107 protein-coding genes and 5 tRNA genes (2 of these 112 running past the window's edge) are annotated in these 113,584 nt (G+C 57.2%); 57 read left to right on the forward strand and 55 right to left on the reverse strand.

What is annotated here, in order from left to right; translation table 11 throughout:
• On the reverse strand, positions 1-140 hold the 5' portion of the coding sequence (locus ACR0AL_RS02275; protein WP_480661804.1) for an enolase C-terminal domain-like protein. The gene continues 994 nt to the left of window position 1, outside the view; the window shows 140 of its 1,134 coding nt (coding positions 1-140); it begins with the start codon at positions 138-140; the stop codon falls past the left edge of the window.
• A gap of 100 nt (positions 141-240) precedes the next feature.
• Between ACR0AL_RS02275 and ACR0AL_RS02280 the strand changes: the two genes are divergently transcribed.
• The 4 genes from ACR0AL_RS02280 to ACR0AL_RS02295 all read left to right on the forward strand — a co-directional run bounded on the left by ACR0AL_RS02280 (position 241) and on the right by ACR0AL_RS02295 (position 2,980).
• Entirely contained in the window at positions 241-1,158 is a 918-nt protein-coding gene (locus ACR0AL_RS02280; protein WP_480661806.1) for a LysR family transcriptional regulator, read from the forward strand.
• 126 nt (positions 1,159-1,284) lie between these two features.
• A complete protein-coding gene (locus tag ACR0AL_RS02285) occupies positions 1,285-1,995 on the forward strand; it encodes an aspartate/glutamate racemase family protein (protein ID WP_170348842.1) in 711 nt (236 codons plus the stop codon).
• A gap of 295 nt (positions 1,996-2,290) precedes the next feature.
• Positions 2,291-2,551, forward strand: coding sequence for a hypothetical protein (locus ACR0AL_RS02290; protein WP_170348841.1), 261 nt, complete (start codon positions 2,291-2,293; stop codon positions 2,549-2,551).
• Positions 2,552-2,809: 258 nt separating this feature from the next.
• On the forward strand, positions 2,810-2,980 hold the full coding sequence (locus tag ACR0AL_RS02295; protein ID WP_170348840.1) for a hypothetical protein: 171 nt from the start codon (positions 2,810-2,812) through the stop codon (positions 2,978-2,980).
• A gap of 410 nt (positions 2,981-3,390) precedes the next feature.
• Here ACR0AL_RS02295 and ACR0AL_RS02300 read toward each other — a convergent pair.
• Positions 3,391-3,467 (reverse strand) — tRNA-Ile (locus tag ACR0AL_RS02300).
• 107 nt (positions 3,468-3,574) lie between these two features.
• Here ACR0AL_RS02300 and purM point away from each other — a divergent pair.
• The 3 genes from purM (at position 3,575) to rnd (ending at position 6,483) form a co-directional block, all read left to right on the forward strand.
• Positions 3,575-4,621, forward strand: coding sequence for a phosphoribosylformylglycinamidine cyclo-ligase (gene purM, locus ACR0AL_RS02305; RefSeq protein ID WP_480661808.1), 1,047 nt, complete (start codon positions 3,575-3,577; stop codon positions 4,619-4,621).
• Complete coding sequence (purN, locus tag ACR0AL_RS02310) at positions 4,618-5,214, forward strand: phosphoribosylglycinamide formyltransferase (protein WP_480661810.1); 597 nt, start codon at positions 4,618-4,620, stop codon at positions 5,212-5,214. The genes purM and purN overlap by 4 nt, the downstream gene beginning before the upstream one ends.
• Before the next feature lie 111 nt (positions 5,215-5,325).
• Positions 5,326-6,483, forward strand: coding sequence for a ribonuclease D (gene rnd, locus ACR0AL_RS02315; RefSeq protein ID WP_170394250.1), 1,158 nt, complete (start codon positions 5,326-5,328; stop codon positions 6,481-6,483).
• A gap of 6 nt (positions 6,484-6,489) precedes the next feature.
• Here the strand turns inward: rnd and ACR0AL_RS02320 are convergent, their stop codons facing one another.
• Entirely contained in the window at positions 6,490-7,017 is a 528-nt protein-coding gene (locus ACR0AL_RS02320) for a hypothetical protein (protein ID WP_480661812.1), read from the reverse strand.
• A 139-nt stretch (positions 7,018-7,156) separates the two neighbouring features.
• On the opposite strand from ACR0AL_RS02320, the gene ACR0AL_RS02325 reads away from it, so the two are divergent.
• Positions 7,157-7,567 (forward strand): SufE family protein, encoded by a 411-nt coding sequence (locus tag ACR0AL_RS02325; RefSeq protein ID WP_170348835.1) that lies wholly within the window; start codon positions 7,157-7,159, stop codon positions 7,565-7,567.
• Between the two features lie 6 nt (positions 7,568-7,573).
• Here the strand turns inward: ACR0AL_RS02325 and ACR0AL_RS02330 are convergent, their stop codons facing one another.
• Together ACR0AL_RS02330 and ACR0AL_RS02335 are read right to left on the reverse strand one after the other, a co-directional pair.
• A complete protein-coding gene (locus ACR0AL_RS02330) occupies positions 7,574-8,239 on the reverse strand; it encodes a DUF1638 domain-containing protein (protein WP_226688398.1) in 666 nt (221 codons plus the stop codon).
• Between the two features lie 89 nt (positions 8,240-8,328).
• On the reverse strand, positions 8,329-9,027 hold the full coding sequence (locus tag ACR0AL_RS02335; protein ID WP_170348833.1) for a corrinoid protein: 699 nt from the start codon (positions 9,025-9,027) through the stop codon (positions 8,329-8,331).
• Between the two features lie 290 nt (positions 9,028-9,317).
• Here ACR0AL_RS02335 and ACR0AL_RS02340 point away from each other — a divergent pair, with 290 nt between their 5' ends.
• A complete protein-coding gene (locus ACR0AL_RS02340) occupies positions 9,318-10,382 on the forward strand; it encodes a PA0069 family radical SAM protein (protein ID WP_480661814.1) in 1,065 nt (354 codons plus the stop codon).
• A gap of 48 nt (positions 10,383-10,430) precedes the next feature.
• Here the strand turns inward: ACR0AL_RS02340 and gltA are convergent, their stop codons facing one another.
• Positions 10,431-11,726, reverse strand: coding sequence for a citrate synthase (gltA, locus tag ACR0AL_RS02345; RefSeq protein ID WP_170348831.1), 1,296 nt, complete (start codon positions 11,724-11,726; stop codon positions 10,431-10,433).
• A 119-nt stretch (positions 11,727-11,845) separates the two neighbouring features.
• Complete coding sequence (gltX, locus tag ACR0AL_RS02350; RefSeq protein WP_480662537.1) at positions 11,846-13,246, reverse strand: glutamate--tRNA ligase; 1,401 nt, start codon at positions 13,244-13,246, stop codon at positions 11,846-11,848.
• Between the two features lie 78 nt (positions 13,247-13,324).
• Here gltX and ACR0AL_RS02355 point away from each other — a divergent pair, with 78 nt between their 5' ends.
• Positions 13,325-15,376 carry a ComEC/Rec2 family competence protein gene (locus tag ACR0AL_RS02355; protein ID WP_480661816.1) on the forward strand — a complete coding sequence of 684 codons (2,052 nt, stop codon included), beginning with the start codon at positions 13,325-13,327 and terminating at the stop codon, positions 15,374-15,376.
• Here the strand turns inward: ACR0AL_RS02355 and lexA are convergent.
• The 6 genes from lexA to ACR0AL_RS02385 form a co-directional block, all read right to left on the reverse strand.
• A complete protein-coding gene (lexA, locus tag ACR0AL_RS02360) occupies positions 15,370-16,068 on the reverse strand; it encodes a transcriptional repressor LexA (RefSeq protein ID WP_480646826.1) in 699 nt (232 codons plus the stop codon). The two genes, ACR0AL_RS02355 and lexA, sit on opposite strands and share 7 nt — an antisense overlap.
• Before the next feature lie 78 nt (positions 16,069-16,146).
• Positions 16,147-17,319: a molybdopterin molybdotransferase MoeA gene (locus ACR0AL_RS02365; protein ID WP_480661818.1), complete on the reverse strand. Its 1,173-nt coding sequence runs from the start codon at positions 17,317-17,319 to the stop codon at positions 16,147-16,149.
• On the reverse strand, positions 17,316-17,789 hold the full coding sequence (gene moaC, locus ACR0AL_RS02370) for a cyclic pyranopterin monophosphate synthase MoaC (RefSeq protein WP_480661820.1): 474 nt from the start codon (positions 17,787-17,789) through the stop codon (positions 17,316-17,318). The genes ACR0AL_RS02365 and moaC overlap by 4 nt, the downstream gene beginning before the upstream one ends.
• On the reverse strand, positions 17,789-18,601 hold the full coding sequence (gene trpC / locus ACR0AL_RS02375) for an indole-3-glycerol phosphate synthase TrpC (protein ID WP_170348826.1): 813 nt from the start codon (positions 18,599-18,601) through the stop codon (positions 17,789-17,791). The genes moaC and trpC overlap by 1 nt, the downstream gene beginning before the upstream one ends.
• Positions 18,598-19,617, reverse strand: coding sequence for an anthranilate phosphoribosyltransferase (trpD, locus tag ACR0AL_RS02380; RefSeq protein ID WP_480661822.1), 1,020 nt, complete (start codon positions 19,615-19,617; stop codon positions 18,598-18,600). The genes trpC and trpD overlap by 4 nt, the downstream gene beginning before the upstream one ends.
• Entirely contained in the window at positions 19,614-20,195 is a 582-nt protein-coding gene (locus tag ACR0AL_RS02385; RefSeq protein ID WP_480661824.1) for an anthranilate synthase component II, read from the reverse strand. The genes trpD and ACR0AL_RS02385 overlap by 4 nt, the downstream gene beginning before the upstream one ends.
• A 75-nt stretch (positions 20,196-20,270) precedes the next feature.
• Here ACR0AL_RS02385 and ACR0AL_RS02390 point away from each other — a divergent pair, with 75 nt between their 5' ends.
• On the forward strand, positions 20,271-21,881 hold the full coding sequence (locus ACR0AL_RS02390; RefSeq protein WP_480661826.1) for a divergent polysaccharide deacetylase family protein: 1,611 nt from the start codon (positions 20,271-20,273) through the stop codon (positions 21,879-21,881).
• Positions 21,882-21,926: 45 nt separating this feature from the next.
• Here the strand turns inward: ACR0AL_RS02390 and trpE are convergent, their stop codons facing one another.
• From trpE to fabI, 5 genes are all read right to left on the reverse strand, one after another.
• Positions 21,927-23,438 carry an anthranilate synthase component I gene (gene trpE / locus ACR0AL_RS02395; RefSeq protein WP_170410000.1) on the reverse strand — a complete coding sequence of 504 codons (1,512 nt, stop codon included), beginning with the start codon at positions 23,436-23,438 and terminating at the stop codon, positions 21,927-21,929.
• A gap of 12 nt (positions 23,439-23,450) precedes the next feature.
• The gene (locus ACR0AL_RS02400) at positions 23,451-25,292 is read right to left on the reverse strand and encodes a peptidyl-prolyl cis-trans isomerase (RefSeq protein ID WP_170348822.1); all 1,842 of its coding nucleotides are present in this window, start codon (positions 25,290-25,292) and stop codon (positions 23,451-23,453) included.
• 80 nt (positions 25,293-25,372) lie between these two features.
• The gene (locus ACR0AL_RS02405; RefSeq protein ID WP_170348821.1) at positions 25,373-26,548 is read right to left on the reverse strand and encodes an aminotransferase; all 1,176 of its coding nucleotides are present in this window, start codon (positions 26,546-26,548) and stop codon (positions 25,373-25,375) included.
• 27 nt (positions 26,549-26,575) lie between these two features.
• Positions 26,576-27,085: a xanthine phosphoribosyltransferase gene (gene gpt / locus ACR0AL_RS02410; RefSeq protein WP_170348820.1), complete on the reverse strand. Its 510-nt coding sequence runs from the start codon at positions 27,083-27,085 to the stop codon at positions 26,576-26,578.
• Between the two features lie 4 nt (positions 27,086-27,089).
• Positions 27,090-27,896: an enoyl-ACP reductase FabI gene (gene fabI / locus ACR0AL_RS02415; protein ID WP_170348819.1), complete on the reverse strand. Its 807-nt coding sequence runs from the start codon at positions 27,894-27,896 to the stop codon at positions 27,090-27,092.
• A 135-nt stretch (positions 27,897-28,031) separates the two neighbouring features.
• Between fabI and pdxH the strand changes: the two genes are divergently transcribed.
• From pdxH to ACR0AL_RS02435, 4 genes are all read left to right on the forward strand, one after another.
• On the forward strand, positions 28,032-28,637 hold the full coding sequence (pdxH, locus tag ACR0AL_RS02420; RefSeq protein ID WP_170358619.1) for a pyridoxamine 5'-phosphate oxidase: 606 nt from the start codon (positions 28,032-28,034) through the stop codon (positions 28,635-28,637).
• A 142-nt stretch (positions 28,638-28,779) separates the two neighbouring features.
• Positions 28,780-29,286: a cold-shock protein gene (locus ACR0AL_RS02425; protein WP_174818762.1), complete on the forward strand. Its 507-nt coding sequence runs from the start codon at positions 28,780-28,782 to the stop codon at positions 29,284-29,286.
• A 93-nt stretch (positions 29,287-29,379) separates the two neighbouring features.
• Complete coding sequence (locus ACR0AL_RS02430) at positions 29,380-29,760, forward strand: DUF192 domain-containing protein (protein ID WP_480661828.1); 381 nt, start codon at positions 29,380-29,382, stop codon at positions 29,758-29,760.
• Between the two features lie 43 nt (positions 29,761-29,803).
• A tRNA-Pro gene (locus ACR0AL_RS02435) sits at positions 29,804-29,880 on the forward strand.
• Positions 29,881-29,890: 10 nt separating this feature from the next.
• On the opposite strand, the gene ACR0AL_RS02440 is transcribed toward ACR0AL_RS02435, so the two are convergent.
• Complete coding sequence (locus ACR0AL_RS02440) at positions 29,891-30,358, reverse strand: hypothetical protein (RefSeq protein ID WP_368039718.1); 468 nt, start codon at positions 30,356-30,358, stop codon at positions 29,891-29,893.
• A gap of 498 nt (positions 30,359-30,856) precedes the next feature.
• Here ACR0AL_RS02440 and ACR0AL_RS02445 point away from each other — a divergent pair, with 498 nt between their 5' ends.
• Complete coding sequence (locus tag ACR0AL_RS02445; RefSeq protein WP_480661830.1) at positions 30,857-34,477, forward strand: vitamin B12-dependent ribonucleotide reductase; 3,621 nt, start codon at positions 30,857-30,859, stop codon at positions 34,475-34,477.
• Between the two features lie 548 nt (positions 34,478-35,025).
• On the forward strand, positions 35,026-35,271 hold the full coding sequence (locus ACR0AL_RS02450; protein ID WP_170348814.1) for an EF-hand domain-containing protein: 246 nt from the start codon (positions 35,026-35,028) through the stop codon (positions 35,269-35,271).
• A gap of 47 nt (positions 35,272-35,318) precedes the next feature.
• On the opposite strand, the gene ACR0AL_RS02455 is transcribed toward ACR0AL_RS02450, so the two are convergent.
• On the reverse strand, positions 35,319-36,863 hold the full coding sequence (locus ACR0AL_RS02455; protein WP_480661832.1) for a trimethylamine methyltransferase family protein: 1,545 nt from the start codon (positions 36,861-36,863) through the stop codon (positions 35,319-35,321).
• Between the two features lie 418 nt (positions 36,864-37,281).
• On the opposite strand from ACR0AL_RS02455, the gene ACR0AL_RS02460 reads away from it, so the two are divergent.
• On the forward strand, positions 37,282-37,800 hold the full coding sequence (locus ACR0AL_RS02460; RefSeq protein WP_170348812.1) for an outer membrane protein: 519 nt from the start codon (positions 37,282-37,284) through the stop codon (positions 37,798-37,800).
• A gap of 6 nt (positions 37,801-37,806) precedes the next feature.
• Here the strand turns inward: ACR0AL_RS02460 and ACR0AL_RS02465 are convergent, their stop codons facing one another.
• Positions 37,807-38,997, reverse strand: a complete 1,191-nt coding sequence (locus ACR0AL_RS02465; protein WP_170348811.1) for a pyridoxal phosphate-dependent aminotransferase — start codon at positions 38,995-38,997, stop codon at positions 37,807-37,809.
• A 265-nt stretch (positions 38,998-39,262) separates the two neighbouring features.
• On the opposite strand from ACR0AL_RS02465, the gene cysS reads away from it, so the two are divergent.
• From cysS to ACR0AL_RS02480, 3 genes are read left to right on the forward strand one after another with little or no spacing between them, the layout of a single operon-like run.
• Complete coding sequence (gene cysS / locus ACR0AL_RS02470) at positions 39,263-40,660, forward strand: cysteine--tRNA ligase (RefSeq protein ID WP_480661834.1); 1,398 nt, start codon at positions 39,263-39,265, stop codon at positions 40,658-40,660.
• Positions 40,660-42,294: a citramalate synthase gene (cimA, locus tag ACR0AL_RS02475; RefSeq protein WP_170533089.1), complete on the forward strand. Its 1,635-nt coding sequence runs from the start codon at positions 40,660-40,662 to the stop codon at positions 42,292-42,294. The genes cysS and cimA overlap by 1 nt, the downstream gene beginning before the upstream one ends.
• Positions 42,291-43,073 (forward strand): squalene/phytoene synthase family protein, encoded by a 783-nt coding sequence (locus ACR0AL_RS02480; protein ID WP_480661836.1) that lies wholly within the window; start codon positions 42,291-42,293, stop codon positions 43,071-43,073. Before cimA ends, ACR0AL_RS02480 begins: the two co-directional genes overlap by 4 nt.
• A gap of 3 nt (positions 43,074-43,076) precedes the next feature.
• Here the strand turns inward: ACR0AL_RS02480 and ACR0AL_RS02485 are convergent, their stop codons facing one another.
• Positions 43,077-44,303 carry an MFS transporter gene (locus ACR0AL_RS02485; protein WP_170358602.1) on the reverse strand — a complete coding sequence of 409 codons (1,227 nt, stop codon included), beginning with the start codon at positions 44,301-44,303 and terminating at the stop codon, positions 43,077-43,079.
• 98 nt (positions 44,304-44,401) lie between these two features.
• Between ACR0AL_RS02485 and ACR0AL_RS02490 the strand changes: the two genes are divergently transcribed.
• The 3 genes from ACR0AL_RS02490 to ACR0AL_RS02500 are packed head-to-tail and all read left to right on the forward strand — an operon-like array spanning position 44,402 to position 46,202.
• Positions 44,402-45,034, forward strand: a complete 633-nt coding sequence (locus ACR0AL_RS02490) for a DNA-3-methyladenine glycosylase family protein (protein ID WP_170348806.1) — start codon at positions 44,402-44,404, stop codon at positions 45,032-45,034.
• Complete coding sequence (locus tag ACR0AL_RS02495) at positions 45,031-45,696, forward strand: alpha/beta hydrolase (RefSeq protein WP_480661839.1); 666 nt, start codon at positions 45,031-45,033, stop codon at positions 45,694-45,696. Before ACR0AL_RS02490 ends, ACR0AL_RS02495 begins: the two co-directional genes overlap by 4 nt.
• Positions 45,697-45,698: 2 nt before the next feature.
• Entirely contained in the window at positions 45,699-46,202 is a 504-nt protein-coding gene (locus ACR0AL_RS02500) for an N-acetyltransferase family protein (RefSeq protein WP_480661841.1), read from the forward strand.
• A 4-nt stretch (positions 46,203-46,206) separates the two neighbouring features.
• On the opposite strand, the gene ACR0AL_RS02505 is transcribed toward ACR0AL_RS02500, so the two are convergent.
• Positions 46,207-46,632: a VOC family protein gene (locus tag ACR0AL_RS02505; protein WP_170348803.1), complete on the reverse strand. Its 426-nt coding sequence runs from the start codon at positions 46,630-46,632 to the stop codon at positions 46,207-46,209.
• 31 nt (positions 46,633-46,663) lie between these two features.
• The gene (locus tag ACR0AL_RS02510) at positions 46,664-47,269 is read right to left on the reverse strand and encodes a pseudouridine synthase (protein ID WP_480661842.1); all 606 of its coding nucleotides are present in this window, start codon (positions 47,267-47,269) and stop codon (positions 46,664-46,666) included.
• Positions 47,270-47,482: 213 nt separating this feature from the next.
• Between ACR0AL_RS02510 and ACR0AL_RS02515 the strand changes: the two genes are divergently transcribed.
• Positions 47,483-48,070, forward strand: a complete 588-nt coding sequence (locus ACR0AL_RS02515) for an HNH endonuclease (protein WP_480661844.1) — start codon at positions 47,483-47,485, stop codon at positions 48,068-48,070.
• Here ACR0AL_RS02515 and ACR0AL_RS02520 read toward each other — a convergent pair.
• Both ACR0AL_RS02520 and ACR0AL_RS02525 read right to left on the reverse strand, forming a co-directional pair.
• Positions 48,067-48,531, reverse strand: coding sequence for a disulfide bond formation protein B (locus ACR0AL_RS02520; protein ID WP_170348800.1), 465 nt, complete (start codon positions 48,529-48,531; stop codon positions 48,067-48,069). The two genes, ACR0AL_RS02515 and ACR0AL_RS02520, sit on opposite strands and share 4 nt — an antisense overlap.
• Entirely contained in the window at positions 48,528-49,106 is a 579-nt protein-coding gene (locus ACR0AL_RS02525; RefSeq protein ID WP_170348799.1) for a YqaA family protein, read from the reverse strand. The genes ACR0AL_RS02520 and ACR0AL_RS02525 overlap by 4 nt, the downstream gene beginning before the upstream one ends.
• Positions 49,107-49,251: 145 nt before the next feature.
• Between ACR0AL_RS02525 and ACR0AL_RS02530 the strand changes: the two genes are divergently transcribed.
• A tRNA-Leu gene (locus ACR0AL_RS02530) sits at positions 49,252-49,337 on the forward strand.
• Positions 49,338-49,419: 82 nt separating this feature from the next.
• Here the strand turns inward: ACR0AL_RS02530 and ACR0AL_RS02535 are convergent.
• Positions 49,420-49,566, reverse strand: a complete 147-nt coding sequence (locus ACR0AL_RS02535) for a hypothetical protein (RefSeq protein WP_170394203.1) — start codon at positions 49,564-49,566, stop codon at positions 49,420-49,422.
• Positions 49,563-51,056, reverse strand: coding sequence for a BCCT family transporter (locus ACR0AL_RS02540; RefSeq protein ID WP_480646721.1), 1,494 nt, complete (start codon positions 51,054-51,056; stop codon positions 49,563-49,565). Before ACR0AL_RS02540 ends, ACR0AL_RS02535 begins: the two co-directional genes overlap by 4 nt.
• A gap of 382 nt (positions 51,057-51,438) precedes the next feature.
• Between ACR0AL_RS02540 and ACR0AL_RS02545 the strand changes: the two genes are divergently transcribed.
• The 3 genes from ACR0AL_RS02545 (at position 51,439) to ACR0AL_RS02555 (ending at position 55,548) form a co-directional block, all read left to right on the forward strand.
• Positions 51,439-52,407 (forward strand): TAXI family TRAP transporter solute-binding subunit, encoded by a 969-nt coding sequence (locus tag ACR0AL_RS02545; RefSeq protein ID WP_170348796.1) that lies wholly within the window; start codon positions 51,439-51,441, stop codon positions 52,405-52,407.
• A 103-nt stretch (positions 52,408-52,510) separates the two neighbouring features.
• Positions 52,511-55,120, forward strand: coding sequence for a TRAP transporter permease (locus ACR0AL_RS02550; RefSeq protein WP_480661846.1), 2,610 nt, complete (start codon positions 52,511-52,513; stop codon positions 55,118-55,120).
• Entirely contained in the window at positions 55,117-55,548 is a 432-nt protein-coding gene (locus tag ACR0AL_RS02555; RefSeq protein WP_170348794.1) for a universal stress protein, read from the forward strand. Before ACR0AL_RS02550 ends, ACR0AL_RS02555 begins: the two co-directional genes overlap by 4 nt.
• Here ACR0AL_RS02555 and ACR0AL_RS02560 read toward each other — a convergent pair.
• From ACR0AL_RS02560 to ACR0AL_RS02570, 3 genes are read right to left on the reverse strand one after another with little or no spacing between them, the layout of a single operon-like run.
• Positions 55,545-56,585, reverse strand: a complete 1,041-nt coding sequence (locus ACR0AL_RS02560; RefSeq protein WP_480661848.1) for a lipocalin-like domain-containing protein — start codon at positions 56,583-56,585, stop codon at positions 55,545-55,547. The genes ACR0AL_RS02555 and ACR0AL_RS02560 overlap by 4 nt on opposite strands.
• A complete protein-coding gene (locus ACR0AL_RS02565; RefSeq protein ID WP_480661850.1) occupies positions 56,575-58,989 on the reverse strand; it encodes an FtsX-like permease family protein in 2,415 nt (804 codons plus the stop codon). The genes ACR0AL_RS02560 and ACR0AL_RS02565 overlap by 11 nt, the downstream gene beginning before the upstream one ends.
• Positions 58,986-59,633, reverse strand: a complete 648-nt coding sequence (locus tag ACR0AL_RS02570) for an ABC transporter ATP-binding protein (protein WP_170348791.1) — start codon at positions 59,631-59,633, stop codon at positions 58,986-58,988. Before ACR0AL_RS02570 ends, ACR0AL_RS02565 begins: the two co-directional genes overlap by 4 nt.
• 151 nt (positions 59,634-59,784) lie before the next feature.
• On the opposite strand from ACR0AL_RS02570, the gene ACR0AL_RS02575 reads away from it, so the two are divergent.
• Positions 59,785-60,219: an ion channel gene (locus ACR0AL_RS02575; protein ID WP_170348790.1), complete on the forward strand. Its 435-nt coding sequence runs from the start codon at positions 59,785-59,787 to the stop codon at positions 60,217-60,219.
• Here ACR0AL_RS02575 and cls read toward each other — a convergent pair.
• The 3 genes from cls to ACR0AL_RS02590 form a co-directional block, all read right to left on the reverse strand.
• The gene (gene cls, locus ACR0AL_RS02580; protein ID WP_480661852.1) at positions 60,216-61,628 is read right to left on the reverse strand and encodes a cardiolipin synthase; all 1,413 of its coding nucleotides are present in this window, start codon (positions 61,626-61,628) and stop codon (positions 60,216-60,218) included. The two genes, ACR0AL_RS02575 and cls, sit on opposite strands and share 4 nt — an antisense overlap.
• Before the next feature lie 23 nt (positions 61,629-61,651).
• The gene (locus ACR0AL_RS02585; protein WP_170375439.1) at positions 61,652-62,626 is read right to left on the reverse strand and encodes an HAD family hydrolase; all 975 of its coding nucleotides are present in this window, start codon (positions 62,624-62,626) and stop codon (positions 61,652-61,654) included.
• Positions 62,627-62,695: 69 nt separating this feature from the next.
• Positions 62,696-64,306, reverse strand: coding sequence for an arylsulfatase (locus ACR0AL_RS02590; RefSeq protein WP_480661854.1), 1,611 nt, complete (start codon positions 64,304-64,306; stop codon positions 62,696-62,698).
• Between the two features lie 219 nt (positions 64,307-64,525).
• Here ACR0AL_RS02590 and ACR0AL_RS02595 point away from each other — a divergent pair, with 219 nt between their 5' ends.
• Positions 64,526-65,185, forward strand: coding sequence for a Crp/Fnr family transcriptional regulator (locus tag ACR0AL_RS02595; RefSeq protein WP_254429480.1), 660 nt, complete (start codon positions 64,526-64,528; stop codon positions 65,183-65,185).
• 3 nt (positions 65,186-65,188) lie between these two features.
• On the opposite strand, the gene ACR0AL_RS02600 is transcribed toward ACR0AL_RS02595, so the two are convergent.
• The 8 genes from ACR0AL_RS02600 to ACR0AL_RS02635 all read right to left on the reverse strand — a co-directional run bounded on the left by ACR0AL_RS02600 (position 65,189) and on the right by ACR0AL_RS02635 (position 73,631).
• Entirely contained in the window at positions 65,189-66,418 is a 1,230-nt protein-coding gene (locus ACR0AL_RS02600) for a hypothetical protein (RefSeq protein ID WP_480661856.1), read from the reverse strand.
• A complete protein-coding gene (locus ACR0AL_RS02605; RefSeq protein WP_480661857.1) occupies positions 66,415-67,920 on the reverse strand; it encodes a VWA domain-containing protein in 1,506 nt (501 codons plus the stop codon). Before ACR0AL_RS02605 ends, ACR0AL_RS02600 begins: the two co-directional genes overlap by 4 nt.
• Positions 67,917-68,900 carry a vWA domain-containing protein gene (locus tag ACR0AL_RS02610; RefSeq protein ID WP_480661859.1) on the reverse strand — a complete coding sequence of 328 codons (984 nt, stop codon included), beginning with the start codon at positions 68,898-68,900 and terminating at the stop codon, positions 67,917-67,919. Before ACR0AL_RS02610 ends, ACR0AL_RS02605 begins: the two co-directional genes overlap by 4 nt.
• Positions 68,897-69,373: a DUF4381 domain-containing protein gene (locus tag ACR0AL_RS02615; protein WP_480661861.1), complete on the reverse strand. Its 477-nt coding sequence runs from the start codon at positions 69,371-69,373 to the stop codon at positions 68,897-68,899. The genes ACR0AL_RS02610 and ACR0AL_RS02615 overlap by 4 nt, the downstream gene beginning before the upstream one ends.
• Entirely contained in the window at positions 69,370-70,317 is a 948-nt protein-coding gene (locus ACR0AL_RS02620) for a DUF58 domain-containing protein (RefSeq protein ID WP_480661863.1), read from the reverse strand. Before ACR0AL_RS02620 ends, ACR0AL_RS02615 begins: the two co-directional genes overlap by 4 nt.
• Before the next feature lie 18 nt (positions 70,318-70,335).
• Positions 70,336-71,313 (reverse strand): AAA family ATPase, encoded by a 978-nt coding sequence (locus tag ACR0AL_RS02625; RefSeq protein ID WP_170375422.1) that lies wholly within the window; start codon positions 71,311-71,313, stop codon positions 70,336-70,338.
• A gap of 119 nt (positions 71,314-71,432) precedes the next feature.
• On the reverse strand, positions 71,433-72,542 hold the full coding sequence (locus tag ACR0AL_RS02630) for an acetoin utilization protein AcuC (protein WP_480661866.1): 1,110 nt from the start codon (positions 72,540-72,542) through the stop codon (positions 71,433-71,435).
• A gap of 3 nt (positions 72,543-72,545) precedes the next feature.
• Complete coding sequence (locus ACR0AL_RS02635) at positions 72,546-73,631, reverse strand: AI-2E family transporter (protein ID WP_170348779.1); 1,086 nt, start codon at positions 73,629-73,631, stop codon at positions 72,546-72,548.
• A 156-nt stretch (positions 73,632-73,787) separates the two neighbouring features.
• On the opposite strand from ACR0AL_RS02635, the gene ACR0AL_RS02640 reads away from it, so the two are divergent.
• The 3 genes from ACR0AL_RS02640 (at position 73,788) to ACR0AL_RS02650 (ending at position 76,838) form a co-directional block, all read left to right on the forward strand.
• The gene (locus ACR0AL_RS02640; protein WP_170505797.1) at positions 73,788-74,654 is read left to right on the forward strand and encodes a YihY/virulence factor BrkB family protein; all 867 of its coding nucleotides are present in this window, start codon (positions 73,788-73,790) and stop codon (positions 74,652-74,654) included.
• A complete protein-coding gene (locus ACR0AL_RS02645) occupies positions 74,651-76,552 on the forward strand; it encodes a multiheme c-type cytochrome (RefSeq protein WP_480661868.1) in 1,902 nt (633 codons plus the stop codon). Before ACR0AL_RS02640 ends, ACR0AL_RS02645 begins: the two co-directional genes overlap by 4 nt.
• A 97-nt stretch (positions 76,553-76,649) precedes the next feature.
• Positions 76,650-76,838, forward strand: coding sequence for a hypothetical protein (locus tag ACR0AL_RS02650; protein WP_170505803.1), 189 nt, complete (start codon positions 76,650-76,652; stop codon positions 76,836-76,838).
• 1 nt (position 76,839) lies between these two features.
• Here ACR0AL_RS02650 and ACR0AL_RS02655 read toward each other — a convergent pair whose 3' ends face one another.
• Both ACR0AL_RS02655 and ACR0AL_RS02660 read right to left on the reverse strand, forming a co-directional pair.
• Positions 76,840-77,556, reverse strand: a complete 717-nt coding sequence (locus ACR0AL_RS02655) for an RlmE family RNA methyltransferase (RefSeq protein WP_170358560.1) — start codon at positions 77,554-77,556, stop codon at positions 76,840-76,842.
• On the reverse strand, positions 77,556-78,668 hold the full coding sequence (locus ACR0AL_RS02660) for a Ppx/GppA phosphatase family protein (protein WP_170348774.1): 1,113 nt from the start codon (positions 78,666-78,668) through the stop codon (positions 77,556-77,558). The genes ACR0AL_RS02655 and ACR0AL_RS02660 overlap by 1 nt, the downstream gene beginning before the upstream one ends.
• A 241-nt stretch (positions 78,669-78,909) precedes the next feature.
• Here ACR0AL_RS02660 and ACR0AL_RS02665 point away from each other — a divergent pair, with 241 nt between their 5' ends.
• The 5 genes from ACR0AL_RS02665 to ACR0AL_RS02685 all read left to right on the forward strand — a co-directional run bounded on the left by ACR0AL_RS02665 (position 78,910) and on the right by ACR0AL_RS02685 (position 82,330).
• The gene (locus ACR0AL_RS02665) at positions 78,910-79,206 is read left to right on the forward strand and encodes a virulence factor (protein WP_170324990.1); all 297 of its coding nucleotides are present in this window, start codon (positions 78,910-78,912) and stop codon (positions 79,204-79,206) included.
• A gap of 26 nt (positions 79,207-79,232) precedes the next feature.
• Positions 79,233-80,159 carry a methylenetetrahydrofolate reductase gene (locus tag ACR0AL_RS02670; RefSeq protein WP_480661870.1) on the forward strand — a complete coding sequence of 309 codons (927 nt, stop codon included), beginning with the start codon at positions 79,233-79,235 and terminating at the stop codon, positions 80,157-80,159.
• A gap of 9 nt (positions 80,160-80,168) precedes the next feature.
• The gene (locus ACR0AL_RS02675) at positions 80,169-81,233 is read left to right on the forward strand and encodes a methyltetrahydrofolate cobalamin methyltransferase (protein ID WP_170348771.1); all 1,065 of its coding nucleotides are present in this window, start codon (positions 80,169-80,171) and stop codon (positions 81,231-81,233) included.
• 130 nt (positions 81,234-81,363) lie between these two features.
• Complete coding sequence (locus tag ACR0AL_RS02680; protein WP_480661872.1) at positions 81,364-82,191, forward strand: polyphosphate kinase 2 family protein; 828 nt, start codon at positions 81,364-81,366, stop codon at positions 82,189-82,191.
• A 65-nt stretch (positions 82,192-82,256) separates the two neighbouring features.
• A tRNA-Gly gene (locus ACR0AL_RS02685) sits at positions 82,257-82,330 on the forward strand.
• Between the two features lies 1 nt (position 82,331).
• On the opposite strand, the gene ACR0AL_RS02690 is transcribed toward ACR0AL_RS02685, so the two are convergent.
• Together ACR0AL_RS02690 and ACR0AL_RS02695 are read right to left on the reverse strand one after the other, a co-directional pair.
• On the reverse strand, positions 82,332-83,189 hold the full coding sequence (locus tag ACR0AL_RS02690) for a class I SAM-dependent methyltransferase (protein ID WP_480661874.1): 858 nt from the start codon (positions 83,187-83,189) through the stop codon (positions 82,332-82,334).
• A gap of 24 nt (positions 83,190-83,213) precedes the next feature.
• The gene (locus ACR0AL_RS02695) at positions 83,214-85,259 is read right to left on the reverse strand and encodes an ASKHA domain-containing protein (protein WP_480661876.1); all 2,046 of its coding nucleotides are present in this window, start codon (positions 85,257-85,259) and stop codon (positions 83,214-83,216) included.
• 217 nt (positions 85,260-85,476) lie between these two features.
• Between ACR0AL_RS02695 and guaB the strand changes: the two genes are divergently transcribed.
• The 3 genes from guaB (at position 85,477) to ACR0AL_RS02710 (ending at position 90,574) form a co-directional block, all read left to right on the forward strand.
• On the forward strand, positions 85,477-86,925 hold the full coding sequence (guaB, locus tag ACR0AL_RS02700) for an IMP dehydrogenase (protein WP_170348767.1): 1,449 nt from the start codon (positions 85,477-85,479) through the stop codon (positions 86,923-86,925).
• A 95-nt stretch (positions 86,926-87,020) separates the two neighbouring features.
• Positions 87,021-88,178, forward strand: coding sequence for an RsmB/NOP family class I SAM-dependent RNA methyltransferase (locus ACR0AL_RS02705; protein WP_170348766.1), 1,158 nt, complete (start codon positions 87,021-87,023; stop codon positions 88,176-88,178).
• Positions 88,179-88,282: 104 nt separating this feature from the next.
• A complete protein-coding gene (locus tag ACR0AL_RS02710) occupies positions 88,283-90,574 on the forward strand; it encodes a hybrid sensor histidine kinase/response regulator (protein WP_170348765.1) in 2,292 nt (763 codons plus the stop codon).
• A 5-nt stretch (positions 90,575-90,579) separates the two neighbouring features.
• Here the strand turns inward: ACR0AL_RS02710 and ACR0AL_RS02715 are convergent, their stop codons facing one another.
• On the reverse strand, positions 90,580-91,173 hold the full coding sequence (locus ACR0AL_RS02715) for a sulfotransferase family 2 domain-containing protein (RefSeq protein WP_170348764.1): 594 nt from the start codon (positions 91,171-91,173) through the stop codon (positions 90,580-90,582).
• A 192-nt stretch (positions 91,174-91,365) separates the two neighbouring features.
• Between ACR0AL_RS02715 and recA the strand changes: the two genes are divergently transcribed.
• The 4 genes from recA to ACR0AL_RS02735 all read left to right on the forward strand — a co-directional run bounded on the left by recA (position 91,366) and on the right by ACR0AL_RS02735 (position 96,556).
• Positions 91,366-92,433: a recombinase RecA gene (gene recA, locus ACR0AL_RS02720; RefSeq protein ID WP_170348763.1), complete on the forward strand. Its 1,068-nt coding sequence runs from the start codon at positions 91,366-91,368 to the stop codon at positions 92,431-92,433.
• Between the two features lie 180 nt (positions 92,434-92,613).
• Entirely contained in the window at positions 92,614-95,286 is a 2,673-nt protein-coding gene (gene alaS, locus ACR0AL_RS02725) for an alanine--tRNA ligase (RefSeq protein ID WP_480661878.1), read from the forward strand.
• A 1-nt stretch (position 95,287) separates the two neighbouring features.
• Positions 95,288-95,575 carry a DUF1330 domain-containing protein gene (locus tag ACR0AL_RS02730; protein ID WP_170348761.1) on the forward strand — a complete coding sequence of 96 codons (288 nt, stop codon included), beginning with the start codon at positions 95,288-95,290 and terminating at the stop codon, positions 95,573-95,575.
• A gap of 315 nt (positions 95,576-95,890) precedes the next feature.
• Positions 95,891-96,556: a transglutaminase-like cysteine peptidase gene (locus tag ACR0AL_RS02735; RefSeq protein WP_480661880.1), complete on the forward strand. Its 666-nt coding sequence runs from the start codon at positions 95,891-95,893 to the stop codon at positions 96,554-96,556.
• A gap of 137 nt (positions 96,557-96,693) precedes the next feature.
• Here the strand turns inward: ACR0AL_RS02735 and ACR0AL_RS02740 are convergent, their stop codons facing one another.
• The 6 genes from ACR0AL_RS02740 to ACR0AL_RS02765 form a co-directional block, all read right to left on the reverse strand.
• Positions 96,694-97,650 carry a hypothetical protein gene (locus tag ACR0AL_RS02740; protein WP_480661882.1) on the reverse strand — a complete coding sequence of 319 codons (957 nt, stop codon included), beginning with the start codon at positions 97,648-97,650 and terminating at the stop codon, positions 96,694-96,696.
• Positions 97,651-98,109: 459 nt separating this feature from the next.
• Positions 98,110-99,927 (reverse strand): translational GTPase TypA, encoded by a 1,818-nt coding sequence (gene typA / locus ACR0AL_RS02745; RefSeq protein ID WP_170375397.1) that lies wholly within the window; start codon positions 99,925-99,927, stop codon positions 98,110-98,112.
• A gap of 76 nt (positions 99,928-100,003) precedes the next feature.
• Positions 100,004-100,339, reverse strand: coding sequence for a DMT family transporter (locus ACR0AL_RS02750; RefSeq protein ID WP_226688434.1), 336 nt, complete (start codon positions 100,337-100,339; stop codon positions 100,004-100,006).
• A gap of 392 nt (positions 100,340-100,731) precedes the next feature.
• A complete protein-coding gene (locus ACR0AL_RS02755; protein WP_480661884.1) occupies positions 100,732-101,889 on the reverse strand; it encodes an HD domain-containing protein in 1,158 nt (385 codons plus the stop codon).
• Positions 101,886-102,131, reverse strand: a complete 246-nt coding sequence (locus ACR0AL_RS02760) for a hypothetical protein (protein ID WP_170348755.1) — start codon at positions 102,129-102,131, stop codon at positions 101,886-101,888. Before ACR0AL_RS02760 ends, ACR0AL_RS02755 begins: the two co-directional genes overlap by 4 nt.
• Complete coding sequence (locus ACR0AL_RS02765; RefSeq protein ID WP_170348754.1) at positions 102,131-102,784, reverse strand: alpha/beta hydrolase; 654 nt, start codon at positions 102,782-102,784, stop codon at positions 102,131-102,133. Before ACR0AL_RS02765 ends, ACR0AL_RS02760 begins: the two co-directional genes overlap by 1 nt.
• 177 nt (positions 102,785-102,961) lie before the next feature.
• Between ACR0AL_RS02765 and iscR the strand changes: the two genes are divergently transcribed.
• The 10 genes from iscR (at position 102,962) to ACR0AL_RS02815 (ending at position 111,481) form a co-directional block, all read left to right on the forward strand.
• The gene (gene iscR / locus ACR0AL_RS02770; protein ID WP_170348753.1) at positions 102,962-103,420 is read left to right on the forward strand and encodes a Fe-S cluster assembly transcriptional regulator IscR; all 459 of its coding nucleotides are present in this window, start codon (positions 102,962-102,964) and stop codon (positions 103,418-103,420) included.
• Between the two features lie 60 nt (positions 103,421-103,480).
• On the forward strand, positions 103,481-104,524 hold the full coding sequence (locus ACR0AL_RS02775; protein ID WP_425080617.1) for a cysteine desulfurase family protein: 1,044 nt from the start codon (positions 103,481-103,483) through the stop codon (positions 104,522-104,524).
• An 18-nt stretch (positions 104,525-104,542) separates the two neighbouring features.
• Positions 104,543-106,063: a Fe-S cluster assembly protein SufB gene (gene sufB, locus ACR0AL_RS02780; protein ID WP_480661886.1), complete on the forward strand. Its 1,521-nt coding sequence runs from the start codon at positions 104,543-104,545 to the stop codon at positions 106,061-106,063.
• Between the two features lie 39 nt (positions 106,064-106,102).
• The gene (locus ACR0AL_RS02785; RefSeq protein ID WP_170348750.1) at positions 106,103-106,978 is read left to right on the forward strand and encodes an FkbM family methyltransferase; all 876 of its coding nucleotides are present in this window, start codon (positions 106,103-106,105) and stop codon (positions 106,976-106,978) included.
• 39 nt (positions 106,979-107,017) lie between these two features.
• On the forward strand, positions 107,018-107,773 hold the full coding sequence (sufC, locus tag ACR0AL_RS02790) for a Fe-S cluster assembly ATPase SufC (RefSeq protein ID WP_480661888.1): 756 nt from the start codon (positions 107,018-107,020) through the stop codon (positions 107,771-107,773).
• Complete coding sequence (gene sufD, locus ACR0AL_RS02795; RefSeq protein WP_170348748.1) at positions 107,773-109,056, forward strand: Fe-S cluster assembly protein SufD; 1,284 nt, start codon at positions 107,773-107,775, stop codon at positions 109,054-109,056. Before sufC ends, sufD begins: the two co-directional genes overlap by 1 nt.
• Positions 109,056-109,541, forward strand: a complete 486-nt coding sequence (locus ACR0AL_RS02800) for a YIP1 family protein (protein WP_170348747.1) — start codon at positions 109,056-109,058, stop codon at positions 109,539-109,541. The genes sufD and ACR0AL_RS02800 overlap by 1 nt, the downstream gene beginning before the upstream one ends.
• Complete coding sequence (locus tag ACR0AL_RS02805; RefSeq protein ID WP_170358522.1) at positions 109,538-110,104, forward strand: YIP1 family protein; 567 nt, start codon at positions 109,538-109,540, stop codon at positions 110,102-110,104. The genes ACR0AL_RS02800 and ACR0AL_RS02805 overlap by 4 nt, the downstream gene beginning before the upstream one ends.
• A 13-nt stretch (positions 110,105-110,117) precedes the next feature.
• Positions 110,118-111,338, forward strand: coding sequence for a cysteine desulfurase (locus ACR0AL_RS02810; protein ID WP_480661890.1), 1,221 nt, complete (start codon positions 110,118-110,120; stop codon positions 111,336-111,338).
• Positions 111,339-111,404: 66 nt separating this feature from the next.
• A tRNA-Arg gene (locus ACR0AL_RS02815) sits at positions 111,405-111,481 on the forward strand.
• A gap of 227 nt (positions 111,482-111,708) precedes the next feature.
• Here ACR0AL_RS02815 and mepK read toward each other — a convergent pair.
• Positions 111,709-112,278, reverse strand: a complete 570-nt coding sequence (gene mepK, locus ACR0AL_RS02820; protein WP_170348744.1) for a peptidoglycan L,D-endopeptidase MepK — start codon at positions 112,276-112,278, stop codon at positions 111,709-111,711.
• A 132-nt stretch (positions 112,279-112,410) separates the two neighbouring features.
• A complete protein-coding gene (locus ACR0AL_RS02825; RefSeq protein WP_170348743.1) occupies positions 112,411-112,629 on the reverse strand; it encodes a hypothetical protein in 219 nt (72 codons plus the stop codon).
• A gap of 3 nt (positions 112,630-112,632) precedes the next feature.
• Here ACR0AL_RS02825 and ACR0AL_RS02830 point away from each other — a divergent pair, with 3 nt between their 5' ends.
• On the forward strand, positions 112,633-113,584 hold the 5' portion of the coding sequence (locus ACR0AL_RS02830) for a L,D-transpeptidase family protein (protein ID WP_170348742.1). Its footprint extends 653 nt past the window's final position; the window shows 952 of its 1,605 coding nt (coding positions 1-952); the start codon lies at positions 112,633-112,635; its stop codon lies off the right edge, out of view.

Here is a 113,584-nt window from a genome sequence, read left to right on the forward strand (position 1 = left end):
CCGCCCTCTGAGGTCAGGCGCAAGATCACAATTTCGCAGCTGCCTTCGACCGAGCCGATTCCATGATCACGCCGTGATGTAACAGGCAGCTCAAGGTGCCAAAGGTCAAACCCTGTGATGGTTTGGTTCAAGTCGGTCATTGGTCCTCCGGTCGTTCGGGGGAACCGTGCCGCGATAGCTATATCATTTCAAATACTATATTGTGGCAAGGGTATCAGAAAAAATGATGTGGGAATGTCAATGTCTTTAAGGTTTCGGCAATTGCAGGCGTTTCACGCGATTATGGAGACGGGAACGGTGACTGGGGCGGCTTCGGTTCTGGGGATATCACAACCCGGGATCAGTAATCTTCTGGCTCAGCTAGAACGCGAAGCTCGTCTGCCGCTGTTTGAACGCAACAAGGGCCGTCTGTTACCAACCCCCGAAGCTGATTTGCTGTACCGCGAGGTGGACACCGTCGTACGCGGGTTGGATCACGTGGCGCAGGCCGTGACGGATTTGCAGAACAAACATCCCGGTCAGCTGCAAGTGGCCGCACCGCACATGCTGTCGTTTGGATTCATGCCACGGGAAATCGCGCGCTTCGCCGCCAGCCGCCCCAATCTGTCGGTCAGTTTTCAATCGCAATACTCGTCCAAGATTCAGGAATGGGTGATCTCGGGCCTGTTCGAGGTCGGCATTGTCGAGGTGCCAATTCTGCACGATACGCTCAATGCTCAGGTGTTCCGCTTTGAAACATTGGCCACATTTCCCGAAGGCAGCCATTTGGCCCAATACGACGTGCTGACCCCTGAGTTGCTAGAGGACGAGCCCTTTATCGTGATGGGCCCCGAGCATCAGACCTATCGTGGGACACGGGATGTTTTTCAGGCGGCGCACCGGACTTGGCGCACGCAAATTCATACACATCTGTCCGAAAACCTGCTGAGCTTTGTCAAACAGGGCATGGGTGTTGCAGTCATCGACCCATTTACCGTCGCCTTTGATACTGAGCGCGGATATCAGACCCGCCCATTTCGGCCCGCGGTGACGTTGGAACTGGCGATTATCACCGCCAAAGGGCGTCCTTTGTCGACCATCGCGCGGGAGTTTCTGGACCAACTTGTGCCCGCGATGGCGTCTTTTTCCACCAACGCGCATGGCGGCGACAGCGTTTGAATGCCAAGCGCTCAGTTTTTGCCTATTGACCTTTATCCGGTCTGTGCAAACTCTGCCCACGTCGTCGCGTTTCGAATGGCGAACAGACCCCTGCAGAACGTGTCCGGAAATGAAAAGGTTTGAGGAATGATCGCAACTGGTGGCAAATCACTTTACGGCGCATCGGTGGGTATCCTGATGCTGGACGCACGCTTTCCCCGCATTCCCGGCGACATGGGCAACGCGCTGACTTGGCCGTTTCCGGTGCATTTCCGCATTGTCCGGAACGCCTCACCCGATCTGGTGGTGCGTCGTGGAGCGCAGGGGATGCTGGACGCCTTTGTCGATGCCGCGCGCGAGCTGGTTGACGAGGGCGTCGACGGGATCACCACCAATTGCGGGTTCCTGTCGCTGTTTCAGAAAGAGCTGTCTCAGGCAGTCCCGGTGCCCGTTGTCACATCCTCGCTGATGCAGGTCGAAATGGTGAACAAGGTATTGCCTGCGGGCAAACGGGCAGGGGTGCTGACTATCTCGGCCTCGACCCTGACCGAGGCCCATTTGCGCAGCGCACAGGTGCCAGAGGGCACGCCCATCGGCTCGACCGAGGGCGGGCAGGAATTCACGCGCGCGATCTTGGATAATGAACTGACGCTGGACGTAGACAAGGCCCGCGCCGACAATGTCGAGGCCGCCCTGGCGATGAAAGAGGCCCATCCCGACCTCGGCGCGTTGGTGCTGGAATGCACAAACATGTGCCCCTACGCGGCCGATATTCAATCGGCGACGGGGCTGCCGGTGTATTCCATCGTCTCTCTGGTCAGCTGGTTTCAGGCAGGGTTAAGGCCGCCGGTTTACTGAGTGGCTAACGCTGAGCGGCGACGTGTTTTGCATCCATTCAACGCGCTACGTGCCCGTGCAAGTTAAACGATGAATTTCACGCGGATTCGACACCTCGAGTCGGTTTTATTGGCGTAATTGCCGTAGTATATCTTCTTCACTTTGCAGGATTTTCTAGTGGCCGGTGCCGGCACTTGGAGACGTCAGTCGCGCGATCACAGATCACGCGAATGAGATATTGCAGATGATAAGATGATGCAAATTTTTGGTCTAAAGCACCGATCGACCCGTATTCCTTTTGTAATGGGAGGAAGTCATGACCAATAGTTTCGACGTAAAATCGACGTGGGATTCGGTAATGGATGAGACCAAGAACCCACTCAAGAAATACTCTCTATCTACAGCGCATATGCTGATGCAGATGTTGGCGTGGATGTGGAGTGCAATTTTTTCACTTATGATTGGCAGCTATTTCGTTTTCGGAATCACTGCGGTGGGCCACATGCTGCTGATTGGTGGATTGTTTGTAACGTTAGCCGTTTTCCAAAAAGCCGAAGCGGCTGATCCCAAAGAGTGACCTTGCCTCCCCCCAATGATGGGGAGCCATCGTAATCCGGGGCATTTGGTCCAATCCCTGACGTGCTCCGAATAGCCTACACTACCCCAAACTGTCGCCGCGTTGTTTGTAAAGGTACATCTCCGAACAACGCGGTTTTTTTGGTTAGGGAATGCATGTGAAGGCTCTGCAGTCGAGTAAGGCGTTTTGTATCCACTAAACTTGAGGCGATTTTTTATCTTATAGTGACGAAATGTTTTTCGCGGTCGGGGATTAGCAATGGACAACACTGTATTATATTTTTTAGTTGGCATTTTTGTCGTTGGGCTTTTGACGCTCGGCTATTACTCAAGGAGTAGCGGCGCATTGATATCTATTGTGATCGTGATTGGCGTAATTGCCTCGGTAATAGCCTATCTTGGTGGTTATTTTGGTGAGCCTCCAAATTAGAAATCCTACTGAGCATCGAAAGCAGCGAGTGATCCAGCGCCTGCGTTGCCGCGTATCCTTTTTGTCCCTTTAGTCTGGGCAACCCCTGACCAGACTATGGCCCGCGTTGCTCGCCATCCCAGATTTGGGCAACGCGGGCACTGTTAATCCAGTTCTTAAGGTAATCCGCATCGTATTTTTCCCCAACTGCGCTCAGTGTAGGCCATTTAAGTATCCTTCAGGTCAGCGCGGGATCTTTGGGTTCTAGGGGTATCTAGCTTCTTGATACGATTGACCGGCCTGGCAAGTGACTTCTGGTCTATCAGTAATGCGTGTTGTTCTGGTTCGGTCTGATCCGACTTTGGATCACGCAACAACCACAGAAACAGCGTTCCCTTGCTTGCCTTCTGAAAACCAGTTTTGCGGTGATTTGGTAGGCCCGGCAGGACTTGAACCCGCAACCAAAGCGTTATGAGCGCTCTGCTCTAACCAATTGAGCTACAGGCCCGCCTGAGCGCTTTGAGTATCACGGTGAACGGCCGCGTCAAGCCTGACCGTTGCAAGATGCCCAACAATCGACTAACCCGCGCGGGAACCATTCATAAGGGGCTGGCCATGACTACGGGCAAGAACGGAATCACCTATGCCGATGCAGGCGTTGATATTGATGCGGGGAACGCTCTGGTCGACCGGATCAAGCCTGCGGCCAAGCGCACCAACCGCTCGGGCGTAATGAGCGGTCTGGGCGGGTTTGGTGCCTTGTTCGATCTGAAAGACGCCGGATATCAGGACCCGATTCTTGTGGGCGCGACCGACGGTGTGGGCACCAAGCTGCGGATTGCCATTGATACCGGTGTGGTCGACGGTGTTGGTATCGACCTGGTGGCAATGTGCGTCAACGACCTGATCTGTCAGGGGGCCGAGCCGCTGTTCTTCCTGGACTATTTCGCCACGGGCAAGCTGGACACCGACACCGCCGCGCGGATCATCGAAGGTATTGCCGAGGGCTGTGTGCAGTCCGGTTGCGCCCTGATCGGCGGTGAAACGGCTGAGATGCCGGGCATGTATCCCGATGGCGATTTCGATCTGGCTGGCTTTTCGGTCGGCGCGATGGAGCGTGGCGCACACCTGCCTGCGGGTGTGCAGCGGGGCGACGTGCTACTGGGGTTGGCCTCGAACGGGGTGCATTCCAACGGCTATTCGCTGGTGCGCAAGCTGGTTGAAATCTCGGGTCTGGGCTGGGATGCCGCATCGCCTCTTGGCGACGGGTCGCTGGGTGAGGCGCTGCTGACGCCGACGCGGTTGTACGTGAAACCCGCCCTGCAGGCGATCCGGGCAGGGGGCGTACACGCGCTGGCCCATATCACCGGCGGCGGTCTGACCGAAAACCTGCCGCGCGTGCTGCCCGAGGGGCTGGGTGCGGAGATCGACTTGAACGCCTGGGACCTGCCGCCCGTCTTCCGCTGGATGGCGGAAACCGGTGGTATCGTCGAGGCCGAGATGCTGAAGACCTTCAACTGCGGCATCGGCATGATTGTCGTCTGCGCCGAAGACAGCGCCGATGAACTGGCCGCTCTGCTGGCCGAGGCCGGAGAAACGGTTGCGCGCATCGGCACCGTGACCGACACGCCCGGCATGGCCTATTCGGGCAAACTGTTGTGAGTCACAAGCGCGTCGCCATCCTGATTTCGGGGGGTGGGTCCAACATGGTGTCGCTGGTCGACAGCATGGTCGGCGATCACCCGGCACGCACGTGTCTGGTTCTGTCGAATGACGCAACGGCGGGCGGGCTGAAAAAGGCCGCGGACCGTGGCATCCCGACGGCTGCGGTAGATCACCGCCCCTTCAAGGGCGACCGCGCTGCGTTTGAAGCAGAGCTGCTGAAGCCGTTGGAAGAGGCGCAACCGGATATTGTCTGTCTTGCGGGGTTCATGCGTGTTCTGACTGGTGATTTCGTTTCACGCTTTCAGAGGCGGATGTTGAATATTCACCCCTCATTGTTGCCGAAATACAAAGGCCTCAACACCCATGCCCGCGCGATCGAGGCCGGGGATGCCGAACATGGATGTTCGGTTCACGAGGTTACGGCAGCGCTGGATGACGGACCGATCCTGGGGCAGGCACGGGTAAACATCGAAGCCGGCGACACGCCCGACACTTTGGCTGCTCGTGTGCTGGTTTGGGAGCATAAACTTTATCCTGCAGTGTTGCGCCGTTACGCCAGTGGCGACCGGACTCCGGTGTTGCTGCCCTGAACGTCCCAGAGTGATTTACACGCGTGTTAAATTCGGCCTATGGTCTGCACTACGGCTAGGTACGGAAGAGACGATCAGCCGAAGAAAACAAGAGCAAGAACAGCACCGCGCATGAAAACCCTGACAACGACGCAAGAGCTGGCCGATTTCTGCAAGGCCGCGGCGGAATATGACTATGTCACCGTAGATACCGAGTTTCTGCGCGAGCGGACCTATTATTCAAAGCTTTGCCTGATACAGCTGGCAGTTCCGTCTGATGACGAAGACAGCGCGGTTCTGGTCGATCCGCTGGCTGATGGTTTGTCTCTGGACCCGCTTTATGAGCTGTTCGGCAACGACGATGTGGTCAAGGTCTTCCATGCCGCGCGTCAGGATCTTGAAATTTTCTGGGTCGAAGCCGGTGTCTTTCCGAAACCGCTGTTCGACACGCAAGTTGCAGCAATGGTTTGTGGCTTTGGTGAGCAGGTGGGTTATGAAACGCTGGTGCGCAAGATCTGCAAGCAGGGGGTCGACAAGACCTCGCGGTTTACCGATTGGTCCCGCCGCCCGCTATCCGAGGCGCAAAAGACCTATGCGCTGGCGGATGTCACCCATCTGCGCCAAATCTATGAATATCTCGCAGCGCAATTGCAAAAATCGCAGCGCAGTCATTGGGTGGCAGAGGAGTTGCGCACGCTGACCCATCCTGCGACCTATGACATTCACCCCAAAGATGCATGGAAACGTGTAAAGACCCGGACGAATTCCGCCAAATTTCTGGCCGTGGTGCGCGAACTGGCGCAGTTTCGCGAGGCTTATGCGCAGGAAAACAATGTGCCGCGCAGCCGGGTCTTCAAGGATGATGCGCTGATCGAGCTGGCATCAACCAAGCCCAAATCGCCCTCGGATCTGGGCGGCTCGCGCTTGTTGCTGCGCGAGGCCCGAAAGGGCGCGATTGCCGATGGTATTCTAAGCGCCGTCAAAAAAGGGGTGAATTGCCCTGCGGATCAGCTGCCGCAAGTCGACAACAGCAGAGACAAACTGAAGGTGAACCCGGCGCTGGCGGATTTGCTGCGGGTGTTGCTGAAATCGAAAACCGAAAGCTCGGGCGTGGCAGCCAAACTGATAGCCACCAGCTCGGAATTGGATCAGATCGCAGCGGGTGAGCGGGAACTGCCTGCGATGTCAGGTTGGCGGTTTGAGGTGTTCGGCGAAGACGCCTTGAAACTGTGTGAAGGTAAAATCGCGCTGGCGGCCAAAGGTCAGAACGTCAAAGTTGTATCGCTTTAGCGCCGATTAACGGCGCCGCGATTCCAATGCGTTCTGCTGCCCTACAACCCGCACCAGACGAGTATTTTCCAAGTCTTTTTTGCTGATATTGATGGCGTCGGACACCATTCGAGACCGTTCTGTTCCCGTATTCGTTGCGCGCACGGGATAGGTTACCCGGAAAGTGAACTCCAAAACGCCGTTCTTCTGGTTTTCTTCACTGTCCACGCGAACCAATCGGGCGTCATAAGCACCTTGCCGGATTGCCGTCCCCGAGGCGTAGACGATTGCACCGTTCGGGGTCGGCTCAATCCTCAGTTCATCAATCTTCGCGATCGGAACGCTTGTATCCTCGGGGGTTGGCCTTGAGAGCAACCCACCGCCTTCCCTTGTTTCGGGCACAAGAGCGTTCGCGTCATAGGTCGCTGTTTCCGGCGGCGGGGCTGACGTGCTTGAACCGAACCAGTTGGACGGGTTCACCCGTGACTCGCGCCAGCTGTTGCAGGCAGACAGGGCCAGGGTAGCCACCAAGAGAACAGTAAACGATTTTTGCATGGTCCCAACGTCCAGAGCTGTAAGTCCAGCAATGGGTTATCGCAATTTCTGTTGATTGAAAAGCCGCGTAGGGGGGTGGACAGGCATAGATCGGAGGCATAGTTCACAATTGTGATTGCAACGAAAGGACCGCCGCGACATGGCAACGCCTGCCTTTGAAGAGATCGTCGAGGATTTCGAGTTTCTGGAGGACTGGGAAGACCGGTACCGCCACGTCATCGACCAGGGCAAAGCGATGGAGCCGCTGGAGGACGCACTAAAAGTGCCGGCCACCAAGGTCCACGGCTGCGCAAGCCAGGTCTGGTTGCACCCGATCATCGAAGATCGGGTTTTCCGGTTCGACGGGGACAGCGATGCGCTGATCGTACGCGGTCTGATCGCGGTATTGCGTTCCTTATATAACGGGTTGCCCGTCAGCGAAGTTCCCAAGGTAGACGCAGGCGGAGAGCTGGCGCGCTTGGGTCTGAATGATCACCTGTCTGCTCAGCGATCGAACGGGTTGCGGGCAATGATTGAACGCATCCGCGAAGTGGCGCAGGAAAACGCCTGACGCTATTCAGGCTCTCGGCTTACGTTTTGCCCAATCGGTCAGGGTGGTTTCCAAATCGCCATAGCCGGTCAGGCGACGTTCGAATTTCAAACCCATCCGCTCGGCACATTCACGAGCACGGGCCGTCAGGTCCGGATCGTCGATTTGCGCTTGATAGACCAGCTTGGTGTAGTTGCCGAAATACATGCTAAGCAACTCGGGGTGTCGGTCCAGCCCCAGCGGTTTCCATACAAAGGCATCAAACTGCCGGGCTAGAAAGTCCGTCAGGTAAAAGGCGGTGGTTTCCTCATCACCATGTGCTTCAAACGCCTGATTTCCTTCGAAGAAGGAATAACAATGGGGGCCTTTGACCATCTCGACGCCCAGGTCTTCGCAGGCTTGCTGCAGCAGGCCACCCGTTCCGCAATCGGCATAGACCACAAAGATCTGGTCATAGTCGTCACGGTGTTTGGCGACGGCCTCTTGTACCGCCGGAATGATCTTGTCAGGTTGGATGTGAAAAATCGCGGGCAGGCAGGTCAGCGCCATGTGATCCCAGCCATTGCGTTGCTTCAGGTCCAGAATCTCACGCGCCAGCGCGCCACAGGCCAACAGCAGGATGCGCCCGTGCTCACCGGATTCGTAGCCCTTGGTCGTCAGGCTGGCATCGTCTGGCAATTTATCTTGCTGCATTGGGTGCTTCTCGGATTCTACGCGACTGTCAGTGTAACAAAAAAGGCCGCCCGAAACCCGGACGGCCCCAGAATAACCTGCGCGTCCGGTTAACCGGCCAGTTGGTTGTGCTTGCGCGAGACGAAATCCTTGGCGGTTTCAACCGCAACGGCTGCGTCACGGCAATAAGCATCCGCACCGATGGCTTTGCCGAATTCCTCGTTCAGCGGCGCGCCGCCAACCAGAACGATATAGTCTTCGCGTTTACCTTGTTCGACCAGCGTGTCGATCACGACCTTCATGTAAGGCATGGTCGTGGTCAGCAGGGCGGACATGCCCAGAATATCCGGCTCTTCGGTTTCAAGCGCTTCCAGATAGTTTTCAACCGGGTTGTTGATGCCGATATCGACCACCTCAAAGCCAGCGCCCTCCATCATCATCGACACAAGGTTCTTGCCGATGTCGTGGATGTCGCCTTTGACGGTGCCGATCACCATCTTACCCACGCGCGGTGCGCCGGTTTCGGCCAGCAGCGGCTTGAGGATAAACATACCGCCCTTCATGGCGTTTGCAGCCAACAGAACCTCGGGCACGAAAAGAATACCGTCGCGGAAGTCGTGGCCCACGATGGTCATGCCACCGACCAGAGCCTTGGTCAGGATGTCGTAAGGCGTCCATCCGCGTTCAAGCAGGATGTTCACACCTTCTTCGATCTCTTCTTTCAGGCCGTCATAAAGATCGTCGAACATCTGCTCGACAAGTTCGTCGTCATTCAGTTCGGACAGGACGATGTCTTCTTCTTCAGACATGGGGCGTTTCCCTGAGCTGTGCGAGCCATAGGCCCGTGGTGGCATTTTTTCCGTTTTGGCCAAAACGTCGCAGTTTGACTGTGACGATTGCGACCTCAGTCGTTTCGGGACCGACCTATACGTCAAATTTTCGCGTCTCTCGACAGAATTATCTGCAAGATGATCCTGCATCTGGTTCATTTTACTGGTGGATAACCACGCGGTTGATACCTGCGCGGCCTCGAATGCTGTGCTTGCGAGTATTCGGGATTGCCGTTATACCCAATCAAAGGAACATAACGAGAACAAACATGGTTGCACTGCATATTCGCGGCCGAGGAGCCGCCACAAATACCACTGGACGGTTCGAACAATTCGACACCATCCCTTGCGACGATGGCTGGGATATCGACGAGGACCTGCCGCCTTTGCGAACCGATGTTCGGGACGAGGTCGCGCGCAGCCTGATTACCTATAACCGTTCGCCGGATTTGCCGTTTGATCGCTCGATCAACCCGTATCGCGGGTGTGAGCATGGTTGTGTCTATTGTTTCGCCCGCCCGACCCATGCCTATCTTGGGCTATCGCCGGGGCTGGATTTCGAAACCCGCCTGATCGCACGGCCAAACGCAGCGGATATCCTGCGCAAGGAGTTGTCGGCCAAAGGGTACAAGGTTGCACCCATTGCCTTGGGTACCAACACGGACCCTTACCAACCGATTGAGAAAACCCGCGCGATTACAAGAGGCTGCCTGTCGGTTCTGCAAGAATTCAATCACCCCATCGCCATCGTCACCAAGGGGGCCTTGGTCGAACGGGACTTGGACATCCTGGCGCACATGGCTCAGCAAGGGTTGGTGCGGGTCGGGATATCCCTGACCACTCTGGATGCTAATCTGTCCCGTCGGATGGAGCCGCGCGCGCCCTCACCACAGCGCCGATTGGCCATGATACGCCGCTTGACCGAAGCTGGGGTGCCGGTGCGGGTCATGACGTCTCCCATAGTGCCTGGTCTGACGGATCATGAGTTGGAACACCTGCTGGAGGCGGGGCGTGAGGCGGGCGCGGATGCTGCCAGTTGGATCATGTTGCGCTTACCGCGTGAAGTATCGACGTTGTGGCAGGAGTGGTTGCAGGATCACGAACCCGCGCGGGCGGAAAAGATCATGTCCAAGCTGCGCGAAATGCACGGGGGCAGGGACTATGACCCGCGCTGGGGCCACCGGATGCGGGGTGAGGGTGAATATGCTGGGTTGATTGCCAAACGGTTTGCCTTGGCGGTCAAGCGCCTAGGCCTTGTAACGCGGACACCGCCCCTGCGATGCGACCTGTTTGCCCGCCCGGCTCAGATCGGCGATCAGTTGAGCCTACTATGAAAGAAGCCCCGGACGCAGGTCCGGGGCTTAAGCATTTCATCGCTGCAATCAGCGGTTTTCGATATCCACGTAATCACGCATGGTTTCGCCCAGATACAGCTGGCGCGGGCGACCGATCTTGTTCTGTGGATCGGCGATCATCTCTTTCCATTGGCTGACCCAGCCAACGGTGCGCGACAGGGCGAAGATCGGCGTGAACATCGAGGTTGGGAAACCCATCGCCTCGAGGATGATGCCCGAATAGAAGTCGACATTCGGGAACAGCTTTTTCTCGGCGAAATACGGATCTTCCAGCGCTTCTCGCTCAAGCTCTTTGGCGACCTGCAGTTTTGGATTGTCTTCGATGCCCAGCAGATCCAGCACTTCGTCAGCGGATTGCTTCATCACCTTGGCGCGCGGGTCAAAGTTCTTGTAGACGCGGTGGCCAAAGCCCATCAGGCGGAACGGATCATCCTTGTCCTTGGCGCGGGCAATGTATTCAGGGATGCGATCCACTGAACCGATCTCTTCCAGCATCTCCAGACACGCTTGGTTGGCGCCACCATGGGCCGGACCCCACAGACAGGCGATACCGGCCGCGATACAGGCAAACGGGTTCGCACCCGAGCTTGAAGCCAGACGCACGGTCGAGGTCGAAGCGTTCTGTTCATGATCCGCGTGCAGGGTAAAGATGCGGTCCATCGCGCGGCTGAGGATCGGGTTAACATCATACTCTTCGGCCGGAACGCTGAAGCACATGCGTAGGAAGTTCGACGCATAGTCCAGGTCGTTGCGCGGATACACGAAGGGCTGACCGGTGTGATACTTGTATGCCCAGGCTGCGATGGTCGGCATCTTGGCGATCAGACGGTGCGACGCAATCTCGCGCTGACGTGGGTCATGAATATCTGTCGAGTCATGATAGAAAGCCGACATTGCACCGACGACGCCAACCATGATTGCCATAGGATGCGCATCGCGACGGAACCCGCGATAGAAATACTGCATCTGTTCGTGCATCATGGTGTGGCGAGTGATCGTGGTCTCGAACTTCTCCAGATCTTTTGCGACTGGCAGCTCTCCGTACAGCAACAGGTAGCACACTTCGAGGAAGTGCGATTTCTCGGCCAGTTGGTCGATCGGATAGCCGCGGTGCAACAGTTCACCCTTATCGCCGTCAATATAGGTGATGGTGCTGTCGCAGCTGGCTGTCGAGGTGAAGCCCGGATCATAGGTGAACACACCCGCATCACTGTACAGTTTGCGAATGTCGATCACATCCGGGCCAACGGTTGGCGAGTGAACCGGCAACTCGTAATTTTCACCATGTACGGTAAGAGTGGCTGTTTTTTTGCTGTCGGTCATCGTTGTCCCTTCTTCGTTCATGAGCACGCCGGGTGAGCGGCCTGCGCGCGGTCAGCGGTCACACACCAAAGTGTTGACCGGTCGTAACGAAGCAGCGTTACCTGAATATTAAGCCAGGGTCATTTTGCTGCGTCGGAAAGCCGTGCCAAGGTTTCTTCACGCCCCAGCACAAGCATCATGTCAAACACCGAAGGAGTCACTGCCCGACCCGCCAAAGCCGCCCGCAAGGGCCCAGCCAGCTTGCCGAACTTGATGCCTTTCGCTTCTGCAAAGGCATTGAGGGTTTCCTCCAGTTCGTTCCGCAACCAGCTAGCATTTTGCACATGCGGCGTCAATTCACTTAGTATACCGTCGGATACTGTTTGCAGTGCTTTTGCCGCTTTCTCATCCGGCTCAATCGGGCGGGAAATCAGCGCAAAGTGTGCTTTTTCAAGCAATTCCGGGAAGGTTCGGGCGCGATCCTTCAGGCAATACATTGCACGTTCAAGAACACTAGATTGTGTCTGAGTGAGAGCAGGAAGGCCCGCCGCATCCAGATAAGCTTCGATTTCATGCCGCAGCGCAGCATCATCAGACGTCGCGATATGCTGACCGCAGAGATTCTCAAGCTTTTTCAGATCAAAGCGGGCCGGACTTTTGCCGATTCCGTCCAAATCAAACCACTCTTTGGCCTGCTCGTCGGTAAAAAACTCATCGTCGCCGTGGCTCCAGCCCAAACGCGCGAGATAGTTGCGCATGCCAGCGGCAGGATAGCCCATCGCCTGATATTCCTGTGCGCCCAAGGCACCGTGACGCTTCGACAGTTTCTTACCGTCTGGTCCGTGAATCAGCGGGATATGTGCCCATACCGGAACGTCCCAACCCATCGCCTCGTAGATCATCATCTGGCGAGCAGCGTTGTTGAGGTGATCGTCGCCCCGTATCACATGCGTCACGCCCATGTCGTGATCATCCACCACCACAGCCAGCATATAAACCGGTGTTCCGTCCGAGCGCAAAAGGACCATGTCGTCCAGCTGATCGTTGCGAATGGTCACATCCCCCTGCACCTGATCGCGGATCACGGTGGCGCCGTCCTGTGGGGCCTTGATACGGATTACAAAAGGTGCATCTGGATGGGTGGCCGGATCAGCGTCACGCCAAGGGCTGCGAAACAGGGTGGACTTGCCGTCGGCCCGAGCCTGCTCACGAAAGGCTGCAATTTCATCCTGGGTTGAAAAACACTTATAGGCTTTACCTTCGGCCAGAAGCTGGTAAGCGACCTCGGCATGGCGTGTGGCACCCTCAAACTGGCTGATTACATCACCATCGTGATCTAGGCCAAGCCATTCCATGCCTTGCAGAATTGCGGCTGTCGCCTCAGGCGTCGAGCGTTCGCGATCCGTGTCTTCGATCCGCAGCAGGAACTTACCGCCACGACCACGAGCATAGAGCCAGTTGAACAACGCAGTGCGGGCACCGCCGATATGCAAAAAACCGGTGGGCGAGGGGGCGAAACGGGTGACGACCTGATCGGACATTGTGTGGATTAACCTTTTGGTAACCGTGTCGGGCATAGTTTGGCGTCTGTCTAACGAGCCCGAAGGACGGGGGCAACCATGCGTGTTCTGACACGGGTCGACGCCGCTTTGCTGAACCAGACAGGGTATTTGTTCCAGTGGTCTCCGATTTGTCTGGCAGTTGGCATCGGCCTCTATTTCAGCCTTCGGTTTGAACCGGAATGGCAGGTCTATGCCTGTCTTCTACTTGGGATCACGTTGCTGGTCTGGGTTGGCCGCACGCGGCGCACTGGCTGGGCTGCGTTGGCAACGGGGGGCGCGCTGATCGCGTCCGGTTTTATACTGGCCGGCGCCCGAGCCCATACGGTCGCAGAGCCGGTCCTGTCCTGGCGTTACTACGGCCCGATCGAGGGGCGGGTCGTAGCCATGGATCGCTCTGCGTCGGACGCGTTGCGGGTCACGCTGGATCGGGTGCGCATAGGGGATGTGCCCGCAGATCGCAGACCGCAGCGCGTCCGGCTTTCACTGCACGGAGGATCGGTTTCCCTGGCGCCTGGGCAAAGGATCATGACCACCGGGCATCTCTCACCGCCGCAAGGGCCGGTTGAACCCGGTGGGTTTGATTTCCGCCGTCATGCCTGGTTTCAAGGGCTGGGCGCGGTTGGCTATACCCGGGTGCCGGTGATGACCATTGCCCCCGCAACTGACGCGACCGAAGGGGTCCGGGTAACTGCCTGGCGTATGGCCATCTCGGAAAGGGTACGTGCCATCCTGCCTGGTGAGGTCGGCGGGTTCGCAGCCGCCGTCACAACCGGAGATCGCAGTGGCATGGGGCAAGAGACGTTAAAATCCCTGCGGGCCTCGAACCTAGCGCATTTGCTGGCGATTTCGGGCCTTCACATGGGGTTGCTGACGGGGTTCGTTTTTCTGGTGTTTCGGTTGGGCTTGTCAGCCATTCCTTCAGTGGCCTTAAGGTTGCCCGTCCGCAAGTTGGCGGCAGTTTGTGCGTTGATCGCGGCCGTCATCTACCTGCTGTTGTCCGGGGGCAATGTTGCAACGGAACGCGCTTTCGTCATGGCCAGCGTAATGCTGGGGGCGATCCTGATCGACCGCCGCGCGATTTCTTTGCGGGCCGTGGCCGTGGCTGCCCTAATCGTGTTGATTCTACGGCCAGAAACATTGTTGAGCCCAGGCTTCCAGATGTCCTTTGCAGCCACTACGGCGCTTGTCGCGGTGTTTGGGCAGTTGCGGGACCATGGCCCAATGCCCGGTCCAAAATGGCTGAAACCGGTGACCGGCTTGCTGTTGTCCTCGGCTATTGCAGGGCTTGCGACCGCTCCTATCGGGGCGGCGCATTTCAACACGATGTCACACTATGGGTTGCTGGCCAATATGCTCTCGGTCCCGGTAATGGGCACGATTGTGGTGCCCGCCGCCTTTGTCGCGGCATTGCTGACCCCTTTCGGGCTAGAGGCGGTCGCATTGAATGTCATGGGTCTGGGGTTGGAGTGGATTCTGATCGTTTCAGACAAGGTGTCAAACTTAGATGGCGCGCAAGGCTATGTCGTTAGTCCGCCGCATTACGTGTTGCCCATGTTTGCGCTGGGGGCGTTGTGGCTGGCGCTGTGGCAGGGCCGCGCAAAATGGATTGGGATTATACCGGTTGCGTCCGCATTTTTGTCGTGGGGGCAGGGGCAAAGACCCGAGGTTCTGATCGCGGATTCAGGCGAGTTGGTGGGTGTCATGACTGAACATGGCCGCGCGCTGAGCAAAGAAAAAGGCAGCGGTTTCATCGCTACGGTATGGTTGGAAAACGACGGTGACGGGGTGGATCAGAAGAAGGCGGCCAGCCGCTGGCCTGATGCAGAAAACGCTGTTCAGCGCTTTGATTGGCAGGGCAAGGAAGTGATTCACATCACCGGAAAACGTGCGGCCCAAGGGTTTGAAGAATGCCAATCAAACCAGATCGTGGTGTCTGCAGTTGAGTTGAACCTGAACGGGGATTGCGGTCTTTTCGATCCGAACCGCCTGAAAGAAACCGGAAGCCTGGCGTTTTCAAAAGGACGCATAACAACCAGCCGAGAGGCAATCGGCCATCGCCTGTGGTCCCCGGCCATCGCCGAGAACCGCAATTTAAAACGGGATCAGTAGCTGCGGATCAACCCGACCAGCCGTCCTTGCACCTTGACCTTGTCCTCGGGCAGAACGCGGGTTTCATAGGCGGGGTTCGCAGCCTCAAGCGCGATAGCATTGCCACGGCGGAAAAAGCGCTTCAGGGTCGCTTCCTGATCTTCGACCAGAGCCACGACGATATCGCCATTATCGGCAACCCGAGTTTCACGGATCACCACGACATCGCCGTCATTGATACCGGCATCGATCATCGAGTCGCCACGTACCTCAAGCGCGTAATGTTCGCCTTTGCCCGAAACCATGCTGCCCGGGACCGCCACACGATGCGATACGTGGCTGATCGCTTCAATCGGGACACCAGCTGCGATACGGCCCATGACTGGCAATTCCAAGGCATCTACAGTGACCGGTTCGAAATTCGCCGCGCGGGGACCTTCGGGCCTGTCGCCTTCAATCACGCGAGGTTTGAAAGCGGCCGTTGGTTCGCCGCCGAGACTCTCGGGCAGCTTCACGATCTCAATCGCGCGCGCCCGGTGGGCAAGGCGACGAATAAAGCCACGTTCTTCTAGCGCAGTGATCAGGCGATGAATCCCGGACTTCGACCGTAAATCCAGCGCGGCCTTCATTTCGTCGAAACTGGGCGGAACACCGTCCGCCTGAACGCGTTTGTGGATGAATTCCAACAAATCCAACTGTTTCTTGGTCAGCATTGCTCACACCTCGTCGGTCATGCGTTTTCTTTTGTTCTACGCATGTTCACGTTTTGTGTCAACGGATTTGAGCGTTGCCTATATCGGCAGGTACAGAACCTCATCCCCCGCGGGGCGCGCCGGATCATTCGGCTCACGTACCAAAAGCGCGTTGGCCTGCGCCAGAACGCCGAGAAGCGAGCTGTCCTGATCGGCACAGGCGCGAATGCCATCCTCACCGAGGACAGCTCGCATATAATGTTCGCGTGGGCCGTTTTTGCCGATGGGCTCGGCCAGCTTGGCCTGGCGAAACGGGGTCAGGGCTTGTTCGATGCCCAACATGCGACGCAACATGGGGATCAGGAAGAGATAACCGCAAACCATTGCACTCACGGGATTTCCCGGCAGTCCAACCATCGCTGTGTCACCCAACTGACCCGCCATCAGGGGTTTCCCGGGGCGCATGCGGATTTTGTAGAACGACCGTTCCATCCCCAATTTCTGAGAAACGTCCCCGACCAGATCGTATTCTCCGACCGAGGCACCCCCGATTGTCACGACCAGATCAGCGCCGCTTGCCAGCCCAAACGCCGTTTCCAAGGACGCGACAGTATCGCGCGCGATCGGCAGAATTCGCACATGTGCACCGGCATCCTCTAGCATGGCTTTCAGGCCAAAAGTGTTCGAAGCGATGATTTGATCCGGGCCTGGGATCTCACCGGGCATAACCAGTTCATCTCCGGTTGAAATCAATGCGACCACGGGTCTGCGTCTGACCGGCACTGTTGCAATATTCATTGCTGCCAACAGCGCGACGTCTTCAGGGCGCAAAAGGCGCGGAGCGCTAATCTTGGTGCCGACGGTAAAGTCGACACCTGCAGGTCGGATATTTGTTTTCGGTCCGGGATCGTCGGTGATTGTAAGCAAATCCCCGCGCCGTTCCGTATCTTCTTGAATAACCACGAAATCAGCACCTTCCGGCACCGGAGCGCCGGTAAAGATACGAACGGCCTGACCGGGGCCCACGGTGCCTTCAAAACGACGCCCGGCAGCGGATTCGCCAACTACTTTGAACATGGCGTGTTGTTCGACTTCGGTCGACTTCAGCGCATAACCATCCATGGAAGAGGCCGAAAATGGCGGTTGATCGCGCGTGGCGCTGAGGTCTTCCGCCAGCACGCGGCCAGCAGATTCGGCAAGCGGAACTGTTTCGGCGTTTAGCGGGGAAACAAGATCAAACAGTAGCGACCGGGCTTCTTCGACCGTAATCATCTCGCCTCGTAACGGCCTGATTTACCGCCATCTTTCAGCAGGACCCGGATACCGCCGATCTCCATCGCCTTATCGACTGCCTTGGTCATGTCATACACAGTCAGCGCCGCGGTTGAGACCGCAGTCAACGCCTCCATCTCAACCCCGGTCTGGCCTGCGGTCTTGACGGTGGCTTCAATCTGTACGCCCGGCAAATCAGGGTTCAGGGTCAACTCAACCGCAACCTTTGTGACTGGCAAGGGGTGGCATAGCGGGATTAGGTCGGGTGTTTTCTTCGCTCCCATGATGCCTGCCAGCCGCGCAATACCCAATACGTCGCCCTTTTTGGCGCGTCCTTCTGAAATTAAATCAAAGGTTTCCTTTGCCATCTGGATGTGGCCAGCCGCCACCGCGACGCGGTCAGTAACAGCCTTGTCCGAGACGTCGACCATATGGGCCTGTCCCTGTGCATCGAAATGGGTCAGAGGCATCACATCACTCCGGGGATCAGCGGGTTTGCCAGCAATTGCCGGGTGGCGGCGGTGACATCATCCTGACGCATCAGGCTTTCCCCAATCAGGAAACACCGCGCGCCATAACGGGCGATATCGGCCAGGTCTTCGGGTGTACTCAGACCGCTTTCACAGACAATCGTCCGACCGCCAGGAACCAGTTTCGACAGACGGCGCGTGGTATCAAGTGTGGTCTCGAAGGTCTTGAGATTACGGTTGTTTATCCCGATCAATGGGCTTTTCAGTTGGGTCGCACGTTCCAGTTCAGCCTCGTCGTGAACTTCGATAAGAACGTCCATCCCCCAGTCAAAGGCCGTTTGTTCCAGCTCGGCCGCCTGACCATCTTCGACCGAGGCCATGATGATTAGAATGCAATCGGCACCCAAAGCGCGCGCTTCGACCACTTGATAAGGGTCGTACATGAAATCCTTACGCAGGGCTGGCAGCGACGTTGCTGCGCGTGCCTCGGTCAAGTATTCCTTGGCGCCTTGGAAGCTAGGCGTGTCGGTCAGTACAGACAGACAGGCTGCACCGCCTTCTTCATACGCCTTGGCCAATGCAGGCGGGTCGAAATCGGCGCGGATCAACCCCTTGGAGGGGCTGGCCTTTTTGACCTCGGCGATCAGGCCATACCCCTTGCGGGTCGCTTTCCGCAAGCTTTCGGCAAAGCCGCGCACTTCGGATGCAAAACGTGCCTCACTTTCCAGTTTTTCCAAGGACTTCTCAGCCTTGTCTGCAGCTATTTCTTCCAGCTTATAGGCTTTGATCTTGTCCAGTACCGTCTCGGTCATGCGGTCTCCTGAGTCATGCGGGCCAGAACCGCGATTTTTTCTTTGGCTTTTCCGCTGTCGATGCTTTCGACGGCTTTTTCGACACCATCCCGCAAATCTGTTGCGGCGTCTGCAACCACCAGCGCGGCGGCAGAGTTCAACAGAACCGCATCGCGATAGGCCGAGGGCTGCCCGTCCAGCAGCGCGCGGAAGGCGACAGCATTTTCTTCGGGTGTTCCGCCGATGATATCCTCGAACGGATGAACCGGTAGGCCCGCGTCTTCGGGGTGAAGTTCCACCTCCTTAACGCCCCCATCCTCTAGTGCTGCGACCCAACTGATGCCAGTGATGGTCAGCTCATCGGTCCCGTCTGATCCGTGTACCAGCCAGGCCCGGTCAGACCCCAGCAGACCAAGCGTTTCGGCCATTGGATGTATCAGGTCGCGGCTGAAGGCTCCGGTCAATTGGCGTTTGACGCCCGCAGGGTTCGTCAAAGGGCCGAGAATGTTGAAGATCGTCCGGGTCCCAAGCTCTTGCCGCGAGGGCATGACATGCGCAATGGCTGGGTGATGCATCGGGGCCATCATAAAGCCGATACCGACCTCTTTCAAAGCGTTCTCAACAATTTCCGGGCCAACCATGACGTTGATCCCCAACTGACCCAAGGCATCCGCTGCCCCGGACTTTGAGCTGAGGTTGCGGTTGCCATGCTTGGCCACGGTGACACCGGCACCAGCGACAACAAATGCCGTGGCGGTTGAGATATTGAGCGTGCCTTTGCCGTCCCCTCCGGTTCCGACGATATCCATTGCACCGTCGGGCGCGGTGACGGCGTTGCACTTGGCGCGCATCACGGCGGCGGCCGCGGCGTATTCCTCGACCGTTTCGCCACGGGTGCGCATGGCCATCAGCAGGCCACCGATCTGGCTGGGCGTGGCTTCACCGTCAAACAAGATACCAAAGGCCTGTTCGGCTTCGGCACGGGTCAGAGGCCGATCGGCGGCGGCTCCGATCAGCGGTTTCAGAGCGTCGCTCATGCGGGAACTTTCATCTCAGACAGGAAATTCTTGAGCAGGGCATGACCATGCTCGGAGGCGATGGATTCCGGGTGGAACTGAACGCCGTGAATCGGCAATTCTTTGTGCTGCAGACCCATAATGGTACGGTCTTCCAGCTCTGCCGTGACCTCAAGACAGTCGGGCAGGGTGTTGGGGTCGACCACCAAAGAATGATAGCGGGTCGCCTCAAATGGCGAGGGCAGCCCGGCAAACACACCTTTTCCGGTGTGGTGCATCGTTCCCATTTTGCCATGTACGATTTCGTGGCAGCGGATGACGTCGCCCCCAAAGGCCTGTCCGATAGTCTGATGGCCAAGACAGACTCCCATCAGCGGCGTTTTCGTTTCAGCCGCTGCTTCGGTCAAGGCCAAGCAGATACCGGCCTGATCCGGATCACAGGGGCCGGGGCTGAGCAGGATGCCGGATGGGTTCATGGCCATGGCTTCCTGAACGTCCAAGGCGTCATTCCGCCGAATGACCATCTCGGCGCCAAGTTCGCCTAAATAATGTACCAGGTTGTAGGTAAACGAGTCGTAGTTGTCGATCAGCAGCAGCATTTGGGCACTTGTCTCGGCTTGGGCATTTCGGGCTGGCGATGCAGCCCCGAGCCACGGTATAATGTCGGGACATACATGCTCAGGCTTGCGCGGCAGCGTCAAGGGGACATCCCGTTCTTGGCGCTGCGGCAAGCAAATGCCGCAGCAGACGGCGAACATGTGATCGATGCAGGGCCAAGACGAGAGGCAATTGTTATGGGCGGATTTGTCGGCGGAATGATCGTGGGAACGGTCGCTGTTCTTGTGCTGGGGGCGGTGCTGTCTTTGAACATGCCTTTGACCAGCAAACCGAACGTGGCGGTTTCTGCGCCTGAACCCTCTCTGGCTGATGTCCCGGATACTGTGGCGGACGCCACTGATACCGGGGGTGACCCCGATGTGCTGGACTTGCCACCAACCACACCCGAATCTGTCGGCGAACAGACGGACACACTGGCTGAATTGTCAGATGTCGAGGTTGAGCCCGATGCCCAGCCCAAAGTCAACCTGGACCCGGCGCAAGTCGATGCGCCCAGCGTTGCTCAATCAGCTCCTGTAATTGCAACCACTGTGGCCCCGGTCGCGCCACAGGCCCCGCCGTTGTCGCAGGTATCCCCAAATGCCGAAGCCTTGCCTGAGGTGTCGCTGGAGGTGCCTGAACCTCAGCCTGAACCCGCCGTCGAACAAGAGCCCGAGGTTGTGGAGGCCGAGCCGAAACCAGAACCCGAGGTTACTGAGGGGGAACAGAAATCGGACCCTGTTGTTGCCGACAGTGCAGCACAACCGGAACCCGAGGTCGCCGCAGCCGCCGATCCGGAAACCGAGGAAAACCCATTTGTCGACAGCCCAATCGCCGTAGAAGGTGATGAGGATACAGCACCGCGCAATTTGCCCCGGATCGCGTCGGTTCCGCAAATTGGCGGGGCAAGCGAAGCGACCACAGTCTCGACAGTCGGAACGCGCGTGGTTCCATTAACGGAACGTGATGATGTTATTGAGGTCAGCACGACCAACGTGGCGGCTGTCCTTCCGGGCAAGCCGATCGAGGCTTATGCGGCGGAATTCGAAAACCCCGAATCCAAGCCGTTGATGTCAATCATTCTGATCGACGATGAAGGCGCCTATGGGGCTGAAGCTCTGCATGATTTTCCTTATCCGCTGAGTTTTGCCGTCAGCCCGTCTGATCCGGACGCTGTGGAAAAGATGGCGCGTCACCGCGAAGCCGGGTTCGAAGTTCTGGCTCTGGCTGATCTACACGAAGCCGCCAGCGCGCAGGATGCCGAAGTATCGCTGGCCGTATGGCTCGACACGCTGCCGGAAACGGTGGGTATTCTCGAAGGCGTGGATTCTGGCATTCAGGGCAATCGCAAGCTTGCCGACCAAGTGGCCGCAATTGCTGCCGGTACAGGGCGTGGTCTGATCACGCAGGACAATGGTCTGAACACTGTCCAAAAACTGGCTGCGCGCAACGGTATTCCATCGGGTGTGATTTTCCGCGATATCGACGGTGCGCGCCAGGACCCCAAGATCATGCGTCGTTTTCTGGACCAAGCGGCATTTCGTGCCGGGCAGGAGGGGACGGTTGTAATGCTGGGCCGTCTGCGCCCTGACACGATCTCGGCTTTGTTGCTGTGGGGGCTTGAAGATCGGGGCAGCCGTGTGGCGATGGCCCCAATCTCCGCAGTGATGATGAAAGAGGTTCAGTAACCTCGGAACAACGAAAACGGCTGGCCCTGAAAGCCCGCCGTTTTTTTATGTGTTGCCAGATCCTGTGAACCGGGACGCATCGGCAGCAGCGCGGCGAATGGCGTTTGATTTATGGACGGTTTCCATAAACTCTGCCTCGGGGTCGCTATCAAAAACAACACCGCCGCCCGCCTGAATATAAAGCTTGTGATCCTTCACGATGGCCGTTCGCAGAGCAATGCACATGTCCATGTCGCCGCCGGCACTGAAATAACCAACGCCGCCGCCATAGATACCGCGCTTTTCAGGCTCCAACTCGTCGATGATCTCCATCGCGCGCACTTTTGGCGCGCCCGAGACGGTGCCCGCAGGCATCCCGGCAAAAAAGGCGTCCAATGCGTCTTTGTCTTCGGCCAGCTCTCCGACCACGTTCGACACGATGTGCATCACATGGCTGTAGCGTTCGATGATGAACTCTTCGGTTGGCCGCACCGTTCCGATCTTGGCCACGCGGCCGGTATCGTTGCGGCCCAGGTCCAGCAACATCAAGTGTTCGGCCAGCTCTTTCTTATCGGCCAGTAGATCGACCTCGTTGGCCTTATCCTCTTCGGGGGTTGCGCCACGGGGTCGGGTACCTGCGATGGGGCGGATTGTCACTTCGTCGCCAAAGACACGCACCAGAATTTCTGGGCTGGCACCGACCACCTGAAAGCCGCCGAAGTTGAAATAGAACATGAACGGAGAGGGGTTAGTGCGCCGCAATGACCGATAGAGCGTGAAGGGCGGCAGCGGGAAATCCTGTGTCCAACGCTGAGCTGGTACCACCTGAAAGATGTCACCTGCGCGGATGTATTCCTTGGCCTTTTCAACCGCTTCCATATAGCCGGATTTGGTGAAATTCGACACCGGAGGCGCGACTTCAGAGGCGTCGCCCAGATCGCGAGTCTCGGCGGGCATGGCGCGTTCTAAATCGCGCACTGCGTCCATCACACGCTCAGCGGCTTGCGCATAGGCAGCCTTGGCGGATTGCCCCTCGGCGACCCAGGCAGGGGAGACGACCGTGACCTCTCCCTTTACACCGTCCAGAACGGCGATGACCGATGGGCGCAGCATAATCGCATCGGGTAGGCCCAGTGGGTCTGGGTTCACATCCGGCAGATACTCGACCAGACGCACCATGTCATACCCAAGATAACCGAACAGCCCTGCGGCGGCTTGAGGCAAATCGTCAGGCAGCGCAATCCGGCTTTCGGCCAGCAAGGCACGCAGATTGTCCATCGGATTGCCATCCTGAGGCGAAAACGCGTCGGCATCGAACCTGGCCGAGCGGTTCAATTCGGACGTCTCACCCCGGCAGCGCCAGATCAGGTCCGGTTTCATCCCGATGATTGAATAGCGGCCACGCACCTCGCCTCCGGTCACGGATTCCAGCATAAAGGCGTCTTTCTGCGCGCCCGTCAGCTTGAGCATCAGGGACACTGGCGTATCCAGATCGGCTGCCAAGCGGGTGTAAACGACCTGATTTTCGCCAGCCTCATAGGCGCGGGCGAAGCTGTCAAACTCGGGGGTCAGGGCCATGTTCGGTCTCTTTTAATAGCTCGACTGCACGGCGTTCAGCGCGCGTTGGTCAATCACGGGACGGGCGCGGGTCTGCGCGTCGCGCACATAAGCGTCAAAGATGTTCTGGGCCAGCGCCTGATTTAGCTGTGCTTCCAGCGCGGTTTGTACCTGGCGCAGTTCATCAGTTTCGGCGGGCGGTAGCAATTCTTCAAGACGCACGACGAACGCCGTGCCATCGCCAGGAATGACTCGCAGCTCACCAGGCTCCATCTCGAACACCTGACCCATGAAATCTGCCGGCACATCCTCAAGGAAAGCGGTGCGGGTCAGCGCATTTTCAACCCGGAACGGCAAACCGGTGGCGGTGAAATCGCCGTCAGCATTCAGTTGCTCCAGAGCGGAATTTGCATTTTCAGCCAACGCCTTGCCGGTTTCCACCTGCGTCCATGCGGCGGCCACACGATCACGTGCGCTTTCCAGAGGCTCGGGGCGTTGGGGCAGCACCTCGTTCAAACGCAAAGCAAAGATCGAACCGTCTTCGAGGAACGCAACCTCGGGGAAATCGCCTTCGTTTACGGCTTCGGCAGCGGCGCGGAAACCGTCATAGGCGGCGACGCCTTCACCGCTTTCGCGGGTCCAGTCGATCTGGCCCAATTCCATTTCGGTCTCGCCGGTCAGTTCTTCCAGCGTTGCACCACCAGCGAGCAGATCGTCAATGTCTTCGGCCTGTGCTTCGATTTGACGACGCGCGCGGTCGGCGGCCAGTTCTTCGCGCAGGGCAGGGGCGGCATCTTCGAACGGCGTGTTGTTTTCGGCCAGCGATCCGTTGATGCGGAACAGCGCGGGGCCGAAGGTCGAGGGCAGCGGGCCAACAACCGCGTCCAGATCGGCGGCAAAGACGGCATCAGCAGCTTCGCCCAGATCTTCGCGGGTGACGTCGCCAAGGTCGATATCGCTCAACTCTAGCTGGCGATCTCGCACGAGGTTTTCGAACGTGGTGCCACCGACCTCAAGCTGCGCAATCGCATGCTGTGCGTCTTCTTCGTTCGGATAAGTCAGACGTTCGACCAGACGTCGCTCGGGCTGATAGAATTCCGAGGCACGCTGATCATAGAGGCGACGCACCGCATCCTCATCAATCTCGACACTGTCCAACAGCATGTCGGGCGACAGAATCGCATAAGTCAGTTGCTTGGTACTGGGCAGGGTGAACTGATCCTGATTCTCATCATAGTAAGTCTGGATCTGCTCATCCGTGGGTGCAGGAACAGGCGATGTCAGGGCGTCGGGCCCGACCGTCGCAACGGTAAAACTGCGGCGTGCGCCGACATAGTCCGTCAGCACTTGCGTCAGAAGCGAAGGCATCTCAACCCCGCTGATCACCGCGTTTTGCACGATGGTGCGCGAGGACTCCTTGCGCAGATCCGATTCGAATTCGGTATCCGTCATGCCAGCCTGTTCCAGCTGGAACTGATAGGCCTCACGGTCAAACGTGCCGTTGACGCCCTGAAAGGCCGGGATGGCGACGATTTCTTCTTGCAGGTTCTCATCCCCGATCGAAATGCCCAGCTCACCGACTTCGTTGTCCAGCGCGGCCAAAGCGGTCAGGCGCGACAGGGCCAACTGATCCAGACCGAACTCATGCGCCTGAGACATTTGCAAGGGCTGGCCGGTCTGGCTTTCGACCGCGCGGATTTCGCGCTGCAATTCGCGAACGTATTGGTTGATCGAAACTTCTTCGTTCCCAACTTGCGCGACGGTGCGCACGGTGCCGGTCAGGCTTGTTGCGCCAAAGCCCGCAAGGCCCAGCATCAATAGGCCCATGAGAATCCAGACAAAGGTCTTCGATAGGTTTTTCATGCCTGCGGCCATGGTGCCCTCTTAATCTTGTGGCAAGGAACTGCCCTGTCGGTTGCGGCCCTGAATACGACGCGCACCGCCGGGGGGCAAGCTCAGAAGGACAGGGCTTGCAACCGTTCGAACAATTGCTGAATACCGGCGCGGTCGAGATTAGCGAATGCAATGCGCATCTGGCGTTTTCCGGCGGGATCATCTGGCGGCATAAACATCGTTCCGGGCAGCAGAAGGATGCCGGCCTCCGCCACCAGACGGCGGGCCAGTTCGTCCGAGGGGATATCGAACGGATGTTCGAAATAGGCGAAATAGGCGCCCAAGCCTAACAGACGCCAACCCTTGTTAGTCAGGTTTGGCAACTGCTCTTGGATAGCCGCGCGGCGATCGAGGATTTCGTCACGCTCTCCGGCGACCCATTGCGACAGGTTCCGCATGCCCCAAAGGGCCGCGAATTGGCCGATCTGACCGGGGCAGATCGCCACCGTATCAAGGAATTTTTCTACTTCGGATAGCAGGTCAGCACCGGTTGCAATGGCACCAACCCGGTGGCCGGTCAGGCGATAGGCTTTGGAAAAGGAATAGAGGTGAACCAGCGTCTCGTCCCAGCCGGGCTGCGCGAACAGGTCATGCGGCGGGCCGCTGCGGCTGTCGAAATCGCGATAGGTCTCATCGACCAGCAAGCGCAGACCGTTTTCACGGGCCAGTTCGTAGAACGCGCGCACCAGATCGGCCGGGTATTCCACACCACCCGGGTTGTTCGGCGTCACCAGAGCGATGGCGCGGGTTTTGTCGGTGATCAAAGCGCGGGCGGCATCAGGATTAGGTAACAGATCATCACCGGTCTTCAGGTCAACGGCATGTACCCCGGCCATGTCCAACCACATTTTGTGATTAAAATACCATGGGGTTGGCAGGATGACCTCATCCCCTTCGTCAGTGATAGCCGAGATTGTGGCGGCAAATGCCTGATTGCAGCCCGAGGTGATTGCGACCTGATCCGGTGCGACCTCGACGTCATAGTGCTGACCAATTTGCACCGCCAGTTCGGTGCGCAGATCCGGATTGCCCAGCACGGGCCCATACAGATGGGCCCGATCCTCGGTCACCGCAAATTCGGCCATGGCCTGACGCAAGGCCAAAGGGGGCGGATCGACCGGCGCGGCCTGGCTGACATTGATCAAAGGCTGGTCGTCAGGGAAATTCGCGCCTTCCAGCCAGCGCCGCGCCTCCATCACCGGTGGGGCGAAGGTGGCGGCGGTGCGTGTCCGGGTCATGCGAGATCCTAGATGTTCAGGAAAAGATCAGTCTGTGCCGCGGTAGGGCTCGACATATTGCAGGGCCATATCCCACGGGAAGAAGATCCACGTATCCTGGCTGACTTCGGTGATGAACGTATCCACCATCGGGCGGCCTTTGGGTTTGGCATAGACAGTGGCAAAATGCGCCTTGGGGTACATCGCACGCACCAGTTCCAGTGTTTTGCCGCTGTCGACGAGATCGTCGATGATCAAAACGCCTTCACCATCACCCATCAGATCGGCATCAGGGGCTTTCAGCACCTCGGCTTCGCCTTGTTCCTGATGGTGATAGGACCGCACGCTAATCGTGTCGACGGTGCGAATGTCCAGCTCACGGCTGGCGATCATGGCTGGGGCCATACCACCGCGTGTGATCGCAACAACCGCGCGCCAAGCACCGTCGTCCGGTCCTTGACCATCCAGCCGCCATGCCAGAGCACGGGAATCGCGATGGATTTGGTCCCAACTGATGTGAAAGCCTTTTTCGTGAGGCAGACGGTCCTTGGCGCTCATTGCGTTAACCCTTTTCAACGTCCGGGGCGTCGACGGCTTTCATACCGACGATGTGATACCCCGAATCTACGTGCAGATTTTCGCCCGTGACACCACTGCTGAGATCGGACAGCAGATACAGCGCTGATTTACCGACATCGTCGATGGTCACGTTGCGGCGCAGGGGCGAATTATACTCGTTCCACTTCATGATATAGCGGAAGTCACCAATACCGCTGGCTGCCAGCGTCTTGATCGGACCGGCCGAGATCGAGTTCACCCGGATACCGTCTTTGCCCAGATCCTCGGCCAGATATTTGACCGATGCTTCCAGCGCGGCCTTGGCGACACCCATGACGTTATAGTGCGGCATAACCTGCTCGGCACCGTAATAGGTCAGAGTGATTGCACTGCCGCCTTCGGACATCATCTTTTCCGCACGCTGCATGACGGCGGTGAAAGAGTAGACCGAAACATCCATGGTCAGCTTGAAATTCGCCCGGCTGGTATCGACGTACCGACCACGCAGCTCATTCTTGTCGGAAAAACCAATCGCGTGAACCACGAAGTCCAGCTTGCCCCATTTCTGTTCCAATTCCGAGAACAGAGCATCAATCGAGTCCTCGTCACCCACATCACAGGGAAGAACAATTTCACTGCCCAGCTGCGCCGCCAGCGGATCGACCCGCTTTTTTAGGGCATCGCCCTGATAGGAAAAGGCCAATTCGGCCCCGGCATCGGATAAAGCGCGGGCAATGCCCCATGCGATCGATTTATCATTGGCCAGTCCCATGATGAGGCCGCGTTTGCCGGCCATCAACTGATTTGACATGTTTGGTTCTCCGCCTGTCTTCGCGATTTGTTGCGTTGGTTTATGCCATTGGATGCGCTGCATCAAGGCCGCGTACTCTTGCCCGCAGCGGGTTCTCGCCCTAGGGTGGCCAAGAATAGTTTCCGGGGGATGGAAATGACCGAGCGTGACGGCATCTTCGCCGGCTCCGATCCGTTTGAAATAGCGGGGCGGTGGCTGGGTGAGGCCAAAGACAGCGAACCGAACGATCCCAATGCAATAGCGTTGGCAACCGTCGATTCTGACGGCATGCCGAACGTGCGTATGGTGCTGTTGAAAGAAATCGAATCCGGTGCCTTCGTATTTTACACCAACTACGAAAGTGCCAAGGCGGCCGAATTGGATTCGGCGGGCAAAGCAGCTTTTGTAATGCATTGGAAATCATTGAGGCGGCAAATCCGCGTTCGTGGTACAATAACCCGCGAAAGCGGGGCGCAAGCCGATGAATATTATGCGTCGCGCTCGCTAAAAAGCCGTCTTGGGGCTTGGGCTTCGAAACAGTCTCAGCCTCTTAGCAGCCGGGCTGCTTTGATGGCAGAAGTTGCAAAGGTGACCGCGAAATTGGGGCCGAACCCACCGCGACCACCGTTCTGGGGCGGGTACAGGTTAGTGCCGAGCGAGATCGAGTTTTGGGCCGATGGTGCATTCCGGTTGCACGACAGGTTTCAGTGGCGCCGGGATCAGGAAGACTCGGCATGGGATGTACAAAGGTTGAATCCATGACATTCGCGTATCGTGAAATGCAACACAAAGAAATCAAAGGATTTTTTCAGCTTGAATTTGCGAGCCAATCCCATACACATCGGACCCTTAACGAACTATTAATTTTCGCGATAGGAATGCTGTGCCGGAAGACCTGAACAATATGTACCGCGTTCGAGGACACGTGAAATGGTTTGACCCCGCTAAGGGGTACGGGTTTGTTGTGTCCGACGAAGGTGGCCCGGATATTCTGTTGCATGTGAACGTGTTACGTAACTTTGGTCAAAGCTCGGTCGCCGATGGCGCCGGGATCGAGATCATGACGCATCGCACTGACCGCGGCGTTCAGGCGGTTGAGGTTGTCAGCGTAGACCCACCGGCGCGCACCGACTCAATGATGTTGGCGGATTTCGCGGAACTTGATCCGGTTGTGATCGCGGAGGCTCCTTTGGAAGCGGCGCGGGTGAAATGGTTCGACAAGGGCAAGGGTTTTGGCTTTGCCAATGTTTTTGGTCGGGACGAAGACGTTTTCCTGCATATCGAGGTGCTGCGCCGATCTGGTCTGGCTGATCTGCAACCAGGCGAAGCGTTGGCGATGCGCGTCATTAATGGCAAACGCGGGCGTATGGCGGCTCAGGTCTTGGCCTGGGAAGCTGCACTGGACGAATAATACCAGATGATCAGACTGTTAACGGTTCTTGCAAGTGTGACAATGCTGTGGGCCGGTAACGTGCTGGCTGCGTGCCAGGTGGATCGTGTCGGGATGCGGAACGACAAAACTCAAGTCAGTTTCAACGTCGAGCTTGCAATCAGTCCACAGGATAGGGCGCGTGGATTGATGTTTCGCGAGTCGCTGCCGCAGCGGTCTGGAATGCTGTTCGTGTTCGATCCGCCGCAGCCAGTCGCCTTTTGGATGAGAAACACGCTGATTCCCTTGGATATCATTTTTCTGGATCGCACAGGCGCTGTTGTTCATGTGCATGACAACGCGATTCCCGGGGATGAATCACTGATCGAAGGCGGAGATTCGGTGTATGCAGTCCTGGAAATCAACGCTGGATTAGCGGCGCGTTACCTGATCACCCCAGGAACACAGATGCAGCACGAAATTTTTTCGCAAGGTCCTGCAATTTGGCCCTGTTAGGGCTTTTCAAATCAGAATGGCAACGTTAGGAAGGCGCACGGTCCGGGGCGTGGCGCAGTCTGGTAGCGCACCTGTTTTGGGTACAGGGGGTCGTAGGTTCGAATCCTGCCGCCCCGACCACTTCTTCCTCTTATGTTGGTGAACCACCCATCTTTTGGAACAGCGCGCCCAACGCTTGATCCAGTGCTTTGCTCTCTACGGGAACTTTGACGGCTGGGCCCTGTTTTTGCGGCACATTGAAGAACAATTCGGCATCCACGCGATACCCGGTAGTGTTCTTGGTCGACGTCATGCGCATGACGCTTTTGGGCAGGTCCTGCGGGTAGCCATCATAATTGAGAATCAGAAACGCGGTGGTGTCCGGAGGAAGAAACTCCTGGCACTCAAACACCCGATTCCCCACTTTTTCGAACTTTTCTCCTGGCCCAGCGCATTGAGTCTCAAAGGTGTCAAACAACCGTTCGGGATATGTTTCAAACTGCGCGCTGCGGGTCGGAGGGGGCATATCTTGTGGTGCGCAGGCCACGATAAGGGCCATTGCGGGCAGAAATCGAAACGCGGTCATCCACTCTGACACTCTCGATTTTCTATTCTGCACGTTATGCCTCCTGTCTGGCCGCGCGACCGGTGGTGTTGTGATTCTCATTCAGCCTATCCACCTTACAGCGGGATTATCAAATGCTGGTAACTCTGCTGATAAAAACAGTTAATCCTGTTGCGCGATTTTCAAGTGCAGTGCTTTATCCCGTGGATGAACCTGTGGAGGAATCGGAATCCAACGCCCGCGGACCCTTGGGAACCGTTTGGTCAACAAAAAAGATTTCAAAAATGAATGAAAATGGCGTTGACGATCTATGGCCGAATACGCCAAGTTGTATGGGCCGAAAGACATGCCACTAAATCTGGTAGCATAACCAGGGTAAGGCATAGGGCGAGGGTCGGAAAGCACATCTATTAAACGTGCAACCGTATAAGCGGTTTCGCGCTGTTAAAGACAGCGACCGGTCATTTGCGCCCAATTTTCAGGCATGGCGTGCGGATCGCTGAAATGCATCTGACGCGAACGGACAAGTTGATTGAATCTAGGGCTGCGGACATGAAGATTGACAGGAAATTCACCAAATCGGGGCAAGATGCATACGCAGAACTGGATTTTGTCTCTGCGACATCTGAGATACGGAACCCGGACGGCACCATTGTTTTCCGACTGGACGAAATCGAGATCCCCGCAAAGTGGAGCCAGGTCGCCAGTGATGTCATCGCTCAGAAATACTTTCGTAAGGCTGGCGTTCCGTCGGCTCTGAAAAAGGTCAAGGAAAAGGACGTTCCCGAATTTCTGTGGCGCTCAGTTCCTGCAGAAGGTGCTGAATTCGGTGGCGAAACCTCGTCCAAGCAGGTGTTCGACCGCTTGGCGGGCGCTTGGGCGTATTGGGGTTGGAAGGGCGGCTATTTCTCGACCGAGGAGGATGCGCGCGCTTACTTTGACGAGATGCGTTATATGCTGGCGACTCAGCGCGCCGCACCGAATAGCCCGCAGTGGTTCAACACAGGTCTGCACTGGGCCTACGGAATCGATGGCCCCGCGCAGGGTCACCACTATGTCGATTACAAGACCGGCAAGCTGACCAAATCGAAATCCGCATACGAGCATCCGCAGCCGCACGCGTGCTTCATCCAGTCCGTCGATGATGATCTGGTGAACGAAGGCGGCATCATGGATCTTTGGGTGCGCGAGGCGCGCCTGTTCAAATACGGCTCGGGTACCGGGACCAACTTCAGCCATCTGCGCGCCGAAGGCGAGGCGCTGTCGGGTGGCGGTAAGTCCTCGGGTCTCATGGGCTTTCTTAAGATCGGCGACCGCGCCGCTGGCGCGATCAAATCAGGCGGAACAACCCGTCGAGCAGCAAAGATGGTAATCGTCGATGCTGATCACCCTGACATCGAAAAATTCATCGAATGGAAGGTGATCGAAGAGCAAAAGGTGGCCTCGATCGTTGCCGGATCGAAGATGCACGAGAAGATGCTGAACGGCATTTTCGAGGCCATCCGCAGCTGGGACGGCGCACAGGACGATGCGTATGATCCCAACAAGAATGACAGCCTGAAGAAAGCGGTTCGCGAAGCCAAAAAGGTTGCGATCCCAGAAACTTACATCAAGCGCGTTTTGGATTACGCCAAGCAGGGCCATGACAGTATTGAGTTCCCGACCTATGATACGGATTGGGATTCGGAAGCGTACAGCTCGGTGTCGGGCCAGAACTCGAACAACTCGATCCGTGTGACCAACGCATTCCTGACCGCCGTTGAGAAAGACGCCGATTGGGAATTGATCAACCGCACCGATGGCAAAGTCTCGAAGACCGTCAAGGCGCGGGATCTGTGGGAAAAGGTTGGCCACGCCGCATGGGCTTGCGCCGATCCCGGCATTCAGTTCCACGACACGGTCAACGAATGGCATACGTGCCCCGAAGATGGTGCGATCCGCGGTTCGAATCCGTGCTCGGAATACATGTTCCTCGATGACACTGCCTGTAACCTGGCGTCGATGAACCTGCTGACCTTCCTGAAGGATGGTGAGTTCCAGGCGGCGGACTACATGCACGCTTCGCGCCTTTGGACACTGACGCTGGAAATCTCGGTGACAATGGCGCAGTTCCCATCCAAGGAAATCGCGCAATTGTCTTATGATTTCCGCACTTTGGGTCTGGGATACGCCAACATTGGCGGCCTGCTGATGAACATGGGCTACAGTTACGACTCGGATGAGGGGCGCTCGATCTGTGGCGCGCTGACGGCGATCATGACCGGTGTGGCCTATGCAACCTCGGCCGAGATTGCAGGCGAGCTTGGGCCGTTCAAAGGGTATGAGCGTAACGCAGACCACATGCTGCGCGTCATCCGTAACCACCGCCGCGCATCGCAAGGAGTGACCGATGGTTATGAGAAACTGGCCGTAAAGCCGGTGCCACTGGACCATGGTAACTGCCCGGACAAGCGTCTGATCGATCTGGCCATGTCCGCTTGGGATGAGGCGCTGAGCCTCGGTGAGAAGAACGGCTACCGGAACGCGCAGGCCACCGTGATTGCGCCCACCGGCACCATCGGTCTGGTGATGGATTGCGACACCACTGGGATCGAGCCTGACTTTGCGCTGGTAAAGTTCAAGAAGCTGGCCGGTGGCGGTTACTTCAAGATCATCAACCGTTCGGTGCCTTCCGCTCTGGAAAAGCTGGGCTATTCCTCGTCGCAGATCGAAGAAATCGTCGGTTATGCGGTTGGTCACGGCACTATCGGCAACGCGCCGGGGATTAACCACACCTCGCTGACCGGTCACGGTTTTGGCCCAAATGAGCTGGCCAAGGTGGACGCCGCGCTGGAAAGCGCCTTTGATATCCGGTTCGTGTTCAATCAGTGGACACTGGGCGAGGATTTCTGCACCGGAGTTCTGGGCATCCCGGCGACCAAGCTGAATGACCCGACTTTCGACCTGCTGCGCCATCTGGGCTTTACCAAGGCGGATATCGACGCGGCGAACGATCATGTCTGCGGAACCATGACGCTGGAAGGCGCGCCGCATCTGAAGGAAGAACACTATTCGATCTTTGACTGCGCCAACCCGTGCGGCAAGAAAGGCAAGCGTTTCCTTGGGGTTGATAGCCACATCACCATGATGGCGGCGGCGCAGAGCTTTATCTCGGGTGCGATCTCGAAGACGATCAACATGCCAAATGACGCGACCATCGAGGACTGCCAGAAGGCATACGAACTGTCATGGTCGCTGGGTGTGAAGGCGAACGCGCTGTATCGTGATGGTTCGAAACTGTCGCAGCCTCTGGCGGCGGCGCTCGTCGAGGATGACGATGAAGCCGCTGAAGTGCTTGAAAGCGGATCGGCGCAGGAGAAAGCCGTCGTTCTGGCCGAAAAAGTGATCGAGAAGGTTGTGGTCAAGGAAATCATCCGCAGCCACCGCGAGAAACTGCCACATCGCCGCAAGGGCTATACCCAGAAAGCGATCGTGGGCGGCCACAAGGTCTATCTGCGAACCGGTGAGTTCGAAGACGGCAAGTTGGGCGAGATCTTCATCGATATGCACAAGGAAGGCGCTGGCTTCCGGGCGATGATGAACAACTTTGCCATCGCTGTCTCGGTTGGCTTGCAATATGGCGTACCGCTGGAAGAGTTCGTCGATGCGTTTACCTTCACCAAGTTCGAACCGGCGGGGATGGTACAGGGCAACGACTCGATCAAGAATGCGACCTCGATCCTGGATTACATCTTCCGCGAACTGGCCGTGTCTTATCTGGACCGAACCGATCTGGCCCACGTGAAGCCCGAAGGTGCAACCTTCGATGATCTGGGCCGGGGCGAGGAAGAGGGTGTCTCAAACGTCTCTGAAATCAGTGAAAGTGCAGCGACTAAGTCGCTGGAAGTGCTGAAACAAATCAGCTCAACCGGGTATCTGCGCAAGCGTCTGCCGCAGGATCTTGTCGTCTTTAACGGCGGTCAGGCCGAGGTGAACGGCATGGCGGAAACCGCCGCATCGTTCGAGGCTCCGGTCGCGGAAACAGCGGTTGCCACAGGCATGGATGCTCGCACCAAAGCCAAGATGCAGGGCTACGAAGGAGACCCGTGCGGCGAATGTGGAAACTATACGCTGGTGCGCAACGGCACCTGCATGAAATGCAACACCTGCGGCGGGACCAGCGGGTGTAGCTAAGGCAAACGCCCCGCCACGCGGGGTGTAGGGACCTGAATTTCCCCTCGGATATTCGGTCCCGACGAATACGGGGCAAGGCATAGCCTGAGACTTACCACTAGGCGTCTTGCTCCACTCGGTCGACATGCCCGTGTCGGCCGGGAACAGGGTGGGGCGGAATATTTGCTCTTTCCCACTCTTTCACGGGGCGGGTGCGCTCGTCCCATGCGCAGTCCAGGCCGCAGGCAAAAAAACACCGGGCGGTCAACGAAATGAGCCTGGAAGGCGAAACTGACAGGGGGCTTCGGCCCCCTTTCTTTTTTCAACCGTGAATGGGAAATTAGGCAGGGTTCTGCCAGATTGTGCATTCCTCATCGGGCAAGACCCGCCGAGACGTGATGGGGGAATTTTGCCCAGCGGCTCGCCGCAGACGCGACTCGGAAAAACACGCAAAGATTGGCGCGAAAGTGGCTTAGTCCCGCAATGCGGGTGACAGCAGCCCGGCGTGCGGTGTTTGTAGGGCTTGTCCGGACGCAAACATGCAAAAAACTCAATCAGGAGGCATCACAATGAAACCACAAACTCTGGCCGCTATTTCCGCCCTTGCCTTTGGACTGCCGACGCTGGCCGTCGCACAATCCTCGGCAGATACAAATGGAGACGGCGTTTTGACCATCGAAGAAGTGCAGGCGGTTCTGCCTGAAGTGGACACGGATGGTTTCTCGGCAATGGATGCCAACGGCGACGGCGCGCTGGATGAGGCCGAGATTGCCGTGGCACAGGAAGCAGGATTGCTGCCGCCAACCGACGGCTAACACATTAAAGAAAGCGGCCAGAGGATTTCTGGCCGCTTTTCAATATCTTATTGGGAGAGGTGAATATTGAATCTGGTCCGAAGTTCAGCATCCAGAAGTGGATCAAAGCGCGCCGGTGACGGCATCGACAAGATCTCTTCCTTCCGCTTGATCGCCTTTTCGATCAGATCGGGTTTGCCAAGCTCGGCCCATTCCTTGGGTGAGGTGCGGTCACCGAAAACGGGATAGACATAGTCCGCCTGCATCCGGCTGAGCGTGGCATCGGTGCCCAGATAGTGACCCGGCCCGCCAATGCAGACCTCGGCGATTTGGTCCAAGGCCAAGGTTTCGTCGGTGACTTCGATCCCGCGTACGCAGCGCTGTGCCTGACCGATCAGGTCGTCACTGAGGATCAGGCTCTCATGGCAAAAGCCCAGCAACGATGCATGCATGCCCGCCGCTTCGTATACCATGTTCAAACCTGACAGGCCCGCCATGACGTTGGAACACATCTGCTCCCACCCGGCCTGCATATCGGGCAGCTTTGAGTCCGATGCTCCAGCCGCAGCACCACCCGGCAGGTCATAAAACCGATGCATTTGCGCGCAGCCGGCCGTCAGCAGGGCCTGTTCGCCCGAACCGATTGACATCGCGCCTGTGCGCAGGTCCAGACCAAAAGGCCAAGTGCCAAAAACTGCCGGTGCGCCGGGGCTTACGGCATTTACGTAAACCAGACCGGCCAGACATTCCGCAGTGGCCTGTGTGATCGCACCGGCAATGGTCGAAGGTGCAGTCGCGCCAGCCATGCCAGCAGACAGTAGCAGAACCGGCATCCCGGCCTTGATGCACTCTTCCATCACTTCGCAACTTTCGGTCGCGAATTTCATCGGGGGCACGACAAAACAGTTCGAATTCGACACGAAGGGCCGCTCACGAAACTTGTCTTCGCCGCCGGCGATCATGTGGAGCATTTCCACCGCGGGGGCAACGTGGCTGGGTTCGGTAAAGGACGTACCGATATGTTTGAAGCTGCCTGAACAGGCGGCGTAGATCGTGTTCAGGTCCATTTCCAGATTGTCCGCGATGTCGCGGCAAACCATGGGGCGCTGAACAAAATGGATGTTTTCTAGCTGTTCGCAAATGCGCGCAGCATCGTGCAGATCCTGAACGGTCGAGTCGCGGTATTCCCGCCCGTGTACATCCACCATGCTGACGGCAGCACCGGCGGTGCCGTAGTGAACCTTAGTGCCAGACAACTCTAGGTCGGTCTTTCCATCGCGGCTGTACAGAGTGACCGAGCGGTTGGCCTTGGCAATCGTGTCTTCCACCAACGCGCGCGGGAACCGGATGCGGCCATCGTCACCCAGGATGCATCCGGCGCCGACCAGGTAGTCGATGCCGCTTGGCGGGGCATCCGCCAGACCAATGGTTTCCAATGCGGTCAAGGCGGCTTCGTGGATGCGCTCGATTTGGGCTTGGGTCAGCACATTGAGAGTGCCGCCTTCCATACCTGCACGGACAGGGCGCAAATGTTCGGGCAGTGCAGTTGCACGGGCAGCACGACGCGCGGCGCGACCGCCGGTGCGGGATGAGGTGCGGGTTTGATCGTTCATGGTTCGGATTCCGATGGGTAATTGGCTGTCAGAAGGGTTGATCTAAGCCTCTGACGGCCGCCCACGTGCCGCACGACCACGATCCGCACCAATGGTGCGGCTGACCAGTCGAATCTTCCAAACGTCGTTTTGCATGCAGGTCCTCACCTATTGACCTGAAGTTTCCCGATGTACCTGATCACAATCTGTTCTGTTTGCGACCTGGGCGCCTAAAAGCGAAGTATACATGAAGATGTCACACTCTTCTTTTGTCTGCTCAAGTTTTTTTCTTTGGCACCTGAAAATCTGTTATAGTTCCTTCACTTATTTAAGAGTGGTTTGTGATCTCAATTGAAATTTAATGATCATGTACCAAGTTTTTGAGTTAACATGACTTAACCGAACGTCTCTGCGGCGAAAGGTTTTTTAGGAGAGATTAATGAAAGCCCTTAAGGCCCTCAGTCTCACAACATTGGTGTCCCTCGCGACCCCGGTATTGGCTGAGGATTGGACCGGGGCTTATGCAGGTTTTAGCTTTGGATATGCAGATGCCGAAGGCCCGAATGGCTCCAGCGGCGATGATCTGACCTTCGCGCCACATATTGGCTATGACCGCGACTTCGGGAATTTTGTTTTGGGCGGCGAGCTTGAATACAATAGCCTGTCTTTGGACTTGGGGCAGGGCGAGGGTTCCCTGGACAGCATGACCCGCCTGAAGCTGCGCGGCGGCTATGATTTTGGCCCGGCTTTGGGCTATGTTGTGATCGGTGCGTCGCGGGTCGATAGCTCAGTCGATAACGATACCGCTGCTGTGTATGGAATTGGCGTGGCCTATCCCATCGGCGACCGCTTTGTCATCAGCGGCGAAGCGTTGCGGCAGGAGTTCGACGATGTCACCCGATCAGATGGCGCCCTGGATTCGAATGTCTTTAACCTGCGAACCTCATTCCGGTTCTGACACCCGTTAACTGGCCGCGGCGTGACGACCGGCTATTTCCGTTGCAAATTCGCAAATCCTTGACAAAGCGGACCCGAACCGTTCGTCATCAATGGTCATGGCCACACGGATATGGCCGGCGGCGGCGGACCCAAAACTCTCACCCGGCATCACGGCAATGGCGTGCGTATCCAGCAGCGCGTTGGCGAATGCTTCTCCGCTGAGACCCGTGGCGCGGATATCCAGCATCAGGTACATGGCCCCCTGCGCTGGAACCAACCCGACAGTGTTCTGAGTGCTCAGAATACCCACGGCGAGTGCGCGCCGCCTGCGGAACGGCGCAGCGATTTGATCTTCCAGCACGTTACCTGCGTTCAGGGCGAAACTAGCAGCGTCCTGAATAAACCCGGGAACCCCATAGGTCGTATGCGTAGCGAGGTTGATCAGATGCGCGATTACATCCTCTGGCCCAACAATCCATCCACAACGCGAACCCGTCATGGCGTGCGACTTGGACATCGACCCAACCACCAGCGTACGTTCGGTCATACCCGGCAGAGTGCGCGGCGAAATATGTGAGCCTTCCCAAACCTGTGTGTCATAAACCTCATCCGAAATCAGCCAAAGATCCCGCTTGCGACAGACCTTGGCGATCCCTTCAAGCGTTTGACGGGAATAGACGACCCCGGTGGGGTTGTTTGGTGTGTTGATCAGCAGGGACACAGCGCCATCCGCGACCGCGTCAATCTGCTCGGCACGCGGTTGAAATGCGTCTTCGGCGGTTGTCTGAATCGCCCGCGCTTCCGCTCCGACACCGCGGATCGTACCGGGATAGGTGGCATAATATGGATCCAGATACAGACCAACATCGCCTGGATCGCAGACCGCAACATGGGCAGCGAACAAGGCGGATTGCCCACCAGGCGTGATCAAAACATTGTTTCTGGTCGTGGGAACTCCGGTACGCGCCTGCAGCCGGGCGGCCACGGTATCGCGCAGCAAATCCGTGCCTGGCACCATCGCGTATCCGGTGTGGCCTTGCCGCGCCGAATGGTCCATGGCTTCCAGAATCGATGGGTCGGTTCGGATGTCATGTTCACCAATGGTCAGTTCGACTACAGCATAGCCGTCGCTGACCATTCGACGGGCACGATAGAACACGTCCCAACCGTCACTGCCGCCGCCGGTCAGATGAGTAATACGCTGCGACAATTTCATGACCCGCCTCCGTCTGGTGTTCTGCGCCGAAAGGGCCAGAGCCGTTGCAGAATGTCAATCGGCGAAACAGATGGTTGGAACTCAAGGCTTGGCGAAAGGCGGTCGCCGTGATACTGGGACAATATGAACCCGATGACCTGCATCATTATTTGCTGCATTACCTGCTGATACTTCAAGCGGGCCGGTTTCTTTCGTTTTCATCCCTGAGACAAGTTGCTAAGCCCGCGTTAACGCGACCAGCCATGCTGTCTTTAGGAGCCGACCGATGACGACGATCAAACTGCACAACACCCGGACGCGGACGAAAGAGGATTTCGTGCCGATCAGTGCCGACAATGTGCGGATGTATGTCTGTGGGCCCACCGTTTACGACCGCGCCCATCTGGGCAACGCACGGCCTGTAGTGGTGTTCGATGTGCTCTACCGATTGTTGCGACACACCTATGGTGCGGATCACGTGACTTATGTGCGCAATTTCACGGACGTGGATGACAAGATCAACGCGACTGCGCTGGCACGGCAACAGGCGGGGGCTGAAGGCACGTTGGAGCAGCTGGTTCAGGAGCGCTCGAATGAGACCATCGGTTGGTATCTGCACGACATGGGCGCGCTTGGGGCGCTAGAGCCCAATGAGATGCCGCGCGCTACGCAATACATTGCGCAGATGATCGCGATGATCGAAGACCTGATCGCCAAGGGCCATGCTTACGCGGCCGAGGGCCATGTTCTGTTTGCCGTGGACAGCTGGAAAGAGCATTACGGCGAATTGTCAGGCCGGTCCGTCGACGACATGATCGCGGGCGCTCGGGTTGAGGTGGCGCCTTACAAGAAAAACCCGATGGATTTCGTGCTGTGGAAGCCCTCGACCGAAGAATTGCCAGGGTGGGATTCCCCTTGGGGCAGGGGGCGTCCGGGCTGGCACATAGAATGCTCGGCCATGAGCTATGAGCTGTTGGGCAAGAGTTTTGACATCCACGGTGGTGGCAATGACTTGATGTTCCCGCATCATGAGAATGAGATCGCGCAGAGCAAGTGCGCCCATCCGCATGGTGAGTTCGCAAAGGTCTGGCTGCACAATGAAATGCTGCAGGTGGAAGGCAAGAAGATGTCCAAATCTCTGGGCAATTTCTTCACCGTCCATGATCTGCTGGAGCAGGGCGTCCCGGGTGAGGTGATCCGCTTTGTCTTCCTGCAAACCCACTATCGTAAGCCGATGGATTGGACTGAGAAGAAGGCGCGTGAAGCCGAGGCGACGCTGCGCAAGTGGCGGGCGCTGACGTCGGGCATCGAGCCCGCCGCCAGCGCGGCACCTGCAGTTATCGCAGCGCTTAGTGACGACCTGAACACTGCGGGTGCTTTGGCTGAACTCCACCGTCTGGCTGCGGATGGAGATGCCGTTGGTTTGTTGGCCAGCGCACAATTGCTTGGTCTCTTGACCCCCGAGATGGGGGCGTGGGCGGATACCACATCGACGGATTTGTCGGCACATGCGGACCGGTTGGCAGATGCGCGGGTCATTGCGATGCAAAGCAAGGACTTCTCGGAAGTGGACCGTCTCAAAGCCGCCTATCTGGCTGCTGGGCTTGAGGTTCGTATGAGCAAGGATGGTGTCGAACTGGTGCCCGGTGCTGGGTTCGACGCTGCCAAGCTGGAGGGGGTGTGATGACCAAAGACCGCCTCTACCTCTACGACACCACCCTGCGAGACGGGCAACAGACGCAGGGCGTGCAGTTTTCGACCTCTGAGAAGGTGCAGATCGCACAGGCGTTGGACGCGCTTGGTGTCGACTATATCGAAGGCGGTTGGCCGGGCGCGAACCCGACTGACAGCGCGTTTTTCGATGTTGCGCCCAAGACTTCGGCCCGTTTGACCGCATTTGGCATGACTAAGCGGTCGGGCCGGTCTGCTGAAAATGACGATGTTCTGGCCGCGGTGATGAATGCAAACACGCAGGCGGTGTGTCTGGTGGGCAAGTCGCATGATTACCACGTGACCCACGCGCTGGGAGTTTCGCTGGAAGAAAATGTCGAGAACGTCCGCGCCTCCGTCGCGCATATCGTGGCACAGGGTCGTGAGGCTCTGTTTGACGCCGAGCATTTCTTTGACGGGTACAAGGACAACCCCGGCTATGCGGTTCAGGTGTGTCAGGCGGCCTTGGACGCCGGTGCGCGCTGGGTTGTGCTGTGCGACACCAATGGCGGCGCACTGCCCGCCGAGGTGACGCGGATCGTGACCGAAGTGATTGCCGCCGGATTGCCCAGTGACCGCTTGGGCATTCACACCCACAACGATACCGAAAACGCTGTGGCTTGCTCTCTGGCCGCTGTCGATGCGGGCGCGCGGCAGATACAAGGCACGCTTAACGGGTTGGGTGAGCGATGCGGTAATGCGAATCTGACCGCTCTGATCCCGACTTTGCTGTTGAAGGAGCCCTATGCGTCGAGTTTCGATATTGGTGTTAGTGAGCAAGCTCTGGCCGGTTTGACGCGGGTCAGTCGGATGCTGGACGATATCCTGAACCGGGTGCCCAGCAAGCAATCGGCCTATGTCGGCGCCTCGGCCTTTGCGCATAAGGCAGGGCTGCATGCCAGCGCGATCCTCAAGGACCCATCGACTTATGAACATGTCGATCCGGCCTCTGTCGGGAATGCGCGGATCATTCCGATGTCGAACCAGGCGGGGCAGTCGAACCTGCGCAAACGCCTGACCGAGGCCGGTCTGTCCGTCGAAATGGACAACCCGGCGCTGGGGCGCATTCTGGATCGGATCAAGCAGCGCGAGGCTGAGGGGTATTCCTATGACACCGCGCAGGCCAGTTTTGAGCTGCTGGCACGTGATGAGTTGGGGCAGCTGCCCGAGTTCTTTGAGGTCAAGCGCTATAAGGTGACCGTTGAGCGGCGCAAGAACAAGTACAACAAGATGGTCAGCCTATCCGAAGCCGTCGTTGTTGTGAAAGTCGACGGGGAAAAGAAACTGTCGGTTAGCGAGTCTTTGGACGAGGACGGCAGTGACCGGGGGCCGGTGAACGCGCTGGCCAAAGCGCTGGCCAAGGATCTGGGGCAGTATTCGCAGATTTTGTCCGACATGCGTCTGGTCGACTTCAAGGTACGCATCACGCAGGGCGGCACCGAGGCGGTGACCCGCGTGATAATCGACAGCGAAGACGGGCAGGGGCGGCGTTGGTCGACCGTGGGCGTAAGCGCGAACATAGTCGATGCCTCGTTCGAGGCGCTGTTGGACGCGATACAGTGGAAACTGGTGCGCGATTGCGGGTCACAGACGGCGGTGGCCGAGTGAGCGTAGATTTTGATGATGACGTTAAGGCCTGCGCAGCATTGGTGCATCGCGCCGATCCTGATCGGTTTATGGCGGTCATGGCGGCACCCGTTGCGGTACGGCCTAAACTGTTCCCGCTCTATGCGCTGAATGTCGAGGTTGCTCGGGCCCCTTGGGTCACGCAAGAGACAATGATCGCTGAAATGCGCCTGCAATGGTGGCGCGATGCGCTGCAAGAGATTGCCGAAGGTAAGGCGGTGCGCCGGCATGAGGTTGTGACGCCTCTGTCGCAGGTCCTGTCGCCCGATCTGGCGGCTACGTTGGATGAGTATGTGGCCGTAAGGCGTTGGGACATTTACCGTGATCCGTTTGAGGACGAAGCGCATTTCGACACCTATATCAACCATAGCGCCGGATCCTTGATGGTCGCAGCCGCGCAGGTTCTGGGTGAAGCGGACGAAGCTGTGCTGCGCGATTTCGGCTATGGCGTAGGGGTGGCGAACTGGTTTCGGGCGATCCCCGATCTTGAGGCGCGTGGTCGTATTCCTTTGCTTGACGGCACGCCTGATGGTGTTCGGTCACTGGCGCAAAAGGCCTTGGACAAACTTCAGCGCGCACGGTCAAACAGTGCAGGTATTTCAGCAGATGCCCGCCCCGCGCTTTTTGCGGGATGGCAGGCAGAATGGGTTTTGCGGCGAGTCGTGACTCGCCCAGAGCGCGTCGCCGTCGGGGACCTCGCACAGGGTGAAATTCGCCGCAGAGCGTCCTTAATGTGGTCCGTTGCCAGCGGGCGCTGGTAGGCGTCAGACCGTTTCCGGCTCAGAGGGTTTCAGAACCAACCACAGCAGCGCACCACCTGCCAGTGTCAACAGTGGGATCATGGCCAGGTTCACGGCGGTCCAGCCTTCGACTGGTGACCCACCCGAGCAGTTCATCAACCCACCCGAAGCGAGCGACGCAAGTGTCACGCCGCCAAACACCAGCAGGTCGTTCAGCCCCTGCATCCGCCCACGTTCGTTCACGTCGTGCGACGCGGCCAGCATCGTCGTGGCGCCGATAAAGCCAAAGTTCCAGCCAATGCCCAGCAGGATCAGCGCGATAAAGAAATTGCCCAACTCGACGCCTTGCAAAGCAACCACACCCGCGCCGGCCAGAATGGCGAGACCGAGGGCTACAATTTTTTCGACTCCGAACCGCGCGATCAACTGGCCCGTGAAAAAGCTGGGCACATACATCGCCAGAACATGGCTAGTGACGACATCAGCGGCATCGTTGGCGCTGTAACCGCACCCCACAACCGCAAGCGGGGTCGAGGTCATGACAAGATTCATCAAAGCGTAGGAAACCATCGCACAAATGATCGCCACGGCGATGCGTGGGGTTCTAAGCATTTCAAGCCGGGATCGTCCTTTGGGCGCGTCTTCCTTTGGCTTTTCGGGCGTCGGGATATCGAGGAAGAAAAACAGAACTGACCCAAAGACATTCATCGCGATGACAGCCAGATAGGTGCCAAAAAACGGAATCACATATGCGGTCGAGGTCAGTTTGACGATCTGCGGACCGATGATCGCCGCTGCTAGACCGCCTGCCATGACATATGAAATCGCTTTGGGCCGAAACGCGTCAGACGCCGTATCAGCAGCTGCAAAGCGGTAAAATCCATGCGCGCTCATGTAAATGCCGGTCAGCAGGCTTCCCAGCAGGAAGACCGGGAACGAGCCCAGAAACAACCCATACGCGCCGACCGCCCCGCCGCAAGCCCCCGCAGTAGCACCAACCAGAAACCCGGCGCGCCGTCCCCAGCGCTGCATGATCGCCGAGATCGGCGTGGCAGCCAGCATTGACCCCAGCACGATGAGTGAAATCGGCAGGGTGGCCAGACACGCGTTTGTAGCCAGTGAATCCCCAGCTAACCCGCCCACGATAAAGAGCATCGGCATCTGTGCACCCAGTACAGCTTGTGCCGCCACCAAAACGGCGACATTGCGCTTGGCGCGACTGGTGTCGAGGGTTGTCGTCGTTAGTGTCATGCGCCAATGCGTATCTTTGAAAAGCCTGTCGTACAAGCGGGTTGCATCTGCGACAAAGCAACCTACCGTGAGCGCGATATCATTTTCCCTGAGGGCCCATGTCTGTCGGACGCATCATTGAATCACCTGACTGTGTCGCAGAGGGCGCCGAATGGCTGGCCGCGGAATGCCCGCGGATGGCCTGGGCGATGGATCAGACTGGGCCTTTGCCCCTGCGTCGCCGTCCGGATGGGTTTGCCCAACTTCTCAGCGCTATTGTCAGCCAGCAAGTCAGCGTGGCCTCGGCCAATGCGATCTGGAAACGGCTGCAGGATGCCAAGCTCACCGGACCACGCAAGATCATGTGGGCAACCGATGACGATTTGCGGGCTGTGGGGCTGAGCCGTCAAAAGATACGCTACGCACGCGCGTTGGCTGAGGCGCGTATTGATTACAAAACATTACGCGACGCTTCTAATGCGGATGTCATCGCGACTTTGACCGAGGTGCCGGGGATCGGTGTCTGGACAGCTGAAATATACGCGATGTTCTCTTTAGGGCGCGCCGATGTGATCGCTCCGGGCGATCTGGCGCTGCAAGAGGCAGCGCGCATCCTCTATGACTTACCCAAACGTCCCACGGACAAAGAACTGCGCCAAATGGCCGAAGCTTGGTCGCCCTGGCGATCGGTTGCGGCGCGTGTGTTGTGGGCCTATTACCGGGTGGCAAAAGAACGAGAAGGGATCAGATGACACGGGTTTTGAATGCGCTCCGAAAAGAGCCGGTTTCGGGCGACACACGCTCGGTCGTTGTGTTCGTGCACGGCTATGGGGCCAATGGGGCCGACTTGCTTGGCTTGGCCGATCCTTTGGGCGAACACTTGCCCGACACGCTTTTTGTCGCCCCTGATGCGCCCGAGCAGATCCCCGGGATGCCAAATGGGTTTCAGTGGTTTCCGATCCCATGGATTGACGGCTCGTCCGAAGAAGAGGCCCGACGAGGAATGGAAATGGCGGTTGAGGATTTTAACGCCTTCCTCGATGCGCTGATGGTGGACGAGGATGTTTTGCCGGAACAGGTTGTATTGTTCGGGTTTTCCCAGGGCACGATGATGAGCCTGCACGTCGCACCGCGTCGCGAGGATCCGGTTGCCGGCATCGTTGCCTTTTCGGGACGGTTGCTAGAGCCCGATCTGCTGCCCGACGAGACGGTCAGCCGGATGCCGATTCTGCTGGTTCATGGTGACATCGATGATGTGGTGCCGCCGCAATCCTTGCCCGCCGCCGCTGAAGCGCTGCAAGAGGCCGGGTTCAAAGAGGTTTACGCTCATGTGATGAAGGGTACCGGCCACGGAATTGCGCCGGACGGCCTGAGTGTCGCGCTGGCCTTCATGCGCGACAAACTGAGCCTGTAGGGATGATCGCGGTCCGCCCCATGATGCCAGAAGATGTGGCCACAGCCTGCCGCATCCTCAATGAGATCATCGAAATCGGGGGCAGCACCGCGTTTGAAATTCCGTTCTCTGACGCGTTGTTCGTTCAAAGCTACCTGGAGGGCACTGACAAAATCTGCACCCACGTCGCCTTGGACGATCAAGGAGAGGTGGCTGGCTTTCAGTGGCTGGGAATGCACGACGCGTTGCCACAGGATTGCGCCGATATCGCGACCTTCACCAGACGTCATCCTGTGCTGAAAGGGGCAGGCCGGGCCTTGTTCGCGGAAACTTCGAAATTCGCGGCGGCAATGGGGTTTACAGCGATTAATGCAACCATCCGCGCCGATAACGGGATGGGTCTTGGCTACTACGACAAGATGGGGTTTCGAGACTACTCGGTCGCCTATGGCGTGCCACTGCAGGATGGCACGCCGGTTGATAGAATATCCAAAAGGTTTGATCTATCGGTGGGCGCGGCAGTCTGAGAGGTCAGCCCCACAAATGCCCTTCGGCAAATTCAACCGAATTGCCTGACGGATCGCGCACGTAAAGAGAGCGTGCGCCGTTTGGCCAGTCAAACTCGGCATCTAAGGGGATATTCCAATCCAGCAGATGTTTGCGCATCGTGTCGATCTCCGCGCGTGTCAGGATCAGACAAACGTGGCCAGGCCCGTGCGCGCCATGGGGGGGAACGGGCAAGTCGGGATTGCCCGGCGGTTTCTCGGTTTCTTCCGCGTTGAACAACAACAAGACCGAACTGCCGATCCGGAAGAATACGTGTCGATCCGTCACGCGCTGGATTTTCTCCAACGCCAGAATCTCTCCATAAAACCGTTCGGCAGCATCCAAGTCGTCGACATAGAGAGCAGCCTCAAGAATGCCGGTTGGTACTGGAATGTCGGGTGTGACTTTCATGTTGTAAGCCTATCACAACATGCAGTTTTTGTCACCGGCGTGGACGGCGGTCGCGTTTGCGTTGCGGGGCAGAGTTCAATGTCGGTATCGGTAGGCTGTCCCATTGACCTGGCTCAAGTCCCTCTAGCGACCAGTCGCCGATCCGGGCGCGGATCAGGCGCAGGGTCGGGTGACCGACGGCAGCTGTCATCCGCCGCACCTGCCGATTGCGGCCCTCGCGGATGGTCAGTTCGATCCAGCAATCGGGCACCGTTTGGCGCACTCTGATCGGCGGATTGCGGGGCCACAGCCCTGGCGGTTCATCCATCAACCGGGCTTTGGCAGGGCGGGTCATGCCGTCTTTCAGTTCAACCCCGTCTCGCAGGGCTTTCAAGGCAGCGTAATCCGGCAGACCTTCGACCTGAACCCAATAGGTTTTGGCCATCTTGTGTTTTGGGTCCGATATTTGCGCTTGCAGTCGCCCGTTGTCGGTCAGCAGCATCAAGCCTTCGCTGTCCCGATCCAACCGCCCGGCCGGGTAAACGTCTGGCAGATCGATATAGTCTGACAGAGTGCGGCGGGGCGAATCTGCGTTGGCCCGGTCGGTAAACTGCGGCAGCACATCGAAAGGTTTGTTGAAGCGAATGAACCAGGACATGACAAACGCCATAGCCCGCAGGTCAGTGAGGCGCAACCTGTGGATAACTGTTACGCAGGTGTTACAGATTCGGATTAACCAATCCCCGAGATATTGTGGAAACTCAGGGCTTGTCAGAGATTTAACACGATATATAGTTAAGTTAAGGCCGGGGCGGGTGTTCCCCGCTCTGATGTCAAAAACGGGCAGAGCAGAGCGAGGAGCGATTCTGAGATGGATGGAGACTTCAGGACCGAATTTGTCAGGGAACCCGGTGCGCTCAGGCATCATCCGGCATTGGTTTTGAACGCCGATTATCGCCCCTTATCCTATTACCCGTTATCCCTGTGGCCGTGGCAAGAGGCGATCAAGGCTGCTTGGCTGGACAGGGTGGACATAGTGGCTGAATACGACGAAGTCGTCCGAAGCCCCAGTACCGAGATACGAATACCTTCGGTCGTTGTCCTGAAAGATTATGTAAAACCTAGAAAGCGCGTGGCCTTCACGCGCTTTAATTTATTTTTGAGGGACGAATTCCGCTGTCAGTATTGTGGCAGCCGGGGTGATCTGACGTTTGACCATGTGGTACCGCGTGCGGCAGGGGGCGTCACAAGCTGGCAGAATGTCGTGGCGGCCTGCAGCCCGTGCAACCTAAAAAAAGGGTCCAAGTCATTGCGACAGGCGGGGATGACGCTGCGTAAGCCTCCGCGCCAACCGGAATCAGAGGTGTTGCGCAATATTGGGCGCAAGTTCCCGCCGAACCACCTGCATGACAGCTGGATCGACTTTCTCTATTGGGATGCGGAACTGGACGAACTTTAACGAGCGCGCCAGGCTGCGATCCAGACCAGCACCAACACGCCGGACAGGACAGCGTTCCAACCTGCCATCGACAAGCCCAACATCTGCCAGGGGATATCATCGCAACGCACCAGCGGGGCGGACATGATCTGTTCCATCAGATCTTCTGTCGACAGGCCGCCTATGTCACCGGATGTGCAGCTAGACGGGCCTTCCCACCATTTCTGCTCGACCCCCGCGTGAAAAACGCCGATTGCAGCCGTCGTTAGGGCCGCAAGCGCGCCCAACAATGGCAACAGCGTTGCCCGTGGCAGGGCCAAAGCCATTGCTCCGATTAGAACAGCGGCGCCATGCGGATAGCGTTGCCAGATACACATTTTGCAAGGCGCCAAGCCGCCGAGGTACTGAAACCCCCACGCCCCAAGCAGAAGTGCCGCAGACCCTGCCGTAGCGATCAGGATCAGAGTGTTTTTGCGAGTCATAGGTATTTCACCACGAAAAACCCGCCGAACAGCAGGATGACGAACAACGTGAACATAAGGCCCAGCCGCTTCTCGATGAAGGCCCGGATCGGTTCTCCAAAACCCCAAAGCAGACCGGCAACCATGAAGAACCGCAAGGCGCGCGCCAGGATAGAGGTGGCGATGAAAGTTCCCAGCGGCATCCCAGTCCAACCGGACATGATCGTAATGACCTTGTAGGGGAAGGGGGTAACCCCAGCTGCAAGCACGGCCCAAAAGCCGAAATCGTTGAAGCGGGTGTTGAACTCTTCCATGGCATGGGCTTTGCCCATCGACTCGAGAATCGGTTGGCCGAGACTTTCATAAAAGAACGCGCCAATGGCATAGCCCAGCAAGCCCCCCAATACCGAAAAGACCAGTGCGACCGATGCAATCAGCCAAGCCCGCGACGGGCGGGCCAGAATCATGGGAATCATCAAAACATCAGGTGGGATCGGAAAGACCGAACTTTCGATAAAAGCCACGAAGGCCAACGCCCACAATGCATGCGGATGTTCTGCCAGACGAATGGTCCAGTCATAAAGCGATCGCAACATAAGATGCTAAAATCCTGTTCTAACGTAGCGCAAGCCAAACCACGCGCCCGGCAAGGCGTCAAGCATCACCGCGAATACAAACTGGATTTTGGTTGCTTTTTGCCTCTGGACCTTCCCGGTTATGGGCGCTAATCCAATGGTCGTGGCCCAAGTGGCGGAATGGTAGACGCAGGGGATTCAAAATCCCCCGGTAGTGATACCGTGCCGGTTCGAGTCCGGCCTTGGGTACCAAAGTAAAAACAGAGGGTTAGGGAAACCTGCTCTCTGTTTTTTCTTTTTCGGCATTGCGTTTGCACACACTGCCAAATCACATCTATTCGTTTTGGTGACGTTTTGCCTGAGTCTCAGAGTCGGCGGGTTTGGATGCCTTGGGAAAGCCTGTGAAGATCAACCAGATCAGGAATCCGATATATGCGAAAACGACAACATTCAGCATGGTATCAACAAACTGTCCGCTCATGTCCGGTCCTCTCGCGATAGGCTTTTGAACAGGCAGATCACTAGGATCGGTACGATAAAGACGAACGCCATGGCCGAAAGTGCGATGATTGATCTGACCACGGAAATGTCGCCCACCAGAATCATCGCCAGCCCCAGTGCCCCCAAAATAATGCCCCAGATTGTACGGATGCGGGGCGACGGGTTCTCGTCGCCTCCGGTGCCGATCATTGCAAGTGTGAAACCTGCGCTTACGACGCTGGTTACAACGAACAGGAACGCGGCCAAAACAGTGGCGATTTGCGTCACACCGCCCAAGGGGAATTTTGAAAGCAGGGCAAAGGTTGTCGCGTCCAGATTCTCGGCGTTAACGGCGGACAGGGTGCCGTCCTGACGCAGAGTGTCGTAGAAACCCAGCCCACCGAAAATGCCGAACCACAGGATCGAGAACAAGGTGGGAGCAACGATGACACCAACCAGAAACTCTCGGATCGTGCGCCCGCGAGAGATTCGGGCGATGAAAATGCCCACAAAAGGCGACCAGGCCAACCACCAGATCATATAGTTCAGCGTCCAGCCGTGGAACCAGTCGACGATGATGTCGTCGAAGAATTCAGCTGTAGAGAATCCAGCCGGAAGAACGCCGAAGAGGTAGCGTCCGAAGCCTGACACGATGCCGTCCATCATGAACGATGTGGGGCCGAGGATCAGCAGATAGACCATCATTCCAACCGCAATCAGCATCGCGATATTGGACAGCAGAGACATCCCTTCGCCAAGGTCGCGGCGCAGCGGAATGATATAAGCCACGCAAAGCAAGGCAAAAACGGGCAGGGTTAGCACGCCAGGTGAATCAATCCCGATCAGACCAGCCAGGCCGGTTTGAATCTGGAATACGCCCATCGCCAGCGAACCGGCCAAGCCCACGGCTATCGCAACAATCGAGAGCAGATCGAAAACCCATCCCAGAGATTTGGTCCAGCGGGCCTCACCCAATGTATCGGCTACAGGGGCGCTCAGCAGTAGTGTGCGCCCTCGACGATAGGCAAAATAAGCGATGACCAGACCAACGATCGCGTAGATGGCCCAGGCGTGAAATCCCCAGTTCAGATAGGTGATGAACAATGCATGACCGGCGGCCATGGGATCGGGGTTGTATTGGCGCAGAACCTCGAAATGGGTCAGGGGTTCGGCCGCGCCATAAAACAACAGACCAACGCCCATGCCAGCTGCGAACAACATGGCGATCCAGGCAGGCGTTGAAAACTCAGGCTCGGCCCCGTCGGGACCAAGGCGGATGTCGCCAAATCGGGACAAGGCCAGATACAGCGTGACAAACAACAGGCCGCTGACCTCAAGCATGATGAACCAGCCACGGCTATTGAACTGCGTGGCCACCGCTGCGGATGCAAGCCGCCCCAGCCCTTGCGGGTCGACTATACCCCAGGCCGCAATCGCTGCGCTGATGGTCAGAGCGATGACAAGCAACGGGCTGGGGGACGCGGGCTTCATTTTAAATGGCCTTTCCTGACAGTTGCAGAACAAATTCGTTTCCAGCCCTGCGCTTACAGGTGTCTGTGAATGTCGGTTTGACACTAGAGATCACCGAACCGAGTTTCAAAAGAATTGTTCCTGACCACCCAAAAGACCTGTGAGATGGGCATTCTGGGGGGAAAGTTTTGAAAAAGCCCTCAGATATGCGGCGTGGGCGTGTCAGGCCGAGTACGGGGGTTGACAAGTTGAGTATCTGAATGAAACGTCGAAGGTGTTGGGAGATTTTGGAAATTCAGTCGCTTGTGCCTGTTGCAAGACAGGTACAGTTGGCGTACCGGCAGGTCCCGGATGGGACCGCTAACAGTCTCCCATCCACCAAAAGAATTGGGAGTTCACGAAAATGAAAAACAGCAGCAAGCTTAGCCTCGGCGCGGTCGTCACCGCGGCCCTTATGGCTCCGGCCGCGTATGCAGAGGAATTCATCACAATCGGCACCGGTGGTGTGACCGGTGTGTATTATCCGACAGGCGGCGCGATTTGTCGTCTGGTCAACAAAGGCCGCAAAGAGCACGGCGTGCGCTGCTCGGTCGAATCGACCGGTGGTTCGGTTTACAACATCAACACCATCCGCGAAGGCGAGCTGGAGTTTGGTGTGGCGCAGTCCGACTGGCAGTACCACGCCTTTAACGGCACCTCGAAATTCGAAGAGGCTGGTCCCTTCGAAGGTCTGCGCGCCGTCTTCTCGGTACACCCCGAGCCGTTCACCGTTGTTGCCCGTGCCGATTCCGGCATCACGAACTTTGAAGACATGAAGGGCAAGCGCGTCAACATCGGCAACCCCGGTTCCGGTCAGCGCGGCACCATGGAGGTCCTGCTGGGCGAAATGGGTTGGACCACCGACGATTTCGAACTGGCGACCGAGCTGAAGGCGGCTGAACAGTCTGCTGCTCTGTGCGACAACCAGATCGACGCGATGGTTTACACCGTTGGCCACCCCTCGGGTTCGATCCAAGAAGCCACCACCGCGTGTGATTCCGTGCTGGTGAATGTCAGCGGCGACGCCGTGGACAAGCTGGTTGGCGACAACTCGTTCTACCGCACCGCAACCATCCCCGGTGGCATGTATCGCGGTTCCGACGGTGACACCGCAACCTTTGGTGTTGGCGCGACTTTCGTGACCTCGGCAGACGTTTCGGAAGACGCGGTATATGCAGTTGTCAGCTCGGTCTTTGAAAACTTCGACGACTTCAAAAAGCTGCACCCGGCATTTGCAAACCTCAAGCCCGAAGAGATGATCGCGGACGGCCTGTCGGCTCCGCTGCATCCGGGTGCCGAGAAGTACTACAAAGAAAAAGGCTGGATTCAGTAAACCAGACCTGACGCAGGGTGCCCACGGGCGCCCTGCAACCTAAAGCCCGCAAAATAACGGGTGGTTCAAAAGGCCAAAATGGCCACGACGGGGAGACATTTGCATGAGTTCCGACACACAATCCAATCGTCCGCTATCCGAAGAAGAGCTGCAGGAACTGGTAGCCTCGTCCGATGCGGGTGGGCGTAATCCGGTCGGCAATGTCGGGATTTTTCTGGCCGTTGTGGCGGCGATATGGTCGATTTTTCAGGTGCTTTTAGCATCACCTATCGCCAACTATGTGTTGCCGGGCAGCGTCGTGAATAATGCACGTCAGTTTCATCTGGCCTTTGCCATGTTTCTGGCCTTTGCGGCCTATCCAGCGCTGAAGTCCAGCCCGCGTGACTATATCCCGGTTCAGGACTGGATAATGGGGGTCGCTGGCGCGTTTCTTGCGCTATACGGGTACTTCTTCTACGAAAAGATCGTCGATGCAGGCGGTCTTGCGGATGACACTGACAAGTGGGTCGCATTGGCCGGCCTGCTGCTGTTGTTCGAGGCCGCGCGCCGTGCGCTTGGGCCTGCAATGGCCATTATCGCGACGATCTTTCTGGCATATGTGTTCTTTGGCTCATCTGAATGGGTGCCCGAGGTTATCCGCTGGAAGGGCGCAAGCTTGAAAAAGGCCATGAGCCATATGTGGATCACCTCCGAGGGCGTGTTTGGCATCGCCCTGGGTGTTTCCACCAAATTCGTGTTCCTGTTCGTGTTGTTCGGCGCGTTGCTGGATAAGGCCGGGGCAGGGAACTATTTCATCAAGATGGCGTTCGGTGCCCTCGGCCACCTGCGCGGTGGTCCGGCCAAGGCCGCCGTTGTGGGTTCGGCAGCGACCGGCCTGATCTCGGGCTCGTCCATCGCCAACGTTGTGACCACCGGTACCTTCACCATCCCGCTGATGAAGCGCGTCGGGTTCAGCAGTGAACAGGCCGGATCGGTCGAGGTTGCCTCCTCAGTGAACGGCCAGATCATGCCGCCTGTGATGGGCGCTGCGGCCTTCCTGATGGTGGAATATGTGGGCATTTCCTATGTCGAGGTGATTACCCACGCGTTCCTGCCAGCGGCGATTTCCTACATCGCGCTCGTCTATATCGTTCATCTTGAAGCGGTGAAGCGGAACATGCCCACACTGGGTGATCGCGACGTCCATCTGGCGCGCACCGTCGTCGGAATGTTGATGTTCTTCCTTGTGTTTGCGGGGCTTTGCTATGGCTCGCAATACCCGGTCGATGCGGTCACCAGCTGGGTGCCCTCGGCGGCCGGATTGGTCCTGAGCCTGATTGTCTGCGCGGTCTATGTGGTGCTGCTGTATCTGGCGGCTCAGGTGCCGGATCTGGAACCTGATGATCCGAATGCCAAAGAAGTAACGCTGCCGGTTATCGCCGATATCTATAAGGCCGGGCTGCACTATCTGCTGCCGATCATCGTTCTGGTTTATTTCCTGATGATCGAACAGAAATCGCCGGGTTTGTCAGCGTTTTGGGCCACCGCATTACTGTTCGTGATCCTGCTGACTCAAAAGCCCCTCAAGGCGTTGTTCCGAGGGCAGAGTAACCTGAACGCCAGCTTTATCGATGGTGTCGCCGACCTTTGGCAGGGCCTGATTGACGGCGCGCGCAACATGATCGGTATCGCCCTTGCTACCGCGACTGCAGGTGTCATCGTTGGCACGGTTACCCTGACTGGTGTCGGGCAGGTGATGGCCGATCTGGTCGAGTTCCTGTCGGGCGGCAACCTGATCCTGATGCTGGTGATGGTTGGCATCCTCAGCCTGATCCTGGGCATGGGCCTGCCGACCACGGCGAACTACATCGTTGTCAGCTCGCTGATGGCCGGCGTGGTTGTCGAACTAGGCGCGCAGAGTGGCCTGATCGTGCCGCTGATCGCCGTCCACCTGTTTGTCTTCTACTTTGGGATTATGGCGGACGTGACGCCGCCGGTCGGATTGGCAAGCTTTGCAGCGGCAGCCGTGTCAGGCGGCGATGCGATCAAAACCGGTTTCACCGCGTTCTTCTACAGCCTGCGCACCGTGGCACTTCCGTTTGTGTTCATCTTCAACACGGACCTGCTGTTGATCGACGTCACCTGGGTTGAAGGGATAACCGTCGCGATATTCGCAACCATAGCCATCCTTGTCTTTACTGCGGGGACAATGGGTTATTTCGTGACGCACAGCCGTATTTACGAAAGCGTCGCGCTGATCTTCGTTGCCTTTGCGCTGTTCCGGCCCGACTTCTTCATGGATCGGCTTTCACCGCCCTATGCGTCGGTTGAACCGTCGGCCTTCGTTGAAACGATCGGACAAACGCCGCCGGGAACAGAAGTCCGCCTTGTCGTAAGCGGCCCTGATTTTGACACTCTGGAGATGACGGACACTACGGTCGTAGTGCCGGTTGGCAGCGAAGAGGGTGGCGCCGCGCGTGTGGACGCCATGGGCCTGATGCTGATCGAAGAGGACGGTCTGGTCAAACTGGACGAACCGCTGTTTGGCACCCCGGTCGCGGATGAGTTGGATAACTTCGACTATTACGCGGATGACGCGGTACGTCTGACCTCGGTCAGCCTGCCATCCAGTCAGCCGCCGAAGCAATTGATCTATATCCCGGCGATGATTCTGCTGGGGCTGATCGCTTTCCTTCAACGCGGCCGCGCCGCCAGACAAGAGGTGCCCGCATGACAAACTCTGTTCTTTGTGCCGTTGATATCAGCAATGGCGATCTGGACGTACATGTGTTGAAGACCGCGGCGGCTTTGGCTGAACAGGACAATGCGCAGTTGGACGTGGTGACTGTGTTGCCGGATTTTGGGGAAAGCTGGGTATCTGGCTTTTTCCAACCGGATTTCCACGAAAAGGCGTTGGATGAGGCGCATACCAAACTGACCGATATGTGTACGGCAACTTTGGGTGCAGAGCGGAACGAGAGAATCCGCCACGTCGTCGCCACCGGAACAGCCTATCAGGAGATATTGAAGACCGCTGAAAGCGCGAACAGCGATCTGATCGTGATCGGCGCACACAAACCGGACCTCAAGGACTATCTTCTGGGTCCGAACGCGGCGCGGGTCGTGCGGCATTCCACAGTCTCGGTTTACGTGGTACGCTAGTATCCGGTCATCTCAAGGTAGCCGCGCCCAGAGTGGCTGCCTGAGACCCTTACGGGGCCTTCCCAGTATTCGAACCGCGTCGCCATCCAGGCATCGGGTGTGATCGCCGATACGTCGACCTGCAAATCGCGATCAGGCATTGTCACGCGCCACTGGATGGGCAAGTCCCGACCAGCGACTCTTGCCGTATCCAACGGTGCGAACGAAACGGAGCCATCGGGCAGGGGCGTAGCGGTGCCATCTGCTGTGATCCAAGTGGCCGCTGTGAAATCCCCGCGCCCGCCGCGTAGGCGAAATGCCATCAGCTTATTGCCATCATCAAAGCTGAGCGAGAACCAATCCCATCCGCTTTGATCGGCAGCAAGAGGCTGGCTGGACCACTCACGATCCAACCAGCCCTGACCGGTGACAGCGACATCTCCATCGGGTAGGCGCAGTAAACCTTCGACGTCATAGAAGGGTTGAGAATAGTAATAGCTGGCCTGCCTATCGGCGGACTTGACCGAGTATCCGTCCTCTCCGTGAAACACCAGTGGACCTTGGGCTGTCAGGGTTAGGTCATAGGAAAATTCGGCACCGCTCGCGGACAAGGACAAGGCACTGGGATCAGGCCCGCGCATATGCCATTCGTCGATCCAGGCCTCGAATGGTTCGGCAGTCACCCCAGCCTGACCGATGCCGCCACGCGACAGGCGTTCGGCAAAATAATGCGCTTCCTCAGTCGTCACAGCAGCGTGGCCCAACCACAGCTGAGGGCTTTGCCAACCTTCGGCCTCGGTCGGTTTCAGGGCGGATCGGAACAAGGTCCATTGAATGCCGTAATCGCGCCCGTCTTCTCCGCTCAGGTTGGCAGTCAGATACCACCACTCGATCCGAAAGGACGGGTGTGGGCCGTGATCACGCGGAAATTCGAACTGGTAACCTGGTTTGGGGATGTCGAACCCGTCGGCTGAACCGCCCAGCCCGGCATAACCCTGCGCGTGCAAGGCAGAGGGCAGCAATAGGATCAGGACAAACAGCCAAGCTTTAACGTTCATTGGCAAATACCTTCAGCAGGTCGGCGGGTGGCAAACGCATCAAGCGCAACGCGGGCAGGGCTGCGGCGGCAAAGGCGGCAAGCAGGGTCAGCACAAACAGATAGACCCAATCAGCAGGAAACAGAAACATCGGCAGTCGCCAGCCAAAAGCCTGTACGTTGATCACCGCCAACAGCGCCCAGGCCAGAACCAACCCAAGTGGCAAGGCAAGCACGGCCGTCAATGCCGCCAGCAGCACACTGCGCAACACCTCTAGCCGTGCCAGTTGCGCACGTGTCAGCCCCAACGCCCAAACCGGGGCAACCTGCGGCAGCCTCTGCGTCCACAAGGTCAGCAAACTGGTCAGGATGGCAAATCCCGCCACCCCCAGTGTCAGCACGTTCAGTGCGGAAGTCACCACAAAGGTCTTGTCAAAGATCGCCAGCGATTGCGCTTTCATGGCGGCCTGTTGCACGACGGCCCGCCGAGGCAGGTCAAACTGGTCTCGCAACGCCTGCGTTACTTCGGTGGCGCGCTCGGGTGCAAGGCGGATACCGAACCGGCGGGTGTCAGCCCCCGGAGCAATTTGGTCAAGCTGCGGCATTGATACGATCGCCTGACCGGTCGGATTGCCGTAGTCCGAATAAACACCTGCCACGGTCAGCGCATGCCCTGCATTCAGGGTCAGCGAATCCCCAGGCCACAAACCCGCACGGCGGGCGAGCTGTTCGTTGATTAAAACGGCCTCACCCGTCAGGACGCGATCCCAGACATCATCTGACGAGGCGATCAGAGGCCAGTGATCGCGGTAAGTCTGGTGGTCCACAATTCCGTATAAGAACAACGGCCCGGTCTCGTGGGTCAGTTCAACGCTGCGGATTGGCAACACGGTGTCCACCTGCGGGCCTAGCCATTGGGCAATCTGTTGACCTTGTTGGTTGTCAGTGGCTGTCACGTAAATCTCGGACGTCAGGCGTTGATCCAGCCAGCCAACAAAGGTGAGGCGAAAGCTGGAAACCATGGTTCCGACACCAATATTCGCGGCCAAAGCCAGCAGCAGTGCCATCAAAGCCAAAGACAGACCCGGCAATTGCGCCTGCATATCGGCCCAGACCCATTGTGCGATCGGCCCTTGGGCGCGCTGATGAAAAACCGACAGGGCGAGGGACAGAAGATAGGGCAGAGTCAGTGCCGCTCCGGTGAGAATGCCGCCGACCATCACAAACCCGGCAACCAACCCGTTAAAGGCAAACCCTATGCCAAAGCCACCCCCGATCAGGGCCAGACCGATCAGGCCCGCGCTGCGTTGTCCCAAGGCTGAACCACGCCAAGCTTGAACCCCGGAACCAGTCAGCAAGGGCATACGCGCCAATCGATACAAGGCGTGGCCACTGGCAAACATTGTGCCCGCCAATGCCATCGCCAGCCCCGCCAGCGCCCATCGCGGTTGCAAGGACATTTGCCCGTCGACAGGTGCGCCGTAAAGCCCGCGCAAAGTGGCCGCGACGTCAGGCAGCAGCGCTCCGGCGAGAAAGAACCCAAGGATCAGGCCCAAGGTGCCGCCGATCAGGGCCAACGCGGTCAATTCAGCCATGATCACCCAGATCAAACGCCGCATTGAGACACCCAGAGCCCGTAGGGTGCGGATCATCGCCCTCCGTTGCGCAAAGGCCAGCCCGACGGTGCCATGAACAATAAAAAGACCGACGGCAAAGGACAGCAGTCCAAATGCGGTCAGGTTCAGGTGAAAACTATCTGTCAGACTGGCTGCATCCAACTGCGCCGAAGCTGCGCTCCGTTCAAGTTCAGGCGCGATCTCGGATAGCGGAGGCACGCCAAGCGGCTGATCGGGCAGCACTATCAGGCGCGAGATCTGCCCGGATTTGTCCAGAAGTGTCTCGGCAGCGCCGATATCGGTCAGGATCAGATCAGGCGGAACCGTGTCAGAGGTTAGAATCGGCGGCAGACCGCTTTGCCCGCGCAGCACCTGTGCAAGATCAGGCGCAGCCAGCAAGCGGCCCGGTGCGGTCAGCATGTCGGCCGGGTCGGGGGGCGTTTCGCTTTGCTCAATCTGGGTCACGGCGGGCAGGGCCGGGTAGGCGACCATGTCAACGCCCATCACCTGTACCGTGCGTCCCGAAATCCGCAGGGGGCCTTCCAAAACAGCTGCCACTTGCCAACCTGCACGGCGCAGCGCGACATAACGCTCAACCGGGATCGGGCCGGACGGGTCGCGCAGCTCATCAAACAGACCCAGCGCAAGCTGATCATTGGCCTGTTGATAGCTGGCGCGCGCCTCGGCATTGATGGCCTGCACCGCCGACCACAGCCCGGTCGCCAACGCGATGCCAATCAACAGCGTTGCCAGTTGCAGCCAGTGACGTCGCCAATGCGACAGCAAGGCCTGTATGATTGCCCCAGTCATGCGATATGGCCACCGGTCAGATGCGCCCGCCGATCCAGACGCGCCGCGATGTCTGGCGAGTGCGTAACTAACAGTAAGGCGGCGCCTGTCTCGGCAACTAGCGAGAGCATCAGATCCAGCACGGTCGCGCTGGCGGTTTCGTCCAGATTGCCGGTTGGTTCATCCGCCAGCAACAGCTTTGGCCGGGGGGCCATGGCGCGGCCGATGGCTACGCGCTGTTGTTGACCGCCTGACAGGTTTTCAGGATAGCGCGTCAGCAAGTCGGACAAACCAAGCCGTTCAGCCAGTTGCGCAGTCCAGTCGGTGTCTTCACGGTCCGCCAATCGGGCGTGAAATGAGAGGTTCTGAGCGACCGTCAGCGATGGAATCAGATTGAATTGCTGAAACACCAACGACACGCTCTCACGGCGCAATGCGGCCCGACCACGGTCATCCAGCGAAGAAAGGGCGGTGCCGTCCAGCGTAATCTCACCGCCGTCAAAGCTGTCCAAAGCGGCAGCAAGGTTCAAAAGCGTGCTTTTGCCGCTGCCGCTTTCACCGGTCAGAGCCAGCGTCTGTCCTTGATCCAGCGTCAGTGACACATCGCGCAACACCGGCCGCCCGCCGGGATAGGATTTCTGGACCTTGTCGATATTCAGCAGCATGCAAACCCCTTGGACAGTGCCTGTCACAATGTGCAACGCCACCCCACAGAGTCCAGCGTCCGGGCGCAATCTTTTGCGATTGTCACAGCCTTGTTCTTTTTTGGTTAAGTCGCCATTGTGTCAGAACTTCTCCGGGCCGGGATACGAGTTTATGACACTAGCGCAGCAGATTGTTTGGGGCAGTATCTATCTGGGGATTTGCTTCCTAATCGAAATCATCCTTTTGACGTGGTGTACGCAGGTCATCCGGCACGCGGTACCCCGGCTTGAGAACACGAAACGGTTTCTTGCCATCGCCGGTCCCATCTGTATTGCGCTAGCATTCATCGTTGCAATTCACACGTTTCAAGTCTGGTTGTGGGCGATCGTCTGGGTGTTGGGGGATGTTCTGCCTGACTGGAATTCGGCCTTGTATTTCTCGTTGGTGACTTTCACTACCCTGGGGTACGGCGACATTGTGTTGGGTGAACCGTTGCGCATATTCGGCGCGTTTGCCTCGGTCACAGGTTTGCTGGCGTTTGGCCTGTCGACGGCCTTTATGGTTGCGCTGATGACCCAGGTTTTCAAAGAAGAGCTGATGTCTTAGAGGATGGGTGCGAACAAGCGCGCAAGCGGCGAGCCGAACCGAATATAGCCGGGTTGTTCGGGCAGTTTGCGGGTCAATTCATAACTGTTTTCAAAATCGTCGCGCAGCATTTTGTCCACCGCCTCAGCCGCGCGTTGGTCGAAAAACAGTGCCATTGCTTCGAAATTCAGCCGGAATGATCGGTTGTCCAGATTGGTCGTTCCCACAGCAGCCAGCGTGTCATCGACCACGAATGCCTTTTGATGCATGAACCCTTCGGTATACCGAAACACCCGCGCACCGCAGTCTCGGATTTCGTCGAAATAAGCGAAGGCAGCCAGCCAAGGCAGGCGGTGGTCAATCACTTCTGGCACAAGGATGCGCACATCGACACCCCGAAGGGCAGCGTGCTGCAGGGCCGTCATGACGTCGATATCAGGCACAAAATAGGGTGAAGCGATCCATATCCTTTCCTTGGCTGCAGTGATGGCCGAGAAAAACATCATCGCACCAGTTTCCGTGTCGTCCCCTGGACCGGTGGCGACCAGCAGGGCATTCATGTCCTGTTCGGATTCTGATCCGGCCCAGTTGAGCTGATCAATCAGATCTTCTTCGTGGGCCCAGTGCCAATCCTCGACAAAGATCAACTGTAATTGACGGACGATATGGCCGGTCATTTTCAGATGAGTGTCGCGCCAATGGCCGAAATGTTTGCTCTGGCCCAGATACTCGACCCCTACATTGTGACCGCCAATAAAGCCCGTTTCACCATCAATGATTACGGTCTTGCGGTGGTTTCGATAGTTTAGCTGAAAGCGATATTGCGGTCCGCGCCGGTCGCGCGGGTTGGCAATCTCGATCCCAGCGGCGCGCAAGGTGTCAAGGTAGGCGGTCGGCAGACCATAACTGCCCACGGAATCGGTCATAAAGCGGACCGAGACACCACGCTCGGCTGCGGCAATCAGTTTGGACTGCAACTGTTTGCCCAGGTCGTCATCGCGGACAATGTAGAACTGGATCAGGATATAACTTTGCGCGGCTTCGATTGCCTCGAAAATGGCATCGAACGTGGCCTTGCCGTCGATCAGCAAATTGGCACCGTTTCCACGCGATACTGGCAGATGCGCCAGAACCTCGAATGGCCGTGGTTTGAACGGCATCGAGCCGGGCTCGGGCATTGAAAAATCTGCAAAGCTTTTGATGCCTTCGACGACGCGTTCGCTGTGTTTTCGCGCAATGCGATACCCGCGAAATCGGTGGTGGCCCAAAAACAAATACATGGGTACGCCGAGCATCGGGGCTGAGATCAGAAACACCACCCAGCCAACCGCGCCCTGCGGTGTTCGGGCGGTCTGCGCCGCCCGTATGGCAAAAACCACAGCCGTAACGTACAGGACGAGGACGGCAGCGGAAACAAGTAATGTCCACATGAGGTTATCGTTCTCTGAGTGCCTTATTCCGACCCAGTGTAGATGCGATTCCAGTCTTGCGCCATATCCACGATGACCCAGCCCATATCGGGGCCTTTGTCCAACCCGTCGACCAGTTTTCCGATCGGGCTTTCACGGTCATAGGCCCATTCTCTTTCAGCGTCGGTGTGATGGATCAGGACGCCCAAACGCGGTCCGTGCCCGGCGGTTGTCCACTCGAGCATGGCAAAGTCCCCGTCCGAATTTCCACCGGCCAGAATGGGGCGCCTGCCAAGGGTGCGTTCGATATTGATCGGCTTGCCTTCCTTGTCGTCTATAAAAGCAATGCCGGGTGCCTTGATGATCGTGGGTTTGCCTTCGGCCGTTTCATAAGTGGTGGCAGTATAGGTGCCCAGTACCTGCTCTGGCGGCACGCCATAGGCGTCCTCGGCAAACACGCGCATGAAATGCAGTCCGCCGCCCGAAACGATGTAAGTGCGGAACCCTTCATCCCTGAGATAGCGTAGCAGTTCCACCATTGGCTGATAAGTCATCTGGTCATAGGGCAGCCCGGTATCGGGGTGACGCGCGGTGTCCAGCCATTTGGTGACCGAGGCCTGAAACTCTTCGACGCTGACCCCGGAATGCGAGGCATTCAGGACTTCGATCAAGGCCTCATGGCCGCCTTCCGCGATGGCCTCCATATCCCCCTTGGCCGCAGCTTCCAGCGTTGGGCTGGTCAGGATCGAAGGATCAGCCGCGGCCATTTCGGCAAGGCGGTCCATGGCGAAGGTCAGTTGGAAATACACCGGCTGTTCCGCCCAAAGCGTCCCGTCATTATCGAACACGGCGATCCGGTCTGCTGGTGTCACGTAATCGGGATTGTCCGGATCGGTGACGGCGTCAACAAAAGCAACAATCTGATCCTTCGACGCAGAGGTTCCCCAACTGGGCAGCGGGTCGGCCAGGGCAATCGACGGGGCCATGAAAACGGCAGCAGCGAGAAGGGCGGTCTTCATGAGAAATTCCTTTTTCTTCAACGTGAAAAGGGCCGCCGTTGAACCGGCGACCCTAAGCTTGCGAGGGGCTTAGTTGTTGGTCGGCGTGACCAGTTTCTCCATCACCTGATCCAGATTAAAGCTTGCCGCTTTCTGGCGTGGCGGGAACTCTTGGAAGGTTTCCAAGAAAGACCCGACATATTGCTGTGCTGGCACCAGGAAATAAGCCCGGTCCAACAGCCAGTCATAGTAGGTGTTGGAGGTCCGATACGCGCGCTCATACGGATCACGACGCAGGTTCACGATCAGAGGAATACGCAGTTCGGTCCAGGGCTCGATCCAGGCGCGCAGGGTGGCCCATGCCTTCTGCTCTAGGAAGATCAGCTTCCAATCGTCAAAACGCAGCGCGGTCAGGTCACCGTCATCCGAGAAATAGAAAATTTCACGTCGGGGGCTTTCCGTGGCCTCACCAGTCAGCAAAGGCAGGATGTTGTAGCCGTCCAGATGCACCTTGTAATCTCGGCCCATGCCGGAGGAGCTATAGCCAGCCTTCAGCTTTTCCTTGATCTCTGGATCACCAGCGACGGCCAGATAGGTCGGCAGCCAGTCCATGTGATGCACGATCTCATTGGTGACCGAACCAGCTTCGATCTGGCCGGGCCAGCGCACCATCGATGGAACGCGCCATCCGCCTTCCCAGTTGGTGTTCTTTTCGCCCCAGAACGGTGTCATGGCAGCATCCGGCCATGTGTTCATGTGCGGTCCGTTGTCGGTGGAATAGTGGACGATCGTGTTGTCTGCGATTCCAAGCTCATCCAGCAGGTCCAGCAACTGCCCCACATGCATGTCATGTTCAATCATGCCCGCTGTGTATTCGTCTGCAACGCCACCAATGATATCGTTCGCTTGCGCGCGCATCTCATCCTTGACGTGGGTGCGGAAATGCATCCGAGTGCCGTTCCACCAGACATAGAAAGGCTGGCCTTGCTCATGGGCTCGCTTGATGAAGTCAATTGCAGCGGCAACGGTCTCTTCGTCTACCGTCTCCATGCGCTTGCGGGTCAGGGGGCCGGTGTCTTCTATGGTGCCGTCCGCCTTGGATTTGATTACACCACGCGGGCCATACGCTTCGCGGAAGGTGCGCCCATCGGCCAGAACCGCGTCGCCGGGATAGTCTTCATTTTCCGGTTCTTCCTCGGCATTCAGGTGATACAGGTTTCCGAAAAATTCATCAAATCCGTGATTTGTCGGAAGATGCTCATCCTTGTCGCCCAGATGGTTTTTACCAAATTGACCAGTAGCATAGCCGTGGTCCTTCAACAAGCCTGCGATGGTTGGATCTTCGACCTGCATACCCAGATCGGCACCCGGCAATCCAACCTTGGACAACCCGGTCCGGAATACTGATTGCCCCATGATATAGGATGACCGGCCCGCGGTGCAGGATTGCTCGCCATAATAGTCGGTGAAGATCATCCCTTCCTTGGCGACGCGATCGATATTGGGCGTCTGATACCCCATTAAACCCATCGTGTAGGCCGAAATATTGGATTGTCCAATATCGTCCCCCCAGATGACCAGGATGTTGGGTTTTTGTTCCTGCGCCCAGGCGGGAATTGCCAACGCAACGGCGAATGTAGCCACAGCAACTCGGCGCAAGCCACTGCGCCAACTGTATGCAATCGAACGTGGTGGTGACATGATGTACTCCTGATTTGAAAGGGTCGAAAAAACCCGGAGGTGAAAATTAGTTGGAGGCTGGCTGTTTCAGCCAATAAGCTGCCAAGAAATGGTCGATTTCTGAACGGCGTTACATCACCCGTAGGGGAATCGAGCGTGCTCAGGTTAGGCGATCAATGAGATTGAAAACTCATCATATGATGATATTGAAAAATTCTAATGTTTGACAAAGCGAATAATATGAAACTCTTGCAGGGCGGAGGCTGGTTCAGCAAACGTTCCGCCGCATTTCAGCGTGATTTGTTGGAGTGCGGGGTCCCGAAAACCTATGAAGCCTGGGAAACGCTGTATCACCATGGCGATCCGTCCAACGGGGTCTTTGCTGTCCTCAGCGGTGGCGTGCAGATCACCGCTCCGGCGGATGACGGGCAGGAATTCGTTCTGCATCGCGAAGGCGCGGGGTTTTGGGTCGGGGATCTGGCGTTGTTTGCGGATGAACCGCGTCTGATTAGTGTCGTAACGACGCAAGAGACGCACGCGTTATACTTCCCAAACGGCCGCGTGACCAAGTTGGTTCAGTCCAAGCCTGACTACGTTCGGGACTTTTACGCGCTGACCCACGAGAATATGCAGACCGCCCTTCGGATCATGGCAAACCTGGCGGTCACGGGCAGCGAAAAGAGGTTAGTTCTCAGGCTGCTGCATCTGGATGAAGGCACCTCGAAATGTGATGGATGGATCGTCGTGTCACAGGAAGAATTGGCCGAGATGATCGCTGTGTCACAACCTACTTTGCATCGCAGCCTACACCGCCTTGCTGACTTGGACTTGATTGAACTCGGCTATGGACGGGTGCGGTTGAAGAACAGACAGGCGCTGATCGCGAACTGCCAGACCTAAGCGTTAAGGATTCAACGGTGGAAGCGGTTGAGCCTGCGATTGTGGGGTTTCTGCAAGTTCCTTCATGGCCGAAATTGCAGCGGACCAATCCGGTGTTTTCCGATTGATATCAGATGCATACCGTGCACATCCAATCCTTGCCAACTGTGCCTCAAGTTCCCGATACCCTTGTGGATCACTGCTGCGGGTTTTCCAGGTTTCCAGCGCTGAATAAGCTGCGGAAATATCATGGGCCTTTAGCGCGCGTTGCAATTCCGCCAGAGCAAATGCAGGCGATGCGCGATATGCTTGGTGCCGCGCGTCTTTCCAAGTGCGAAAGCGCGGTGTGCCCCAACGCAAAGACGCCCAAAAAACAATTGCCGCCAATCCCAACCAAAGCGCATATTCAACCATCCTGTCCGTCGACAGAGGGTTCGACCTGGGCGCGGTGAGCGTCAGATCCACACCCGGTACTTCAACTGTCTCGACCGCGTCAGTTGACAGATTGAACCACTGGATGGACACGGGCGGCAGCTGCGCTTGGCCGCCATCTTGGGCAAGGTACACTACCTCGTCGACCCGTTGGCCGGACAGAATACCTCGATCCTCGGTTTCAGTTAAGCGTGGTTCCTTGGGGTAAGGGCGCAGCAGAGGTTCTTGATATTTAGGAATAAGTTTCGGAATAAGGATCGGGCTGGTGCCGGTTATACGCGCTGTTAACCGCCGTGTAATCGCATCTCCGGCCTGCATCTCAGTCACGCCCTCAACCTCTTGCTCCAATTCAAAACCCGTCGCGATGATCAGAGGGTTCAGATTGGCTGCACCGTCTGGGACAACAGCATTGATTGCGATCGGTGAAAGCGGGACCGAGACTTGTATTGGAGCATTCGTTTCAGGGTCGGCAAACGTCACCTTCATGTCGGTGACGCCAAGGCTGATTTGCCCGGCAAGCAGAGGGTAAATGCGATAGCTGCGCTGAACCCCGGACCATGTTTCACCGTTCACGGGCTCACTGACGGGACCTGATGCGCGTTCAGGAAGCCGGACCAACAGGTTTTCCTGTTCCAATGACGGGAAGACGGGAGGAGACGGCATGAACGTAGGAACCAGTACCTTGATGCGCACGATCCCCGGTTGCCCCACGATCACGTTTTCGGTCGGCGTCTCCACCGTCACTTGAGGTTGGATTGCAGTTGTTCCTTGCGAAAGCACTGCGCTGGGTAACAAAAGCAGCAGGAGGAGAAGGCGCTTCATTGCGTTCGCTCCTGATTTTCCAACAAGAACCGATTGCGCAGAAAGTCCTGCATGTCTGTGTCGATGGCGCTGATCCATTGATCCGCGGAAAGGGGCTGGCTGCCGTCGGTTTGGGCTTGAATGGTTGTGTTTTCGCCCCGACCTGCGTCGTTGTCGAATACGGTGTCATCCGCGCCGATACCTGCCTCTTCACCGGTATCAGATTGTTCGCGAGTGGTTTCAACATAGTCCAAAATGGCCGTGGCAACTTCAAGATTATGTTGCGCATCCGGCCAGTTAGGGCGACGCTCTAACGCAGTTTCAAAGGCCGAAATAGCTGGTCTGTATTCCCGGTTTCGGATGCGTGCCATTCCCTCGGCGAAGGCTGCTTCAGGCGTTTTAAGTTCCGCAAAGATCGCCGCGGCCTCGGGGTATTGGCCTGTTTTTAGACGAGCGTAACCTTTGTGATATGGGTCTTCGAACAACTCTGCCGCATCAGCAAAGCGCTTTTGGTTCATGGCGATCTGGCCCTGTTGGTCGGGCGTCAGGAACCAATCGCGCCATCCGTCGGCATTGGCCGGGCCAGACGGTTGAACAAGGAATAGCCCCAGCATGGCCCACCGGATAACCCAACCCCGCCTGAACCAAAGAAGGGACAACAGCGCAGCTGGCCAGGCCAGAATCCACCCTCGGTCTTGCCAATCAAGCCGGTCCCCGTCATCCAGAGCATCGACATAAGCTGTCTGTATTTGCCTCAGCAGTCGCGTGACATCCCGGTCATCAGTTGAAAACGGGACCACTTCGGCGTTTTTCAGGTTGTTGAGCTGAACGATTTCCTGGCTGTTAGGCAGCATAGTCAGAAAAAACATCTGTGATGACGCGGTTTCGAATTCTGGAATCTGCGAGGGGTCTAGATCATCCAGAACAAACAGCACTGCGCCTGGTGTCTGACTTTCATCCAAGATGCTTTGCGCCAGTACTAAAGCGTCTCCTGCGGCATCTCCGGACTTTGGCATCACGGCAGGGGTCAGGCCCTCCAGCAATGGACGCAAGATGTTCGCATCCTCGGTCAGGGGTGCAACCCGGTGCGATGAGCCTGCATAGGCAATCAAAGCGGTCTGTGCGCCAGCCCGTGCGTTGATGATATCGGTGATCTTGAATTTCGCCCGTTGCAGGCGCGACGGGGTCAGATCGGTATCCTCCATGCTATCGGTAACTTTCAAGGCAATCACCAGGGGGGCCGTATCCGCGATCAGGGGGTTGGCCGCCCGCGTCCAGGTCGGACCAGCAGCGGCCAGCGTGAGTAGAACGGCGACGGTCATGGCAACGTCGATCGGATAGATCCGGCGGTTTGCTTCGGCACCTAACAAAAGTGCTTTAGCCAAATGAGGAGCTATACCAGCAGGCAGGTCAGATAGCCCTTTGCGTTTCGGGCGGATCGCCCACCACAGCCCTGCAATTGGGATTAGGAACAGAAGGTAAATTATTCTGATAAAATGAAATTCAGTCACAGCGTCGATCATGTCGCTCTCCTGTGACGATGTGCGAAATGAAAGCCGGTCGAACTGCAAAGAAAAACGATCAGCGCCATCAGCAACGGGTAATGCGTCAGGCTTTCGCGTGGGCGGTAGCTTTGGGTTTCGACAATTCTGGGGTTTTGCTCATCAATTCGTTGGTATGTGTCGCTCAGCGCGGCCTGATCGTTGGCAAAGAAATACTGGCCACCAGTACGATCCGCGATGGCTTGCAGCGCTTCCAGATCCACACGGTCTTCGCCAGTGGCGTCAGGATCACCAACGCCGATGGTATAAATGACCACACCTTTATCCGCTGCGATGGCTGCAGCGTTGGCGGGCGTCATGCGGCTGGACGTATCCGCGCCGTCGCTGAGTACAATCATCAAACGCTGATCTACCTCGCTTGAGTCAAAGATACGTATTCCAAGCCCGATCGCATCACCCAAAGCCGTATTCGGACCCGCCATGCCGACTTGAGTTTGATCCAGGAACCCATTCAAACTATTAAGATCTTCGGTAAATGGTGCCTGTACGAAGGCGCGGGTACCAAAGATAATAAGCGCCATCCGGTCACCCTGACGCTCGGCAATAAATGCGCGCAACACGTCTTTGACAGCAGCAAGGCGCTGCTTGGGCGTTCCATCTGTGGATTGGAAGTCGCGTTGATCCATCGACCCTGAGATGTCGAGAGCCAACACAACGTCCCGCGCAGATTTTTCGACGACAATAGGATCAGCCAGTTTTTCAGGACGAGCAAGGGCTGTAACAAGCAGCAGCCAGATCAAGGTGGCCACGAATGCTTGCAGCATTGACCGCTGTGAGATCATAGACCCCGATTGCGGATCAGCCCCTGCAGCCTTGGCGACATGGCGGAAAAACGGGATGCGAATTGCGCTGGTTTGTTCGCGATGCGGTGGAACAAACCAATAGACCAACAGCGGCAAGGGCAATATCAGAAAAACCCAGGGCGCGGCGAATGAAATCATCTGCGCCCTCCTTCAGGTTTGTGGCTTTGTATCCAGACCCGTGCCATATGTGACAGTTCCGGACTTGATGGGCTTATTCTGTAGGGCCCTTCGAGTAGTAGGCGAGATGTCGGAGAGGAAACTGGCATTTTTTCAGCAGTTTGCTGTAGAAAGTTTAGCCACTCTTGCCCATGCAAACTGGCAACCTTCGCGCGTGGATATGCAACAAGTGCCGTACGGCGTAAAATCTCTGCGACTTTTGCAGGGTCATCGTTCGCGGCTTGTAGATCGGCAAGTGCGGCGTGTCGGTATGCGTTGGATCGCTGATGTCCGCGAAACAAATGAAGTCCCACAACAATGACTGCCACTACAACGACTGCAAGAGCCAGCCAACCCCAGGTCTGCGGTGTCATTGGAATTGGCTCGGGCGCAGGTGCGGGCACCAGCATGTCGAGCAGTTCGACGAGGGATTTGCCGTCCACATCGACGCTCATGTCCGTCCTCCGGGATGGCCGAACAATTTCAGCAATTGATCAAGGGCCGGCTCGGACGTTGTCAGCGGGACAATCGGGAAGCCATAGCGCCGTGACCAGTGTTGCAATTGCGCCAACCTATTATCCATTGCAGCCTTGATACGGCTGGACAGGTCCGGGTCGGAACTGTCGAGCTCGATTTGTTTCGTCCCATCCGAAACCGTCATCTTCAAGCCTGCGGTCAGTTGATGCGCACTAGGGTCGGAAATATTGAACAGAATAAGGTCGTTGGATTGCGCTAAGCGGCTCAGCAGGCGTTCTGATGCCCTGTCCAGACCATCGAAATCCGAAAACACACAGATCAACGCGTTGGTATGTGCAATACCGACTGCCTGTCTCAGCACGTCATTCAGCGCGATGGTCGGTTTGGGACGCAAGGACGCGTTCAAATCGCCATTCAACGCAGCGACCGACGATAAGAACCGCGTTAAGGCAGCGGCGCGGCGTTGCGGGCGGTGTTCGGCCAGATCAGTGTCGCCGAAGACGATGCCGCCGACACGGTCACCTTGCGACAGGACGCGATGGGCCGCAATCGCGGCGGCCTCGGCGGCGATGACTGATTTCATATACACTTCGGTACCGAAAAACATCGAAACGCGTTGATCGACCAACAGCAGGGCAGGGCGATCCCGTTCTTCGGTATAGACCCTAACATGAGGTTTTCCGGTGCGCGCCGTCACTTTCCAATCGATAGTCCGTATGTCATCGCCAGGGAGATAGCCGCGCAGTTCTTCGAAATTCAGACCGCGCCCTCGCAGCCGTGACGCATGGCGGCCATTCAGGATTGAGCGCGCAGGTTGTCTCGGCAAAAGGCTGAGCGCGCGCGACTTCGCGCCAAGCCGCAACAGGTGTTGGGCATCCACATGAATGCGTGGGTCATTAGGATATGTGGCGGTCTGGGCCACGAACTTCTCTCCGATCAATCAGGGCAGCGCCACTAGGCGCAGGATTTCCGTTATCACGTCATCCGGTGTTTTGGCGCTTCCTTGCGCCTCAAAGCTAAGCGTGATGCGGTGGCGGAACACGTCGTGGGCAACGGCGCGAATATCCGCGGGGTCCACATAATCGCGTTCATTCATCCAGGCATGCGCGCGTCCGCACTTGTCCAGCGCAAGCGAGGCACGTGGGCTGGCACCAATTTCAATCCAACTGGCCAGTTCATCGCTGAACTTCTCGGGTGTGCGGGTCGCCTGCACCAAATCAGCCATGTATCGATCCATTGCGTCGGACACATGAATTTGCCCTATCTCGAGCCGTGCCTGAAAAACGGCGTCTTGCGGGATCGGGGTTCGGGTCTTTCTGAATACGCCGGTCCCGGCGGCGACTTCTTCACCGCGCACCAGCCGTATAACCTCTACCTCGTCTTCGACCGGGGGGTAGGTGATCTGAACGTGCATAAGGAACCGATCCATCTGCGCTTCGGGCAGGGGATAAGTGCCCTCTTGCTCAATCGGGTTTTGCGTAGCCATCACGATGAACAAAGGCTCCATTTTGTGTGTGGTGCCTGAAACGGTGACTTGCCGTTCCTCCATCGCCTCCAACAGCGCGGCTTGGACTTTGGCAGGCGCGCGGTTGATTTCATCGGCCAGCACGATGTTGGCAAAGATCGGGCCAGGATCGAACCGGAACGTGCCGCCGTCACTGGTTTGTTGGAATACTTCGGTGCCGGTTACGTCGGATGGCAGCAGATCTGGTGTGAATTGTATCCGGCTGAAATCTGCATCAAGATTGCGCGCCATGGCTTTGACCGCACGAGTTTTTGCCAGACCCGGCAGACCTTCGATCAATAGGTTTCCGTTCGCCAGCAATCCAATTAGCAGCCGGTCAATTACCTCGACTTGCCCGATAATTGACTTGCCCATGCGAGCTTTGAGATCATTTATCTGATTAAGTGCATTCATTTACTTGGTCCAATCGTGGCCAGATGTCAGAAAAAGACATACCAGGGCTGCGCCGAAGCGGAATGGTCAGGAATATTTAATAATGATCGAAGGTTAGCAGCGTTATCGCCACCAATCCACTATGAAATCCGGGCCGCTAATTGTTGCAGGTCGTTCTGCAATTCGGGGCGAATATCGCCGTAGTTCGGCGTGTCGCACAAGGTTTCGAACCAGTGTCGCGGAGGGCGTTTGCCAGCCGCGCGGCTCCAGGTCAGGTCACCCAGCACCGATCGCGCTGTGGCATTCAGTGTCTCGGGTATGTCGATCTTGTTCAGGGTCGCCCAAACGCCGCTCCACAGCCGTGCGACGGACCAGGGGTTATATCCCCCACCGCCCAGGACCAACAGTCGGGGCGCCATATCGCGCAGGTTGGCAACGGTGCGCCAGTGGGCGTTGTTTGACAACGTCAGACGCGACAGCGGGTCCTCGGTCACGGCATCCGCGCCGCATTGCATTACGATGGCCTGTGGTCGAAATGATGCGGTCGCGGGTAGGATAAGTTGATCAAGAATGGCATCGAATTCGTCATCATTGAGGTTTCGCCCAACTGGAAGATTGAACGCGGCCCCACCTGCATCGTCGGTCAAAGTTCCGCTGAACGGCCAACGCCGCGCTTCGTGAACCGAGATCATGCGAACCTTAGTTGAACCGTGAAAGGCGGCCTCGACCCCGTCGCAATGATGCGCATCGATATCAACATAGACGATCCGGTCGAGGCCGTTCTTCAGCAAGGTCAGGATCGCCAAAACCGGGTCGTTCAGATAACAAAACCCGTTGGCGCGGTTCGGCAGGCCGTGATGCGTGCCGCCGGCCGGGCTGTAGACGATGCCTCCATCACGGACCAGCTCTGCACCCAACATTGATCCACCAGCGGCGGTGGCGGGACGTCTGTACATCTCGGTGAATACTGGGTTCGACAATGTGCCCAGCGCGTATTTCGCCCGCGTTTCATCCGATACGGCCTGATCCCGCTCAGCCTGTTGCAACGCTTCGATATAATCGGGTGTATGAAATGCGTGAAGTGCAGCAGGTTTTGCGCACGGGCTGACGCGATAGTTCGAACTCGTCAACCACCCTAGCGCCCGGCACAGATCCATGACGGTAGACACGCGCGGAATGGCCAGCGGGTGTTTTGAACCATAGGTCGAGCTGCGATAGATCTCGGATCCGATGAACAGGGGCGCAGGCATCGTCTAGCTAGCGACACCATGGCGGATGTCTTCCCCCAGCCTTCCGTCCAGAGACATCAGGATCGCAATCGGACGCAGGGCCGGAATATGGCTAAAGACAATCAGGATGCAAACGGTGAGCGGCACGCTGAGGAACGCCCCGATCAAACCCCAAATCGTGGTCCAGAACATCAGCGCCAGAATGACCAGAAAGGTGGACATATTCAGCGAACGTCCCAGCAGTGCGGGGTCTAGAAAGTTGCCGATCAGGAATTGAAGCGTGCCGCAGCCCAAGATGATCATCAGGAATGGTCCGATGCTTTCAAACTGCACTAACGCGATCAGGGATGGGAAGATCACCGCGATGATCGAGCCGATAGACGGGATGAAGTTCAGGGCGAAGGTCAGGACGGCCCAGGTCTCGGCGAATTCCAGTCCAAGTATCTTGAAGACTGAGTAGCTGATGCTTGCTGTGATCAGGCTGATCAGTGTTTTCACACCGACATAGCGTTGCAGGCTGAACGAAATCGCATCCAGAATGGCAGCGAATTCGATACCTGTTTTGGGATCGCCCGCGGCCAGTTGGATCTTTTTGCGAAAGGCCAATCGTTCGGCCATCAGGAAGGCGACATATAGGCTGATCAGGAAAAACTGGTTCAGCAGGGATGTAGCGCTGCCCAACAGAACGCGCGCGATATAAGACATGTCGATGTTGATCAGGTTGTCGCGGATAAATGTGGTCACGTCATTGCCAACCCAACCGGTGACGCGGTTGACCGTCTCGTCGAATTGGTTTTCGTAAGTGCCGATCGTGCGGGCGAATTGGGTGGCCTGACTGCCCAAAATATACATGATCACGAACAACCCGGCCAAAACGACGGTGACACCGGCCACATTGGCCAACCACACCGGCATGCGGGTCAGGGCGATGATCCGGTCGCTCAGTGCGATGATCAGAACATTGACCAGCAAGGCCATTGTCAGCGGGATCAGAAACGCGGAACCAGCGTATAGCCCCAGCACCAGCAGCGTTGCCACAATCGACACGTCGCGCACAACGGAAAGCTTCAGCTTTGTCGGTGTTGTGGTTTCGTCATTGTCCAGTGTCATAGCTTGGCCTGTCTCGGGAACTGTCCTTAGCGCGCATAGCGATCCTGCACAGCAGAGCCGGATTATGCAATGCGTCCAAACCTTTGTCTGAGATTATTTGGGTAGATCGCGGGATTGCCGGTTCTTTGGGTGCCACAGGCAGGTTAGGCTTTGGGAATGAACGCGCGTGTGATTCCTTATTTGAGCCGACCGGTTCGGGCACTTTGGGTGGCTATTGTCCGCTTTGACGCCAAGAACGGCTTCGTCATGAGCAGCCATGTCGCCATGTCTCTAATGTTGGCGCTTTTTCCGTTTGCCCTGTTTACCGTGGCTTTGGCAGGTTCACTGTCACAGGATTACGTCACTGACGAATTGATCGAGCTGATTTTTGGTGCCTGGCCAAAAGATGTGGCCGGGCCGATTGTGGCTGAACTGCGCTCGGTCCTGACGGAATCTGGTTCAGGGGTAATCACTTTGGGCGGTTTGCTGGCGGTGTTTTTTGCCTCAAACGGGGTATTGGCCGTGCGCAAGGCCATGAATCAAGCCTATCACGACCACGACAGCTGGCCGTTTTGGAAAACGCGGCTGTTGTGTCTGGTGCTGGTGATTGTTGGTGGTCTTACAATCATGATCATAGCGGCGGTCGAAGTGGTTCTGCCAGTCTATACGCAGTTGGTGTCCGAGAAGACGGATGTGAACGTGTCCGATTGGTTGTCGGTGGATCGTCTGCGCTGGACTTTCACGGTAGCCGTTCCCGCAGGTGTTGTTGTCCTGGCACATCTGGTCTTGCCAACGGGACGGCACAAGCTGCGCCAGATTCTGCCGGGCGTTGTGCTGACGCTTGCCCTTTGGGCTGCGGGAGGTTGGGGGTTTTCGGTTTATATCGCGCAATTCGCCTCGTACAGCGCCACCTACGCAGGTCTGGCCGGGGCGATGGCCGCGCTGATCTTTCTGTATCTGTGTGCCGCGATGCTGATCCTGGGTGCCGAATATAACGGGGCGTTGATGGATATGCAGGATGAGCTGGACGGGCAAGCGGCATGAGGGCGGCAGTATTCCTTTTCGGGGTGCTGGCACCGGTTTACGCATTTGCTCAATCGCCCGAGTATGTCGGCTCGGACCAATGTATCGCGTGCCACAAGGCTGAGGCCGAGGCCTGGTCTGCATCCCATCACGCTTTGGCCTGGACCAAGGTAGAAGACGGGCACGTCGCGGCTGATTTTGACGGAACGCGGTATGATCATGACGACATGTCTGTCGAGTTCAGCCAGACAGGCGATATGGTGCAAGCCCGTGTGACCGAAAAGGATGGCACTACAACCCTTTACGATCTGCATTCGGTGGTCGGTATTGAACCGTTGCAGCAATACCTGTTCGAAACCGAGTCCGGTCGTTTGCAGAGTTTCGATGTGGTTTGGGATACGGACGAACAACGCTGGTATCACCTCTATCCCGATCAGGACCTTCCCCCGGATGATGGTCTGCACTGGACCGGGCCGTATAAGAACTGGAACGCTCGTTGCGCTGAATGCCACGCTACAGGGTTTGAAAAGAATTACGATGGGCAGACCCGCAATTACAGCTCAGTTCAGGTTGAGATTGGGGTCGGGTGCGAGGCCTGCCATGGCCCATCCTCGGCCCATATCGACTGGACGCAAGGAGATAACATCAGCGCTGATCTGAGCGCGTTTGGGTTCACCATGGATTGGGGAAAAGGCCAGACTGAGGCGGAAATCCAGCAATGCGCCGGTTGTCATTCCCGGCGTGAAGCACACGGCGATGGAAACCCGGTGCCGGGAACGCCCTATCATGACGCTTATAACCTGTCGGTGCTACGCCCAGGCCTCTATCACCCTGACGGCCAGATTTTGGACGAGGTCTACGTCTACGGTTCATTCCTGCAGTCCAAGATGTATGCGCAGGGCGTCGGTTGTATGAATTGCCACGACCCGCACAGCGCCGAGCTGAAGGCCGAGGGAAATGGCGTGTGTACCCAGTGCCATTCCCCGGCGGGAAATCCAGTTTTCCCGACCCTGACGGCCAAAGATTACGATACACCGGCGCATCATCATCACCCGGACGACAGCGCAGGCGCCCAGTGCGTATCCTGTCATATGATCGAGCGGGTATATATGGGTGTCGATTGGCGACGCGATCACAGCTTTCGCATCCCGCGCCCTGATCTGGGGTTGGGGCAGGACGCCTGTACCGATTGCCACCAATCCGAAGATCAAGCCTGGGCCGCGGGACAAATCCAAGGGTGGTTTCCTGACTCCACCCAACGTCGTGAGCATTTCGGGACGACGTTTCAGGTGGCTCTGACCGGGCAGGCTGACGGGCCAGAGGCTTTGCTGGAAATAGCGACTGACCCAAACATGGCTGGCATCGTGCGCGCCACGGCGGCGTATCTATTGCAGCCCTTCGCCTCGCCCGAGGTTGCGGCAAAAACGGCACCATTGTTGTCGGACACTAACCCCTTAGTGCGCGCCAACGCAGCAGCGTTGCAACGTGAGGCAGCGCTGCCGGACCGGGTAGGGCGGTTGGAACCGTTGCTTTCTGACCCGATGCGCAACGTGCGTATTTCGGCAGCCAAAGAGTTCCTGAACATTCCGGCTCAGGCGCTGACGTCGGAGCAGCAAACACAAGTGGCGCAGAGCATGGCCGAATGGCAGGGTGCAATCGGGAACCGGCTGGATTTCCCTGAAACCCATCTTGTTTTGGGTGGAATGGCGTTGACGTTCCGCAACGCACCTGCGGCTGAGCTAGCCTTTCGCGAAGTTGTCACCCTGGACCCACAGCGTGCCGAGGCCTGGCCGATGTTGGTGCAGTTGGCGCAGATTAATCGCGGGCCACAGGCCGCGCGCACCGTACTGCAAGAGGGGCTAGACATACTGCCCGAAGATCCGGGATTGCTGCAGCTCAAGGCTCAGCTGACCCCGTAATCCGGCATGGCGTGGCCCGGATTTTGCCACGTTCCCGACTAATTATTGGGTTAACCATGGGTCTAGGTAGAAACGCCGCCAGACCCCGAGGTGACCCATGTCTGACAAACCGGTTCACACATCGCAGCTGCAAAATCCTTTGTCCCTGGGCCAGAGGATCGCTGATCTGCAGGCGAGAAAGCCAGAATACATCAACCATGGCGAAGCCCTGCTGTTGCAAAGCACAGCTGCCGCGTCGCTGCGCGAGCAATTCCTGACCGGTGATCGAAGCTGGCTTGATGATTAAGTCAGCCGCGGAATCCCGTGGCGACAACAAATTTCTCGGAACTGTCAGACCGTGACGCAGGGGGCTTTACGTTTGCCACCTTTTCGAACTTTTGCTTCAACAGCTTTTGCAGATCGCCCTCGGCCCCCCCGGCCAGAACCTTGGCGACAAACGTGCCGCCTTCTTCCAGCACGTCGAAGGCAAAATAGGCCGCGGTTTCGCACAGGGCCATGATCCGTAGGTGATCGGTTTGCTTGTGCCCGGACGACGACGCCGCCATATCGGACATCACGACATCTGCCTTGCCACCCAGCCATGCTTTGACCTTTTCGTCGGCATCGTCTTCCATGAAGTCCAGCACATGCGCCTCGGCACCTGCAACCGGTTCAACCTCTTGTAAGTCGACGCCCAGAACGGTTCCAATCCGTTTGCCAGATCGCTCGCCCAGCGCATTGACGCGTTTAACGGCTACCTGCAGCCAGCCACCGGGCGCACAACCCAGATCGACCACGCGCGCACCGGGAACGAGAAAGCGGAACTTGTCATCCAGTTCCAAAATCTTATAGGCCGCACGTCCGCGATAGCCATCCGCTTGCGCGCGCTTCACATACGGGTCGTTCAACTGCCGCTCAAGCCAACGGGTCGAGCTGAGCTTGCGCCCGCGCGCAGTCTTGACCTTGACCTTCAGGTCGCGCTGTCCGCGGCCCGAGTTGTTTTTGCCACTTGGTGTCTTCGCCATTAGAACGGTCCGTCTTCCAATACACCGTCCGCACTCATCTGCGCATAAAGCAGGCCTTCGCGCAGCCCACGATCCGCCACGGAAAGGCGGTCAGTGGGCCAGCAGCGAAGCAATGCCTGCAAAATGGCTGAGCCGGACATGATCAGGGCCTGCCGGTCATCGCCGATACGCGGATCTCGCCGCCGCCCCAGTGGGCCGAGTTCTAAGTATCCCCGTATGACTTTGTCAATCTGATCGCTGGTCATGCGCAAACCGTCCACTTTGGTCCGGTCATAACGCTTTAGCCCCAGATGCGAGGCGGCCACGGTCGTTACCGTGCCGCTAGTACCGACAATCTGAAACCCTTCGCGGGCCTGTTCGTCCTTGTAAGGGGCAAAATCGGCCAGGTTTTCTTCAAAAAACCAGCTCATCAGCGCGAAACGAGCCGAGTCGTCTTCGACATCATTGAACTGGTCACGCAGAGTGGCCACCCCCAACGGAACGCTGATCCAATCCACCACTTTTGCTGCCGGGAAAGGGCTATCGGCTGTATGAAACCCGTGGTGCAGCCGCATAATCGCCGCCGGACGATCCCGACGCGGTACGGAAGAGACGTCGATCCACACCAACTCGGTCGAACCGCCGCCGATATCTACGACCAATAGCTGTTCGGTCTTGGTCGACACTAGCGGCGCGCACGAGATCACGGCCAGGCGGGCCTCTTCCTCGGGCTGGATGATTTCCAGATTCAGGCCAGTCTCGCGTTTTACCTGCCGGATGAAGTCGCGAGAATTCTTGGCGCGCCGACAGGCCTCGGTCGCGACCAGGCGCATCCGTTTGACCTTGTTTCGCTTCAGTTTCTGCTGACAGATGCGCAGTGCCTGAATGGTGCGCGCCATCGACGACCGAGACAGCCGTCCGGTCCGTTCCAGCCCCGCGCCCAGTTGCACGGATTTGGAAAAGCTGTCTACCACATGAAACCCGCTACCCTTGGGTTGGGCTATCAACATGCGGCAGCTATTTGTTCCCAGATCCAGCGCCGCATATAACGCATCTGGATCGGGTCTTGCCGGCGCGGGGCTTTCGACCGCCTTGGGGAACGCGCCCGCACCTTTGGGACGCTTGGGCGCCATCTTCAACGCCCTCCGATTTTCGAGTTACCCCGACCATAGGTCGGCCAAATGTTTCGTGCAAGACGCTCATTAAAGTGATGAGTATTTTGATGTGCGCATTTGCGCGAGAATTGAGTACAAGCGCCGTATCCTGTGGGGGACAAAAACGTCGTTTGAAAGACTGCTTGTGTCGAAAATCGACCGACTTTGACCCATATAGAAGTCTAGAACCGATCCATCTGGTTAGGAGGAATCAACGGCAATGCCTGACGTCACCATCGTATACTGGCGCGATATTCCCGCCCAAGTCATCGTCGGCAAAGGCCGTCGTGGCGCAAAGCGGCAGTTGGAGGAGCGGTTCGAACAAGCCATCGACCGGGCTGCGATGAAAGTGAACGCCAAGGACAGCGATGCCTATCTGGCCGAGTGGCGCAAGGCCGAACCCTTTGCTGTCGAGGGCGACCCGTCCGAGATTGCCGAGGCCGAGGCCGTGCGTTTGGAAACGGAATACGATCAGGACCGCATCAAGGCTCTGATCGCCAATGACGGTTGGGCATGAGCCCAAAATCTATATGGGAGGCCGCAATGGCTTTGCTGAACTTCAAGAAACGTGATGCGGTCGAAAACGGCCCTGTGAATCCGACCGTCGAAGCCTTTTTGCAAGGCTATTCGATCGAGGTGATGCCGCGCACCGCCGAAAAAGTCGAAGATTTCCGCGCGCTGTTGCCCGAAGGCACCCGCGTTTACATCGCCCATATTGAGGGCACGCCCATCGAAGATATGGTCAAGACCGCCAAGCGGATCGCCGACGAAGGTTATCCGGTGATGCCCCATTTCCCGGCGCGGATCATCAAGGATGCCGCCACGCTGGAAAACTGGATCTCGATGTATCAGGGCGAAGCGGGCGTTGATCAAGCGCTGTTGCTGGCCGGTGGTGTCGCCAATCCGCACGGTGATTTCGACAGCTCGATGCAACTGCTGGAATCCGGCCTGTTCGACAAGGCAGGCTTCAAGCGTCTGCACGTGGCGGGCCACCCCGAGGGCAACAAGGACATCGACCCGGACGGCTCGACCAAGAATGTCGACGACGCGCTGCGTTGGAAGCAGAAATTCTCGGAAACCACCGATGCGGAAATGGCTCTGGCAACCCAGTTTGCTTTCGATGCTAAGCCGATCATCGCATGGGCCGACAGCCTGAAAGAAGCGGGCATCGATCTGCCGATCCATATCGGCATCGCGGGCCCGGCCAAGCTGCAGACCTTGATCAAATTCGCCATCGCCTGCGGTGTTGGCCCGTCGCTGAAGGTTCTGCAAAAACGCGCTATGGATGTCTCGAAGCTCTTGCTGCCGTATGAACCGACCGATGTTGTGACTGAGCTGGCCAACCACAAAGCGACCAACCCGGATTTCAACATCACCAACGTACACTTCTTCCCGCTTGGTGGCATCAAGACCAACGCCAACTGGGCGATCAATAACGGCGGCGCTTCGGCAAAGCCTGCAAACGCTTAAGGAACGGACATGACCCGTACAGTCGTAGAATCAAAAACAAAAACAGCCGTCCTGGGATTTGACGAACCGTTTTGCGTCATCGGTGAGCGGATCAACCCGACCGGTCGTAAAAAGCTGGCTGCAGAGCTGGAAGCGGGCGATTTCTCAACCGTTGAGAAAGACGCCATCGCACAGGTCGCCGCAGGGGCCACCGTGTTGGATATCAACGCAGGCGTTGTCTACAACTCGAACCCCAACCCGAACGAGACCGAGCCGCCGCTGATGCGCAAGATTGTCGAGCTGGTACAGGGGCTGGTCGATGTGCCGCTGTGCGTTGACTCCTCAGTACCCGGCGCTTTGGAAGCGGGTTTGGAAGCCGCGGAAGGTCGTCCACTGCTGAACTCGGTCACGGGCGAAGAAGAGCGGTTGGAAATGGTTCTGCCGCTGGTCAAAAAGTACAACGTTCCAGTCGTTGCGATCTCGAACGACGACACCGGTATTTCCGAAGATCCCGATGTGCGGTTCGAGGTTGCCAAAAAGATCGTCGAGCGTGCCGCTGATTTCGGCATCCCGGCCCATGACATCGTCGTTGACCCGCTGGTTATGCCCATCGGTGCGATGGCAACCGCAGGCCAGCAGGTGTTCGCTCTGGTCCGTCGCCTGCGCGAGGAACTGGGCGTGAACACCACTTGCGGTGCGTCCAACATCTCGTTCGGTCTGCCGAACCGTCACGGCATCAATAACGCGTTCCTGCCGATGGCAATGGGCGCTGGCATGACCTCGGCGATTATGAACCCGGTCGCCTTGCCGGTGACGCAGAAAAAGATTGCCGAGAAGAAAGAGGCCGTCACAGCCGCTGGCATCATCTTGCCCGAAGGCATGGATGACGAGGCTTTCGTCCAGATGTTTGGCCTGGGTTCGACCAAGCCGCGCGCTGGCAAGGAAATGGAGGCCATTCGTGCCGCCAACCTGCTGACCAATAACGACCCGCATGGCGGTGAGTGGATCAGATTCAACAAAGCGCCGGACGAAGCTGGGGCCGCAGGCGCCGCTGGCGGCCGTCGCGGCGGTGGTCGTCGTCGCCGCGCGTCCTGAACCGGACACCAAATACAATGAAAAGGCTGGGCCTCGCGCCCGGCCTTTTTCGTTCTTGATACCAATCAAGGCTAAGGCGAGGTTGGCGGGTCAGACTGACTGGGACAGATGACGAAGGACCAGCGCAATCATGACCCGACATCACCCCCCAAAGCTCGCCGACGCGGACTTGAACCTGAAATTGGGAAAGCAGAGCTATTTCAAGAAACTGGCCGAGTTGCAGGCGCAGTTGGCGCTGATCCAACAGGCGTTTCTGTTTCACGGAACCAAGGGCGTGCTGGTCTTTGAAGGATGGGACGCGGCAGGCAAGGGCGGCACGATCCGACGGATCAGTCAGGCTCTGGATCCACGCAGTTTCAAAGTGTGGCCGATTGGGGCACCCCGGAACTATTATCTGAACCGTCACTACCTGTTGCGGTTTTGGGAGAGGTTGCCACCTCAAGGCGCGATCTCTGCCTTTGATCGCAGTTGGTATGGCCGGGTGCTGGTCGAACGGATCGAGAAGTTCACCCCGGAAGAGCGCTGGCGCGCAGCCTATCGCGAGATCAACGATTTCGAACGCATGCTGGTGGATGACGGCACCCGCATCGTAAAGCTGTTCTTTCACATTTCTCAGCAACAACAGATGGAGCGGTTCACCGAACGCCTACGCAACCCAATGAAGAGGTGGAAACTGACCTATGAGGACTTTCGCAACCGCGAACGATGGGCCGAAGCAGAAGTTGCCGTAGATGAAATGTTGGCCCGTACCTCAACCGATGTCGCGCCATGGTATGTGATCCCTGCCAACAACAAGAAATATGCAAGAATCAAAGCAATGCAGGCAATTGTTGACGCGTTTTCGAAAGATATCGACCTGAACCCGCAGCATCTGGATCAGCGCACGCTGGATGCGGCATGCGAGGCGCTGGATGTGGATCAATCCCTGATCGACGACCTGCGTGCCCGGACCGAGTAAAATGGGAGCTGAGATGGAAAGACGCTTGCGGTTAATCAATCGCCGGTGCTATTCAGCGCCACGCGGCGGGTATGATGTAATGGTAGCCTGTCAGCTTCCCAAGCTGAACGCGCGGGTTCGATTCCCGCTACCCGCTCCAATTACTCAGATTTTCGCGCCTGAAACAGGTTGATCAAAGCCGGGATTTCGACCGTTTTTTCAGACGCATACGGTTGAAATGCCTTTGTAATTCCTTGCTGGATATTCAATACGTCCTCGGCATCCCCTTCAAAATAGGCGATCAGACGGGCCGCCGGACCGATACGTGTACACAAGGTTGCGCAATCCTCGATCGTTCCGCGAATGCGCAGTAAGACAGGTACTTGTTCGACACGAATATCGGTCAGGCCAGCCTGGTCCAGTAGGCCAGAGACCCGTTCGTGGTCATGAAAGGCCAATGGGCCGGGGGCGTTTCGATCCAATACAGGTGGGTTGCCCAGTCGGGCACATGCGATGCTATGCGGTGTCTTGAACCAGGGATTTCCGTCTAATGGTCCCCAGGCGGCAAAGGTCATCTGACCACCCGGCTTCAACGCACGTGCCATGTTGGCAAAGGCAGCGACCGTGTCTTCAAAAAACATCACCCCAAAACGCGAGATCATTGCGTCGCGATCTGCCTCGACAAACCGGTGGGTCTGGGCATCGGCATGTTGGAGGTCGATGTTTAACAACCCTTTTTCGATGGCCCGTTGCCCCGCGCGGTCCAGAAATGGCTGCGAGAAGTCCGCCGCCAGTACGTGACCGCTTTCGCCTACGGACTCTGCCGCCCTGACGCTGCTTGCACCGGTGCCGCAGCCGATATCCAGCACCCGCATGCCGGGTTGTAGCCCGGCTCGGTCTAGGACCAGATCAAGAACCGGGGCCAACATTTCATCCATCTGCTCTTCATAGGTGAGCCAATTGGCGCCAGAGGGAGAATTGCTCCAAAATTCGGCCTGTTCTTCGTTCGCTGCTTGCATGATCGCCTCCCTCAGGTGACGCGACTATGACCGGCGTCGGCGTCGGCGACCAGACTTTTCATCGGCCCCGCCACCCGAGTTGAAGGTAGGTGAGGGCAGGGTGACCACCTGCGACAGCTCCGGGAACGGATCGGTTTTGTGCGGGATGGCGTTTGCGGCGACGAAATGATCCTGGAATTTGGGTTCAATTGCGGTTTCAACCTTGGTGATCTCGCGCACGACGCGCTCGATCTCGGACCGGGCGGTGATGTTGCACAGCGCAATCCGCGCACCTGTGCCCGCCGCATTGCCCGCGCTTGAGACCTTGTCCAGCGGCGCGTCGGGGATCATGCCCAGAACCATCGCGTGTTTGGTCGAAATATGCGCACCGAAAGCTCCGGCCAGTACCACGCGATCCACTTTATCGACCTCCATGACATCCATCAGTAGGCGCGCACCGGCATAAAGCGCGGATTTGGCCAGCTGGATGGCACGGATATCGCCTTGGGTCACGGTTATGCGCGGGCCGCCCTCGGCGCTGGCGTCATGGATCAGGTAGGCGTGGGTGCGGCCTTCGGGCACGCAGCGCGTGGTGCCAGTTTGCTCGGCCGACCCGATTAGACCGCTTTCATCCAGCAACCCGGCGATGCGCATTTCAGCGACCGCCTCGATGATGCCCGAACCACAGATGCCGGTGATACCGGTGGTGGCAACGTCCTGATCAAAGCCATCTTCGTCAGACCATTTCTCGGAACCAATAATGCGGAAGCGGGGTTCCTTGGTAACGGGGTCGATCTCGATCCTTTCAATGGCTCCGGGGGCGGCCCTTTGGCCGGAACTGATCTGCGCGCCCTCGAATGCAGGACCCGTGGGCGAGGAACAAGCCAGAACGCGGCTGGTGTTGCCCAGCAGAATTTCGGCGTTGGTGCCGACATCGACGATCAGAACGAGGTCTTCGGATTTTCCGGGCTCCTCGGACAGGGCAACGGCGGCACAGTCGGCGCCGACATGACCCGCGATGCAGGGCAGGATATAGACCTGCGCGCGTGGGTTCATTTTCGTCAGGTCCATCTCACGCGCGGGCAGGGACATGCTTTCCGACGTGGCCAGAGCAAACGGCGCCTGACCAAGTTCAACCGGGTCCAGCCCCAGCAGTAGATGGTGCATGACCGGGTTGCAGACGAATACGGTTTCGACGATCAGGTCGGCATCAATCCCAGCTTCATCCGCAATCGAGGTGGACAGGTCATTGATCGCCTCGCGCACGGCTTTTGTCATTTCCTGATCGCCGCCGGGGTTCATCATCGAATATGAAACGCGGCTCATCAGATCTTCGCCAAAGCGGATCTGTGGATTCATCAGGCCCGAGGATGCCTTGACCTCACCTGTTTCCAGATCGGTCAGGTGGGCGGCAATGGTGGTTGAGCCAAGGTCAATAGCCAGCCCATACAACCCGCTTTCATGGAGGCCGGGCCAGATTTCAACGACCTTCGCGACCGAATCCTTGTGCCCTTTGTGAACAGCAACGGTAACTTCCCATTTACCTTTGCGCAGAACCGGCTGCAGCTTGGACATCAGCGACAGATCGGCTGTGACGGCATCGATGTGCCACTGTTCGCGCAAGGCACGCTCCAGCCGCTCCAGATCGCCGGTGGGTGAGTGCATATCGGGCTCTTCCACCACCACAAAATACAGCCGGGTTGCCGGGTCCATGGTGATGGCGCGCGCGGTGGCAGCCTTGCGGACGACCTGCCGGTGTACCTGGCTTTCAGGTGGTACGTCGATCACGATGTCGCCCTGAACCGTCGCCTGACAGCCCAGACGGCGACCGGTTTTCAACCCGCGCTTGTCGTCGTAACGCTGTTCGACCGCGTTCCATTCGCTCAGCGCGTCATCGGATACAGTCACGCCGTGCTTGGGAAACTCTCCATAGCTGGGCGTGATCTGGCATTTTGAACAGATCCCGCGCCCGCCACAGACCGAATCCAGGTCGACGCCCAACTGCCGGGCAGCGGTCAGAACCGGGGTGCCGACGGGGAAATGCCCGCGTTTGCCCGAGGGGGTAAAGACAACAAGGGGATCGGTGGTCATATCTGGCCTGCCTTTTTGTATTCGCGCGTTTGCCGGCAAGATATGGGTTTGTGCGCAAAGGGAAAGGGCATTCCGCGGCACGTTTTGGATAATGAACGTCGTTTTTTACTGTGGTAGCGGCTTGCGGGGGAAAACTAGTTTAGGTCAGGGGCTTTTCCTTGGGATGAATCCATGTAATAGGGTCACCGCCAAACGGGCTTTTGCATGAGGTTAGTAGATGCAGATTCGTGAGGCACTTACCTTTGACGACGTACTCTTGGTTCCGGGGGCATCGACGGTGCTGCCTGCGACGGCGGACACGACCACGCGCGTGACCCGTGAGATTACCATGAACATCCCGCTGCTCAGCTCGGCCATGGACACGGTGACCGAGGCGCGCATGGCCATTGCCATGGCGCAGGCCGGTGGCATTGGCGTTATTCATAAGAACCTGACAACCGAAGAACAGGCCCGCGAAGTGCGGCGGGTCAAGCGGTTTGAGTCCGGCATTGTGTATAATCCGGTGACCCTGCGCGCGGATCAGACGCTGGCAGATGCGCAGGCGCTGGTGCAGCGTTACAACTTTACTGGCTTTCCGGTGATTGATGACCAAGGTCGCGTCGTTGGTATCGTGACAAACCGTGACATGCGTTTTGCGACCTCGGATGATACGCCGATCAAGGCGATGATGACCTCGGACAATCTGGCGATGCTGAAAGAGCCCGCCGATCTGGAAGAGGCCAAAAGCCTGATGCGAGCCCGTCGGATCGAAAAGCTGCTGGTGGTCGATGGCGAGGGCAAGCTGACCGGCCTGCTGACGTTGAAGGACACCGAACAAGCGGTGCTGAATCCAACGGCCTGCAAGGACCGCCTGGGCCGTTTGCGTGTGGCTGCGGCGACCTCGGTCGGGGATGCCGGGTTTGAACGGTCTGAGCAACTGGTGGATTCCGGTGTCGACATCATCGTGGTCGATACCGCGCATGGTCATTCCCAAGGCGTTCTGGACGCGGTGAAGCGTGTCAAGACGCTGTCAAATGAGGTTCAGATCATTGCGGGTAACGTGGCAACGGGTGAAGCGACCAAGGCACTTATCGATGCCGGCGCGGATGCGATCAAGGTTGGTATCGGGCCTGGGTCGATCTGCACCACGCGGATGGTTGCGGGGGTCGGGGTGCCTCAGCTGACAGCGATCATGGATTGCGCTTCGGCCGCCGGAGATGTTCCGGTGATTGCGGATGGTGGCATCAAATTCTCGGGCGATTTCGCCAAGGCGATTGCGGCGGGCGCATCCTGTGCGATGGTCGGCTCGATGATCGCGGGCACCGATGAAAGCCCGGGAGAAGTGATCCTGTATCAGGGCCGTTCATTCAAATCCTATCGCGGCATGGGTAGCCTGGGCGCGATGGCGCGCGGCTCGGCAGATCGGTATTTCCAGAAGGATGCGGCCAACGACAAACTGGTGCCCGAAGGGATCGAAGGGCAGGTGCCTTACAAAGGGTCGGCCAGCGCGGTGGTCCACCAATTGGTTGGCGGTTTGCGCGCGGCGATGGGCTATACCGGTTGTGCGACAGTTGAAGAAATGCGCAAGAACTGCAATTTCGTCAAAATCACTGGTGCAGGCCTGAAAGAAAGCCACGTGCATGACGTGCAGATCACCCGTGAAAGCCCGAACTACCGGGTGATGTAATTGTATCCAATGCGTAATGCGGCGTCCGGATCAGGGCGCCGTTTTGCATTTTCAGCGCATCTTTACGCGCCAAGACAACAGCATCGGAAAACACTATGACCCCGGCCGCTCGTATTCAGGCATCGATTGAAATCCTTGACCAGATTCTGTCGGGTATGCCCGTCGAGAAGTCTCTGACCAACTGGGCGCGACGCAGCCGGTTTGCCGGGTCCAAGGATCGTGCTGCGGTTCGTGATCATGTGTTTGATGCGTTGCGGTGTCAGCGGTCCTATGCGGCGCTGGGTGGTGCTGACACTGGCCGAGGTTTGATGATCGGTGCGCTTCGCGCCTCTGGCGAACGGCCGGAGGATTTGTTCACAGGCGCCCGTCACGCGCCCGCGGTTTTATCTGAGTGTGAGGTCAGGCGTGATTTTCATTCGGATGCCGAGTCTTTGGACATTCCCGAATGGCTCTGGCCCAGATTTCAGTCCTCACTGGGAGATCAGGCAGTTGCCGTCGCGCGGGCGCTGCAACACCGCGCGCCGGTGCATCTGCGGGTTAATCTGGTCAAAACGGATGTAGCTTTCGCAAGCAAATCGCTAGCGGCTGAAGACATAACAGCCGCCCCGCATCCAACTTGCGAAACAGCCTTGGAAGTGACCCAAGGCGCGCGCAAGATCGCCCAAAGCCGGACCTATGCAATGGGGTTGGTCGAACTTCAGGATGCCGCCAGTCAGGCCGTTGTGGCCGCTTTGAATCTGCGCCCGGGGATGCGGGTTCTGGACTATTGCGCAGGTGGGGGTGGTAAGTCGTTGGCCCTGGCCGCGCATCAGGGGGTCGAGGTGTTTGCCCATGATGTAAACGCAGGCCGGATGCGCGACCTGCCTGCGCGCGCGGAACGTGCGGGGGTGCGGATTCAGATCGTGTCCACGGATAAACTCGAACAGCAAAAGCCGTTTGATGTCATTCTCGCGGATGCGCCATGTTCGGGCAGCGGGTCGTGGCGACGTGCGCCTGCGGGCAAGTGGGCGCTAACCGAAAGTCGCTTGCAGGAGCTTACCGGAATTCAATCGACCATTCTGGATAAGTTATCGACAATGGTCGCGCCGGGCGGTGTCTTGGCCTATGCGACGTGTTCTATGTTGGAGGATGAAAACGGCGCTGTCGTCGCCTCCTTTCTGCGCGCCAATCCAGAGTGGTCCGAGGCGTTTCGCAAAACGTGGCTTGTTTCGCACGGAGCTGATGGTTTCTTCACTGCACACTTGACGCGATAGTGCGTCAGGTCATAGCAACTTTAGGTAGAGTATCCGGTTTCGCTTAATCGGACATTAACCTTATTTGGGCTGACTACGCCAAAGCCCATCGACTTGAGTTGTTTATGACTGACACTACGGAAGTATTCGCCGATCCGTCTGACCACAAAACCCCATCCGGCCTGCGGCTTGCCTCTTTGGTTGTCATCGGTGCGCTTCTAAGCCTGACGCCGGTTTTAGGGCTGTTGCCCGACGTTTGGCATACAGGCTTCATGGTTGCGGGCGTATCCCTCCTGGCCGCTTCGTTTCTGGTGGTTCTTCGGGGGAAGATCACGGACTATTTGGCGCAGCAGGCGGTGAAAACCATGGCCGTTTTTGCAGAGCAAGATCTGTTTCCCTGCGTGATTGCGAATGCCCAAGGCGAAATTCTGGCCGCCAACCCCGAGGCACGCGCGCAGTTTCAGGCCTTTGCAGGCAGTCGGTTAGAGCAATGCCTGAAATCCCTGTTCGCGAACCCTCCGGCTATTTTGCTTCGACTGCAGTCATCGGCTGAAATTTATGGCAAAGCCCGCGAAGACATTGTGACCGTTGGGTCAACGATCCCGGTTTCAGTGTTCAACGTTGGTCAGGGTCGGTTTTGCTGGCGTTTTCATCTGGATACGCCTGGACAGTGGGACGAGGTCAACATCCCGGTCCTGACCGAGGGGCGCAACGGCACTTTGCTGCGGGTGAATGACGCAGCGGCGCATATGCTGGGGCAGAGGCCGGACGCGCTGAACGAAGTGCTCACGAGCGATTCTCTTACGCAGGGTGAAATTGTACAGGTTCAGACAACAAGGGGTGCGGTTTCAGCCATTGTATGCGAACTCGGCTGGTCCGGCACTGTGCGAAACCTGCTCGTGTTGCCTGTGGCGCAGGACCGGCAAGCCAGCAGTGGTACATCCTTTGCCGATTTGCCAGTGCCGATCATGCGCCTTGCCCCCGATGGTCGTATTCTCGAGGCGAACCGGCTGGCGGTAAAGTTGATCGGCGATATCGAGCCCGACGAAACCAATGTCGATCAGATTATGCAAGGGCTGGGGCATCCAATCTTGGATTGGTTGGGGCGGACCGCCGCACAAGAACCCACGATGCGGTCCGAGTTTCTGCGTCTGACCCGCCAGGACAAAGAGATTTTTGTTCAGGTCACCTTAAACCGTGTGGTGAACAACGGGCAGGTCTGCCTGATTGCGGTGTTGAATGACGCTACTGAACTCAAAACGCTTGAGGCACAGTTCGTGCAGGGTCAGAAAATGCAGGCGGTGGGCCAGTTGGCCGGTGGCGTTGCCCATGATTTCAACAATTTGCTGACAGCCATTTCCGGGCATTGCGACCTGCTGCTTTTGCGGCACGACCAAAATGACCCGAACTACGGCGATCTGGTTCAGATCAACCAGAATGCCAACAGGGCTGCGGCTCTGGTCAGTCAGCTGCTGGCGTTTTCGCGCAAACAAACCTTGCAGCCCGAGGTGCTGGACCTGCGCGATACGATCTCGGATCTGATCCACCTGCTGAACCGGTTGGTGGGCGAAAAAGTGCGTCTGATACTCAGCCATGATCCGGTTCTGAAACCCGTCCGGGCGGACAAAAGACAGCTAGAGCAGGTGCTGATGAACCTAGTTGTGAACGCGCGCGACGCCATGCCGGATGGCGGCGAGATTCGGATTGAGACCGAGGTGGTCGTGCTGAGCCAACCCTTCACACGCGACCGTGCCACGGTTCAGCCGGGGGAATACGTGACCGTCAAGGTAATCGACAGCGGCACTGGTATCCCGGCAGACAAGCTGCAAAAGGTATTTGAGCCGTTCTATACGACCAAGCGCACTGGCGAAGGTACGGGGTTGGGCTTGTCCACGGTCTATGGAATCGTCAAGCAAACGGGCGGGTTCATTTTTGTCGACAGCCTTCCGGGACATGGAACTGAATTCATTGTCTACCTTCCGGTGTCCGCCGCGCCTCAGGAAGTTCAGCAAGAGGTGTTGCCCGCGGTCGAAACGCAAAGCGCTCGGCAGGGTGAGGGTGTTGTGCTGTTGGTTGAAGACGAGGCCCCGGTGCGTGCCTTTGCAACACGCGCATTAAGGTTGAAGGGCTATACCGTTCTTGAGGCCGAGTCGGCAGAAGAGGCACTGCGCTTGCTTGAGGACGGGGCGTTGAATGTCGATGTTTTTGTCACCGATGTGGTCATGCCCGGGATGGATGGGCCAACCTGGGTGCGTCAGGCGATGAAAACGCGTCCGGATGTACGGGTGATCTTCATGTCTGGCTATACCGAAGGGGCCTTTGGTGATTCCGGGCCGGAAATCGCGCATTCGGCCTTCTTGCCGAAACCATTCTCATTGAATGAGCTGACCGAAGCGGTGTTTCAACAGATTAACTGACCAAATCAAAGTGCAGCGTCGTGGCATATGAACTCGGCGTCGTGGCGTTTTCGAAATTTTCGCTCGGTTTCAGGTGACAGGGCAAGCTCACGTCGGGGTGAGACATTTTCCTGCTGCAGGTTAATCTGCATGTTCAGACGATCCTGAAGGAAGTTTAAAATCTTATCCTGATTTTCGTATTTGAAGACATGGCTTGCACCAAAACCGTTGCTTCGGGTGCGGAAAAACTGACTTTGGCTGCCGACATCCGCGAAATCGGGGCGCGGAGATTTCATATAGGCCTGCACAAAATCGTCAAAGGATATGTCACGAGTTGAATGTGGATGCCCGACCCGGCCATCGCGGCTGCGGAAACGGTACCAACTGCCCAGCCAGTCGATCGGTTCGCGTACGACGGCCATGATCTCCATTTCGGTGTCGTACATTTTCCGAAAAATGTTCTGAAAAAAGCGGTCATAGCGCCGTACAGGAGCGTGTTTCAGATCCGGTGGACCGGTTACGACAAAATCGGCGCGCTCGCGCAGGGCTGAATGATAGGCCGTGCTGCCGGTCTTTGGAACAGCCAGAAACGCAAGGCGTTCCTTATAGAAAACAAGCATTTATTTGCCTTTTGCCGATCTTTGTTACGGGTGCAGATTGGCGTAAACGACTCTTTAACACAATTGCCCAACAGTAAGTATTGTAAGTTTTAGTTGAAATGTTCTCTTTTTGGTCCCATAAGGAACAAGAGGCGAACAAAGCAGCGATTGCCGCCCGTTCAAGGGTGTGACAAAAGGGAAGGCGACAGGACAATGGCGGATCTTCTGACGATGAGCGACAAGAAAAACGCAGACAAGCAAAAGGCGCTCGACAGCGCGCTGGCCCAGATCGAACGCCAGTTCGGCAAGGGCTCGATCATGAAGCTGGGCGAGGATTCCAAGCAGGACATCGAGGCCAGCTCGACCGGCTCTCTGGGTCTGGATATTGCTCTGGGGATTGGCGGCCTACCGATGGGTCGGATCGTTGAAATTTACGGGCCAGAAAGCTCTGGTAAGACGACGCTGACGTTGCACTGCATTGCCGAACAGCAAAAGCGTGGTGGTGTTTGCGCCTTTGTTGACGCGGAACATGCGCTGGACCCACAATATGCGCGAAAGCTGGGCGTCGACCTGGATGAGTTGCTGATCTCACAGCCCGACACCGGCGAACAGGCGCTAGAGATTACCGATACGTTGGTGCGCTCGGGTGCGGTGAACATGGTTGTCGTCGACTCTGTTGCGGCTTTGACGCCGAAATCCGAGTTGGAAGGCGACATGGGCGACAGCAATGTCGGCGTTCAGGCCCGTTTGATGAGCCAGGCGATGCGCAAACTGACCGGTTCGATCAGCCGCTCGAACTGCATGGTAATCTTCATCAACCAGATTCGGATGAAAATCGGCGTGATGTTCGGCAGCCCGGAAACCACGACCGGTGGTAACGCGCTAAAATTCTACAGCTCGGTCCGCCTGGACATCCGCCGCATCGGTGCAATCAAGGATCGCGATGAGGTTGTGGGCAACCAGACCCGCGTCAAAGTGGTCAAGAACAAGGTGGCGCCGCCATTCAAGCAGGTGGAATTCGACATCATGTATGGCGAAGGCATCAGCAAGATGGGCGAACTGCTGGATCTGGGCGTCAAGGCCGGCGTGGTCGAAAAATCGGGCTCGTGGTTCAGCTATGGCGACGAACGGATCGGGCAGGGGCGAGAGAATGCCAAGCAATACCTGCGCGATAACAGCCGCGCCGCGCTTGAGATTGAAGACAAGATTCGCGCAGCACACGGTCTGGATTTCGAAATGCCGCCCGGCGCGACTGAGGATGATGATATCCTCGAGGCATAAACGCTCGCTGACGGGAACGGAAAAAATTCCGCGTCACACAGCCAGTGCTTAGAAAATCCGAAACAAGGCGGTCCATCGGGGTCGCCTTGTTTCGTTCTGCGAGTCCAACGCTGTGGACTATCCGCAGGGACAGGGATAAACCCGTTTTGACACAATATGATTGCGCGCCGAGAGAGCCTTATGCCCACGCTGAATGATATCCGATCAACCTTTCTGAACTACTTTGACAAACAGGGGCACGAAGTGGTGCCGTCCAGCCCTCTGGTCCCGCGCAACGACCCAACCTTAATGTTCGTGAACTCGGGGATGGTGCAGTTCAAAAACCTGTTTACCGGTGTGGAAACCCGCGACTACCAGCGTGCGACCACCGCTCAGAAATGTGTGCGCGCGGGCGGCAAGCACAACGATCTGGACAATGTGGGCTATACCGCACGGCACCACACGTTCTTTGAAATGCTGGGGAATTTCTCGTTCGGTGATTATTTCAAACCCGAGGCAATCCCGTTTGCCTGGGAGTTGATCACTAAGGAATTCGGTGTCGACAAGAACCGCCTGCTGACCACTGTCTATCACACCGATGATGAGGCGTTTGAAATCTGGAAGAAGGTTGGTGTGCCAGAAAACCGGATCATCCGTATCGCCACCAATGACAACTTCTGGCAGATGGGCCCCACCGGTCCGTGCGGTCCGTGTACCGAGATTTTCTATGATCATGGCGATCACATCTGGGGTGGCCCTCCCGGATCGGCCGAGGAAGACGGCGACCGGTTCATTGAAATCTGGAACATCGTTTTCATGCAGAACGAGCAGTTCGAAGACGGCTCGATGGTCGAACTCGACATGCAGTCGATCGACACCGGCATGGGGCTGGAGCGAATTGGGGCGCTGCTGCAAGGAAGCCATGACAACTATGACACGGACCTGTTCAAAACCCTGATCGAGGCGTCGGCGGACGCCACGGGTGTTGATCCTTATGGTGATCAGAACGTGCATCACCGGGTGATTGCAGATCACCTGCGTTCGACGTCGTTCCTGATCGCAGATGGTGTGATGCCGTCGAATGACGGACGAGGCTACGTTCTGCGGCGGATCATGCGCCGCGCCATGCGTCACGCGCATTTGCTGGGCGCGAAAGACCCGGTCATGCACCGGTTGGTGCCCGCGCTGGTGCAACTGATGGGCGCGCAATATACCGAGCTTGGTCAGGCGCAAGCTCTGATCGAAGAGACGCTGCTGCTGGAAGAAACCCGCTTTAAACAGACGCTGGATCGCGGTCTTAAGCTGTTGGATGATGAGGTCTCTGGCCTGCCTGAAGGCAGTGCATTGTCTGGTGAAGCGGCGTTCAAGCTGTATGACACTTACGGTTTCCCACTGGATTTAACGCAAGATGCATTGCGTGAAAAAGGCCGGACTGTGGATACGGACGGGTTCGATGCGGCCATGGCCGAGCAAAAAGCCAAGGCCCGCGCCGCTTGGGCCGGGTCCGGTGAGTCAGCGGATCAGGCCGTTTGGTTTGACGTTCTGGATGCAGCGGGCGCCACCGATTTTCTGGGTTACGACACCGAAAAAGCCGAAGGGCAGGTGGCAGCTCTGGTGGTTGATGGCGCTTTGGTCGACAAGATTGAAAAGGGCGGCTCGGGATGGGTTGTCGTGAACCAGACGCCTTTCTATGGCGAAGCTGGTGGTCAGGTTGGGGACACCGGGGAAATTCGGCGTCTTGAGAACCTGCAAGACGTGGCGCAGGTCGAAGACACGCGCAAGTTTGCAGAAGGTAAGGTTTATGCGCATCGGGTCACGGTAAGTCAGGGTACTTTGTCGAAGGGCGATGCTGTTGAGCTTGAGGTTGATCATGCCCGTCGAACAGCGATCCGGGCCAACCATTCGGCCACGCACTTGCTGCACGAGGCGCTCCGCGAAACGCTGGGTGATCACGTGGCACAGCGCGGTTCGCTGAATGCATCAGATCGGCTGCGTTTCGATTTCAGCCATTCCAAGGCGCTTAGCCCTGATGAGATTCAAAAGATTGAACGTGAGGTGAATGAATTCATTCGCCAGAACTCGACCGTTGAAACTAGAATCATGACGCCCGACGATGCGCGCGAACTAGGTGCGCAGGCGCTGTTTGGTGAGAAATACGGTGACGAAGTCCGGGTTGTGTCGATGGGCAAAGCTCAGACAGGCAAGGGTCACGACGGCGATACTTGGTCCATTGAACTGTGTGGGGGCACGCATGTGCGTCAGACCGGTGATATCGGCACGTTTGTTGTACTGGGTGACAGTGCCAGCAGTGCCGGTGTGCGCCGGATCGAGGCGCTGACCGGGGATGCGGCATTTCGGCATCTGTCCGCGCAAGATCAGCGGCTGGGTCAGATTGCTTCGGAATTGAAAGCGCAGCCGGATGATGTGGTCTCCCGGGTCAAGTCTCTGCTGGATGAACGCAAAGCTTTGCAAAACGAGGTTGCTCAGTTGCGCCGTGATCTGGCGATGGCCGGTGGTGCAGGGCAGGGCGGCGGAGCCGAAGCACGTGACGTGAACGGTGTGCCTTTCCTGGCGCAGGCGCTGAGCGGAGTTTCGGGCAAGGATCTACCTGCATTGATTGACGAACACAAAAGCCGTCTGGGCTCGGGCGCGGTGCTGTTGATTGCGGATGCCGGTGGTAAGGCTGCCGTGGCTGCCGGTGTAACATCGGACCTGACCGACAAGGTTTCAGCCGTTGATTTGGTCCGGGCCGCAGTGGTTGAACTGGGCGGCAAGGGTGGCGGTGGACGTCCGGACATGGCGCAGGGCGGTGGCCGGGATGCGTCAAATTCAGAAGCGGCAATCAAAGCCGCAGAACAAGTTTTGGGAGGATAAAATGCCGGCACTTTGGATTGCCCACGTGACCGTGACGGACAACGAGGCCTATGGCAAATATGCTGAACTGGCAGGACCGGCGCTTGCCAAGCACGGGGGCTCCTTCATCGCACGTGCTGGACGGTATGTGCAGCTTGAAGGGAAAGAGCGCCCACGCAATGTTGTTGCCCGTTTCCCCTCGGTCGAGGCCGCAGTGGAATGCTACAATTCACCCGAATATCAACAGGCGCTGGACCATGCACGCGGGGCTAGTGAACGTGAATTGTTGATTGTCGAGACCACTGAATAAAGCTCTGCCGCCAAAGATTGGCCAACTTCTGGTTGTGTAAGCGGAATTTAGCCAATGGATAAGCCAGGCAACTTGATGAGTCGTCTGGCTTTTTTGACATCGCAATATTTCTATATATTACAGTTATTTGTCTTCAATAACTTGCGCTAAGTTAACCTTGCGTAACTTTTGGATTGTGGCCGAGCCCTCACAATTCTTGCCTGAAATGGTCAAAATGCGGAACGAATTTCCGCCTCTTTTTCCTTGCAACTTCACCTCAGATTGCGCAAACGGCCCCGTCTACTGATAGTTAAGCTAAACGATCTACGGTCCTGTTTGTCCGCAATTGCGAGGATGAATAATGGTCGAGGAACAGGCATGAAGCTGTTGAGCAATGAACTCAGAGATGTATCTGCACGGTTGATCTCATCAATTGGTCGACTGGTTGCTGTATCCGCATTGGCGTTAGGAACTTTAGGTGTTGGCACCGATGCACAAGCAACCGAGGGACGCTTTATCCAGATTGCAGCCGTGTCGCCGCCGCCGTCAGGCGCTCGGCAATTGTGCCGTCAATACAGATGGGCGTGTTCGACCAAAGCAACTGTGTCCATGTCCAGCCAGAAAGAGATGCAGATTATTCAACGGGTAAATCGTCAGGTGAATGCGACGACACGCGCGGTAACAGATCGGTCGCAATATCGAACTGCGGAAAGATGGGCCTTGCCGACCTCTCGTGGTGGAGATTGCGAAGATTTTGCGCTGCTTAAGAAACGCGATTTAATTCGGGCCGGGGTTGATCCCAGTAAATTGCTGATCGCGACTGTGTTAGATGCAAGGCGCAATTCACATGCCGTGCTTGTCTATCGCTCGGCAGCCGGAGACTTGGTTTTGGACAACCTTACCAATCAAATAAAACCGTGGGCCGCCACGCAATATCTGTTCCTTCGCATGCAAAACCCAAGGAAACCCAGCGGTTGGGTCGGCGTTTACGGTCGTAGTTGAGGCTTTTCTCAAATGCCCATCAGGCTTAAAGAAAAAAAGGGCGGCCCGGAGGTCGCCCTTTGTGCATTCCATGGTTTTTAGCTTGATCTGATCATTAATTCAGCATCTTAGGACGCAAGTCAGATCCTGCAGTTCGGTTAAAACGTTCCACCACTGCCGGGGCCGCCAGCGTTTCCACCAGATGCGCCGCCCGTGCTGCCGCCATTACCGTTGCCGCCGCCGCCGCCACCTTGGCCGTTGTTGCTGCCGCCATTGCCGGTGCCCGGTCCTGAACCACCGTTGTTGCCGCCGCCATTACCGCTGTTTCCGGCGTTCCCGTTCCCATTGCCCGGGCCACCGTTATTGCCGCCGTTGCCACTGCCGCCATCGGTGCCGCCGCCATTGCTGCCGCCGTTCCCGGAACCGCCACCGCCATTGCCGCTACCGCCGCCTTGGCCATTATTGCTGCCGCCATTGCCGGTGCCCGGTCCTGAACCACCGTTGTTGCCGCCGCCATTACCGCTGTTTCCGGCGTTCCCGTTCCCATTGCCCGGGCCACCATTATTGCCGCCATTGCCATTGCCGGAATTGCCACCGTCGCCGTTATTGCCGCCGTTGCCATTGCCGGAATTGCCACCGCCGCCATTGTTGCCGCCGTTGCCATTGCCGGAATTGCCACCGCCGCCATTGTTGCCGCCGTTGCCGTTGCCGGAATTGCCACCGCCGCCATTGTTGCCGCCGTTGCCGTTGCCGGAATTGCCACCGCCGCCATTGTTGCCGCCGTTGCCGTTACCGGAATTGCCACCGCCGCCATTATTGCCACCGCCGCCATTATTGCCGCCGCCGCCGTTATTGCCGCCGCCGCCACCGCCGCCGCCGTTATTGCCGCCACCACCGCCACCGCCGCCATTGTTGCCGCCGCCGTCGTCACTGCTGCCGCCGCCGTTATCACCGTTGCCTGAAGCGCCAAAGGTGTCGCTGTCACTATCGCGATCAGATGCAGCCGTGGACGCCGTTGGCAAATCAGTCAGGACAGCCGCAAAAGCCGGACAACTATCAAGTGTACGGGCCAGAATGTCCTCGAAATCAGCTCGGCGTTGGATATAGCGCAACATGCGCGTATCGACGACTGAGCAGCCGCACAACGTTTCTGTCGATACCGATTGTCGGGCTGTTTTGATGTTGCATCTTTCCGCCTGCGCCGCGCTGGCGGTGATGAACGGTAATGTTGCTGAGACAAATACAAAAGATAATAAATGGGATTTCACGCGCATGGCGCCGCTCCTTCAGAACTCGTTACTAACACTATTGCACTACAGTTTGTGCTTTACGTTTTGGTACATCAATTGTGCCATACTTCAACCATAATTACACCCATTTTGGGTCACATTTACAAGGGGTGTTTAATTTGAATTAATTTTAGGAACAAATTTTATGCGAAAAAAGTACACTTAAAACAAAGAGAAAGCCCGCCAAAACGGCGGGCTTTTTGTATATTTGCGCAGTTCATGCGCGCACAAATTTGTCAGATGTGTGGCATTGTTGCAATTGCGGCAACTATACTTAAGGGAGACTCAGGCGGACTTCGCCATACGCTTGCGTTCATGCGGGTCCAGAAAGCGTTTGCGTAGACGCACAGCGTTTGGGGTGACCTCAACCAATTCATCATCGTCGATATAGGCAATCGCCTCTTCCAGCGAGAACTGAACGTGGGGCGTAAGCCGTACGGCATCGTCAGAACCGCTTGCGCGAACGTTGGTCAGCTTTTTACCCTTGAGAGGGTTTACTTCCAGATCATTGTCACGCGAATGCTCACCGATAACCATGCCCTGGTAAACGTCGGTTTGTGGGGCAACGAACATGCGGCCACGCTCTTCCAAGTTCCACAGGGCATAAGCCACGGCCTGACCCTTCTCCATCGAGATCAGAACGCCTGCGCGACGGCCCGGGATCGGGCCCTTGTGCGCGGCCCAGCCGTGGAACACGCGGTTCAGAACGCCGGTGCCACGTGTGTCTGTCAGGAACTCGCCATGATACCCGATCAACCCGCGTGAAGGGACGTGTGCGATGATCCGGGTTTTGCCTGCACCGGCGGGGCGCATTTCGGCCAGTTCACCTTTGCGCGCGCCGGTGATCTTTTCGATCACCGAGCCCGAGAATTCATCATCCACGTCAATGGTGACTTCTTCGATGGGTTCCAGACGCTGGCCGTCTTCCTCACGGAACAGAACCTGCGGGCGCGAAATGCTGAGTTCGAACCCTTCGCGGCGCATATTCTCGATCAGAACGCCCATTTGCAATTCGCCACGACCCGCGACCTCAAACGCCTCGCCCCCGGGGGTATCGGTGATGCGGATGGCGACGTTGGATTCGGCCTCTTTCATTAGTCGGTCACGAATGACACGGGATTGGACCTTTTTGCCGTCACGACCTGCCAGAGGGGAATCGTTGATGCCAAAGGTCACAGTGATGGTCGGTGGATCAATGGGCTGGGCGGGCAGGGCTTCTTCGACCTGCGGGGATACCAACGAATCCGCAACAGTGGCTTTGCTCATCCCTGCGATGGTAACGATGTCCCCAGCTTCGGCCACGTCGATGGGTTGCTGCGCGAGGCCACGAAACGCCAGAATTTTCGACGCGCGGAAGTTCTCGATCAGGGTGCCATCGCGGGACAGCGCCTTGAGGCTGTCGCCCGCCTTCAGCGTGCCGCTTTCCACGCGGCCGGTCAGGATACGGCCGATGAAGGGATCACTGCCCAGCGTGGTCGCCAGCATGCGGAACGGTTCGTCCTTGCGTTCGGCCTGTTGCGGGGCAGGGACGTGATCAACGATCAGGTCGAACAGCGCGGTCAGGTCCTTGCGCGGTCCGTCCAGTTCCATATCTGCCCAGCCCGAACGGCCCGATGCGTACATTGCCGGGAAGTCCAGTTGGTCATCATCAGCGCCAAGGTTGGCGAACAGGTCGAAACATTCGTCCAGCGCGCGGTCGGGTTCGGCGTCGGGCTTGTCGACCTTGTTCAAAACGACGATCGGGCGCAGTCCCAGCGCAAGCGCCTTGGAGGTTACAAACTTGGTCTGTGGCATCGGGCCTTCGGCGGCATCGACCAGCAGTACCACGCCGTCGACCATGCTGAGAATCCGCTCAACCTCGCCACCAAAATCGGCGTGCCCGGGGGTGTCGACGATGTTGATGCGCGTGCCTTTCCACTCGACCGAGGTGGCTTTGGCCAGGATGGTGATGCCACGCTCGCGTTCAAGATCGTTGCTGTCCATGGCGCGTTCAGCCACAGCTTGGTTTTCCCGGAACGCGCCGGATTGTTTGAGCAGCTCATCCACCAGGGTCGTCTTGCCGTGGTCCACGTGAGCGATGATTGCGATATTGCGCAGGTCCATGAGAGGTCAGCCTTTGAACGGGAAGTTGCCGCGCGCATAGCGTGGTTTGACCAAATAGACCAGCCCTAACCGGCGATCAGTGGCCGGCCGTCTTGGAAAACAGGTGAATGATCAGGATTCCGGCCAAAATCATGATTAATCCAATGACGGCGGGCCAGTCCAGCCTTTGCCCGAAAACAATGAAGCCAATGATCGCGATCAGAAAGATGCCAAGCCCGGACCAGATCGCATAAACAATTCCGACCGGCATGTATCTTAGCGTCAGGCCCAGCAGGTAAAAAGCAATGCCATAGCTGACAACCACCAGAACGGAGGGCCAGAAACGACTGAACTGTTGGCTGGCTTGCAGGGACGTTGTGCCGATGGTCTCTGCGATGACCGCCAGCAACAAGATCAGATAGGCTTTGGGCACGGTAAGTATCTCGACAAATGTTTTGCGAGGTTGAGCATGAAAACGGCAAAGCGAGCAAGCAAAATTTCGGAATCTCGACATGCGCAATGACGTTAAGGCAAAAACACTATCCATTTGGGAAGTATGGATAACCTGACTATTTTTTGACCCTAGGTTATGTTAAAAACGCGTTGTTTTTTAATGATTTTTGTTTTCCGGGTTACATCGCATGACGAAATTTGCAGGAATAATAGTTTTTGTTTCGGCTTTGATCGTGGCGCTTGGGTGGCTTGCTGGCGGGGGGTCCGTCGACAAAAACGCGGCCAAGTTTGTTGAACGGTTAGATAGTTTTCAGGTTTGAGCGCCTGCCGAAACAAGGGAAAAAGAGGCCTTTGCGCCTCTTTTTTCTTTTCCTACATGGTTGCCGTGGCAGCGAAATAGGCATCTAGCTGGGGTTGCAGCCACGCCCACAAGTCGGGTGCGCCGCGTTTGACCGGAGTGCCGACACGGGTTTCGATCTGCGCATAACTGACATCATAATCCACCCATGATCCGCCGCCCGTTGCCAGGTTTCCGACTGGTGCCTGAAAACGGTCGACTGCCTTGGCAAAGCGGGCATCGGGACTGTCGGCTGCTTCGAACTCATGCCACAGAGACAGAAAGGTCGCCTTTTGATTATCCGGTAGCATCCCGAACAGGCGCTCTGCTGCGGCTTGCTCTTCGGCTTCTTGGGCCGCGTGGTCGACATGACCATGAATGGGGTTATCCCCGGCGTCGATCTCAACAACATCATGCAACAGAAGCATTTGTAAAACGCGGTCAATGGACACATCGGGTGCTGCGTATTCGGACAGAATCCAGGCGTACAGCATGATGTGCCATGAATGCTCGGCCGAATTCTCGAACCGCTCACCGCTGAGCAGGCGCGAAGCCCGGTAGACGGATTTCAGTTGGTCGCTTTCGGCAAGAAATCCAAGGCGAGCTGAGAATGAAGTCTGTGCAGGGGTGTCTCCGATCAGCAGGCTTTGCGCTGCGGTATAGGCGTCTGGAAATTCGGTCTTCAGATAAGCGGCCCGCCCGCCGTTCAGATTGTCCTGAACAATAGCTTTGTGATCCGCCCTCGGGGCCGCGGCGCAGAGGACCTGAAACATCGGCTGGCAGCGATCAAGGGATTTCGCGAATCTGGCGTCTTGGGTCTGATCGGCCTCGAACTCTTGCCACAGGTTCAGACAAGCCTCGGCCTGATCTTCGGGCAAAAGATCGAACAATTCTGATGCGGCGGCTTGCTCGGCCCGTTCGACCGCTTGCCAATCGGTTTGCAGATGGATCGGATGATCGCCGACAATGATTTCGACCAAATCATGCAGCAACAGCATGCGGATGACCCGATCAATGCTGACACCTTCATCAGCCAAGGGTTGCATAACCAGCGCCCAAAGCGCGAGTTGCCAGCTGTGTTCAGCGGCGTTTTCAGCGCGGGACTGATCCAGAAGAAAGTTCGCGCGATTGACCGATTTCAGCCTGTCCACGCGTTTGAGAAATTCGATTTGCGCGGACAGTCTGTTCGTCATTGTTTTTCGATCGCTTTCAATTTGGAGCGGTGATCCGAGAGCCTCTGGATCACGAACTTGCGGGCTTTGCGCTCGGCCAAGCGCACGCGAATTTCGGTCAGGAAGGCCTCTTCCAAAGTCTGCGAGGACGCTCCCAGATGTTCGCCCACTTCGACAAAGAAACGGTCGTCGCCGGTTTCATCCATCACTTTCATTGTGTCCTCGGCCAGCTTGGCGGCCAGGGTGGTGATGGTGTCAGACATCAGCGTGTGTTCTCGGTCAGGCGGCGTTTCACATAGTCGCTGACATCGGTCATCAGAGTATCCATGTGACGATCCTGGAAGAAGTGATCGGCGCCATCAACCTCGTTATGGGTGATGGTGATTCCCTTTTGTTCGTGCAGCTTGTTCACCAGCGAGGTTGTGTCCGCAGGTGGTGCCACGCGGTCGGCTGATCCGTTGATGATCAGGCCCGAGGACGGGCAGGGCGCCAGGAACGAAAAGTCGTACATATTTGCAGGGGGTGACACGCTGATAAAGCCGGTGATTTCCGGGCGCCGCATCAACAACTGCATGCCGATCCATGCACCAAACGAGAAACCCGCGACCCAGCAGTGTTTCGAGTTGTTGTTCATTGACTGCAGGTAATCCAGCGCCGAGGCTGCGTCGCTCAACTCACCAACACCCTGGTCGTATTCACCCTGGCTGCGACCCACGCCACGGAAATTGAACCGCAAAACGGTAAAGCCCATGTTGTAGAATGCGTAATGCAGGTTGTAGACCACCTTGTTGTTCATGGTCCCGCCAAATTGAGGATGCGGATGAAGCACGATGGCGATCGGTGCGTCTTTTTCCTTTTGCGGGTGGTAGCGGCCTTCCAGTCGGCCTTCGGGTCCGGGAAAAATCACCTCGGGCATGTGTGCTTTGGTCCTGTCTTTTTCTTCTTGGTGCCGGGATATACTTGACGGTTATCGTCAGGCACCTTAGAACGGTTCTAATAATTTTGCATTGCGCAATGCGCTGCCCGTCGGAGATACGCACTGGCAGCGGCGGCGTCAATGTTTTCGCGCGGTATCGACCAAAAGGGGACGAGAATGAAGCTTTCGACCAAGGGTCGCTACGCGATGGTAGCTATGGCCGATATCGCCCTGCAACCGACAGATACGCTTGTAACGCTGAGTGAGATTTCTGAGCGGCAGGACATCTCACTGCCTTATCTTGAGCAATTGTTCGTGAAACTACGCCGAGCCGATCTGGTCTCATCGGTTCGCGGACCGGGTGGCGGGTATCGGTTGTCGCGGTCGCCTTCGGAAATTCGCGTGGTCGAGATTCTGTCGGCGGTCGACGAAACAGTGGATGCGCTGCAAAAAGGCGCAGGGGCATCGGGTGCGTCATCAGGAAGCCGGGCGCAATCACTAAGCAACCGCTTGTGGGAAGGGCTAAGCGCCCATGTTTATGTTTTTCTGCATCAAACCCGACTGTCGGACGTAATCAGGAACGATTTGGCCCCGTGTCCCGCGGTTCCGAGCCTGTTTGCAGTGGTGGACGAGTGAGATTATGCACTTGGTCTATGAAAACGCGATACCACTTCGCATTCGTGAAAAGGTGACTCCATGAGTCGTGTTTACCTGGATCATAATGCCACGACTCCTTTGCGCCCCGAGGCCAGAGAGGCGATGATCGCGGCGATGGAGGTTTGCGGCAACCCGTCTTCGGTGCATGCCGAGGGACGTGCCGCCAAGGCCTTGATCGAGAAGGCGCGGGCGCAAATCGCGGCGGCCTTTGGTGCGGATGGGGCGGATATCGTATTCACGTCGGGTTCCACCGAGGGGGCGGCGCTGACCTTACGCGGGCGTGGCCTGCATGGATCTGCTGTTGAGCATGACGCAGTAAGATCCTGGATTACAGAAGACTTGCCAGCGGACGCCTCGGGCCGCGTTCAAGTCTCCGATCCTGCTCAATCGACCTTGCAGCTGGCGAATTCGGAAACCGGTATCGTGCAGGCTTTGCCTGCGGGGCTTGCTGTAACCGATGCGACGCAAGCTTTTGGAAAACTACCGGTGGCCTTCAACTGGCTGGGTGCCCAAATGGCGCTGATCTCAGCGCACAAATTGGGTGGCCCCAAGGGTGTTGGTGCTGTTGTGATGAAACGCGGCACGGATTTGCCTGCCCAAATCCAAGGCGGTGGTCAGGAAATGGGGCGCCGGTCGGGTACCGAAAATGTCATTGGAATCGCGGGCTTCGGGGCCGCAGCAGAAGCCGCTGCACGGGATCTTGCCAATGGGGTTTGGGACAAGGTCAAAGAAATTAGAAATATTCTAGAAAATGCCCTTGAGGCCGGTTCTAAATTGACTATTTTTGTCGGGAAGGATCAGGATCGCCTGCCTAACACATTGTGTTTTGCCACTCCGGGATGGAAAGGCGAAACGCAGGTCATGCAAATGGACCTGGCGGGGTTTGCCATCAGCGCGGGTTCTGCCTGTTCCAGTGGCAAGGTGCGCGCCAGCGCGGTCCTCACGGCAATGGGGTATGATGAGGTCACGGCAGCCAGCGCAATACGCGTTTCGCTGGGACCTTTTACGACGAAAGAAGATGTGCTGCGTTTCGCCGAAACGTGGCTGGAAAAAGAGAAAAAGCATCGCGCGCGTGCCGCGTGACTTGACGGAGTGAAGGAAATGGCCGCTTTGGACCAGACCCAGGTAAAAGAAGGTGTCGATCAGGAAACCGTGGACGCGGTGCGCGAGGCTGGCACTTATAAATACGGCTGGGATACCGATATCGAAATGGAGTACGCGCCCAAAGGTGTGAACCCGGATATCGTTCGACTGATCTCTGACAAAAACGAAGAGCCCGAATGGATGACCGAATGGCGTCTGTCGGCCTTTGAACGCTGGAACAAGATGGAAGAGCCGACCTGGGCGATGGTACATTACCCGCCGATCGACTTTCAGGACCAGTATTACTATGCCCGTCCCAAGTCGATGGAAGAAAAGCCAAAATCGCTGGACGAGGTCGACCCCAAACTGCTGGCCACCTATGAAAAGCTGGGCATTCCGCTGAAAGAACAGATGATTTTGGCCGGCGTCGACGGCGCTGAGAATGCGCCCGCCGAAGGCCGTAAGGTCGCTGTGGACGCAGTATTTGACTCGGTCTCTGTTGGTACGACCTTCAAGGATGAGCTTGCCAAGGCCGGTGTGATCTTCTGCTCAATCTCTGAGGCGATCAAGGAACACCCTGAACTGGTCAAGAAATACTTGGGCACTGTGGTTCCGGTATCCGACAACTTCTATGCCACGCTGAACTCGGCCGTATTCTCGGACGGATCGTTCGTTTACATCCCACCGGGTGTTCGCTGCCCGATGGAGCTGAGCACCTATTTCCGCATCAACGCCGAAAACACTGGTCAGTTCGAACGCACGCTGATCATCGCCGATAAGGGATCATATGTGTCCTATCTGGAAGGCTGCACCGCGCCGCAACGTGATACCGCACAGTTGCATGCCGCTGTGGTTGAGATCATCGTCGAAGAAGATGCTGAAGTTAAATACTCGACCGTTCAGAACTGGTTCCCCGGTGATGAAAACGGCAAGGGCGGTATCTATAACTTTGTGACCAAGCGGGCGGATTGCCGGGGCGACCGGTCCAAGGTGATGTGGACGCAGGTCGAAACCGGCTCGGCCGTGACCTGGAAATACCCGTCCTGCATCCTGCGTGGCAATGAAAGCCAAGGTGAGTTCTATTCGATCGCGATTGCCAACAATTATCAGCAGGCCGACACCGGCACGAAGATGATTCACTTGGGCAAAAATACCAAGTCGCGCATCGTGTCCAAGGGCATCAGCGCGGGCAAGGCGCAGAACACCTATCGCGGGTTGGTCTCGATGCACCCGAAGGCGAAGGACAGCCGGAACTATACGCAGTGTGACAGCCTGCTGATCGGCGACAAATGCGGCGCACATACGGTTCCGTATATCGAGGTCAAGAACAACTCGAGCCGTGTGGAACACGAAGCGACGACATCCAAAGTGGACGACGATCAGCTGTTCTACTGCCGCCAGCGCGGTATGGACGAGGAAGAAGCCGTGGCCTTGGTCGTCAACGGGTTCTGCAAGGACGTGCTGCAGGCATTGCCGATGGAGTTTGCCATGGAAGCGCAGCAGCTTGTTGCAATCTCGCTGGAAGGCTCGGTTGGGTAGAAGGATTCTGGAAAAGGCTTCCTCTGGGACGACTGTGAAATGCCAAAATTTTTTGACATCAACAGGTTGCACCACCTGATCGATCTTCTCGGTCCGGCAAGATTAACGCGCGTCGTGGATATCGGAGCCAATCCACTAGATGAATCACCGTACTACAAACTCAGGGATGCGAAGCTGTGTGAAGTGTGGGGTTTTGAACCTCAACCAGAGGCATATGCCCAATTGGTTGAGTCAGCAGGATCGCAGGAACACTATCTACCGTATGCTGTGGGGTGCGGAGGTGAACAAACGCTCAACGTCTACAGGAGCAGTGGTTTTACGTCTTTTTACGAGCCAAATCCGGATTGGTTGGCAACTCTAGGGAAGTGGGACAAACAACTCACGCTTAAAGAAAAGTTGGATGTTGTCGGACATCGTCTGGACGATATTGAAGGCTTGCCCGAGTTTGATTTGCTCAAAATCGACGTTCAGGGTGCCGAGACCCAGATTTTTGAAGAAGGTGGCAAAAAGCTGAGCGAGGCATGCGCGGTTATTTCTGAAGTGGCTGCGATTCCCATCTACCAGGACCAACCACTGTTGAATGCTCAGATGACTGTTTTGGAAAGATACGGATACTCTCTTCACAAGTTTCTCTTCTTCAAACCGAGAGCGTTGCATGGAAGCAAGTTGTCCAAACGCCTGCGCCCAAGGTTTCACGCCAACCAGTTGACCGATGGGGACGCAGTGTTTCTGCGAAACTTGTTGAACTTGGATAAAGTGGAAAGCGAAAAACTAAAGCACCTCGCCATTCTGGCCGACTCGGTATTCGAAAGCTTCGATGTCGCGGCTCTTTCTCTGACAGAACTATTGAAACGTGGAGAAATTTCTGAGGAATCCGCGAATAGTTATGTTGACCAATTGCACAAAACAACCTGAAACGATACGCGCTCCCTGACTGGGGCAGAAAGAGAAAACATGCTGGAAATCAAAAACCTGCACGTACAACTTGAAGACGAAGATAAGCAAATCCTCAAGGGTGTGGACCTGACGGTCGAGCCTGGCAAGGTACACGCGATCATGGGACCGAATGGCTCGGGCAAATCGACGCTCAGCTATGTGCTTTCGGGACGTGACGGCTATGAGGTCACCGAAGGTACGGCGACGTTGGAAGGCGAAGACCTGCTGGACATGGAGCCAGAAGAGCGTGCTGCCGCTGGCGTCTTTCTTGCGTTCCAGTATCCGGTCGAAATTCCCGGCGTTGGCAACATGACTTTCCTGCGCACGGCGGTAAACGCTCAGCGGAAAGCGCGCGGAGAAGAGGAGCTGTCAGCGGCAGACTTCCTGAAAGAAGTGCGCGCCAAGGCCAAGACGCTGAAAATCGACGCCGATATGCTCAAGCGTCCGGTCAATGTTGGTTTCTCGGGCGGTGAGAAAAAGCGCAACGAGATCCTGCAGATGGCTATGCTGGAACCCACGATGTGCATCATGGACGAAACCGACTCGGGTCTCGACGTGGATGCGATGAAGCTGGTGTCCGAAGGCGTGAACGCGCTGCGCAACGAAGGTCGCAGCTTTTTGGTCATCACCCACTATCAGCGGCTGCTGGATCACATCAAACCGGACGTCGTACACATCATGGCTGACGGTCGTATCGTGAAGACCGGCGGACCCGAGCTGGCGTTGGAAGTTGAACATAACGGCTATGCCGACATTCTGGCCGAGGTGAACTGATGGCTTTGCCACAAGAGAAACTGACCGCAACCGAGGAGCGGCTGGCATCCCTGGCCATGCCCGAGATGTGCGGATGCACCCGTGCCGCACGCGAGGATGCGCTTGCGCGTGTGCAAGAGATGGGCCTGCCTGGCCGTCGCGATGAGTACTGGAAGTACACACGTCCTGATACGCTGATCTCGGCTCAAGCACCGCGCGCCGAGGTTTTCGATGCGGGCGAGCCCATGATTTTCGAAGACATGGACAATCTGAAAATTGTCTTCGTCGACGGAGTATTCAGCCCCGAGGAATCCGATGATCTGACACTTGAGGGGGTGATGATCGACCGGATCGAGGATATCTGCGGCAAGGATATTCACTGGGCCAAAGAGCTGTATGGCGCGTTAGAGAGCCGTGGCCAGACCCCAGTGCCGCGTCCGCTGGCTGCGCTGAACACAGCCTTTGCCAAAGATGGTGTTGCCATCCATGTGACAGGCAAACCGTCCAAGCCGATCTGCCTGATGTATCGTCACGCCTCGGAAACATCGGACGCGATGCTGCATCACGTGATCCGTGTCGAACCAGATGCCGAAGTCACCGTGCTTGAGGTTGGTCCGGCCGCGTCGCGCTTTAACAAGGTGATGGAGATCGACATCGCCGACAATGGGACGCTGCATCATGTGCGCGCGCAAGGTCGCGATCATGAACGTCGGGCAATGACTCATATGTTCGCCCGTCTGGGAACGGAATCGACCTATAAGTCATTTACCCTGACCGCAAACGGCGTTCTGACCCGCAATGAGCAGGTCGTGGAACTGACCGGAGATGATGCGGTTGCCCATGTGGCAGGTGCATGTGTCGGAGACGGTGATTTTCACCATGACGACACAGTGTTTATCACCCATGACGCGGTGAACTGCGAAAGCCGCCAGGTGTTCAAGAAGGTTCTGCGCAACGGTGCGACCGGCGTCTTCCAGGGTAAGATCCTCGTGAAAGAAGGCGCGCAGAAGACAGATGGCTATCAGATCAGCCAGTCGCTTCTGTTGGACGACGACAGCCAGTTCCTCGCCAAGCCCGAGCTTGAGATCTATGCCGATGATGTGGCCTGTTCACACGGCTCGACCTCGGGCGCGATTGACGAGACGGCTCTGTTCTACCTGCGATCACGCGGCGTTCCGGTCAAAGATGCAACCAACATGCTGACACTGGCCTTTCTGGCCGAAGCGGTGGACGAGATCGAAGACAGCGAAGTTGCTGAAAAGATCGTGAACCGTTTGGAAGATTGGCTGGCGCGCCGCAGCTGATGCCAGTCACATCGGATATCGTGGCCACTTACCGGGGGCCGGGGCGCGTGGTGCGTCGGCTTCTGGATTTGGGGCAGCGGGAAGACAGGGCCTTGGTCTTTGTCATGGGGTTTTGCGTGGTGGCTTTCATCGCACAGCTTCCCGGCCTGGCGCGGCGGGCGCATTTGGAAGGGCTTGAGCTGAACGCGCTGATGGCCGCGGCTTTGCTAGGCACTGTTTTCATACTGCCGTTGCTGTTTTACCTTCTGGCGTTCGTATCCTACGGGGCCGCTCGTTTGGTTGGCGGTCGCGGCACGGCTTACGGTGCCCGTCTGGCATTGTTTTGGGCCTTACTGTCGTCGACACCATTGGTGTTGCTGAACGGTCTGGTGGCGGGTCTCATCGGGCCAGGACCTGCGTTAACCCTGGTAGGGGCAGCCTGGTTTGGCGTGTTTATCTGGTTCTGGCTGGCGGGCCTGAGACAAACACAAAGGCAGGCGGAATGAATTTCTCGACCCTAGGTAACATTGCGGTCCTGACGCTGGTCAACCCGGCTGAAGCGGCCCGGCACCTATTATCCTTTCGCGTCGGGCGCGAAGTTCTGTGGCTGGCCTTCTGTCTGGCCGTCGTTTTGAATGGGCTGGTGCAGTTTGGGATCGAACATCTGGTTCCTTCGCCGGAAGGCCTGAATGTTCCTGCACCCGAACCGATTTTCATGAGCCTTATCCGCTCGGCCGCCCTAATGATGTTCAGCATTGCGGCGTTCCTGTTCGTCGGGCGTTTGCTGGGCGGGCGCGCGTCATTCGACGAGATCATGACGCTGACGGTCTGGTTGCAGTTCCTGCAAAGCGCGGCGATGTTCGTAACGCTTGTGCTGGCCATTTTCGTTCCGGTTTTGATGGTGCTGTTTTTGTTCGCCACAGCGCTGGTGAGCCTTTACGTCACGCTGCATTTCCTCAATGAAGCGCATAAGTTCGGAACGCTTTGGAAATCCTTTGGGGTCATAGTGTTGTCTGCGTTGATCGCAGCCCCCTTTGTCCTCGCTTTAACACCCAGCGGCCCGGTATAGGGATATGAAGACCATGTATGACGTAGAAAAAATCCGCGCGGACTTTCCGATTCTGTCACGCGAGGTAAACGGCAAACCGCTGACTTATCTGGACAATGGTGCCTCTGCGCAGAAACCTCAGGTGGTGATCGACGCGGTGACCCGCGCCTATGCCGAGGAATACGCGAATGTGCATCGTGGTCTGCATTACCTGTCCAACCTCGCGACCGAAAAGTACGAGTCCGTCCGCGGCACCATAGCCCGTTTCCTTGGGGCTGCGGATGAGAATGAGATAGTCCTGAACTCGGGCACGACCGAGGGGATCAACCTTGTGGCCTATGGCTGGGCGATGCCGCGCCTTCAGGCCGGGGATGAGATTGTCCTTAGCGTCATGGAGCATCACGCCAACATCGTTCCCTGGCATTTCCTGCGCGAACGGCAGGGGGTTGTCCTGAAGTGGGTCGATATCGATGCGGATGGCGGGCTGGACCCGCAGGCCGTGATCGATGCAATCGGTCCCAAGACCAAGCTGGTCGCGGTCACGCAATGCTCGAACGTGCTGGGAACGGTGGTGGATGTTAAGGCCATTACCGAAGGTGCGCATGCCAAAGGCGTTCCGGTGCTGGTCGACGGCAGCCAGGGTGCCGTGCATATGCCGGTCAATGTGTCGGATATCGGCTGCGACTTTTATGCGATCACCGGGCACAAGCTGTATGGCCCGTCCGGTTCGGGCGCGATCTATATCAAATCCGAACGCATGGCCGAGATGCGCCCCTTCATCGGTGGTGGCGACATGATCAAAGAGGTCAGCAAAGATCAGGTGATCTACAACGACCCCCCAATGAAGTTTGAGGCCGGAACACCCGGTATCGTGCAAACGATTGGTTTGGGCGTGGCGCTTGACTATATGATGGACCTGGGGATGGAAAACATCGCCGCCCACGAAGGTGCGCTTCGCGACTATGCGATGCAGCGGTTGACCGGTTTGAACTGGCTGCAGGTACAAGGCACACGTCCCGATAAGGCTGCTATTTTCAGCTTTATGCTGGATGGGGCAGGGCATGCGCATGACGTGTCGACGATCCTCGACAAAAAGGGGGTTGCCGTGCGGGCCGGTCATCATTGCGCCGGTCCACTGATGGATTTCTTCGGCGTGACCGCCACCTGCCGCGCCAGCTTTGGTTTGTACAACACCAAGGATGAGGTCGACACGCTGGTCGATGCCCTTGAACTGGCGCATGATTTGTTTGCCTAAAAGCTGGTCGATCCGGGTGGATTTTCAGTTGCACCTGGATCGGAACAAGGATAGCTAACGGCCAAGGCACCTGTAGCTCAGCTGGATAGAGCGCTGCCCTCCGAAGGCAGAGGCCAGAGGTTCGAATCCTCTCAGGTGCGCCATACCACCTCGCATTAGCAGTTATTCTGAGCGTCTTATATTGGAGACTGCGTCCCTTAATTTGACGCTATGATGACTGGTTCTGATACAGTCCGGTAAGCGACAATATCTGGTCGATGGAACGCAGTTCATCGAGGTTGAGCTGTTCTTTTCATAAGGAATAATTCTAGGTTACATAAAAACAAAGAGCGCCCAGAGGCGCTCGATTTTTTTTAAGATTTTGGAAGTGTTAACCGCCCCAGCTACGGACCTCACCGCAGTCCATATGGACGAAATTCGAGCGGGAGTACTTGCCCACTCCACCAGCGCGGCAGGACATTGCAGCCTTGGCCATTTGCGACACTGAACGCGACGACAGGCGCAGGTCAGCCGCTTGGCCTTTCATGTGCAATGAGTTCTTGGCAACCCGACGAGAACGAGACCGAAGCATCGCGTTGGTTTGCGGAGAACGATAGCCGGACAGCAGCATATAGGGCTCATTTACGTCCAGAAGGTTATGCGATGCAGCCATGATGTCGATCGTGCGCAGATCCATGTCTTTGCTTTGATCAGTCCGCCAGTCACGCATGAAGTGGTTCACTTCTTTGACAGCGTCCTTGATGTATTTTCCATCGACCCAATATATCATATCAATCCGTTCGCCGGTGCGACCGGAATACATACGAATACGTCGGATATCGCCGCCGCCTCGAAGGAAACCTGCTGCATTGGAATAGGTCGGTGCGGCCACAACTGCCGTAGCTGCAAATGCGCCCAGAAGGGCACGCCGGGTCAAGCCCGATGTACTGCTCATCGTCATTTCAGTTTCGTCCCGTACTGTTCCTGCCTGCACACGATGTTACGCGCGCGATATTAATTTTTTCCCATCCCAGATGCGGGATTTATGACACAGTCGGTTTTGTCCGCCAAGAAGTCTTTCGGATTCATCAATTCAAGGGGGAAATTTCGGCAGTTTTTTGCGCAGGTGATGCGAATATGTATAATATTGAGACATTTGGCGGCGCATTTCCGCCGGGCGATGCAAAGACGCATCACGCACCGAAAGATGCGCCAGGTTGATACGTTTGTGAATAGACAACGCGCCCAAGGCGTAACCATATTTGATCCGCGCGCATTTCTGCTGCGTAAAGTAATGAATAATCAAGGCCATCCAATGTTCTCAGGTATTCGGACCCGTTCTGGTATTATTTTCACCGCATGTTTTCTGGCTTCGGCGTCCGTAGTGAATGCAGACACCCGGCCAGCGACGGCGTTTCAGATGGCTGTTGCCGAATTTGCGCCCTCGGGGTCAGGAATCGCCGAGTTTTACCGCGAGAATGGTTTTGCCCCGGTTTGGGTTGGCGAAACGCCGCTGCATTCGGCGCGCCGCGCACGGCTGATCCAGGCCTTGTCATCGACCGATATGCATGGATTGCCGCAGGGTTCGGACAGCGTCCAGTCCCTTGTGGAACAGATGCAAGAGGCCCGTACGACGCGCGATCTGGGCGCTGTTGAGGTCAGTCTGACCCGCGCTTTCGCTGAATACGCGCGCAATCTCCAGTCGGGCGCGCTGCGCCCATCCCAGATTGATGATGGGTTAGTGCGCAAGGTTCAAAGGGCTTCGACAAAGGAGCACTTGCAGGGGTTGATCGCAGGGGAAAATGGCTCGTATTTCGATCAATTGGCCCCGCAAACAACCCAGTACCGGGCCTTGATGAAGCAGAAGTTGGTGCTGCAGGACCTCATCCATCAAGGCGGTTGGGGCGCGACGGTTCCTGTTGCTAAGTTGGAATATGGCGACACCGGACCCAATGTAATAAAACTGCGCAATCGTTTGGTTTCCATGGGGTATTTGCGTCCTACCGCCAGCCCGGAGTTTGATGCGGCTTTGTTGGGTGCCGTTCAGGCGTTCCAGACAGATCATGGTCTTGCGCCGGACGGTGTGGCCGGTCAGGGCACGATTTCTGAGTTGAACCGCAGTGCCTCCGACCGTCTAAAGGCTGTCTATGTCGCATTGGAGCGCGAGCGCTGGTTGCCGCGCGAACGGGGTGAGCGGCACATTTTGGTAAATCAGGCTGATTTCTCGGCCAAGATCGTCGATGACGGGTTGGTCACGTTCGAAACGC

Source organism: Ruegeria sp. BB1 (genome assembly GCF_056539465.1).

Coding starts and splice junctions, on each gene's coding strand:
- ACR0AL_RS02280 (WP_480661806.1), top strand. CDS start 241: ATGTCTTTAAGGTTTCGGCAATTGCAGGCGTTTCACGCGATTATGGAG.
- ACR0AL_RS02285 (WP_170348842.1), top strand. CDS start 1,285: ATGATCGCAACTGGTGGCAAATCACTTTACGGCGCATCGGTGGGTATC.
- ACR0AL_RS02290 (WP_170348841.1), top strand. CDS start 2,291: ATGACCAATAGTTTCGACGTAAAATCGACGTGGGATTCGGTAATGGAT.
- ACR0AL_RS02295 (WP_170348840.1), top strand. CDS start 2,810: ATGGACAACACTGTATTATATTTTTTAGTTGGCATTTTTGTCGTTGGG.
- purM (WP_480661808.1), top strand. CDS start 3,575: ATGACTACGGGCAAGAACGGAATCACCTATGCCGATGCAGGCGTTGAT.
- rnd (WP_170394250.1), top strand. CDS start 5,326: ATGAAAACCCTGACAACGACGCAAGAGCTGGCCGATTTCTGCAAGGCC.
- ACR0AL_RS02320 (WP_480661812.1), bottom strand. CDS start 7,017: ATGCAAAAATCGTTTACTGTTCTCTTGGTGGCTACCCTGGCCCTGTCT.
- ACR0AL_RS02325 (WP_170348835.1), top strand. CDS start 7,157: ATGGCAACGCCTGCCTTTGAAGAGATCGTCGAGGATTTCGAGTTTCTG.
- ACR0AL_RS02330 (WP_226688398.1), bottom strand. CDS start 8,239: ATGCAGCAAGATAAATTGCCAGACGATGCCAGCCTGACGACCAAGGGC.
- ACR0AL_RS02335 (WP_170348833.1), bottom strand. CDS start 9,027: ATGTCTGAAGAAGAAGACATCGTCCTGTCCGAACTGAATGACGACGAA.
- ACR0AL_RS02340 (WP_480661814.1), top strand. CDS start 9,318: ATGGTTGCACTGCATATTCGCGGCCGAGGAGCCGCCACAAATACCACT.
- gltA (WP_170348831.1), bottom strand. CDS start 11,726: ATGACCGACAGCAAAAAAACAGCCACTCTTACCGTACATGGTGAAAAT.
- gltX (WP_480662537.1), bottom strand. CDS start 13,246: ATGTCCGATCAGGTCGTCACCCGTTTCGCCCCCTCGCCCACCGGTTTT.
- ACR0AL_RS02355 (WP_480661816.1), top strand. CDS start 13,325: ATGCGTGTTCTGACACGGGTCGACGCCGCTTTGCTGAACCAGACAGGG.
- lexA (WP_480646826.1), bottom strand. CDS start 16,068: ATGCTGACCAAGAAACAGTTGGATTTGTTGGAATTCATCCACAAACGC.
- ACR0AL_RS02365 (WP_480661818.1), bottom strand. CDS start 17,319: ATGATTACGGTCGAAGAAGCCCGGTCGCTACTGTTTGATCTTGTTTCC.
- moaC (WP_480661820.1), bottom strand. CDS start 17,789: ATGCCTCTGACCCATTTCGATGCACAGGGACAGGCCCATATGGTCGAC.
- trpC (WP_170348826.1), bottom strand. CDS start 18,601: ATGACCGAGACGGTACTGGACAAGATCAAAGCCTATAAGCTGGAAGAA.
- trpD (WP_480661822.1), bottom strand. CDS start 19,617: ATGAGCGACGCTCTGAAACCGCTGATCGGAGCCGCCGCCGATCGGCCT.
- ACR0AL_RS02385 (WP_480661824.1), bottom strand. CDS start 20,195: ATGCTGCTGCTGATCGACAACTACGACTCGTTTACCTACAACCTGGTA.
- ACR0AL_RS02390 (WP_480661826.1), top strand. CDS start 20,271: ATGCTCAGGCTTGCGCGGCAGCGTCAAGGGGACATCCCGTTCTTGGCG.
- trpE (WP_170410000.1), bottom strand. CDS start 23,438: ATGGCCCTGACCCCCGAGTTTGACAGCTTCGCCCGCGCCTATGAGGCT.
- ACR0AL_RS02400 (WP_170348822.1), bottom strand. CDS start 25,292: ATGGCCGCAGGCATGAAAAACCTATCGAAGACCTTTGTCTGGATTCTC.
- ACR0AL_RS02405 (WP_170348821.1), bottom strand. CDS start 26,548: ATGACCCGGACACGCACCGCCGCCACCTTCGCCCCACCGGTGATGGAG.
- gpt (WP_170348820.1), bottom strand. CDS start 27,085: ATGAGCGCCAAGGACCGTCTGCCTCACGAAAAAGGCTTTCACATCAGT.
- fabI (WP_170348819.1), bottom strand. CDS start 27,896: ATGTCAAATCAGTTGATGGCCGGCAAACGCGGCCTCATCATGGGACTG.
- pdxH (WP_170358619.1), top strand. CDS start 28,032: ATGACCGAGCGTGACGGCATCTTCGCCGGCTCCGATCCGTTTGAAATA.
- ACR0AL_RS02425 (WP_174818762.1), top strand. CDS start 28,780: ATGTACCGCGTTCGAGGACACGTGAAATGGTTTGACCCCGCTAAGGGG.
- ACR0AL_RS02430 (WP_480661828.1), top strand. CDS start 29,380: ATGCGGAACGACAAAACTCAAGTCAGTTTCAACGTCGAGCTTGCAATC.
- ACR0AL_RS02445 (WP_480661830.1), top strand. CDS start 30,857: ATGAAGATTGACAGGAAATTCACCAAATCGGGGCAAGATGCATACGCA.
- ACR0AL_RS02450 (WP_170348814.1), top strand. CDS start 35,026: ATGAAACCACAAACTCTGGCCGCTATTTCCGCCCTTGCCTTTGGACTG.
- ACR0AL_RS02455 (WP_480661832.1), bottom strand. CDS start 36,863: ATGAACGATCAAACCCGCACCTCATCCCGCACCGGCGGTCGCGCCGCG.
- ACR0AL_RS02460 (WP_170348812.1), top strand. CDS start 37,282: ATGAAAGCCCTTAAGGCCCTCAGTCTCACAACATTGGTGTCCCTCGCG.
- ACR0AL_RS02465 (WP_170348811.1), bottom strand. CDS start 38,997: ATGAAATTGTCGCAGCGTATTACTCATCTGACCGGCGGCGGCAGTGAC.
- cysS (WP_480661834.1), top strand. CDS start 39,263: ATGACGACGATCAAACTGCACAACACCCGGACGCGGACGAAAGAGGAT.
- cimA (WP_170533089.1), top strand. CDS start 40,660: ATGACCAAAGACCGCCTCTACCTCTACGACACCACCCTGCGAGACGGG.
- ACR0AL_RS02485 (WP_170358602.1), bottom strand. CDS start 44,303: ATGACACTAACGACGACAACCCTCGACACCAGTCGCGCCAAGCGCAAT.
- ACR0AL_RS02490 (WP_170348806.1), top strand. CDS start 44,402: ATGTCTGTCGGACGCATCATTGAATCACCTGACTGTGTCGCAGAGGGC.
- ACR0AL_RS02495 (WP_480661839.1), top strand. CDS start 45,031: ATGACACGGGTTTTGAATGCGCTCCGAAAAGAGCCGGTTTCGGGCGAC.
- ACR0AL_RS02500 (WP_480661841.1), top strand. CDS start 45,699: ATGATCGCGGTCCGCCCCATGATGCCAGAAGATGTGGCCACAGCCTGC.
- ACR0AL_RS02505 (WP_170348803.1), bottom strand. CDS start 46,632: ATGAAAGTCACACCCGACATTCCAGTACCAACCGGCATTCTTGAGGCT.
- ACR0AL_RS02510 (WP_480661842.1), bottom strand. CDS start 47,269: ATGTCCTGGTTCATTCGCTTCAACAAACCTTTCGATGTGCTGCCGCAG.
- ACR0AL_RS02515 (WP_480661844.1), top strand. CDS start 47,483: ATGGATGGAGACTTCAGGACCGAATTTGTCAGGGAACCCGGTGCGCTC.
- ACR0AL_RS02520 (WP_170348800.1), bottom strand. CDS start 48,531: ATGACTCGCAAAAACACTCTGATCCTGATCGCTACGGCAGGGTCTGCG.
- ACR0AL_RS02525 (WP_170348799.1), bottom strand. CDS start 49,106: ATGTTGCGATCGCTTTATGACTGGACCATTCGTCTGGCAGAACATCCG.
- ACR0AL_RS02535 (WP_170394203.1), bottom strand. CDS start 49,566: ATGAGCGGACAGTTTGTTGATACCATGCTGAATGTTGTCGTTTTCGCA.
- ACR0AL_RS02540 (WP_480646721.1), bottom strand. CDS start 51,056: ATGAAGCCCGCGTCCCCCAGCCCGTTGCTTGTCATCGCTCTGACCATC.
- ACR0AL_RS02545 (WP_170348796.1), top strand. CDS start 51,439: ATGAAAAACAGCAGCAAGCTTAGCCTCGGCGCGGTCGTCACCGCGGCC.
- ACR0AL_RS02550 (WP_480661846.1), top strand. CDS start 52,511: ATGAGTTCCGACACACAATCCAATCGTCCGCTATCCGAAGAAGAGCTG.
- ACR0AL_RS02555 (WP_170348794.1), top strand. CDS start 55,117: ATGACAAACTCTGTTCTTTGTGCCGTTGATATCAGCAATGGCGATCTG.
- ACR0AL_RS02560 (WP_480661848.1), bottom strand. CDS start 56,585: ATGAACGTTAAAGCTTGGCTGTTTGTCCTGATCCTATTGCTGCCCTCT.
- ACR0AL_RS02565 (WP_480661850.1), bottom strand. CDS start 58,989: ATGACTGGGGCAATCATACAGGCCTTGCTGTCGCATTGGCGACGTCAC.
- ACR0AL_RS02570 (WP_170348791.1), bottom strand. CDS start 59,633: ATGCTGCTGAATATCGACAAGGTCCAGAAATCCTATCCCGGCGGGCGG.
- ACR0AL_RS02575 (WP_170348790.1), top strand. CDS start 59,785: ATGACACTAGCGCAGCAGATTGTTTGGGGCAGTATCTATCTGGGGATT.
- cls (WP_480661852.1), bottom strand. CDS start 61,628: ATGTGGACATTACTTGTTTCCGCTGCCGTCCTCGTCCTGTACGTTACG.
- ACR0AL_RS02585 (WP_170375439.1), bottom strand. CDS start 62,626: ATGAAGACCGCCCTTCTCGCTGCTGCCGTTTTCATGGCCCCGTCGATT.
- ACR0AL_RS02590 (WP_480661854.1), bottom strand. CDS start 64,306: ATGTCACCACCACGTTCGATTGCATACAGTTGGCGCAGTGGCTTGCGC.
- ACR0AL_RS02595 (WP_254429480.1), top strand. CDS start 64,526: ATGAAACTCTTGCAGGGCGGAGGCTGGTTCAGCAAACGTTCCGCCGCA.
- ACR0AL_RS02600 (WP_480661856.1), bottom strand. CDS start 66,418: ATGAAGCGCCTTCTCCTCCTGCTGCTTTTGTTACCCAGCGCAGTGCTT.
- ACR0AL_RS02605 (WP_480661857.1), bottom strand. CDS start 67,920: ATGATCGACGCTGTGACTGAATTTCATTTTATCAGAATAATTTACCTT.
- ACR0AL_RS02610 (WP_480661859.1), bottom strand. CDS start 68,900: ATGATTTCATTCGCCGCGCCCTGGGTTTTTCTGATATTGCCCTTGCCG.
- ACR0AL_RS02615 (WP_480661861.1), bottom strand. CDS start 69,373: ATGAGCGTCGATGTGGACGGCAAATCCCTCGTCGAACTGCTCGACATG.
- ACR0AL_RS02625 (WP_170375422.1), bottom strand. CDS start 71,313: ATGAATGCACTTAATCAGATAAATGATCTCAAAGCTCGCATGGGCAAG.
- ACR0AL_RS02630 (WP_480661866.1), bottom strand. CDS start 72,542: ATGCCTGCGCCCCTGTTCATCGGATCCGAGATCTATCGCAGCTCGACC.
- ACR0AL_RS02635 (WP_170348779.1), bottom strand. CDS start 73,631: ATGACACTGGACAATGACGAAACCACAACACCGACAAAGCTGAAGCTT.
- ACR0AL_RS02640 (WP_170505797.1), top strand. CDS start 73,788: ATGAACGCGCGTGTGATTCCTTATTTGAGCCGACCGGTTCGGGCACTT.
- ACR0AL_RS02645 (WP_480661868.1), top strand. CDS start 74,651: ATGAGGGCGGCAGTATTCCTTTTCGGGGTGCTGGCACCGGTTTACGCA.
- ACR0AL_RS02650 (WP_170505803.1), top strand. CDS start 76,650: ATGTCTGACAAACCGGTTCACACATCGCAGCTGCAAAATCCTTTGTCC.
- ACR0AL_RS02655 (WP_170358560.1), bottom strand. CDS start 77,556: ATGGCGAAGACACCAAGTGGCAAAAACAACTCGGGCCGCGGACAGCGC.
- ACR0AL_RS02660 (WP_170348774.1), bottom strand. CDS start 78,668: ATGGCGCCCAAGCGTCCCAAAGGTGCGGGCGCGTTCCCCAAGGCGGTC.
- ACR0AL_RS02665 (WP_170324990.1), top strand. CDS start 78,910: ATGCCTGACGTCACCATCGTATACTGGCGCGATATTCCCGCCCAAGTC.
- ACR0AL_RS02670 (WP_480661870.1), top strand. CDS start 79,233: ATGGCTTTGCTGAACTTCAAGAAACGTGATGCGGTCGAAAACGGCCCT.
- ACR0AL_RS02675 (WP_170348771.1), top strand. CDS start 80,169: ATGACCCGTACAGTCGTAGAATCAAAAACAAAAACAGCCGTCCTGGGA.
- ACR0AL_RS02680 (WP_480661872.1), top strand. CDS start 81,364: ATGACCCGACATCACCCCCCAAAGCTCGCCGACGCGGACTTGAACCTG.
- ACR0AL_RS02690 (WP_480661874.1), bottom strand. CDS start 83,189: ATGCAAGCAGCGAACGAAGAACAGGCCGAATTTTGGAGCAATTCTCCC.
- ACR0AL_RS02695 (WP_480661876.1), bottom strand. CDS start 85,259: ATGACCACCGATCCCCTTGTTGTCTTTACCCCCTCGGGCAAACGCGGG.
- guaB (WP_170348767.1), top strand. CDS start 85,477: ATGCAGATTCGTGAGGCACTTACCTTTGACGACGTACTCTTGGTTCCG.
- ACR0AL_RS02705 (WP_170348766.1), top strand. CDS start 87,021: ATGACCCCGGCCGCTCGTATTCAGGCATCGATTGAAATCCTTGACCAG.
- ACR0AL_RS02710 (WP_170348765.1), top strand. CDS start 88,283: ATGACTGACACTACGGAAGTATTCGCCGATCCGTCTGACCACAAAACC.
- ACR0AL_RS02715 (WP_170348764.1), bottom strand. CDS start 91,173: ATGCTTGTTTTCTATAAGGAACGCCTTGCGTTTCTGGCTGTTCCAAAG.
- recA (WP_170348763.1), top strand. CDS start 91,366: ATGGCGGATCTTCTGACGATGAGCGACAAGAAAAACGCAGACAAGCAA.
- alaS (WP_480661878.1), top strand. CDS start 92,614: ATGCCCACGCTGAATGATATCCGATCAACCTTTCTGAACTACTTTGAC.
- ACR0AL_RS02730 (WP_170348761.1), top strand. CDS start 95,288: ATGCCGGCACTTTGGATTGCCCACGTGACCGTGACGGACAACGAGGCC.
- ACR0AL_RS02740 (WP_480661882.1), bottom strand. CDS start 97,650: ATGTTGCGCTATATCCAACGCCGAGCTGATTTCGAGGACATTCTGGCC.
- typA (WP_170375397.1), bottom strand. CDS start 99,927: ATGGACCTGCGCAATATCGCAATCATCGCTCACGTGGACCACGGCAAG.
- ACR0AL_RS02755 (WP_480661884.1), bottom strand. CDS start 101,889: ATGACGAACAGACTGTCCGCGCAAATCGAATTTCTCAAACGCGTGGAC.
- ACR0AL_RS02760 (WP_170348755.1), bottom strand. CDS start 102,131: ATGTCTGACACCATCACCACCCTGGCCGCCAAGCTGGCCGAGGACACA.
- ACR0AL_RS02765 (WP_170348754.1), bottom strand. CDS start 102,784: ATGCCCGAGGTGATTTTTCCCGGACCCGAAGGCCGACTGGAAGGCCGC.
- iscR (WP_170348753.1), top strand. CDS start 102,962: ATGAAGCTTTCGACCAAGGGTCGCTACGCGATGGTAGCTATGGCCGAT.
- ACR0AL_RS02775 (WP_425080617.1), top strand. CDS start 103,481: ATGAGTCGTGTTTACCTGGATCATAATGCCACGACTCCTTTGCGCCCC.
- sufB (WP_480661886.1), top strand. CDS start 104,543: ATGGCCGCTTTGGACCAGACCCAGGTAAAAGAAGGTGTCGATCAGGAA.
- ACR0AL_RS02785 (WP_170348750.1), top strand. CDS start 106,103: ATGCCAAAATTTTTTGACATCAACAGGTTGCACCACCTGATCGATCTT.
- sufC (WP_480661888.1), top strand. CDS start 107,018: ATGCTGGAAATCAAAAACCTGCACGTACAACTTGAAGACGAAGATAAG.
- sufD (WP_170348748.1), top strand. CDS start 107,773: ATGGCTTTGCCACAAGAGAAACTGACCGCAACCGAGGAGCGGCTGGCA.
- ACR0AL_RS02800 (WP_170348747.1), top strand. CDS start 109,056: ATGCCAGTCACATCGGATATCGTGGCCACTTACCGGGGGCCGGGGCGC.
- ACR0AL_RS02805 (WP_170358522.1), top strand. CDS start 109,538: ATGAATTTCTCGACCCTAGGTAACATTGCGGTCCTGACGCTGGTCAAC.
- ACR0AL_RS02810 (WP_480661890.1), top strand. CDS start 110,118: ATGTATGACGTAGAAAAAATCCGCGCGGACTTTCCGATTCTGTCACGC.
- mepK (WP_170348744.1), bottom strand. CDS start 112,278: ATGACGATGAGCAGTACATCGGGCTTGACCCGGCGTGCCCTTCTGGGC.
- ACR0AL_RS02825 (WP_170348743.1), bottom strand. CDS start 112,629: ATGGCCTTGATTATTCATTACTTTACGCAGCAGAAATGCGCGCGGATC.